This is a genomic window from Pantoea sp., from assembly GCF_028283705.1.
Taxonomy (GTDB): Bacteria; Pseudomonadota; Gammaproteobacteria; order Enterobacterales; family Enterobacteriaceae; genus Pantoea.
Genome location: NZ_JAPWKD010000025.1, coordinates 1 through 115,343 on the forward strand (window position 1 = coordinate 1; position 115,343 = coordinate 115,343).

Annotated in this window: 109 protein-coding genes and 1 other RNA gene (1 of these 110 running past the window's edge); 74 read left to right on the forward strand and 36 right to left on the reverse strand. The window is 54.9% G+C overall.

All coding sequences use genetic code 11. The features are described 5' to 3' along the window. Positions 1-86: 86 nt before the first annotated feature. Together ssrA and smpB are read right to left on the reverse strand one after the other, a co-directional pair. Positions 87-479: a transfer-messenger RNA gene (gene ssrA, locus PW844_RS20895) on the reverse strand. A 43-nt stretch (positions 480-522) separates the two neighbouring features. Beyond that, a complete protein-coding gene (gene smpB, locus PW844_RS20900) occupies positions 523-1,005 on the reverse strand; it encodes an SsrA-binding protein SmpB (RefSeq protein ID WP_299455968.1) in 483 nt (160 codons plus the stop codon). A 159-nt stretch (positions 1,006-1,164) separates the two neighbouring features. Here smpB and PW844_RS20905 point away from each other — a divergent pair, with 159 nt between their 5' ends. Continuing rightward, on the forward strand, positions 1,165-1,599 hold the full coding sequence (locus tag PW844_RS20905) for a type II toxin-antitoxin system RatA family toxin (protein WP_299455970.1): 435 nt from the start codon (positions 1,165-1,167) through the stop codon (positions 1,597-1,599). After that, positions 1,592-1,882 (forward strand): RnfH family protein, encoded by a 291-nt coding sequence (locus tag PW844_RS20910; protein WP_299455972.1) that lies wholly within the window; start codon positions 1,592-1,594, stop codon positions 1,880-1,882. Before PW844_RS20905 ends, PW844_RS20910 begins: the two co-directional genes overlap by 8 nt. Before the next feature lie 54 nt (positions 1,883-1,936). Here the strand turns inward: PW844_RS20910 and bamE are convergent, their stop codons facing one another. From bamE to nadK, 3 genes are all read right to left on the reverse strand, one after another. Next, on the reverse strand, positions 1,937-2,284 hold the full coding sequence (gene bamE / locus PW844_RS20915; RefSeq protein ID WP_299455974.1) for an outer membrane protein assembly factor BamE: 348 nt from the start codon (positions 2,282-2,284) through the stop codon (positions 1,937-1,939). A 188-nt stretch (positions 2,285-2,472) separates the two neighbouring features. Then, positions 2,473-4,134 (reverse strand): DNA repair protein RecN, encoded by a 1,662-nt coding sequence (recN, locus tag PW844_RS20920; protein WP_299455976.1) that lies wholly within the window; start codon positions 4,132-4,134, stop codon positions 2,473-2,475. A 73-nt stretch (positions 4,135-4,207) separates the two neighbouring features. Continuing rightward, complete coding sequence (gene nadK / locus PW844_RS20925) at positions 4,208-5,086, reverse strand: NAD(+) kinase (protein WP_299455978.1); 879 nt, start codon at positions 5,084-5,086, stop codon at positions 4,208-4,210. Positions 5,087-5,209: 123 nt separating this feature from the next. On the opposite strand from nadK, the gene grpE reads away from it, so the two are divergent. Further along, positions 5,210-5,788: a nucleotide exchange factor GrpE gene (gene grpE, locus PW844_RS20930; protein WP_084878548.1), complete on the forward strand. Its 579-nt coding sequence runs from the start codon at positions 5,210-5,212 to the stop codon at positions 5,786-5,788. A gap of 46 nt (positions 5,789-5,834) precedes the next feature. Here grpE and ung read toward each other — a convergent pair whose 3' ends face one another. Then, entirely contained in the window at positions 5,835-6,512 is a 678-nt protein-coding gene (gene ung / locus PW844_RS20935; RefSeq protein WP_299456191.1) for a uracil-DNA glycosylase, read from the reverse strand. A gap of 266 nt (positions 6,513-6,778) precedes the next feature. Between ung and grcA the strand changes: the two genes are divergently transcribed. Further along, positions 6,779-7,162 carry an autonomous glycyl radical cofactor GrcA gene (grcA, locus tag PW844_RS20940; protein WP_084876360.1) on the forward strand — a complete coding sequence of 128 codons (384 nt, stop codon included), beginning with the start codon at positions 6,779-6,781 and terminating at the stop codon, positions 7,160-7,162. Positions 7,163-7,360: 198 nt separating this feature from the next. Here the strand turns inward: grcA and srmB are convergent, their stop codons facing one another. Then, positions 7,361-8,689: an ATP-dependent RNA helicase SrmB gene (gene srmB / locus PW844_RS20945; RefSeq protein ID WP_208716125.1), complete on the reverse strand. Its 1,329-nt coding sequence runs from the start codon at positions 8,687-8,689 to the stop codon at positions 7,361-7,363. 157 nt (positions 8,690-8,846) lie between these two features. On the opposite strand from srmB, the gene PW844_RS20950 reads away from it, so the two are divergent. After that, a complete protein-coding gene (locus tag PW844_RS20950) occupies positions 8,847-9,596 on the forward strand; it encodes a tRNA1(Val) (adenine(37)-N6)-methyltransferase (protein WP_299455983.1) in 750 nt (249 codons plus the stop codon). On the opposite strand, the gene nadB is transcribed toward PW844_RS20950, so the two are convergent. Continuing rightward, positions 9,581-11,200 (reverse strand): L-aspartate oxidase, encoded by a 1,620-nt coding sequence (gene nadB / locus PW844_RS20955; RefSeq protein WP_299456192.1) that lies wholly within the window; start codon positions 11,198-11,200, stop codon positions 9,581-9,583. The genes PW844_RS20950 and nadB overlap by 16 nt on opposite strands. A 444-nt stretch (positions 11,201-11,644) precedes the next feature. Here nadB and rpoE point away from each other — a divergent pair, with 444 nt between their 5' ends. The 11 genes from rpoE (at position 11,645) to acpS (ending at position 20,987) form a co-directional block, all read left to right on the forward strand. Then, positions 11,645-12,223 (forward strand): RNA polymerase sigma factor RpoE, encoded by a 579-nt coding sequence (gene rpoE, locus PW844_RS20960; RefSeq protein WP_010617748.1) that lies wholly within the window; start codon positions 11,645-11,647, stop codon positions 12,221-12,223. 27 nt (positions 12,224-12,250) lie between these two features. Next, positions 12,251-12,907, forward strand: coding sequence for an anti-sigma-E factor RseA (gene rseA / locus PW844_RS20965; protein ID WP_299455996.1), 657 nt, complete (start codon positions 12,251-12,253; stop codon positions 12,905-12,907). Further along, a complete protein-coding gene (gene rseB, locus PW844_RS20970; RefSeq protein ID WP_299455998.1) occupies positions 12,907-13,863 on the forward strand; it encodes a sigma-E factor regulatory protein RseB in 957 nt (318 codons plus the stop codon). Before rseA ends, rseB begins: the two co-directional genes overlap by 1 nt. Then, a complete protein-coding gene (rseC, locus tag PW844_RS20975) occupies positions 13,860-14,324 on the forward strand; it encodes a SoxR-reducing system protein RseC (protein ID WP_299456000.1) in 465 nt (154 codons plus the stop codon). Before rseB ends, rseC begins: the two co-directional genes overlap by 4 nt. A gap of 217 nt (positions 14,325-14,541) precedes the next feature. Continuing rightward, positions 14,542-16,341 carry a translation elongation factor 4 gene (lepA, locus tag PW844_RS20980; protein ID WP_084876353.1) on the forward strand — a complete coding sequence of 600 codons (1,800 nt, stop codon included), beginning with the start codon at positions 14,542-14,544 and terminating at the stop codon, positions 16,339-16,341. A gap of 9 nt (positions 16,342-16,350) precedes the next feature. Further along, positions 16,351-17,322 (forward strand): signal peptidase I, encoded by a 972-nt coding sequence (gene lepB / locus PW844_RS20985; protein WP_299456006.1) that lies wholly within the window; start codon positions 16,351-16,353, stop codon positions 17,320-17,322. A 130-nt stretch (positions 17,323-17,452) separates the two neighbouring features. Further along, positions 17,453-18,133, forward strand: a complete 681-nt coding sequence (gene rnc, locus PW844_RS20990) for a ribonuclease III (protein ID WP_208716115.1) — start codon at positions 17,453-17,455, stop codon at positions 18,131-18,133. A 45-nt stretch (positions 18,134-18,178) separates the two neighbouring features. Beyond that, entirely contained in the window at positions 18,179-19,084 is a 906-nt protein-coding gene (era, locus tag PW844_RS20995) for a GTPase Era (protein ID WP_084876350.1), read from the forward strand. Positions 19,085-19,087: 3 nt separating this feature from the next. Further along, complete coding sequence (gene recO, locus PW844_RS21000; RefSeq protein WP_299456010.1) at positions 19,088-19,816, forward strand: DNA repair protein RecO; 729 nt, start codon at positions 19,088-19,090, stop codon at positions 19,814-19,816. 59 nt (positions 19,817-19,875) lie between these two features. Further along, positions 19,876-20,607 carry a pyridoxine 5'-phosphate synthase gene (gene pdxJ, locus PW844_RS21005; RefSeq protein ID WP_299456012.1) on the forward strand — a complete coding sequence of 244 codons (732 nt, stop codon included), beginning with the start codon at positions 19,876-19,878 and terminating at the stop codon, positions 20,605-20,607. After that, positions 20,607-20,987 (forward strand): holo-ACP synthase, encoded by a 381-nt coding sequence (gene acpS / locus PW844_RS21010; protein WP_299456014.1) that lies wholly within the window; start codon positions 20,607-20,609, stop codon positions 20,985-20,987. Before pdxJ ends, acpS begins: the two co-directional genes overlap by 1 nt. Here the strand turns inward: acpS and PW844_RS21015 are convergent. After that, the gene (locus tag PW844_RS21015; RefSeq protein ID WP_084876346.1) at positions 20,984-21,232 is read right to left on the reverse strand and encodes a YfhL family 4Fe-4S dicluster ferredoxin; all 249 of its coding nucleotides are present in this window, start codon (positions 21,230-21,232) and stop codon (positions 20,984-20,986) included. The two genes, acpS and PW844_RS21015, sit on opposite strands and share 4 nt — an antisense overlap. 261 nt (positions 21,233-21,493) lie before the next feature. Here PW844_RS21015 and PW844_RS21020 point away from each other — a divergent pair, with 261 nt between their 5' ends. After that, complete coding sequence (locus tag PW844_RS21020; protein ID WP_299456193.1) at positions 21,494-22,354, forward strand: glycosyltransferase family A protein; 861 nt, start codon at positions 21,494-21,496, stop codon at positions 22,352-22,354. Between the two features lie 90 nt (positions 22,355-22,444). On the opposite strand, the gene PW844_RS21025 is transcribed toward PW844_RS21020, so the two are convergent. Next, complete coding sequence (locus tag PW844_RS21025; RefSeq protein WP_299456018.1) at positions 22,445-23,284, reverse strand: MurR/RpiR family transcriptional regulator; 840 nt, start codon at positions 23,282-23,284, stop codon at positions 22,445-22,447. A 191-nt stretch (positions 23,285-23,475) separates the two neighbouring features. On the opposite strand from PW844_RS21025, the gene yfhb reads away from it, so the two are divergent. Next, positions 23,476-24,114 (forward strand): phosphatidylglycerophosphatase C, encoded by a 639-nt coding sequence (gene yfhb / locus PW844_RS21030; RefSeq protein WP_299456020.1) that lies wholly within the window; start codon positions 23,476-23,478, stop codon positions 24,112-24,114. Between the two features lie 52 nt (positions 24,115-24,166). After that, positions 24,167-24,664 (forward strand): tRNA adenosine(34) deaminase TadA, encoded by a 498-nt coding sequence (tadA, locus tag PW844_RS21035; protein ID WP_084876343.1) that lies wholly within the window; start codon positions 24,167-24,169, stop codon positions 24,662-24,664. Here the strand turns inward: tadA and mltF are convergent. Further along, entirely contained in the window at positions 24,661-26,121 is a 1,461-nt protein-coding gene (gene mltF, locus PW844_RS21040) for a membrane-bound lytic murein transglycosylase MltF (RefSeq protein ID WP_299456027.1), read from the reverse strand. The two genes, tadA and mltF, sit on opposite strands and share 4 nt — an antisense overlap. Before the next feature lie 269 nt (positions 26,122-26,390). Here mltF and purL point away from each other — a divergent pair, with 269 nt between their 5' ends. From purL to glnB, 5 genes are all read left to right on the forward strand, one after another. Continuing rightward, positions 26,391-30,281: a phosphoribosylformylglycinamidine synthase gene (gene purL, locus PW844_RS21045; protein WP_299456029.1), complete on the forward strand. Its 3,891-nt coding sequence runs from the start codon at positions 26,391-26,393 to the stop codon at positions 30,279-30,281. A gap of 576 nt (positions 30,282-30,857) precedes the next feature. After that, complete coding sequence (locus tag PW844_RS21050; RefSeq protein WP_299456031.1) at positions 30,858-32,285, forward strand: HAMP domain-containing sensor histidine kinase; 1,428 nt, start codon at positions 30,858-30,860, stop codon at positions 32,283-32,285. Positions 32,286-32,288: 3 nt separating this feature from the next. Next, entirely contained in the window at positions 32,289-32,963 is a 675-nt protein-coding gene (gene qseG, locus PW844_RS21055) for a two-component system QseEF-associated lipoprotein QseG (protein ID WP_299456033.1), read from the forward strand. Further along, entirely contained in the window at positions 32,963-34,294 is a 1,332-nt protein-coding gene (gene glrR / locus PW844_RS21060; RefSeq protein WP_299456035.1) for a two-component system response regulator GlrR, read from the forward strand. The genes qseG and glrR overlap by 1 nt, the downstream gene beginning before the upstream one ends. A gap of 164 nt (positions 34,295-34,458) precedes the next feature. After that, a complete protein-coding gene (gene glnB, locus PW844_RS21065) occupies positions 34,459-34,797 on the forward strand; it encodes a nitrogen regulatory protein P-II (protein WP_007886217.1) in 339 nt (112 codons plus the stop codon). Positions 34,798-34,863: 66 nt separating this feature from the next. Here glnB and hmpA read toward each other — a convergent pair whose 3' ends face one another. Then, complete coding sequence (hmpA, locus tag PW844_RS21070) at positions 34,864-36,048, reverse strand: NO-inducible flavohemoprotein (protein ID WP_299456043.1); 1,185 nt, start codon at positions 36,046-36,048, stop codon at positions 34,864-34,866. A 339-nt stretch (positions 36,049-36,387) separates the two neighbouring features. Between hmpA and glyA the strand changes: the two genes are divergently transcribed. Next, positions 36,388-37,641, forward strand: a complete 1,254-nt coding sequence (gene glyA, locus PW844_RS21075; RefSeq protein WP_084876335.1) for a serine hydroxymethyltransferase — start codon at positions 36,388-36,390, stop codon at positions 37,639-37,641. 50 nt (positions 37,642-37,691) lie between these two features. On the opposite strand, the gene PW844_RS21080 is transcribed toward glyA, so the two are convergent. From PW844_RS21080 to PW844_RS21100, 5 genes are all read right to left on the reverse strand, one after another. After that, on the reverse strand, positions 37,692-38,708 hold the full coding sequence (locus PW844_RS21080; RefSeq protein ID WP_299456046.1) for an ABC transporter ATP-binding protein: 1,017 nt from the start codon (positions 38,706-38,708) through the stop codon (positions 37,692-37,694). A 1-nt stretch (position 38,709) separates the two neighbouring features. Then, a complete protein-coding gene (locus PW844_RS21085; RefSeq protein ID WP_299456048.1) occupies positions 38,710-39,705 on the reverse strand; it encodes an ABC transporter ATP-binding protein in 996 nt (331 codons plus the stop codon). A gap of 18 nt (positions 39,706-39,723) precedes the next feature. Next, positions 39,724-40,575: an ABC transporter permease gene (locus tag PW844_RS21090; protein ID WP_299456050.1), complete on the reverse strand. Its 852-nt coding sequence runs from the start codon at positions 40,573-40,575 to the stop codon at positions 39,724-39,726. After that, positions 40,572-41,510 carry an ABC transporter permease gene (locus PW844_RS21095; RefSeq protein ID WP_299456052.1) on the reverse strand — a complete coding sequence of 313 codons (939 nt, stop codon included), beginning with the start codon at positions 41,508-41,510 and terminating at the stop codon, positions 40,572-40,574. Before PW844_RS21095 ends, PW844_RS21090 begins: the two co-directional genes overlap by 4 nt. Before the next feature lie 85 nt (positions 41,511-41,595). Further along, positions 41,596-43,179: an ABC transporter substrate-binding protein gene (locus PW844_RS21100; RefSeq protein WP_299456054.1), complete on the reverse strand. Its 1,584-nt coding sequence runs from the start codon at positions 43,177-43,179 to the stop codon at positions 41,596-41,598. Positions 43,180-43,486: 307 nt separating this feature from the next. Here PW844_RS21100 and PW844_RS21105 point away from each other — a divergent pair, with 307 nt between their 5' ends. The 5 genes from PW844_RS21105 (at position 43,487) to PW844_RS21125 (ending at position 48,241) form a co-directional block, all read left to right on the forward strand. Continuing rightward, a complete protein-coding gene (locus PW844_RS21105; RefSeq protein WP_299456056.1) occupies positions 43,487-44,482 on the forward strand; it encodes a GntR family transcriptional regulator in 996 nt (331 codons plus the stop codon). Continuing rightward, positions 44,469-45,164, forward strand: a complete 696-nt coding sequence (locus PW844_RS21110; RefSeq protein WP_299456058.1) for a creatininase family protein — start codon at positions 44,469-44,471, stop codon at positions 45,162-45,164. The genes PW844_RS21105 and PW844_RS21110 overlap by 14 nt, the downstream gene beginning before the upstream one ends. A gap of 35 nt (positions 45,165-45,199) precedes the next feature. After that, complete coding sequence (locus PW844_RS21115) at positions 45,200-46,252, forward strand: ketopantoate reductase family protein (RefSeq protein ID WP_299456060.1); 1,053 nt, start codon at positions 45,200-45,202, stop codon at positions 46,250-46,252. Beyond that, positions 46,252-47,016, forward strand: coding sequence for an SDR family NAD(P)-dependent oxidoreductase (locus tag PW844_RS21120; RefSeq protein ID WP_299456063.1), 765 nt, complete (start codon positions 46,252-46,254; stop codon positions 47,014-47,016). Before PW844_RS21115 ends, PW844_RS21120 begins: the two co-directional genes overlap by 1 nt. Before the next feature lie 88 nt (positions 47,017-47,104). Further along, positions 47,105-48,241: a 3-phenylpropionate MFS transporter gene (locus PW844_RS21125; protein WP_299456065.1), complete on the forward strand. Its 1,137-nt coding sequence runs from the start codon at positions 47,105-47,107 to the stop codon at positions 48,239-48,241. Here PW844_RS21125 and csiE read toward each other — a convergent pair. Continuing rightward, on the reverse strand, positions 48,238-49,506 hold the full coding sequence (csiE, locus tag PW844_RS21130; RefSeq protein WP_299456067.1) for a stationary phase inducible protein CsiE: 1,269 nt from the start codon (positions 49,504-49,506) through the stop codon (positions 48,238-48,240). The two genes, PW844_RS21125 and csiE, sit on opposite strands and share 4 nt — an antisense overlap. Before the next feature lie 157 nt (positions 49,507-49,663). Between csiE and PW844_RS21135 the strand changes: the two genes are divergently transcribed. Both PW844_RS21135 and PW844_RS21140 read left to right on the forward strand, forming a co-directional pair. Continuing rightward, entirely contained in the window at positions 49,664-50,290 is a 627-nt protein-coding gene (locus tag PW844_RS21135; protein WP_299456069.1) for a DUF1007 family protein, read from the forward strand. Then, the gene (locus PW844_RS21140) at positions 50,281-51,261 is read left to right on the forward strand and encodes a nickel/cobalt transporter (RefSeq protein WP_299456071.1); all 981 of its coding nucleotides are present in this window, start codon (positions 50,281-50,283) and stop codon (positions 51,259-51,261) included. The genes PW844_RS21135 and PW844_RS21140 overlap by 10 nt, the downstream gene beginning before the upstream one ends. Positions 51,262-51,296: 35 nt before the next feature. On the opposite strand, the gene suhB is transcribed toward PW844_RS21140, so the two are convergent. Further along, positions 51,297-52,100 carry an inositol-1-monophosphatase gene (gene suhB, locus PW844_RS21145; RefSeq protein WP_084876317.1) on the reverse strand — a complete coding sequence of 268 codons (804 nt, stop codon included), beginning with the start codon at positions 52,098-52,100 and terminating at the stop codon, positions 51,297-51,299. Positions 52,101-52,219: 119 nt separating this feature from the next. On the opposite strand from suhB, the gene trmJ reads away from it, so the two are divergent. From trmJ to sseB, 5 genes are all read left to right on the forward strand, one after another. Beyond that, the gene (trmJ, locus tag PW844_RS21150) at positions 52,220-52,963 is read left to right on the forward strand and encodes a tRNA (cytosine(32)/uridine(32)-2'-O)-methyltransferase TrmJ (protein WP_084876316.1); all 744 of its coding nucleotides are present in this window, start codon (positions 52,220-52,222) and stop codon (positions 52,961-52,963) included. A gap of 133 nt (positions 52,964-53,096) precedes the next feature. Next, complete coding sequence (gene iscR, locus PW844_RS21155; RefSeq protein WP_084876315.1) at positions 53,097-53,594, forward strand: Fe-S cluster assembly transcriptional regulator IscR; 498 nt, start codon at positions 53,097-53,099, stop codon at positions 53,592-53,594. Between the two features lie 89 nt (positions 53,595-53,683). After that, a complete protein-coding gene (locus tag PW844_RS21160; RefSeq protein WP_299456075.1) occupies positions 53,684-54,856 on the forward strand; it encodes an IscS subfamily cysteine desulfurase in 1,173 nt (390 codons plus the stop codon). Positions 54,857-54,925: 69 nt separating this feature from the next. After that, the gene (pepB, locus tag PW844_RS21165; protein ID WP_299456077.1) at positions 54,926-56,212 is read left to right on the forward strand and encodes an aminopeptidase PepB; all 1,287 of its coding nucleotides are present in this window, start codon (positions 54,926-54,928) and stop codon (positions 56,210-56,212) included. A 52-nt stretch (positions 56,213-56,264) separates the two neighbouring features. Next, positions 56,265-57,032 carry an enhanced serine sensitivity protein SseB gene (gene sseB / locus PW844_RS21170; RefSeq protein ID WP_084876312.1) on the forward strand — a complete coding sequence of 256 codons (768 nt, stop codon included), beginning with the start codon at positions 56,265-56,267 and terminating at the stop codon, positions 57,030-57,032. 92 nt (positions 57,033-57,124) lie between these two features. Here sseB and sseA read toward each other — a convergent pair whose 3' ends face one another. Continuing rightward, positions 57,125-57,967 (reverse strand): 3-mercaptopyruvate sulfurtransferase, encoded by an 843-nt coding sequence (gene sseA / locus PW844_RS21175; protein ID WP_299456080.1) that lies wholly within the window; start codon positions 57,965-57,967, stop codon positions 57,125-57,127. Positions 57,968-58,234: 267 nt separating this feature from the next. Here sseA and ndk point away from each other — a divergent pair, with 267 nt between their 5' ends. The 11 genes from ndk to PW844_RS21230 all read left to right on the forward strand — a co-directional run bounded on the left by ndk (position 58,235) and on the right by PW844_RS21230 (position 70,985). Beyond that, positions 58,235-58,666, forward strand: coding sequence for a nucleoside-diphosphate kinase (gene ndk / locus PW844_RS21180; protein WP_007884899.1), 432 nt, complete (start codon positions 58,235-58,237; stop codon positions 58,664-58,666). Positions 58,667-58,835: 169 nt separating this feature from the next. After that, positions 58,836-60,005 carry a bifunctional tRNA (adenosine(37)-C2)-methyltransferase TrmG/ribosomal RNA large subunit methyltransferase RlmN gene (locus tag PW844_RS21185; RefSeq protein WP_084876310.1) on the forward strand — a complete coding sequence of 390 codons (1,170 nt, stop codon included), beginning with the start codon at positions 58,836-58,838 and terminating at the stop codon, positions 60,003-60,005. A gap of 78 nt (positions 60,006-60,083) precedes the next feature. Next, positions 60,084-60,818: a type IV pilus biogenesis/stability protein PilW gene (pilW, locus tag PW844_RS21190; RefSeq protein ID WP_299456195.1), complete on the forward strand. Its 735-nt coding sequence runs from the start codon at positions 60,084-60,086 to the stop codon at positions 60,816-60,818. Further along, a complete protein-coding gene (gene rodZ, locus PW844_RS21195; RefSeq protein ID WP_299456085.1) occupies positions 60,808-61,848 on the forward strand; it encodes a cytoskeleton protein RodZ in 1,041 nt (346 codons plus the stop codon). Before pilW ends, rodZ begins: the two co-directional genes overlap by 11 nt. 38 nt (positions 61,849-61,886) lie before the next feature. Further along, positions 61,887-63,008 carry a flavodoxin-dependent (E)-4-hydroxy-3-methylbut-2-enyl-diphosphate synthase gene (gene ispG / locus PW844_RS21200; RefSeq protein WP_084876307.1) on the forward strand — a complete coding sequence of 374 codons (1,122 nt, stop codon included), beginning with the start codon at positions 61,887-61,889 and terminating at the stop codon, positions 63,006-63,008. A 106-nt stretch (positions 63,009-63,114) separates the two neighbouring features. Next, a complete protein-coding gene (hisS, locus tag PW844_RS21205; protein ID WP_299456090.1) occupies positions 63,115-64,389 on the forward strand; it encodes a histidine--tRNA ligase in 1,275 nt (424 codons plus the stop codon). 39 nt (positions 64,390-64,428) lie between these two features. Beyond that, on the forward strand, positions 64,429-65,046 hold the full coding sequence (locus PW844_RS21210) for a YfgM family protein (RefSeq protein WP_084876305.1): 618 nt from the start codon (positions 64,429-64,431) through the stop codon (positions 65,044-65,046). Between the two features lie 19 nt (positions 65,047-65,065). Next, a complete protein-coding gene (gene bamB / locus PW844_RS21215) occupies positions 65,066-66,247 on the forward strand; it encodes an outer membrane protein assembly factor BamB (RefSeq protein WP_299456093.1) in 1,182 nt (393 codons plus the stop codon). A gap of 154 nt (positions 66,248-66,401) precedes the next feature. Next, positions 66,402-67,892 carry a ribosome biogenesis GTPase Der gene (gene der, locus PW844_RS21220; protein ID WP_299456095.1) on the forward strand — a complete coding sequence of 497 codons (1,491 nt, stop codon included), beginning with the start codon at positions 66,402-66,404 and terminating at the stop codon, positions 67,890-67,892. Positions 67,893-67,943: 51 nt separating this feature from the next. Next, a complete protein-coding gene (locus PW844_RS21225; RefSeq protein WP_299456097.1) occupies positions 67,944-68,180 on the forward strand; it encodes a zinc ribbon domain-containing protein in 237 nt (78 codons plus the stop codon). A 375-nt stretch (positions 68,181-68,555) separates the two neighbouring features. After that, entirely contained in the window at positions 68,556-70,985 is a 2,430-nt protein-coding gene (locus PW844_RS21230) for a glucose/quinate/shikimate family membrane-bound PQQ-dependent dehydrogenase (RefSeq protein ID WP_299456099.1), read from the forward strand. 70 nt (positions 70,986-71,055) lie between these two features. Here the strand turns inward: PW844_RS21230 and PW844_RS21235 are convergent, their stop codons facing one another. From PW844_RS21235 to xseA, 3 genes are read right to left on the reverse strand one after another with little or no spacing between them, the layout of a single operon-like run. Further along, entirely contained in the window at positions 71,056-71,391 is a 336-nt protein-coding gene (locus PW844_RS21235) for a protealysin inhibitor emfourin (protein WP_299456101.1), read from the reverse strand. Then, a complete protein-coding gene (locus PW844_RS21240) occupies positions 71,388-72,401 on the reverse strand; it encodes a M4 family metallopeptidase (RefSeq protein WP_299456103.1) in 1,014 nt (337 codons plus the stop codon). The genes PW844_RS21235 and PW844_RS21240 overlap by 4 nt, the downstream gene beginning before the upstream one ends. A gap of 59 nt (positions 72,402-72,460) precedes the next feature. Beyond that, the gene (gene xseA / locus PW844_RS21245; protein ID WP_299456105.1) at positions 72,461-73,834 is read right to left on the reverse strand and encodes an exodeoxyribonuclease VII large subunit; all 1,374 of its coding nucleotides are present in this window, start codon (positions 73,832-73,834) and stop codon (positions 72,461-72,463) included. 170 nt (positions 73,835-74,004) lie between these two features. Between xseA and guaB the strand changes: the two genes are divergently transcribed. Together guaB and guaA are read left to right on the forward strand one after the other, a co-directional pair. After that, the gene (gene guaB, locus PW844_RS21250) at positions 74,005-75,471 is read left to right on the forward strand and encodes an IMP dehydrogenase (RefSeq protein WP_299456107.1); all 1,467 of its coding nucleotides are present in this window, start codon (positions 74,005-74,007) and stop codon (positions 75,469-75,471) included. A gap of 71 nt (positions 75,472-75,542) precedes the next feature. Then, a complete protein-coding gene (guaA, locus tag PW844_RS21255) occupies positions 75,543-77,123 on the forward strand; it encodes a glutamine-hydrolyzing GMP synthase (RefSeq protein WP_084876296.1) in 1,581 nt (526 codons plus the stop codon). A gap of 52 nt (positions 77,124-77,175) precedes the next feature. Here guaA and PW844_RS21260 read toward each other — a convergent pair whose 3' ends face one another. Next, positions 77,176-78,288 (reverse strand): NADH:flavin oxidoreductase, encoded by a 1,113-nt coding sequence (locus PW844_RS21260; RefSeq protein WP_299456110.1) that lies wholly within the window; start codon positions 78,286-78,288, stop codon positions 77,176-77,178. A gap of 114 nt (positions 78,289-78,402) precedes the next feature. On the opposite strand from PW844_RS21260, the gene PW844_RS21265 reads away from it, so the two are divergent. After that, positions 78,403-78,972, forward strand: a complete 570-nt coding sequence (locus tag PW844_RS21265; RefSeq protein WP_299456112.1) for a TetR/AcrR family transcriptional regulator — start codon at positions 78,403-78,405, stop codon at positions 78,970-78,972. Here PW844_RS21265 and PW844_RS21270 read toward each other — a convergent pair. Further along, a complete protein-coding gene (locus PW844_RS21270) occupies positions 78,929-79,867 on the reverse strand; it encodes a DMT family transporter (RefSeq protein WP_299456114.1) in 939 nt (312 codons plus the stop codon). The genes PW844_RS21265 and PW844_RS21270 overlap by 44 nt on opposite strands. Before the next feature lie 124 nt (positions 79,868-79,991). Between PW844_RS21270 and gcvA the strand changes: the two genes are divergently transcribed. The 5 genes from gcvA to PW844_RS21295 all read left to right on the forward strand — a co-directional run bounded on the left by gcvA (position 79,992) and on the right by PW844_RS21295 (position 84,414). Continuing rightward, entirely contained in the window at positions 79,992-80,891 is a 900-nt protein-coding gene (gene gcvA / locus PW844_RS21275; protein ID WP_299456116.1) for a transcriptional regulator GcvA, read from the forward strand. Positions 80,892-81,065: 174 nt separating this feature from the next. Further along, positions 81,066-81,770 (forward strand): class I SAM-dependent methyltransferase, encoded by a 705-nt coding sequence (locus tag PW844_RS21280; protein WP_299456118.1) that lies wholly within the window; start codon positions 81,066-81,068, stop codon positions 81,768-81,770. A gap of 11 nt (positions 81,771-81,781) precedes the next feature. Next, positions 81,782-82,708 carry a fatty acid desaturase gene (locus PW844_RS21285; RefSeq protein WP_299456120.1) on the forward strand — a complete coding sequence of 309 codons (927 nt, stop codon included), beginning with the start codon at positions 81,782-81,784 and terminating at the stop codon, positions 82,706-82,708. Between the two features lie 21 nt (positions 82,709-82,729). Beyond that, on the forward strand, positions 82,730-83,557 hold the full coding sequence (locus tag PW844_RS21290; protein ID WP_299456122.1) for a hypothetical protein: 828 nt from the start codon (positions 82,730-82,732) through the stop codon (positions 83,555-83,557). 74 nt (positions 83,558-83,631) lie between these two features. Next, a complete protein-coding gene (locus PW844_RS21295) occupies positions 83,632-84,414 on the forward strand; it encodes a DUF3750 domain-containing protein (RefSeq protein ID WP_299456124.1) in 783 nt (260 codons plus the stop codon). On the opposite strand, the gene mgtE is transcribed toward PW844_RS21295, so the two are convergent. From mgtE to ppk1, 5 genes are all read right to left on the reverse strand, one after another. Beyond that, positions 84,411-85,844: a magnesium transporter gene (mgtE, locus tag PW844_RS21300; RefSeq protein WP_299456126.1), complete on the reverse strand. Its 1,434-nt coding sequence runs from the start codon at positions 85,842-85,844 to the stop codon at positions 84,411-84,413. The two genes, PW844_RS21295 and mgtE, sit on opposite strands and share 4 nt — an antisense overlap. 120 nt (positions 85,845-85,964) lie before the next feature. Then, the gene (locus PW844_RS21305; protein ID WP_084876286.1) at positions 85,965-86,150 is read right to left on the reverse strand and encodes a YfgG family protein; all 186 of its coding nucleotides are present in this window, start codon (positions 86,148-86,150) and stop codon (positions 85,965-85,967) included. A gap of 131 nt (positions 86,151-86,281) precedes the next feature. Continuing rightward, the gene (gene tehB, locus PW844_RS21310) at positions 86,282-86,881 is read right to left on the reverse strand and encodes a tellurite resistance methyltransferase TehB (RefSeq protein WP_299456131.1); all 600 of its coding nucleotides are present in this window, start codon (positions 86,879-86,881) and stop codon (positions 86,282-86,284) included. Positions 86,882-86,893: 12 nt separating this feature from the next. Continuing rightward, positions 86,894-88,417: an exopolyphosphatase gene (gene ppx, locus PW844_RS21315; RefSeq protein ID WP_084876284.1), complete on the reverse strand. Its 1,524-nt coding sequence runs from the start codon at positions 88,415-88,417 to the stop codon at positions 86,894-86,896. Positions 88,418-88,422: 5 nt separating this feature from the next. After that, positions 88,423-90,483 carry a polyphosphate kinase 1 gene (ppk1, locus tag PW844_RS21320; RefSeq protein ID WP_299456136.1) on the reverse strand — a complete coding sequence of 687 codons (2,061 nt, stop codon included), beginning with the start codon at positions 90,481-90,483 and terminating at the stop codon, positions 88,423-88,425. A 173-nt stretch (positions 90,484-90,656) separates the two neighbouring features. Here ppk1 and PW844_RS21325 point away from each other — a divergent pair, with 173 nt between their 5' ends. From PW844_RS21325 to pstB, 3 genes are read left to right on the forward strand one after another with little or no spacing between them, the layout of a single operon-like run. Next, the gene (locus tag PW844_RS21325; RefSeq protein ID WP_299456138.1) at positions 90,657-92,738 is read left to right on the forward strand and encodes an ABC transporter permease subunit; all 2,082 of its coding nucleotides are present in this window, start codon (positions 90,657-90,659) and stop codon (positions 92,736-92,738) included. Next, positions 92,735-94,333: a phosphate ABC transporter permease PstA gene (pstA, locus tag PW844_RS21330; protein WP_299456140.1), complete on the forward strand. Its 1,599-nt coding sequence runs from the start codon at positions 92,735-92,737 to the stop codon at positions 94,331-94,333. Before PW844_RS21325 ends, pstA begins: the two co-directional genes overlap by 4 nt. A 12-nt stretch (positions 94,334-94,345) precedes the next feature. Next, positions 94,346-95,113, forward strand: coding sequence for a phosphate ABC transporter ATP-binding protein PstB (pstB, locus tag PW844_RS21335; RefSeq protein ID WP_299456142.1), 768 nt, complete (start codon positions 94,346-94,348; stop codon positions 95,111-95,113). A gap of 100 nt (positions 95,114-95,213) precedes the next feature. Here the strand turns inward: pstB and purN are convergent, their stop codons facing one another. After that, positions 95,214-95,852 carry a phosphoribosylglycinamide formyltransferase gene (purN, locus tag PW844_RS21340; protein WP_299456144.1) on the reverse strand — a complete coding sequence of 213 codons (639 nt, stop codon included), beginning with the start codon at positions 95,850-95,852 and terminating at the stop codon, positions 95,214-95,216. Next, entirely contained in the window at positions 95,849-96,889 is a 1,041-nt protein-coding gene (purM, locus tag PW844_RS21345) for a phosphoribosylformylglycinamidine cyclo-ligase (protein WP_299456146.1), read from the reverse strand. Before purM ends, purN begins: the two co-directional genes overlap by 4 nt. 241 nt (positions 96,890-97,130) lie before the next feature. Between purM and upp the strand changes: the two genes are divergently transcribed. From upp to hda, 3 genes are all read left to right on the forward strand, one after another. Next, on the forward strand, positions 97,131-97,757 hold the full coding sequence (upp, locus tag PW844_RS21350) for a uracil phosphoribosyltransferase (RefSeq protein WP_021184323.1): 627 nt from the start codon (positions 97,131-97,133) through the stop codon (positions 97,755-97,757). Positions 97,758-97,828: 71 nt separating this feature from the next. Further along, positions 97,829-99,112 carry a uracil permease gene (gene uraA / locus PW844_RS21355; protein WP_299456150.1) on the forward strand — a complete coding sequence of 428 codons (1,284 nt, stop codon included), beginning with the start codon at positions 97,829-97,831 and terminating at the stop codon, positions 99,110-99,112. An 87-nt stretch (positions 99,113-99,199) separates the two neighbouring features. After that, positions 99,200-99,907, forward strand: a complete 708-nt coding sequence (hda, locus tag PW844_RS21360; protein ID WP_208716049.1) for a DnaA inactivator Hda — start codon at positions 99,200-99,202, stop codon at positions 99,905-99,907. Here hda and arsC read toward each other — a convergent pair. Further along, positions 99,904-100,260 carry an arsenate reductase (glutaredoxin) gene (gene arsC, locus PW844_RS21365; RefSeq protein WP_299456197.1) on the reverse strand — a complete coding sequence of 119 codons (357 nt, stop codon included), beginning with the start codon at positions 100,258-100,260 and terminating at the stop codon, positions 99,904-99,906. The genes hda and arsC overlap by 4 nt on opposite strands. Continuing rightward, positions 100,254-101,720, reverse strand: a complete 1,467-nt coding sequence (locus PW844_RS21370; protein ID WP_299456155.1) for a M48 family metallopeptidase — start codon at positions 101,718-101,720, stop codon at positions 100,254-100,256. The genes arsC and PW844_RS21370 overlap by 7 nt, the downstream gene beginning before the upstream one ends. A gap of 617 nt (positions 101,721-102,337) precedes the next feature. On the opposite strand from PW844_RS21370, the gene PW844_RS21375 reads away from it, so the two are divergent. The 10 genes from PW844_RS21375 to PW844_RS21420 all read left to right on the forward strand — a co-directional run bounded on the left by PW844_RS21375 (position 102,338) and on the right by PW844_RS21420 (position 112,131). Then, complete coding sequence (locus PW844_RS21375) at positions 102,338-102,943, forward strand: DsrE family protein (protein WP_299456157.1); 606 nt, start codon at positions 102,338-102,340, stop codon at positions 102,941-102,943. 33 nt (positions 102,944-102,976) lie between these two features. Next, positions 102,977-103,585 (forward strand): DsrE family protein, encoded by a 609-nt coding sequence (locus PW844_RS21380; protein ID WP_299456159.1) that lies wholly within the window; start codon positions 102,977-102,979, stop codon positions 103,583-103,585. A gap of 124 nt (positions 103,586-103,709) precedes the next feature. Next, a complete protein-coding gene (locus tag PW844_RS21385; protein ID WP_299456161.1) occupies positions 103,710-104,720 on the forward strand; it encodes a LacI family DNA-binding transcriptional regulator in 1,011 nt (336 codons plus the stop codon). After that, complete coding sequence (locus PW844_RS21390; RefSeq protein WP_299456163.1) at positions 104,717-105,739, forward strand: ABC transporter substrate-binding protein; 1,023 nt, start codon at positions 104,717-104,719, stop codon at positions 105,737-105,739. Before PW844_RS21385 ends, PW844_RS21390 begins: the two co-directional genes overlap by 4 nt. Further along, the gene (locus PW844_RS21395; protein ID WP_299456164.1) at positions 105,739-106,605 is read left to right on the forward strand and encodes an ABC transporter permease; all 867 of its coding nucleotides are present in this window, start codon (positions 105,739-105,741) and stop codon (positions 106,603-106,605) included. The genes PW844_RS21390 and PW844_RS21395 overlap by 1 nt, the downstream gene beginning before the upstream one ends. Continuing rightward, positions 106,602-107,414: an ABC transporter permease gene (locus tag PW844_RS21400; protein WP_299456166.1), complete on the forward strand. Its 813-nt coding sequence runs from the start codon at positions 106,602-106,604 to the stop codon at positions 107,412-107,414. The genes PW844_RS21395 and PW844_RS21400 overlap by 4 nt, the downstream gene beginning before the upstream one ends. Then, on the forward strand, positions 107,411-108,400 hold the full coding sequence (locus tag PW844_RS21405) for an ABC transporter ATP-binding protein (protein ID WP_299456167.1): 990 nt from the start codon (positions 107,411-107,413) through the stop codon (positions 108,398-108,400). Before PW844_RS21400 ends, PW844_RS21405 begins: the two co-directional genes overlap by 4 nt. Before the next feature lie 10 nt (positions 108,401-108,410). Beyond that, a complete protein-coding gene (locus PW844_RS21410) occupies positions 108,411-109,241 on the forward strand; it encodes a phosphodiesterase (protein WP_299456168.1) in 831 nt (276 codons plus the stop codon). A 168-nt stretch (positions 109,242-109,409) separates the two neighbouring features. Beyond that, a complete protein-coding gene (locus PW844_RS21415) occupies positions 109,410-111,002 on the forward strand; it encodes a sensor domain-containing diguanylate cyclase (RefSeq protein WP_299456169.1) in 1,593 nt (530 codons plus the stop codon). 70 nt (positions 111,003-111,072) lie between these two features. Then, on the forward strand, positions 111,073-112,131 hold the full coding sequence (locus PW844_RS21420; protein ID WP_299456171.1) for an AI-2E family transporter: 1,059 nt from the start codon (positions 111,073-111,075) through the stop codon (positions 112,129-112,131). 33 nt (positions 112,132-112,164) lie between these two features. On the opposite strand, the gene bcp is transcribed toward PW844_RS21420, so the two are convergent. Next, a complete protein-coding gene (gene bcp / locus PW844_RS21425; RefSeq protein WP_299456173.1) occupies positions 112,165-112,632 on the reverse strand; it encodes a thioredoxin-dependent thiol peroxidase in 468 nt (155 codons plus the stop codon). Between the two features lie 145 nt (positions 112,633-112,777). Beyond that, positions 112,778-113,332: a glycine cleavage system transcriptional repressor gene (locus PW844_RS21430; RefSeq protein ID WP_084876264.1), complete on the reverse strand. Its 555-nt coding sequence runs from the start codon at positions 113,330-113,332 to the stop codon at positions 112,778-112,780. Positions 113,333-113,475: 143 nt separating this feature from the next. Here PW844_RS21430 and dapA point away from each other — a divergent pair, with 143 nt between their 5' ends. Continuing rightward, complete coding sequence (gene dapA / locus PW844_RS21435) at positions 113,476-114,354, forward strand: 4-hydroxy-tetrahydrodipicolinate synthase (protein ID WP_084876263.1); 879 nt, start codon at positions 113,476-113,478, stop codon at positions 114,352-114,354. Between the two features lie 14 nt (positions 114,355-114,368). After that, on the forward strand, positions 114,369-115,343 hold the 5' portion of the coding sequence (gene bamC / locus PW844_RS21440; protein WP_299456178.1) for an outer membrane protein assembly factor BamC. 57 nt of this gene lie beyond the right edge of the window; only the first 975 of its 1,032 coding nucleotides appear in the window; the start codon lies at positions 114,369-114,371; its stop codon lies off the right edge, out of view.

The window sequence follows — 115,343 nt, forward strand, 5'->3', positions numbered from 1 at the left end:
ACAGACACAAAAAAGCCCGCAAGGCTTACGCTGTGCGGGCTTTCAGGACTTCTGCGGATGGCTCTGGAACCATCTTTGAAGAATTTTGGTGGAGCTGGCGGGAGTTGAACCCGCGTCCGAAATTACTACGCCGTTGGTACTACATGCTTAGTCCAGTCTTTACATTCGCCTGCCAGCTGCGGATGGACACGCCACTAACAAACTAGCCTGATTGGATTTAACGCTTCAACCCCAGGCAAGGCATCCACGCGATCTCTTTTGGGTTTGACCTCTCTTGATCCCCGTCCTAAGAGCGGAGGCTAGGGAGAGAGGGAATCTTCAGTTTATTAAGCTGATTAAGCTGCTAACGCGTAAGCGTTGTCAGCAGATTCGTAGTTTTCGTCGTTTGCGACTATTTTTTTGCGGTTTTTTATCGAGGCCTACCGCACCTCGGCATGCACCTAAGGGTTCACAATCCCGTCGAATCCAGAATCAGCCCCAGGAACTTTTAATTATAGCAAAAAAAACTGTAGATTCCATCCCTTAGCGGTTGGAATTTTTCATGATGCGCGCTTTATCCATCTTCCACTCGCGTTCTTTGATATCCTCGCGTTTGTCGTGCTCTTTCTTACCGCGTGCCACACCAATCTTCAGTTTGGCCCAGGCATTTTTCCAGTAAATCGACAAGGCGACTACCGTGTAACCTTCGCGATTGACACGGCCATAGAGCGAATCAAGTTCACGCTGCTTCAGCAGAAGTTTACGGTTGCGGGTTGGGTCGCACACCACATGTGTAGAGGCCACCGCCAGCGGTTGAAAAGTCGAACCAAACAGATAGGCTTCGCCATCGCGCAGCAGAATATAGCTGTCGCTGATGTTGGCTTTGCCAGCGCGGAGAGATTTGACTTCCCATCCTTGCAACGACATACCCGCTTCGAACTCTTCTTCAATGAAGTATTCATGGCGAGCGCGTTTGTTGAGGGCAATAGTGGCTGAACCGGGTTTGTTAGCTTTTTTCTTTGTCATAGTGCGGCGTAGTCTACATCACTCAGTCTGTGGACGCATCCCCTGTCCTGCGGGGCGGTAAAAAACAGGCTATTTTAGCACAGCTGGCAAAGCCGTGAATTTTTGTTTAATGGCTGAAAATGGTATTATTCAACGGTTTTGTGATGAACAGGAACCATTATGGCCCAGATAAGTCGTTCAGCGCTGGTCCCCTACAGCGCTGAGCAGATGTACCAGCTCGTGAATGATGTGGATGCTTATCCTGAATTTCTTCCGGGTTGCACCGGCAGTCGGGTGCTGGAAAACAGCGGTAATCAAATGACAGCTGCTGTCGATGTCTCCAAAGCAGGCATCAGTAAGACTTTTACTACGCGTAACACATTGACCAGCAATCAAAGCATTCATATGCAGCTGGTTGACGGTCCGTTCCGCAAGCTGACCGGGGGCTGGCACTTTACTTCACTGGGTGACGATGCTTGCAAGGTCGAGTTGAGTCTGGATTTTGAGTTCACCAACATGCTGGTAGAGATGGCGTTCGGCCGGGTATTTAAAGAGCTGGCTAACAATATGGTGCTGGCCTTTACTAAACGCGCCAAAGAGGTCTATCGTGCCTGATATCACGATAGAAGTTGTTTATGCCCTGCCGGACAAACAGTACCTGCGCACCGTAACGCTGGAAGAGGGTGCGACAGTGGAGGAGGCGATTAAAGCCTCAGGACTGTTATCTCTGCGCAAAGATATCGATCTGAAAACGAATAAAGTCGGTGTGTTCAGCCGCCCGGTAAAACTGGATGATACGTTGCAGGATGGCGATCGCGTGGAAATCTATCGTCCGCTGATTGCCGACCCGAAAGAGATGAGACGCCAGCGAGCGGAACGCTCAGCTGAGAAAAAATAGCGAAATGGCAGAAACAAAAAAGGCGCTCCAGGCGCCTTTTTTATTGCATCTTACTTAGCCTTCGCTGCCAGTGAGACGCGGTTTGTTGTCGATGTTAGTCAGCACGCCATTGCTATCGAAAGTCAGCGTCAGCGTCTGTTGTTTCACGCTTTCATGACCGGGTTCCTGGCGGAAAACGTAGTACCAGACATTGCTACCGAAGGGATCGCGCATCATCGGGGTACCGAGGGTATACGCGACCTGCTGCTGCGTCATGCCAGTGTGGATTTTAGCCACATCATTGGCGACCAGGTAGTTCCCCTGATTGATATCAGGACGGTATACAACGCGCTCAAGGGTGGAACATCCGGCGGTCATCATCAACATTACCACTGCCGCGGCAGTCAGCATTTTACAGCGCATCTCTACATTCCTTTTCTGGGGCCAAACGCCTTTTCATCAGGCTGTTTTTTTGCCATCAAATTCTGAACTCTGCCTGCGGCAGGCTTTATTACTCTGGCGACATAAGTGCCGATGATAATAAACCTTTTCGCTATTGGAAACCTCTACAGAGCAAGCATATGACCATCGGGCCGGAAAAAAGTGCGGTATCAGGCTGCTAAAAGTTCTTTTGCGTTCGCCAGCGTGTTGCGTGTCACTTCACTACCGCCCAGCAGCCGTGCCAGTTCCTGCAGGCGTGCACGTTTATCAAGCGGTTGCATGTGCGTTTCTGTCATTGCACCATCCGTTTCTTTGCTGACGAAGAAATGTTGATGACCACAACCGGCAACCTGTGGCAAGTGCGTCACGCACATCACCTGGGTTGATTCACCCAACTGACGTAACATCTGGCCGACAACGGCAGCTGTCGGGCCACTGATACCAACATCCACTTCATCAAAGATCATTGCCGGAGTTTCCATTTTCTGCGCAGTAATGACCTGAATTGCCAGCGCGATACGCGACAATTCACCCCCTGATGCCACTTTCCCGAGCGGCTGCAATGGCTGGCCAGGGTTAGTCGTCACGCGAAAATCAATGCGGCTGGCTCCTTCGGCAGTCAGCTGCTCCGGGTTGAATTCCAGCACAATCGCGAATTCACCGTGCGGCATTGCCAGCATGCGCATGCTTTGGGTGATTAACCGGGTCAGTTCCTGTGCTGCAACCTCACGTTGCTGATGCAGCAGCGTGGCGCTCGCCAGTGCTTCGTGATGATGTGCAGCGACAGCAGTCTGTAATGTCTCCTGATCGCTTTCCTGCTGAGAGAGTTGTTCGGCTTCATCCAGCAGTTGCTGATACAACACGGGCAGCGCTTCGGGTGTGACATGATGCTTGCGTGCCAGTGCGATCTGGCGCGACAGGCGTTGCTCCAGTTCGTGCAGACGATTGGGATCGAGATCGAGGCGGTCGCAATAGTGGCGCAGTTCATCGCTGGCCTCACTCAACTGGATTGCTGCTTCTTCCAGCAGATTAAATACGCCACCGACTTTATCATCCAGCGTGACCAGTTCGCTCAGCATCTGACGTGCGCTATACAGCAGACTTTGCATATTGGTGTCTTCGCTGTCGGCCAGAATCTGCAAGGCCTGCTGGCTGGTCGAGAGCAACTGACCACTGTTGGCGAGACGTTTATATTCTTCGTCGATTTGCTCAAACTCACCGGGTTGCGGTGCAAACTCATTCAACTCTTTCAACTGGTACTGCAACAGCTCGCGGCGTGCTTCCCGCTCCTGGGAGAGTTGCTGATGCTGGGCCAGTGCACGGCAGCTTTGATGCCAGTGTTGATAGTGGGTACGCATCTTGACCAGCAGAGCATCGTGTGCAGCATAAGCATCGAGCAGATGCTTTTGATGTTCGGGTTTGAGCAACAGTTGGTGGGCATGCTGGCCATGAATCTGAATCAACAACTGACCCAGTTCACGTAGTTGAGAAAGTGGGACCGACGTGCCGTTGATAAAACCGCGTGACCGGCCATCGGCACTGATCACGCGGCGTAACAGGCATTCATTGCCGTCATCCAGTTGATTTTCCACCAGCCAGCGTTGGGCAGACGGTGAGGCTTTCAGCTGAAAGCGTGCACAAATATCCGCACGATTCGCTCCCTGACGCACCATATCTGCTTCGGCACGACCACCAAGGCACAAGCCAAGCGCATCAATTGCGATGGATTTTCCTGCGCCGGTTTCACCTGTGATCGCTGTCATGCCACGGTGAAAATCGATTTCCAGTTCACGAACGATAGCAAAATTACTGATGGTAAGTTGTGCCAGCATAAATTCACCTGTATAGAAAAACAGATATGGTTTTTCATACAGTATAAACTGGTTTTTTATCCAGTAAAGTGGTTCAGAACAATTTTTTTGACCAGCCAAGCTTTGAGCTTAACGTATTAAAATAATTGTAATTTTTAGGGTGAATTAGATTGAGGTGATGGGTGCTGCGGCGAATCAACACATCTTCACCCTCCTGAATCGGCAATGCAATCTGGCTATCGCAGCTGATCTCCAAATCGTTGCGGCGTGAGGAGAAACGCAGGCGAATGGTACTGTTACTGTTGATCACCAGCGGACGCGCAGATAGAGTATGCGGGAACATCGGTACCAGCACGATAGCTTCCAGCGAAGGTGTCAGAATCGGGCCACCAGCGGAGAGTGAATAAGCGGTTGACCCCGTCGGTGTGGAGATAATCAGGCCATCGGAACGTTGCGAGAAGGCAAAAACCTCATCGATATAGACTTCAAATTCAATCATATGCGCTACTTTTCCCGGATGCAGAACCACTTCATTAATGGCGCTACCAATACGCGGTGAGCAATCTTCTTTGCATACCTGCGCTTCCAGTAAAAAACGGCTTTCGACGAAATAATCGCCTTGCAGTACATCATCCAGCTGTTGCTGGGCGTTGTCTGGATCGAGATCGGTCAGAAAACCCAGATTTCCACGGTTAATACCAATCACTTTGATATCGTAACGGGCCAGCACGCGCGCGGCTCCGAGCATGTTGCCGTCGCCACCGACCACGACAGCCAGGTCGGCCTGCTGGCCAATTTCCGCCAGCGTGCCGGTTTGCACATTTTTCAGTGCCAGTTCGCGCGCAATTTGCTGCTCAACAATCACCTTATAGCCTTTTGCTGTCAGCCAGCGCCACAGCATTTCATGGGTAGTTAACGCAGTAGGATGGCGGGGATGGCCGACGATCCCAATGCAGTTAAAGTGTTTGTTCATTTGCGCTCGTATTCCTCATAAGCCAAAACGGCCAGGCAATGTGATGGGTTCCCTTGAAACCGTCAAACTGATCCCCATAATAAGCGAACCAGCGAGATGAATGTGCAAAACGCGGAGAAATTCATGAGTAGTAAAGAACAGAACACCCCAAACGAGCAAGTCTCAGACGAAATTCAACAGGATCAACAGCACTTGGACGCAGAGACGGCAGCTGAGGTGGATCCGCGTGATGAACGCATCGCGCAACTGGAAGCTGAATTAGCTCAGTCGCAGTCCGGTGTGCGTGAAGCACAACTGCGTGCGCAGGCGGAAATCGAAAACATCCGTCGCCGTACTGAAATGGATGTGGAAAAAGCGCACAAATTTGCGCTGGAAAAATTTGCCAACGAGCTGCTGCCGGTCATCGATAGCCTCGAGCGTGCGCTGGAAGTGGCGGACAAAGAGAATTCTGAACTGGCATCAATGATTGAAGGCATCGAGCTGACGCTGAAATCACTGCTGGGTGCGGTGCGTAAATTCGGCGTGGAGGTGGTAGGCGAGACCAATGTGCCTTTCAACCCGGATGTGCATCAGGCGATGTCGATGATGGAATCCGAAGAAGTGGCACCTAATCACGTGATGATGGTGATGCAGCGTGGTTATACGCTGAACGGCCGCTTGCTACGTCCGGCGATGGTTGCGGTAGCAAAAGCGAAAAGCTGATTTGCTGCTTAATCACAAACGGCCGCCTTATGCGGCCGTTTGCGTTTCAGGGCAACACCGGTGTCCAGTCAATAACGGGTTTCCCGGCCTGATTCAGCAAGGTGTTGGTCTGCGAAAAATGACGGCTGCCAAAAAAGCCCCGATGGGCGGACAGCGGTGAAGGATGCGGCGCTTTCAGAACATGATGACGCTGGCGATCAATGATGCTGCCTTTCTTTTGCGCATGCGAACCCCACAGCAGAAAAATCACCCCTTCGCGATGCTGGTTAATTGCGCTGATCACGTTGTCAGTAAAGGTTTCCCAGCCAAAGCGCGCATGTGAATGTGCCTGTCCTGCTTCCACTGTCAGCACCGTGTTGAGCAACATCACGCCTTGTTTTGCCCAGCTCTCCAGAAAGCCATGCTGAGGGCGAACAAATCCTGGTATATCCTGCTCCAGCTCTTTATACATATTTAGCAGCGAGGGGGGGATGGCTACGCCCGGTAGTACGGAAAAAGCCAGTCCGTGAGCCTGATTGGGGCCGTGATAAGGGTCCTGGCCCAATATCACTACCTTGATGTCCCCTAACTCGGTCAGGCGAAAGGCATTGAACACATCTTTTTGCGGCGGATAGACCGTTTTACCCGCAGCGCGCTCACTGGCGACCGCCTTCAGGGTCTCCACAAAGTAAAGTTTCTCTTTCTCTTCAGCCAGCACATCGTGCCAGGTCAGCTTCTCGGTCATCATGGACTCCCTGCCAAAAAATTGCGCCTAGCTTAACGCGTCCGGGCGGGGAGCAGAAGGCCAAAAATAATTTGATAATTTACAAAAAAACTTAAAACGTAAACCTGTTATAAAACAACTTTTTAGTTTTTGCTGGCGCCAGGGGGCCTGGTTGAAATTGATGCAGGTCAAAACAGCTCATTTCTGTCAATGATATACCTGAGCATCAAAGATTTTCGAAAACCGCGCTGTTCAACCGTGGCAGCGCCTGGACCTGGAGGCCATGTATGATTACCGGTATTCAAATTACTAAAACCAATAATCCGCAGCTGCTGAATTCTTTCTGGCTGCTGGACGATGAAAAATCTGAAGCACGTTGCCTGTGTGCAAAAGGTGATTTTGCTGAAGATCAGGTGGTTGCCATCAGCGATCTGGGTGAAATTGCTTACCGCGAAATTCCGGTGGAGCAGAAACCACAGGTACGTATCGAGGGCGGCCAGCATCTGAATGTTAACGTTTTGCGTCGTGAAACGCTGGAAGATGCGGTGAAACACCCGGAAAAATATCCGCAGCTGACCATTCGCGTATCAGGTTATGCAGTACGTTTTAATGCGCTGACACCGGAACAACAGCGTGATGTTATCACCCGTACTTTCACTGAAAGCCTGTAACTGCGGCTTTTTTGCATAACTGACGAAAAGACACACAGCAATCCAGGCCGTACCGGTGCTTACCGGTACGGCTTTTTTGTATTTAATTTTTTAGCTTCGTAACACCAGAGTGAAAAGGGGAGCGAAATGGGAATTTTTGGCAGTTAAACATAAAAAAATCGCCTCACAGGAGGCGATTTTTTTGGTTAGTGTGCTGATTTATTCCACACTTTGATCCGGTGTGCCGGAACCGCTTGGCTTGCGGCGTTTACCGATATTTTTAGCATCGCGGTGACGTTTTTTCACCCGCGGTTTTTCGGCTTCTTTCTCTTTCTGCTCTTTACGCTTCGCAAGCACCTTTTTCGACGGTTTTCCGGTCACTTTTGCGCTGGGCGCACGGCTCTCCGGACGTAACTCATCGATGGTACGTGGCTTCAGCGGTTCATTAATATAACGGCTGATTTTGCCCAGCAGCACATGGTCATGCGCTTCAACCAGTGACAGCGCAGTCCCTTTGCGGCCAGCACGCGCGGTGCGGCCAATGCGGTGCAGATAGGTATCCGCAGTACGTGGCATATCAAAATTGAATACGTGGCTGACATCTTCGATGTCGATACCGCGTGCAGCGACGTCGGTGGCCACCAGTACGTTGACGCGACCGTCATTCAGACGTTTCAGCGCCTCGTTGCGCTTGGCTTGCACCATCTCACCTTCTAGATAGCTGCAACGAATACCGGCTTCATGCAGCCAGGTTACCAGTTCATGCAGACGCTCGCGCTTACGCACAAACACAATCGAGCGGGTGACTTCAGGTTGCTTCAGCAGATGCACCAGCAGTTTGGTTTTGTGCTCGAGATCGTCAGCACGGTAATACCATTGCTGAATTTTCTTACGCTCGCGCTGGCTGGGATCCGAATCAACTGAAACCGGGTCATTCAGCAGGCGTTCGGCAAAGTCTTTGATGCTGTCGCCTTCCAGCGTGGCGGAGAACAGCAGCGTTTGCTTACGCCAGCGGGTTTCGCCCGCGATGGTTTCGATGTCCTGGGCAAAACCCATGTCCAGCATGCGGTCGGCTTCATCGAGAATCAGCGTTTCAACGGCGCGGCAGTCAAAGTTTTCTTCTTTGATGTATTGCAGCAAGCGGCCCGTGGTCGCCACCACGATATCCTGATTTTCGCTGAAGACTTCAGCGTGGTTCATGTAGGCGACGCCGCCAGTGATGGTGGCGATATCCAGATGTGTATGTTTTGCCAGTTCACGCGCGTGATCGGCAACCTGCATCGCCAGTTCGCGCGTGGGCGTTAAAATTAAAATGCGCGGCGGGCCTGATTTTTTACGTGGGAAATCGATCAGGTGCTGCAAAGCCGGCAGCAGATAAGCTGCGGTTTTCCCCGTTCCGGTCGGTGCTGAACCCAGTACGTCACGGCCCTCCAGTGCGGCAGGGATGGCCTCAGCCTGGATGGCTGTTGGGCGCGTGAAGCCTTTTTCCTGCAGGGCATCCAGCAGGCTTTCGTCGAGTTCGAGTTCGGAGAATGTGGTTACGGTCATGGTCTACCTCAGTTTGGGGCGCTGATTATAGACAGAACAAACATAATCTTCATCTGTTTGTGTGCCGATGTCGTTCGGCCAGGAGATGTTTTCCCTGCCGAGCCACGTTACACTGAAGCTCTGCCATTGGGCAGGATTTGTTGAGTGGTTGCAGAGAATGACAGAAACGACGCCGCATCCGCGGCCTCAGTTACAAAAGAATGGTTTTACCTTTAAGCGGTTTTTTATTGCTCACGATCGCTGTGCAATGAAAGTTGGCACCGACGGGATTTTGCTGGGCGCGTGGGCACCGGTTGCTGGTGTGCGGCGGGTGCTGGATATCGGTAGCGGCAGCGGGCTGATTGCCCTGATGATTGCCCAGCGCACGCCAGATGAGGTGCATATCGATGCCGTAGAACTGGACGCGGATGCAGCCGGGCAGGCGCAGGAGAATGTGCAGGCTTCACCCTGGCCATCAAGGGTGACGGTTCATCATGCAGATATCACCGATTGGGCAGAGGATTGCGAACAACGTTACTCCCTGATCGTCAGTAATCCCCCTTATTTCGCACCTGGCGTGGCCTGTGCGACCCCGCAACGTGCCGCCGCGCGGTCCACCGATAGTCTTGATCACCAGACTTTGCTACGTTGTGCGGCGCAGTTAATAGAAGAAGAGGGGTTCTTTTGCGTGGTGCTGCCCGAATCACTGGGGCAGGGCATGATTGAGCAGGCACAGCAGGATGGCTGGCATCTGCGTTTTCGTTATGACGTGGCAGAATACGCGCAGCGGCCGCCCCATCGCGTGCTGCTTGGGTTTTCACCCAGTGCCGGAGAACACTTGATGGAGCGGCTGGCGATACGTGATGAGAACACGCAATACTCAGAAGACTGGTGCAGCCTGACGCGCGATTTCTATCTGTTCATGTAATGGGCTGGAGCCAGTACCGTGGGCTGTGCTTCGGGTAACAGGAAAGGATAGTCCGGCGTGTAATGCAGGCCGCGGCTCTCTTTACGTTCCAGTGCACAGCGCACCATCAACTCCGCCACCTGAACCAAATTGCGCAGTTCCAGCAAATTGTTAGACAGGCGAAAATGCGCGTAATACTCATCAATTTCCTGCTGTAGCAGGTTGATACGGCGCAGCGCCCGTTCCAGCCGCTTGGTGGTGCGCACGATTCCCATGTAATCCCACATAAACAGCCGCAGTTCGTGCCAGTTATGCTGAATCACCACGCGTTCATCGGCATCATCGACGCGGCTTTCATCCCAGGCAGGAAGATGCTCGACCTGTTCGATCTCTGGCAGACGACGAATCAAATCTTCCGCCGCCGACCAGCCATACACCAGGCATTCCAGCAGGGAGTTTGACGCCATACGGTTCGCGCCATGCAGGCCGGTATAGCTGACCTCGCCAATGGCATACAGGCCATCGACATCGGTACGCCCCTGCTGATCGACTATCACACCGCCGCAGGTGTAATGGGCGGCGGGGACGATGGGTATCGGCTCTTTGGTCAGATCCAGGCCAAAGGTCAGCAGCTTTTCATAAATCATCGGGAAGTGGGCGCGAACAAAGCTGGCTGGCTGATGGCTGATGTCGAGATACATGCAATCCACACCAAGACGTTTCATCTCATGGTCAATAGCGCGTGCCACAATATCGCGCGGCGCCAGCTCGGCGCGTTGATCAAAATCAGGCATAAAGCGCGTACCATCCGGGCGCAGTAGCCATGCACCTTCACCGCGCAGCGCTTCGGTAAGCAGGAAGTTTTGCGCCTGCGGATGGAACAAACAGGTGGGGTGGAACTGATTGAATTCCAGATTTGCGACCCGGCAGCCAGCGCGCCATGCCATCGCGATCCCGTCACCGGAAGCAACGTCTGGATTGGTGGTGTATTGATAAACTTTAGCGGCACCGCCGGTAGCCAGAATCACCGCACGCGCCCGGCAGGTTTCTACCTGTTCTCGATTACGGTTCCAGATCCAGGCACCGACCACACGACGTGGACCCGGCTGGCCAATTTTATCGGATAAGATCAGATCCACCGCGTTGGTCCGTTCGAGAATACGAATGTTGGGATGACTCAGGGCCTGGCTGACCAGCGTGGTTTCCACGGCACGCCCGGTCGCATCAGCGCTGTGCAGAATGCGGCGATGGCTGTGGCCACCTTCCCGCGTCAGGTGGTAGCGCGCTTCGCCCTCTCCCTGCGGCTCTTTATCGAAGGCCACACCGTTATCAATCAACCATTGCACGCAGTTACGTGCGTTGCTGGCGATAAAACTGACCGTAGCGCGATCGCATAAGCCGGCACCCGCAATCAGGGTGTCTTCTACATGTGATTCAATGCTGTCGGTTTCATCAAACACGGCGGCGATACCGCCCTGGGCGTAGAGCGTCGAACCTTCATTTACCTGGGCTTTACTCAGCACAGTGACCTGATAATGCGGAGCCAGGCGTAGCGCCAATGACAGGCCAGCAGCGCCACTGCCGACAATAAGTACATCACACTGATAATCGGAGAATGAGGTCATGATGTTTAATTTACTAAACAAAAGGTCCCCTGAGCATAAGCCCGGATGCCCGCGCTGTGAAGTATTTTGAACAATTGTCGCGGGGAAATTAGACGTTTTTCCGCGATAACGACGCGATTTCAGTAAGTTATGTCTGAAAATAGTCTTTACGCGTTTTTTATACCAAACATACTGAAAATTCAGGTAATAAAGATGAAAATCGTAGCGTCATGGGTTACTCTGCCAGCGATTATCGGTGCCGACCTAAGGTCGCCCGCGCGGCAAGTCGCTACACTGTATGACAATCAACAACAAAGGCGTCTTGGTGCCGATACGGAAAATTATCAGGTCGTAATGAACTTCAGGCCAGAATATGACTCTAAGCGCATGCTTGCTCAGAACTAATGAGATGTGCTGGCAGTTCATTTACGCGTATTTAAAGAGTTTGGGGAGACATTACCTCGGATGAGCGAGCAGTTAACGGATCAGGTTCTTGTTGAACGGGTTCAGAAGGGAGATCAAAAGTCCTTTAATTTACTGGTGATACGATACCAGCATAAAGTGGCGAGCCTGGTTTCACGTTATGTCCCATCGGGCGATGTGCCGGATGTGGTACAGGAGTCTTTCATTAAAGCGTATCGCGCACTGGAATCGTTCCGTGGCGACAGCGCGTTTTACACATGGCTGTACCGCATTGCGGTGAACACAGCAAAAAATTATCTGGTGGCTCAGGGACGCCGCCCGCCATCCAGTGATGTTGACGCGATCGACGCGGAAAATTTCGAAAGTGCGGGTGCGTTGAAAGAAATTTCGAACCCTGAGAACTTAATGTTGTCTGACGAACTGAAACAGATTGTCTTTCGTACCATTGAGGCGCTTCCTGAGGATTTACGCATGGCCATTACCCTCAGAGAGCTGGACGGATTAAGCTACGAAGAAATTGCCGCCATCATGGATTGTCCGGTCGGTACGGTACGTTCGCGTATCTTCCGTGCACGAGAGGCTATTGATAATAAAGTTCAACCGCTTATCCAACGTCAGTGATAACGGCTACTGGAAGGGTACCAAAGCATGCAGAAAGAAAAACTTTCCGCTTTAATGGATGGTGAGACTTTAGATAACGAGCTGCTGGCGTCGTTATCCAGGGATGCAAATCTGCAAAAAAGCTGGGAAAGCTACCATCTGATCCGCGACACCCTGCGGGGCGATGTGGGTGAAGTGCTGCATTTTGATATCTCCGCGCGTGTCGCGGCAGCCATCGAAAATGAACCGGTACGCAAAGTGACGTCGCTGATTCCGGAAGCGCAGCCTGAACCGGCGAGCTGGAAGAAAATGCCGTTCTGGCGTAAGTCTGGTTCCTGGACAGCGCAACTGGCGCAGGTCGGTTTAGCCGCCTGTGTATCGCTGGCGGTGATTGTCGGTGTTCAGCACTACAATCAGCCTGCGGGTAGCAACGCGACGCCATCGTCCGATTCTCCGGTGTTCAACACTCTGCCGATGATGGGCAAGGCCTCTCCGGTCAGTTTGGGAGTTCCTTCTGACGCGTTCGATACCAACAGTTCGAATCAGCAGGTGCAGGAACAGCGTCGCCGTATCAACGCGATGCTGCAGGATTATGAGCTGCAACGTCGTCTGCATGCCGATCAGGTTCAGTTTGAAAAGAACGATCCGCAACAGGCACAGGCTAATGTTCCCGGTAATCAGTCGTTAGGAATTCAGCAGCAGTAATGAAGCAGCTTTGGTGTGCCGTTAGCCTGCTGGCAGGCAGCCTGCTTTACACATCTACCGCCCCGGCGCAGACCTCTGCGTCCGGGGCGTTGTTACAGCAGATGGAGCAGGCAAGCCAGTCCCTCAATTACGAATTCGCTTATATCAATGTCTCGCGTCTCGGCATTGAATCTCTGCGTTATCGCCACGCGATTATCAACAACCGTGTTTTTGCCCAGCTTTTGCAGATGGACGGTCCGCGACGTGAGGTGATTCAGCGCGGTAATGACATCAGCTATTTCGAGGCTGGCCTCGATCCGTTCACACTGCCCGGCAACCATATCGTCGATGCACTGCCTCCGTTAATGTTTGCCGACTTCTCTCGTCTGAGCAGCGCCTACGATTTCATTCCGGTTGGTCGTTCACGTATTGCCGACCAGCTGTGTGAAGTGATGCGCATTGTTTCCCGGGATGGCACGCGTTACAGCTATGTCGTGTGGCTGGATGTCGATACAAGGTTGCCATTACGTATCGATCTGCTGGATCGCGATGGCGAGACGCTCGAACAGTTCCGCGTCATCAGTTTTGCTGTCGATGAAGGCGTGCGTAATCTGATGCAGGGGTTGGAGAAAGCCAATCTTCCACCCACCTTATCCTTACCCGTGGGCGATAAAGTTCAGCTCAACTGGCAGCCAACATGGCTACCGGCGGGGATGACGCTGATTTCGCAGAGCCGTCGTGATATCCCGGCGCTGAACAAAACAGTGGAATCCCGTCTCTACAGCGATGGTTTGTTCAGTTTCGCCATTAACGTAACGCCAGCTGATAAAAATAGCGTTGCGCAGACATTGCGCACTGGGCGTCGTACGGTGCAGACCGAAGTGCGCAATAATAGCGAGATTACCGTGGTGGGTGAGATTCCTCCCGCCACAGCAAAACGTATTGCGGACAGCATTGATTCGGGACCAGCAAAATGATGAGAGAATGGGCCACCGTGGTGGCATGGAAAGAGGGCGTCGCGACGTTACATACCGAAGCGAAGACCTCCTGTAACAGTTGCTCGGCGCGTAAAGGCTGCGGCAGCCACATGCTGAATAAGCTGGGGCCGAAAAATGCCCACGTGATGCAAATCGCCAGCCCGGAACCGCTACAACCTGGTCAGCGTATTGAGCTGGGTATCCGTGAGAGTAGTCTGCTGGGCTCTGCGTTGCTGGTTTACATGACACCGCTGTTTGGCCTGTTTCTGGTTGCTGGTTTGTTTCAGATGCTGTTCCATAGCGATCTGGCATCCGCCTGTGGTGCGCTGCTGGGCGGCACAGGGGGCTTTATTGTGGCGAAAGGGGTCTCGACATTAGTCGGTGAACGTGAGGCTTTTCAACCGGTGATCCTGAATGTTGCTTTGCCGCCAGATGCCATGCGAGTTGAAACTGAAATCTGATTCTTGCCGGGCCGCGTCAATCGCGGCCTTTTTCTCCGCGCTTAGCCGCTGAAATCTGTTGCGATTCCCCGCTGTTCCATTCTTTAACGCAAGGCGTTAACAGTGTAATATGCGTCGTCATTAATGAGGCTGACAGGGTTCCAGGTAAAATACCGTTTCCTGAATGTGTCTGTGCTCAAGTATTCAACTGCTGTTCTACGTGAAGATATTCATATAAATGAAGCACATAAGAAATTTCTCCATCATCGCTCATATCGACCACGGTAAATCGACGCTCTCCGACCGTTTGATCCAAATTTGTGGTGGCCTGAGCGATCGTGAGATGGCAGCGCAGGTTCTGGATTCAATGGATTTGGAACGTGAGCGCGGCATTACCATTAAAGCGCAGAGCGTAACGCTCGATTACAAAGCGCTGAACGGTGAAACTTACCAGCTCAATTTTATCGATACCCCCGGACACGTTGACTTCTCCTATGAAGTATCGCGTTCTCTGGCGGCCTGTGAAGGGGCGTTGCTGGTGGTCGATGCAGGTCAGGGCGTAGAAGCACAGACGCTGGCGAACTGCTACACCGCAATGGAAATGGATCTGGAAGTGGTACCGGTACTGAACAAGATCGACCTGCCTGCGGCCGACCCGGAGCGTGTGGCGGAAGAGATTGAAGATATCGTTGGTATCGATGCGACGGATGCCGTGCGCTGTTCAGCGAAAACCGGCGTCGGTGTGCCGGAAGTGCTGGAACGTCTGGTACGTGACATTCCGCCGCCGCAGGGCGATCCGGATGCTCCGCTACAGGCGCTGATCATCGACTCATGGTTCGATAACTATCTTGGCGTGGTGTCGCTGATTCGTATCAAGAACGGCACGCTGCGTAAAGGCGACAAAGTTAAAGTGATCAGCACCGGTCAGGTGTATAACGCTGAGCGCCTGGGGATTTTCACGCCGAAACAAGTCGATCGCACCGAACTGAAATGCGGTGAGGTAGGCTGGCTGGTTTGCGCCATTAAAGATATCCTCGGTGCACCAGTGGGCGATACCCTGACGCTGCAACGTAATCCGGCAGATAAAGCGCTGCCGGGCTTCAAAAAAGTGAAGCCGCAGGTTTATGCCGGTCTGTTCCCGGTCAGCTCTGATGATTACGAAGCCTTCCGCGATGCGCTGGGCAAACTGAGCCTGAACGATGCCTCGCTGTTTTACGAGCCGGAAAGCTCCACTGCGCTGGGCTTCGGCTTCCGCTGCGGCTTCCTTGGCCTGCTGCATATGGAGATCATCCAGGAGCGTCTGGAGCGTGAATACGATCTCGATCTGATCACCACCGCACCAACCGTGGTGTATGAAGTGGAAACCACAGATGGCGAAGTGGTGTATGTCGACAGCCCGTCGAAGCTACCGCCGCTGAATAACATTGAAGAACTGCGCGAACCGATCGCCGAGTGTCATATGCTGCTGCCGCAGGAATATTTGGGCAACGTCATTACACTGTGCATCGAGAAGCGTGGTGTTCAGACAAATATGGTTTACCACGGCAACCAGGTTGCGCTGACTTACGAAATTCCGATGGCAGAAGTGGTCCTCGACTTCTTCGACCGTCTGAAATCGACGTCACGCGGCTATGCTTCACTGGATTATAACTTCAAACGTTTCCAGGCCTCTGACATGGTGCGTGTCGACGTGCTGATCAACTCAGAACGTGTCGATGCGCTGGCGCTGATTACTCACCGTGATAACTCGCAATATCGTGGCCGTGATCTGGTGGAGAAGATGAAAGAACTGATCCCACGACAGCAGTTCGATATCGCGATTCAGGCAGCAATTGGCAACCACATTATCGCTCGCTCAACAGTCAAACAGCTGCGTAAAAACGTTCTGGCGAAATGCTATGGCGGTGACGTCAGCCGTAAGAAAAAACTGTTGCAGAAGCAGAAGGACGGTAAGAAGCGAATGAAGCAGGTCGGTAACGTTGAGCTGCCGCAGGAAGCATTCCTTGCCATTCTGCATGTCGGTAAAGACAGCAAATAAGGAACCTCAATGGCTAATATGTTCGCCCTGATTCTGGCGATCGCCACCCTGGTAACGGGTGTTATCTGGTGTATTGATCGTTTTAAATGGGCACCGGCGCGTCGTGCTAAGCAGGCTGCTGTACAGGCGCAAGCCGGCAACACGCTGGATAGCAAAACGCTGGCGAAAGTCTCCGCGCAGCCAGGCTGGGTGGAAACCGCAGCATCGGTTTTCCCGGTGCTGGCGGTGGTGTTTATTGTTCGTTCTTTCGTCTATGAGCCGTTCCAGATCCCATCTGGTTCGATGATGCCCACCCTGTTGATTGGTGACTTCATCCTCGTCGAGAAGTTCGCCTATGGTCTGAAAGATCCGATCACGCAAACCACGCTGATCCCAACCGGCCATCCGCAGCGAGGTGACGTCGCGGTATTTAAATACCCGAAAGATCCGAGCATGGATTACATCAAACGCGTTATCGGCTTACCGGGTGACAAAGTGGTCTACGATCCTTATAGCAAAACGTTGACCGTTAACCCGGGCTGTGCAGGGAGTAAGTGCGATACGGCACTGCCGATTACCTACACCAATATCGAACCGAGCAGCTTTATTCAGACTTTCAGCGGCTTCGATGGCAATGAAACCGGCAACGGCTTCTTCCAGGTACCGCCGGGAGAAACCATGCGTGGCGGCCTGCGTCTCGGGACACGTAAAGAGACGCTGGGCAACGTGACACATGACATCCTGCTGGTTAACGAAGCGCAAAGTCAGGCGAGCATGTACTATCAGCAGCCAGGCGAGCCGCAATCCACGTGGATTGTGCCGCAGGGGCAATACTTCATGATGGGCGATAACCGTGATAACAGCGCCGACAGCCGCTACTGGGGCTTTGTACCCGAGCGTAATCTGGTCGGTAAAGCGGTCGCTATCTGGATGAGCTTTGAGAAACAGGAAGGACAGTGGCCAACCGGCGTGCGACTGAGTCGCATCGGCGGTATTCACTGATAACAGGCCCGCATAGCGGGCAAAACGGTTGGCTCCCTGCGGGGAGCCACTGCACACGAAACAGAACGTGTTGGAACCTCAGCCCTGTTTCGTATGCAGAGTGACAGACGCACAGAAGAACTGGAATCGCATGAACCCCATCCTCATTAACAAGCTACAGCGCAAACTGGGCTACACTTTTACTCATCCGGAACTACTGCAACAGGCGCTGACTCACCGCAGTGCCAGCAGTAAACATAACGAGCGTCTTGAATTTCTTGGCGATTCAATTCTTAGCTATGTGATTGCTAACGCACTTTATCAACGCTTTCCTCGCGTTGATGAAGGTGATATGAGCCGCATGCGCGCCACGCTGGTACGTGGTAACACGCTGGCTGAAATGGCACGGGAGTTTGATCTCGGCGAGTGTTTACGCCTCGGTCCGGGTGAATTGAAAAGCGGCGGTTTTCGTCGCGAATCGATTCTGGCTGATACCGTGGAAGCGCTGATTGGTGGCATCTTCCTCGACAGCACGATTCAGACCGTCGAAAAGCTGATTCTCGACTGGTATCAAACGCGGCTGGAACAAATCAGCCCGGGCGATAAGCAAAAAGATCCGAAAACCCGCCTGCAGGAGTATCTGCAGGGACGCCATCTGCCACTACCCTCTTATCTGGTGGTGCAGGTGCGTGGTGAAGCCCACGATCAGGAATTTACCATTCACTGTCAGGTGAGTGGCATGGCAGAACCGGTGGTGGGCGTAGGCTCCAGCCGCCGTAAAGCGGAACAGGCCGCTGCCGAACAAGCGCTGATTAAACTCGGCCTCGAATAGTCACATCGCAGCACCCTGAACGGTGCTGATTAAGTCAGGACTCGAATGAGCGAACACGAAACTTATTGCGGCTTTGTCGCGATTGTTGGCCGACCGAACGTCGGCAAATCCACCTTACTGAACCAGTTGCTGGGGCAGAAGGTGTCGATCACTTCACGCAAGCCGCAAACCACGCGTCACCGCATCATGGGTATTCATACTGAAGGGCCTTATCAGGCCATCTACGTGGACACCCCTGGGCTGCATATGGAAGAAAAGCGGGCGATCAACCGTCTGATGAACCGTGCTGCCAGCAGCTCCATTGGTGATGTTGAACTGGTCATTTTCGTGGTCGATGGCACGCGCTGGACGCCTGATGACGAAATGGTGCTGAACAAGCTGCGTGATGGCAAAGTGCCGGTAGTGCTGGCGGTTAACAAAGTTGATAACATCCAGGATAAAAGCATCCTGCTGCCACACCTGCAATTCCTCAGCCAGCAGATGAACTTCGCTGAAATCGTGCCGATTTCCGCTGAATTCGGTAAGAACGTGGATACTATTGCCGCTATCGTTCGCAAGCGTCTGCCACAGGCCGAGCATCACTTCCCGGAAGAGTACATCACTGACCGCTCACAACGCTTTATGGCATCCGAAATCATCCGTGAAAAACTGATGCGTTTCCTCGGTGCTGAGCTGCCTTATTCCGTTACCGTTGAGATTGAGAAGTTCGAAACCAACGAACGTGGCGGCTACGATATCAGCGGCCTGATTCTGGTTGAGCGCGACGGACAGAAGAAAATGGTGATTGGCAACAAAGGGGCCAAAATCAAAACCATCGGTATTGAAGCGCGTAAAGATATGGAAGAGATGTTTGAGGCCAAAGTGCACCTCGAACTGTGGGTGAAGGTCAAATCTGGCTGGGCAGACGACGAACGTGCGTTGCGCAGTCTGGGTTATGTAGACGACCTCTAACCGATGGAAGGCTGGCAACGCGCCTTTGTGCTGCATAGTCGCCCTTATAGCGAAACCAGCCTGCTGATCGATCTCTTTAGCGAAAGCGAAGGGCGCGTGCGTGTCCTCGCCAAAGGCGCGCGCTCGCGCCGTTCGCAACTCAAAGGTGCTTTGCAACCTTTCACGCCATTGCTGGTGCGCTGGGGCGGGCGCGGCGAAGTAAAAACGCTGCGCAGTGCCGAAGCGGTATCGCTGGCGCTGCCGCTCAGCGGTATCACACTCTACTGTGGCCTGTACGTGAACGAACTCTTGTCACGCGTACTGGAGCAGGAAATTCCTTTCTCTGAACTGTTCTTCGATTACCTGAATTGCATCCAGTCACTGGCAGCTGCCAGCGGCACGCCTGAACCGGCGTTGCGCCGCTTTGAACTGGCGCTGCTGGGCCACCTGGGATACGGTGTCGATTTCCTGCACTGCGCAGGCAGTGGGGAAGAGGTGGATGATGGCATGACCTACAGCTATCGCGAAGAAAAAGGGTTTATTGCCAGCCTGGTGGTGAACCAGCGCAGCTTTACCGGTCGCCAGCTGCGGGCGCTATGGGAGCGAGATTTCCCGGATGCGGATAGCCTGCGCGCAGCCAAACGTTTTACCCGTATGGCGCTAAAGCCATACCTGGGCGGTAAACCGCTCAAGAGTCAGGAACTCTTTCGTCAGTTTGTGCCGAAAAAGAAGCCGGATACGGCGAGCGAATGATGCCAGGCGGGATGTCGCGCGGTACACTCTCAACACACTAAACATATTTAAGGATTGTCATGGCTGAGTTGCTGTTAGGGGTCAACATTGACCACATCGCCACCGTACGTAACGCACGTGGCACCCATTATCCTGATCCGGTGCAGGCCGCATTTATCTCCGAACAGGCTGGGGCGGATGGCATTACCGTGCACCTGCGTGAAGACCGTCGTCATATTACCGACCGCGATGTGCGTATTCTGCGTGACACCATCCAGACACGTATGAACCTGGAAATGGCCGTCACCGATGAAATGGTCGGCATTGCCTGTGACATCAAACCGCATTTCTGCTGCCTGGTGCCGGAAAAACGCCAGGAAGTGACCACCGAGGGTGGGCTCGATGTGGCGGGACAACAGGACAAAATCAACGCTGCGGTAAGGCAACTGAGTGAGGCGGGAATTCTGGTTTCGTTGTTTATTGATGCCGATCACCGCCAGATTGAAGCGGCAGTCGCCAGCGGTGCGCCTTATATTGAAATCCACACTGGTGCCTATGCTGAAGCGCCTGAAGGGCTGGCGCGTGATGCTGAGCTGGAACGAATTCGTATCGCTGCCACCTTTGCCGCCAGCCTCGGGCTGAAAGTGAATGCAGGCCACGGACTGACCTACCACAACGTGCAGCCGATTGCGGCTTTACCGGAAATGCATGAACTGAATATCGGTCATGCGATTATTGGTCGCGCGGTGATGAGTGGTCTGGCTGACGCAGTCAAAGAGATGAAGCAGCTGATGCGGGAAGCGCGCCGTTAATGGCCATACTCGGGCTGGGCAGCGATATCGTTGAGATTGAGCGCATCGCCGGTGTCATTGAGCGATCCGGGGATCGTCTGGCGCGTCGGGTGCTGAGCGAAGCCGAGTGGCAGCAATACCAGACGCACCAGCAGCCGGTGCGTTTTCTGGCTAAGCGTTTTGCGGTGAAGGAAGCGGCGGCGAAAGCTTTTGGTACCGGCATTCGTGGCGGTCTGGCGTTTAATCAGTTTGAAGTGTACAACGATGCGCTGGGTAAACCGGGTTTACGTTTCTTCCTGCAAGCGGCGGAAATTGCACGACAGCTTGGTGTGCAGCATGTCCACGTCACCCTGGCCGATGAACGGCACTACGCCTGTGCCACGGTGATCATCGAAAGCTAGTGATGCAGCACCACAAATTTCTCCCACAGCGCTTCGCGACTTTCGGGGTGCTGTGGGTCAGGAATGATAGTGTTATCGATGGGGCATACGCTCAGGCAGGTCGGCACATCATAATGGCCGACACATTCGGTGCAGCGAGCGCTGTCGATCTGGTAGATGGCGTCACCGAGGCTGATCGCCTGGTTTGGGCATTCCGGTTCGCACATGTCGCAGTTGATACAGCGCTGGGTAATCAGTAAAGCCATGGTGAGTTACTATCTGGTGTAAAAGATTCAGTAAAGGCGCGCACCTTAGCATAATCCGGCCTTCCCCCCAATCTGGCGTGTTGATTTTTCTCCGTTTCATTTGCGCCAGCGCAAGATTGCATTCGTTATATTTTTCTGATGATGCCATCAGGGATTTATTTATTTCTATGATATCAATAATTTATCAGGGAACCTGGGTTGAAGCCATCTGGTGCTGAGTTAGCATCTGCGCTACCAGGTGAACCTCTAATAAATTATGCAATGAATATAATAAATGAACTGATTAGCAACCGACATGCTGCCGACAAATCCCATATTGATCTGAGCTATATTACGCATTTTTATTGTGACCAGGAATCTATCAACTCGGTCATCTCTTTGTTAAAGGAATATGAAACTTATCCGGCACCATTATTAGATCGTATCGAATTTATTATTGTCGATGACTGCTCACCAATTGAATATGAAATACCGGCATTGAATTTAAATTTGACCTGGTTACGCATCACGACGGATATCAAATGGAATCAGGGCGGGGCACGTAATCTGGGAGTGACCTACGCAAAATCGGATAAAATTTTGATGTCAGACCTCGATCATGGTTTCCCGGCCAGCACGCTGGCATATCTGGCTGACTCTGACAACCCTGGACGATGTTTCTATAAACTGCGGCGTAAGCGTGCTGATGGCATCTGCTATAAAGGCCATTCCAATCTGTTTTTTATGAGCCGCGCCCGTTTTCTGCGTTTTTACGGCTATGATGAAGAATATTGCGGCAATTATGGTGCAGAAGATTATCGGTTTGTGAAATATCAGAAGTATCAGGGGTCGCAGCAGCGTTATATGCCGGACAGCATTTGGTGTTATGAGCGTCAACTGGATCGCGAAAAAAGCTATCACAATTTATCACGTGATCTTTCTGCTAATACGCCGGTTGATTTGCGAAAGAAGAATGAGTGTAGCTACTTTGGCAGAGAGTATGGACATAGTCGTATTTTTCTCAATTTCGACTGGATTAAAATGAAAACCTATAATCGTTGTCCGGCAATGCCGCCAAAAATCAGGAAATATTGGCGGCCATTGTGGTGGTGGCGTTGGTTGAATCCGCGCGCAGCACGCTGAACATCATGTCTGGCGGTACTGGTTATCACGCGGGTTTTGTAACAGTGTGAAGCGCCTGAAAATAGCGCGATAGATCGCGCTGTTGAACTGTTACACCAGTTTTCTTACCAGCGCTTCACTGTGGCGGATATGGCTGGAGGCGCGTTCAGGATCATTCTGTACCAGTGCCATAAACAGCAGGTCCGTCAGGGCCAGCTGGGCGCTGGTTGAGGAGATTGCGGCACTGCGGGTGCTTTGCTCCTCGGCAACGGTGTATAGACAATGCGTGGCGCACTGCTGCAACGTATTGGGGGTGAACCCGGTAAACGCCAGCACATCGGCCCCGGTCTGCGCGGCTTCCTGGGCGGCAAGATTGATTTCGCGTCGTTCGCCGGTATAGGAAATGGCCAGCAGCACATCGCCTGTGGTCATGGCCTGTACGCTGGCGAGCAACGCATGCATATCCTGCTCGGCGACCGCGTTGATGCCGATCTTCATCAGTTTCCATGAAAAATCTTTTGCTACCAGGCCCGATGCGCCAATGCCAACCAGCAGGATACGGTTGGCATTTTTCAGCAGCCGTAACGTTTCCATCAACATCTCTTCGCTGTTGATATCCAGCGTGGCGCGAATTGCCGAGATCTTCTCGGCCAGCAGTTTTTCACCCACGACTTTCAGCGGGTCATCGCTAAGAATATGGTTATGAACGGTGATGGCATCACGGTCGGCCAGTGATTCGCTGAGTGCTAACTTCAATGCCGGGAACCCTTTATAGCCCAGTTTCTGGGCAAACTTGACCACGCTGGACTGGCTGACGCCTGATTCTTCCGCCAGTTTTTGCGAACTCAAATGCCGCGCCCGGTCCGGTTGTGACAACAAAAAATCCGCCAGACGTCGCTCGTTGAGCGCCAGACGCGGATAAAGCTGACGAATCCGCAGCAATGAACTCATCTCCGATCCTTAATTCAGAACGTAATGCTTATTTAGCCTGATAAATGTGGCGAGGAATGCCACATAGCAGCCTGCCGCCAATAAGAATAAACTATTCAGCGGGCATTGTAGTCATTGGAATTAAAAATGACCGCGTTCGCCTGGCTACACTCAAGAGCAGGCATGATAAAGCAGAATGAAAGGAGAGTGGTTTGACAAAGGGTACGCAACGACGCGTGGTGTTTTTTGATCTCGACGGCACGCTACATCAACAGGATATGTTCGGCACCTTTATGCGCTATCTGCTGAGACATCAGCCGCTGAATTTATTGCTGGTCGTGCCATTGTTACCGGTGATTGCTGCGGGGTTACTGTTTAAAGGGCGCGCCGCGCGCTGGCCGATGAGTTTGTTGCTGTGGGCCATCACCTTCGGTCACAGTGAAAAACGCCTGTTGCAGCGCGAAGCTGAATTCGCCCGCTGGTTCCGCCAGCGCGTTACCGCTTTTCCGGTGGTACAGCAGCGGCTGACGGATTACCTCAGCAGCGATGATGCCGATGTCTGGTTAATCACCGGTTCACCGCAGTCGCTGGTGGAGCAGGTCTATTTCGATTCAGCTTTTCTGCCGCGTGTACAACTCATTGCCAGCCAGATGAAGCCAGGACGGGGTGGGCGTGTACTGACGATGCGCTGTCTCGGGCATGAAAAAGTGGCGCAGCTGGAGGAGAAAATCGGCACGCCGTTGCAGCTCTACAGTGGCTATAGCGACAGCAAGCAGGACAACCCGCTGCTGTTCTTTTGCCAGCATCGCTGGCGCGTCACTCCGCGTGGAGAGTTGCAGCAGCTGGAATAACCTCGCTATTTCGCTATAATGCGCCGCCTTTGTTACCCGCAGGAGTTACCCGGTGAACCCACAGACTGATGAATACTGGATGCGTCACGCTTTACGCCTCGCACGTTTGGCGTGGGAGCAGGGGGAAGTGCCAGTCGGTGCGGTGCTGGTGCAGGGTGACAAGGTGATTGGCGAAGGCTGGAACCGTCCGATCGGTCAGCATGATCCTACTGCGCATGCGGAAATTATGGCGCTGCGCCAGGGCGGTAAAGTGCTGGAAAATTATCGTCTGCTCGACACCACGTTATACGTGACGCTCGAACCCTGTGTGATGTGTGCCGGGGCGATGGTGCATAGCCGGATTACCCGGCTGGTGTATGGCGCAAAAGATGAAAAAACCGGAGCGGTCGGTTCGCTGCTGGATGTGATTGGTCATCCCGGTATGAATCATCAAATCCAGATTGCTTCTGGTGTGCTGGCGGAAGAATGCGCCGCGATGCTGAGTGATTTTTTCCGCATGCGGCGTGAGCAGAAAAAAGCGCTGCGTCAGGCGCAGCGCGACGCGGGTTAATTCATCGCAATCTTCGGTTCGACAGCAGGATAACCGGCACCCAGTTCTGCTTCCATGGCTGACTGCTGCGCCAGCCGTTTGTCCTGTTCCTGTAAATATCCCACCAAACTAATCTGATACTTACGGATATTTTCCACGTAGTTATACGCCTCATGACCGCGAGCATAGCCGTACGTGGTCTGCGCGTAGTAACGCTTCTGGCTCAGCATCGGCAAACGCAGTTTCACATCGGCCCAGCTATCGGGGTTGCCGCCTTGTTTGGACGTCAGCTTACGGGCGTCCAGCATGTGGGCATAGCCCATGTTATAGGCTGCCAGAGCAAACCAGATACGTTCATCTTCCGGGATGGTCGTGGGGACTTTTTCCACCATACGTTGCAGGTATTCGCTGCCACCGCGGATACTTTGCTCAGGATCGAGACGATCGGCAACGTCAAGGCTGTCAGCGGTGTTGCGCGTCAGCATCATCATGCCGCGCACGCCGGTGGGTGAGGTTGCCTGTGGATTCCAGTGCGACTCCTGATAAGAAATCGCCGCCAGTAGCCGCCAGTCGAGGCCGGAGGCATATTTCTCAAATAACGGCTTGATATCCGGCAGGGTATTGTCGATGGCGCGCAGGAAGGTGCGGGTATCGACGTAATCAAAGGTGCCGACATGGCCGAGATACTTCTCCTCCAGCCGCGCGATGGTGCCTTCTTCGCTCATCTGACTATAGAAGTCGAGCATGGCCGCATTCAGGCTGTCATCTTCTTCATCATGTGGCAGATACCAGGTGACGGGCTCTTCATCGGTGATATCAAAGGCCACTGCCAGCTGCGGATGAATGCGTTGCAGCAGGCCAATGGTGACAGAGTCCCCCACGGTGTAGTCCAGTTTGCCATCCGCCACCGCTTCCAGCAGCGCTTTTTGCCCCTGGTCGGTAGCGATTGACCAGTCAAGATCGGGATAGTTTCCGGCTTTAGCGGAACGTAAAGTTGACAGGTACGCGGAACCGGACTGCACAATCAGGCGGCCTTTCAGATCACCGAGGTTTTTTGGCCGCGGCTTATCAATGCGATACACCAGCTGTTGCGATACCGAGTAATAACTCGGTCCGGTCTGATAACGGGCTATGCGATCGTTGTTGTAGATCAGGCCCGCAGCCAGCAAATCCGCCTTACCATCATCAAGATCGTCAAACAGGTCACCGAGGTTCGGACGCACCGTCACCTGGAGTTTGACGCCAAGATAATCGGCGAAGCGCTTTGCCAGCTCGTAATCCATACCGGCTGGTGCATTATTGATGGTGTAGTAAGTCAGCGGGGAGTTAACGGTACTGATGCGCAGCACTCCCCGTGATTTGATCTGCGATATCGCGTCTTTGCCGCCCCCGTACCAGGGGATCGACGGCCACAGTGCCAGCGCAAGTAGCACGGTTATCAGACCGATAAACAGATAGTTTAATTTCAGGCGTTTCAAATAGTTGTCTCTCGCTGGCTCTAAGGCCTCTGTCTTTAAAAGGCAGTATTGATCTTGTATGAACTCCCAGAGCGAAGGGCATTTTGCGCAACAAAGCGAGCCGGAGCAACTTATATAGCAGGATTTGCGCAAAATTCAGGCGAATCCGGTAGACCATAAATTCTGCGCAAACGGTTTCGTAACCGGTGCTGTTTCTCTATAATACGCCCCGTTTTCCCTGTTGCGCCCAATGAAGCGTCGCCCGGCGCTTCGAAGACGAGAGATCTTTAATGATGGAAATTCTGCGTGGTTCGCCCGCCCTGTCGGCATTTCGTGTAAACAAACTGCTGACCCGCTTTCAGGACGCTCATCTGCCGGTGAGTGATATTTACGCCGAGTACGTCCATTTTGCCGATGTCAGTGCGCCGCTGAGTGCGGACGAAAAAGCCCGCCTGCAACGCCTGCTGAAATACGGTCCGTCTCTCGCCGAACATGCGCCACAAGGGCGTCTGTTGCTGGTGACGCCGCGTCCAGGCACCATTTCACCCTGGTCCTCCAAAGCGACCGATATCGCCCACAACTGCGATCTGCCACAGGTGCGTCGTCTGGAACGCGGCATGGCGTTCTATGTTCAGGCACCGCAGCTGACAGAAGCGCAGTGGCAGACCCTTGCCAGCCTGCTGCATGACCGCATGATGGAAACGGTATACGGCGATCTCAATGATGCGCAGCAACTGTTTGCTCACCATGAGCCGCAGCCGCTGAAAAGTGTTGATGTGCTGGGTGGGGGCCGTCAGGCACTGGAACTGGCTAACACTACACTGGGTCTGGCCCTGGCCGATGACGAAATCGACTATCTGCTGAATGCCTTCACTACGCTGGGTCGCAACCCGAACGACATTGAACTCTATATGTTTGCCCAGGCGAACTCCGAGCATTGCCGCCACAAAATCTTCAACGCCGACTGGATTATCGACGGTGAAAAACAGCCGAAGTCGCTGTTTAAAATGATCAAAAACACCTTCGAACAAACGCCTGACTATGTGTTGTCTGCCTATAAAGACAACGCGGCGGTGATGGAAGGTTCCGAAGTTGGCCGTTATTACGCCGATGCCGAAAAAGGCGAATACGATTTCCATCAGGAAGCCGCGCATATCCTGATGAAAGTGGAAACGCATAACCACCCAACGGCGATTTCTCCATGGCCAGGTGCGGCGACCGGTTCCGGTGGTGAAATCCGTGACGAAGGCGCAACCGGACGTGGTGCCAAACCCAAAGCGGGTCTGGTGGGCTTCTCAGTGTCCAACCTGCGTATTCCGGGCTTTGAACAGCCGTGGGAAGAAGACTTTGGTAAGCCGGATCGTATCGTGACGGCGCTGGATATCATGACCGAAGGCCCACTGGGTGGCGCGGCGTTCAACAACGAATTTGGTCGTCCGGCGCTGAACGGTTACTTCCGTACCTATGAAGAGCGCGTTAACAGCCACAACGGTGAAGAACTGCGTGGTTACCACAAGCCAATCATGCTGGCGGGCGGCATCGGTAACATCCGTGCCGACCACGTGCAGAAAGGCGAAATAGTGGTGGGCGCGAAGCTGATTGTGCTGGGTGGCCCGGCAATGAATATCGGTCTCGGTGGCGGTGCTGCCTCATCAATGGCTTCTGGCCAGTCTGATGCCGACCTCGACTTTGCTTCCGTACAGCGTGACAACCCGGAAATGGAACGTCGTTGCCAGGAAGTGATCGACCGCTGCTGGCAGCTGGGCGAAGCTAACCCGATTCTGTTTATTCATGACGTGGGTGCAGGTGGCTTGTCTAACGCCATGCCGGAGCTGGTCAGCGACGGTGGCCGTGGTGGCCGCTTCAATCTGCGCGACGTGCTGAGCGATGAGCCAGGCATGAGCCCGTTGGAAGTGTGGTGTAACGAATCGCAGGAACGTTATGTGCTGGCGGTAGCGCCGGACAAACTGGCGCTGTTTGATGAGCTGTGCCAGCGCGAGCGTGCCCCTTACGCGGTAATTGGTGAAGCCACCGAAGAACAGCATCTGAGCCTGGCGGATACGCATTTCGACAACAAACCGATCGATATGCCGCTGGATGTGCTGCTGGGCAAAACGCCGAAGATGACGCGTGATGTGGTCAGTCAGCAGGCGAAAGGTGAAGCGTTGCAGCGCGACGGCATCACCGTTGCTGATGCGGTCAACCGTGTGCTGCATCTGCCGACCGTGGCAGAGAAAACCTTCCTTATCACCATCGGTGACCGTACCGTAACCGGTATGGTGGCACGCGATCAGATGGTGGGTCCGTGGCAGATTCCGGTTGCTAACTGCGCAGTGACCACCGCCAGCCTCGATAGCTACTACGGTGAAGCCTTCTCTCTCGGCGAACGCGCCCCGGTCGCACTGCTCGACTTCGCCGCTTCAGGCCGTCTGGCGGTGGGTGAAGCTCTGACTAACCTCGCCGCAACGGCAATTGGTTCACTGACACGCGTGAAGCTGTCAGCGAACTGGATGGCGGCAGCCGGTCACCCGGGTGAAGATGCGGGCCTGTATGAAGCCGTGAAAGCGGTCGGCGAAGAACTTTGCCCGGCGCTGGGTATCACCATCCCGGTGGGTAAAGATTCCATGTCGATGAAAACCCGCTGGCAGCAGGGGAATGAACAGCGTGAAATGACGTCACCGTTGTCGCTGGTCATCACCGCTTTTGCCCGCGTGGAAGACGTACGCCGCACCGTAACGCCGCAATTGCAGGCCGATAAAGACAACCTGCTGCTGCTGGTGGATCTGGGCAATGGCGCAAACACGCTGGGGGCGACGGCGCTGTCACAGGTCTATCGTCAACTGGGTGATAAACCGGCTGACGTGCGTGACGCCGCACAGCTGGCTGGCTTCTTTAACGCTATTCAGGCGCTAGTGGCGGAGCAGAAACTGCTGGCCTACCATGACCGTTCTGACGGCGGCCTGCTGGTAACGCTGGCTGAGATGGCGTTTACCGGTCATTGCGGTATCGAAGCGGACATCGCCGCGCTGGGTAGTGATGCGCTGGCAGCGCTGTTTACCGAAGAACTGGGTGCGGTGGTGCAAATCAACGCTGCTGACCGTGATGCGGTGCTGAAGACGTTCGCCGATCATGGCCTGATGACCAACGTCCATGTGATTGGTCAGGCGCTGCCGGGCGATCGTTTTGTGATTCGTTCTGGTGAGCATGCGGTGTATAGCGAAAGCCGTACCACGCTGCGTACCTGGTGGGCAGAAACCACCTGGCAGATGCAGCGTCTGCGTGACAACCCTGCCTGTGCCGATCAGGAACATGAAGCGAAGAAAAACGACAACGATCCTGGCCTGAATGTCCATCTGACCTTCAAACCGGAAGAAGACGTTGCCGCGCCGATGATTGCCACCGGTGCGCGTCCGCGTGTAGCGGTGCTGCGTGAGCAGGGCGTCAACTCCCACGTTGAAATGGCGGCCGCCTTCCATCGAGCAGGCTTTACCGCCGTCGATGTGCATATGAGCGATCTGCTGGCGGGCCGTCGCGGTCTGGAAGAGTTCCATGCGCTGGTGGCCTGTGGTGGCTTCTCCTACGGTGACGTACTGGGTGCGGGTGAAGGCTGGGCGAAATCCATCCTGTTCAACAGCCGCGTGCGTGATGAGTTCGAAAACTTCTTCCATCGTCCGCAGACGCTGGCGCTGGGCGTCTGTAACGGCTGCCAGATGATGTCCAACCTGCGTGAGCTGGTGCCGGGCAGCGAACTGTGGCCGCGCTTCGTGCGTAACCAGTCAGAACGCTTTGAAGCGCGTTTCAGCCTGGTGGAAGTGGCTGCCAGCCCGTCACTGCTGCTGGACGGCATGGCCGGTTCGCATATGCCGATTGCGGTGTCACACGGTGAAGGTTTTGTTGAAGTGCGTGATGGCGCGCATCTGGCGGCGCTGGAAAGCAAAGGCCTGGTGGCGCTGCGTTTCGTGGACAACTTCGGTAAGGTGACCGAGACGTATCCGGCCAACCCGAACGGTTCCCCGAACGGTATCACTGCGGTGACCAACGAAAGCGGCCGCGTGACCATTATGATGCCGCACCCGGAACGCGTGTTCCGTACTGTGAGCAATTCCTGGCACCCGGCAGAGTGGGGCGAAGACAGCCCGTGGATGCGTATTTTCCGCAACGCACGTAAGCAGTTGGGTTAAACGCAATAGCGACGCAATTTATTGCGTAATGAAGGGTGTCCGTAAGGGCACCCTTTTTTTGGGTGTCGGAAAATAGCGACACCGCTACGGTTAGCTTGTCGTCAAAAGGTGACATTTAACCTCTTGATATTATTGGGTGTAATTTTTCCTTCAGAAACGCGTTGCTAATCAGCGACAGTTTTTTTAGACCGTACGGTAAAATTTTTGCGCCGGGTCTCACTCTGAGAAAGCATTTGTCTGATAATTAACACTATTTTATTTTTGGCACGATGTTTGCTATACTCATTACGTTGCTCATTCTCCTGCTTATGATTGCCCCGCATTGCGGTTGAGCTCATAAAAACTGAATGACGCACCAAACGGTGCCTGCCGTCCACCCAACCGATAATCGCTTGCTTTGCAACGTTATCAAGCATCGGACGTAACGTTGAGTTAGGCACCACCTTATTCCCGCGTGAGGCGTTCGGCGTCACGCTCAACGGCAGGCCATAGCGCCTGCCGTTTTCTTATCTGTGCTTTCTTCCGCTTTCAGACTCCGCTAGCATTCCTGTAGTAAAAATTTAAGGAAATCCGGTTGTGAAGAGATGGCGTTTATTTCCCCGTTCGCTGCGTCAGCTGGTGTTGATGGCGTTCCTGCTGGTGCTGCTACCGCTGCTGGTACTGGCGTGGCAGGCATGGGAAAGCCTGTCGGCGCTAAGTAATCAGGCGGCAGACACCAATCGCAACACCTTTACGGACGTGCGCCGCAGTGAAGCCATGGCGCGGACTGCCATCGAGCTGGAGCGCAGCTATCGTCAATATTGTGTGTTGGGTGATGACAGTCTGGCGCGGCTCTATCAGTCACAACGTGCGCACTACAGTCAGATGCTCACCACCCACGCTGCCAGCCTGCCGGATTTGCCTTCGTTCAAACTGTTAGCCGCAACGCTGCCACAGCTGGAAACGCTGCAATGTGCCAGCGGCAATCCCTCCGCACCTGCATCGACAGCCCTTGAGCACTTTTCCGATACCAATGCGCAAATGGTGCAGGAAACACGCGAAGTGGTGTTTTCGCGGGGTTTGCAATTGCAGCGTGAAATTGCTGATCGAGGCCAGTTTTTTGGCTGGCAGGCTCTGATATTGTTCCTGATCAGCCTGGCGCTGGTGTTGTTGTTTACCGGCATGATTATCGGGCCGGTGAAGCGGGTGGAGCGAATGATCAACCGGCTGGGTGAAGGCAAGGCGCTGGGCGACAGTATCAGCTTCCGTGGTCCGCGTGAGATTCGCTCGCTCGGTAAGCGAATTGTCTGGCTGAGTGAACGTCTGAGCTGGCTGGAAGCGCAACGCCACGAGTTTTTACGCCATCTTTCCCATGAACTGAAAACGCCACTTGCCAGCCTGCGCGAAGGCACGGAATTGTTAGCCGATCAGGTGGCAGGTCCACTGAATAGCGAACAGCAGGAAGTGGTGGCGATTCTGGATACCAGCAGCCGTCATTTGCAACGTTTGATCGAGCAGTTGCTGGATTACAACCGCAAACTGGCCGATGGCCCGCTGGCGCTGGATGTCGTGGCACTGGATACCATTGTCGAGACGGTGGTGAAATCACACTCGTTACCGGCCCATGCGCGGCAAATGCGCACCCATGTGGATTTACAGGTGAACCACTGCCTGGCAGAGTCAACCCTGCTGCAACGGGTGATCGATAACCTTTATTCGAACGCCGTGAACTACGGTAGCGAATCCGGTAACATCTGGCTGCACAGCCAGCAGAAGGGCAATGAGGTGTGGATCGAGGTGGCAAACACCGGCACACCGATTCCGGCTGAAGAGCAGGCGATGATCTTTGAGCCTTTTTATCAGGGTAGCCAACAACGCAAGGGGCCGGTTAAAGGCAGTGGGCTGGGGTTAAGCATCGCCAAAGATTGCCTGCGCAGGATGCAGGGTGATTTACAGTTGGTGACACGTAAGGACGCGGATGTCTGTTTTCGTATCATTTTGACTACCACCGCCGGGAATGCCTGATCAATGAATTTATCCCTCAACAAATTATGCGCCGCCAGCCTGCTGGTGTTCAGCCTGGCGGGTTGCCATGCACCTTCTGCAGACAACGCCCTCAGGGACGACAGCATCCAGCCGGAGCCGCAGGTGCGTCTGCCGGACTATCTGGCGACTGACTGTGGCAGTGTCTGGCAAATTGAATATCCGGCTGCCATGAGCAACCCATTGTATTGGCAGCGTGCCATTGATTGTGCGGAACGTCTGTCACCGGCCGAAGCCCGGGCGGAAGCACGTCGCTGGCCGGTGCAGGGCTGGTCCCGTGCCTTTAAGCAGGGCATATTGCTGGCTAACGGCAACGTAACGCCACAGGAGCGCCGCGACTATGTTGATACGCTGGATGGCTACAGTACGGCGTTTCCGGCGGCAGTTCGTCCGCTGATTCAGCTGTGGCGCAGCAACCAGGCCGCTCAGCTTGAGCTGAGTGACGCGCGTGGCCGCTACGCACGGCTACAGCAAAGTACCGATGCCGAGCTGGATAGCCTGCGCCAGCAGCAACGCACGCTTCGTACCTCGCTGGCAGATACGCAGCATAAGCTGGAGCGTCTGACGGATATCGAGCGTCAGCTGTCCTCGCGTAAAGCGCCCGACAGCAGCGACACATCGCACAGTGCCAGCGGTACGGCGAATGAGGAGCAGCCATAATGAAACAGGCCGCACGATTATTGCTGGTGGATGATGATCCGGGGCTGCTGAAGTTGCTGGGAATGCGTCTCAGCAGCGAAGGCTATCAGGTCGCAACGGCGGCCAGCGGGCCGGAAGCCTTACGTCATCTGCAAAAAGAGAAGGTCGATTTGGTGGTCAGCGACCTGCGTATGGATGAGATGGACGGTCTGGCGTTGTTTGGCGAAATCCAGAAGCGCCACGCGGGTCTGCCGGTGATCATCCTGACTGCGCATGGATCGATCCCGGAAGCGGTTTCAGCCACCCAACAGGGCGTATTTAGCTTTCTCACCAAACCGGTGGATCGTGATGCGTTATACAAAGCGATTGATGAGGCGCTGGCCCTGCGTGCACCCGAGATCGATGATGGCTGGCGTGAGTCTATCGTCACACGTAATCCGCTGATGCTACGACTGCTGGAGCAGGCGCACATGGTGGCGCAATCCGACGTCAGTGTGTTGATCAACGGCCAGAGCGGCACCGGTAAAGAAGTGCTGGCGCAGGCAATTCATGCCGCCAGCCCGCGTGCCAGTAAACCTTTTATCGCCATCAACTGTGGCGCGTTACCGGAGCAGTTGCTGGAGTCTGAGCTGTTTGGTCACGCCAGGGGGGCGTTTACCGGCGCGGTGAGTGCCCGCGAGGGGCTGTTTCAGGCAGCGGAAGGCGGCACGCTATTCCTCGATGAGATTGGCGATATGCCGCAGGCGTTGCAGGTGAAGCTGCTACGCGTGCTGCAAGAGCGCAAGGTTCGTCCGCTCGGCAGTAATCATGATGTCAGTATCAATGTGCGCATCATTTCTGCCACCCATCGTGATTTGCCTAAAGCGATGGAAAAGAAAAGCTTTCGCGAAGATCTCTATTATCGCCTCAACGTGGTGAACCTGAAGATCCCGGCGTTGCATGAACGTGCCGAAGATATTCCCCTGCTGGCGAATCATTTGCTGCGTCAGTCTGCCGATCGTCATAAACCCTTTGTGCGCAGTTTTTCCGTGGACGCTATGAAACGATTGGTGGGAGCCAGCTGGCCGGGTAATGTGCGTCAACTGGTGAACGTCATCGAGCAGTGCGTGGCGCTGAGTACCTCACCGGTGATTGGCGATGCGCTGGTTGAACAGGCGCTGGCAGGTGAGAACACCGCATTGCCGACGTTTGTTGAAGCGCGCAATCAGTTTGAACTGAACTATCTGCGTAAGCTGCTGCAAATGACCAAAGGAAATGTGACCAATGCTGCGCGTCTGGCTGGACGTAACCGCACCGAGTTTTATAAGCTGCTGTCGCGTCATGAACTGGACGCCAGCGATTTTAAAGAGTAGCTTTCTGCCGCTGCGATTCGGCCTGTTGCCCCGACATTCGGACAGAAAGCAGGAGAAAGTCCTGTTTTGACGCCACCGACGGCTCTGAGCCAGCGGCTGCGGCAGGAACATTTATACTATCTGTTACCCGTCCGGCCACGGAGGGAGTGAAAAAAGGATCTGTGATGAAAAAGATCGATGCAATTATCAAACCATTTAAACTCGATGATGTACGCGAAGCGTTAGCGGAAGTCGGCATCACCGGGATGACGGTCAGCGAAGTGAAAGGATTTGGTCGCCAGAAAGGTCACACTGAACTGTATCGTGGTGCCGAGTATATGGTCGATTTTCTGCCGAAAGTAAAAATCGAAATGGTGGTGGGCGACGATATCGTTGATACCTGCGTTGAGACCATCATGAAAACTGCGCAAACCGGCAAAATCGGCGACGGTAAAATCTTTGTCTTTGACGTGGCTCGTGTAGTGCGTATCCGTACCGGTGAAGAAGACGAAGAGGCGATCTAATCCTAATCGCAGCTTCAGATTGCTGAAAAGCCCGCAAATGCTGCGGGCTTTTTGTTTTTTACTGAGTTATAGCACCTTATGCGGACCAAACACTTCGTAATGAATACGGTCGGCGGTGACACCCGCATCCAGCAACTGGCGTGCGACAAACTGCATAAACGCCAGCGGGCCACAGAGCCAGAACTGGCGATCGGGCTGAGTGAGTTCAGCAGAAACGCCCGCTAAATCCATCAACCCCTGCGCATCGTAATGACCGGCGTCAGCAACGGCAGGCTGGCGATACCAGACATGGCTGCTAAAGTTCGGCAGACGGCTACCCAGCGCCTGGACTTCCCCGGCGAAGGCATGTTGCAGGCCGTCTTCCGTTGCATGCAACCAGGTCACTGCGGCCGGATGTTGTTGCTCTGCCAGGCTGGCGAGCATTGCCAGCATCGGAGTCTGGCCGACACCTGCTGAGATCAGGGTAACAGGCGTCGCAGGCTCTGCCTGGAGGAAGAAATCGCCCGCTGGTGCCGCGCATTGCACCACATTCCCGACCTGCGCTTCGTCATGCAGCCAGTTGGATACCGCGCCCTGATCTTCACGTTTCACCGCAATACGATAGAACTGACCATTTGGCTGGTGGGTGAGTGAATATTGACGATGCTGTAGATTGCCCTGGTTGTCCGGGCGCAGGGTGATGGCCAGATACTGACCAGGCAGGAAATCCGCCACCGCTGCACCATCCACCGGTTCCAGTTCAAAGCTTTTAATCACGCTGCTTTGCGGCTGAATGGCACGAATACGGAACTCACGCGCACCACGCCAGCCACCGGTTTTCGCTGCGGACGCGCGGTAAATCGCTTCTTCACGCTGGATAAACACCTCAGCCAGCACGCCATACGCCTTGCCCCATGCCTGCAGCACCTCATCCCCCGGATTCAGCAGTTCCTGAATGGTCGCCAACAGATTTTCACCGACGATGGCGTACTGCTCGGGCTGAATATTCAGGCTGGTATGTTTCTGGGCGATTTTTTCCACCGCGGGCAGCAGCACTTCGAGGTTTTCCAGATTGCTGCCGTAGGCGCAGATGGCGTTGAACAGCGCTTCACGCTGGTTGCCACTGCGCTGATTGTTCATGTTGAACACATCCTTGAGTTCCGGATGCTGCGTCAGCATACGCTGATAAAAATAGCCGGTGAGCTGTGGGCCTAATTCGGCAATAGCGGGCAGGGTGGATTTGATGATCGCGATGTCTTGCGCGTTGAGCATGGGTGAATCCTCATGGCATTTTAAAAGTTGTATTTTAAATGCATCTTATAATCGCAAGCATGTGGTTGTAAATCCCCCTGAATGCTCAGGGATAAATCAGGTTTACTGGAATCTCTGCCGCAATCCTGAAATTTTTTCCGCTTCATTCTGAGGAAATATCCTGATTCTCTGGCTTGCAAAAATGCGTAAAAAACCCGTTCCAGCGCCTTGCCAATCGTTTGCGTAAAAAGAGGGGATTGCTGCTACCGTCACCTGTCAAAACGGTTTACACTGTTGGCCTTCGCCCCTTAGCGGGGCTTAAATTGCCGTTAAAAAAGTTAGCTGAGTCAGGAGATGCGGATGTTAAAGCGTGATATGAACATTGCCGATTATGATGCCGAGTTGTGGCAGGCGATGGAGCAAGAGAAAGTGCGCCAGGAAGAGCACATTGAACTGATTGCTTCTGAAAACTACACCAGCCCGCGCGTTATGCAGGCGCAAGGTTCACAGCTCACCAATAAATACGCGGAAGGGTATCCGGGCAAACGCTACTACGGCGGATGTGAATACGTTGATATCGTTGAACAGCTGGCGATTGATCGCGCGAAAGCGCTGTTCGGCGCAGACTACGCCAACGTGCAGCCGCACTCTGGTTCTCAGGCAAACTTCGCGGTTTACACTGCGCTGTTGCAGCCAGGCGACACCATTCTGGGTATGAACCTGGCACACGGTGGCCACCTGACTCACGGTTCACCGGTTAACCTGTCCGGTAAACTGTATAACGTGGTGCCTTACGGCATCGATGAAACCGGCAAAATTGACTACAACGAGCTGGCAGAACTGGCGAAAACCCATAAGCCGAAAATGATCGTCGGTGGTTTCTCTGCTTACTCTGGCGTGGTTGACTGGGCCAAAATGCGTGAAATCGCTGACAGCGTTGGCGCGTACCTGTTCGTGGACATGGCACACGTGGCGGGTTTGATCGCGGCTGACGTCTATCCGAACCCGGTTCCGCATGCACATATCGTCACTTCAACTACCCACAAAACCCTGGCGGGTCCGCGTGGCGGCCTGATCCTGGCGAAAAACGGTGATGAAGAGCTGTACAAAAAACTGAACTCTGCGGTGTTCCCTGGCGGCCAGGGCGGCCCGTTGATGCACGTGATCGCCGGTAAAGCCGTCGCGTTCAAAGAAGCGATGGAACCTGAGTTCAAAACTTACCAGCAGCAGGTTGCTAAAAACGCCAAAGCGATGGTGGAAGTGCTGATTGAGCGCGGCTACAACATCGTATCAGGTGGCACCTATAACCACCTGTTCCTGATTGATCTGGTGAGCAAAAACCTGACCGGTAAAGAAGCGGATGCCGCGCTGGGCCGTGCTAACATCACCGTCAACAAAAACAGCGTACCGAACGATCCGAAGAGCCCGTTTGTGACTTCCGGTGTGCGTATCGGTACCCCGGCAGTCACGCGTCGCGGCTTCAAAGAAGCTGAAGTGCGTGAACTGGCAGGCTGGATTGCTGATGTGCTGGACAACATCAACGACGAAGCCACCATCGAACGTACCAAGCAGAAAGTGCTGGATATCTGTGCACGTCTGCCGGTTTATGCCTGATTTCGCATAAGCGCGTGGCGATAGAAAGGATGGCGAAAGCCATCCTTTTTTTATGTCCCGGATTCAAAGGGAACCAGGTGACAGGCCACGCGCTGACCACCGGATTTCAGTGCCAGCACCGGCCGCTCAGTGCGGCAGCGATCAGTAACAAATGGGCAGCGGGTGTGAAAGCGACAGCCGGACGGGGGTGCAAGCGGGCTGGGGAGTTCGCCGGTCAGGCTAACATTTTTCCCGCGATCGTCAGGGTCCATACTCGGTGCCGCGCGTAATAAGGCCTGGGTATAGGGATGCAATGGCTTGATAAATAACGTTTCCGTATCAGCCACTTCCACCACTTCGCCAAGGTACATCACCGCCACACGATGCGAAATATGTCTGACTAGCCGCAGATCGTGGGCGACGAACAGCACCGTCAGATTGAGTTTCTGCTGCAAATCCAGCAGCAGGTTTACCACCTGTGCCTGCACTGACACATCCAGCGCCGAAACCAGTTCATCGGCGATCAACACCTGCGGCTTCACGGCCAGCGCGCGACTGATGCCAATACGCTGGCGCTGTCCACCGGAAAACTCATGCGGCAGTTTATCGATGGCGTCGACAGGCAGGCGCACCAACTCCATCAACTCACGGATACGCGCCGGAATATCTTTTTTCGCACACATGCCGTGCACCGACAGCGCTTCGGTTAGTACCTGGCCGACGGTCATGCGCGGGTTAAGTGAACTGTAGGGATCCTGGAAAATCATCTGCACCTGGCGGTTAAAGCTACGGCGTTCTTTGCCACGCAGCGTCGCGATATCTTTGCCATTGAAGTAGATTTTGCCTTCGTCAGTTTGCAGCAGACCCACCATAGTGCGCGCCAGCGTGGATTTACCGCAGCCGGACTCACCAACCACTCCCAGTGTCTCACCCTGCATCAGTTCCAGCCGGACGCCATTCAGTGCCTGTACAAACTTACGGGGTTTACCCTGTATTTTTTCGAGGATGGTCTGCGCCACTGGGAAGTGGACGATCGCCTCCTCGACGCTGACGATTGGCAGGCTGTTGTGTGACAAAGTTTCACCCATCTCAGATGCCCTCGATGACGTTAAGGTTAGCGTGATGATGACAGGCAACCTGATGTTCGCTATTTAGCGCCTCAGGGGGCGGCACCTCCCGCAGGCAGATGTCGGTTTTATAGCGACAGCGCGGGCTAAAACTGCACCCCTGCGGCAGACTGAGCAGCGATGGCGGTGTGCCCTCAATCGACTGCAGTGGTTTTCGCTCGCCGTCGTTTTGTGGCACCGAGGCGATCAACCCCTGGGTGTAGGGATGACGCGGCTGGCTGAAAATTTCCCGCACCGGTGCGCTTTCGACGATACGTCCGGCATACATCACCGCCACGCGATCGCACAGCTGAGCAACCACGCCGAGATCGTGGGTGACAAAAATAATTCCCATCGCTAACTGGTCACGCAGGTTGAATAGCAGCTTGAGGATTTGCTCCTGAATGGTGACATCCAGCGCGGTGGTGGGCTCGTCGGCAAGCAGCAGACGGGGATTGCCCGCCAGCGCAATGGCAATCATCACACGCTGGCGCATCCCGCCGGAGAACTGGTGCGGATAATCGTCGAGACGCAACTCCGGTGCGGGGATCCCCACCTGATTCAGTAACTCAATGGCGCGCTGGCGGCGTTGTTTACGCGTTAAATCGGTGTGGGCGGCCAGACTTTCCTCAATCTGCCGCCAGACGGTTAACACTGGATTGAGGGCGATCATCGGTTCCTGAAAAATCATCGCGATTTCACCGCCGCGAATGCTGCGCAGCTCCGCCGGTTTCATACTGGTAATCTCGCGCCCCTGCCATTTCACTGAACCCGAAACTTCGGCGCTGGCGGGCATCAGGCGCAGCAGAGAACGCAGGGTGACGCTTTTTCCCGAGCCGGATTCACCGACCAGCCCGAGAATTTCTCCCGGATTGAGGCTGAAACTCACGTCCTGAATCGCCCGCAGGCTACCGCGCGAGGTATGAATTTGGGTGTTGAGCTGCTGCACCTCAAGCAAAGGGGAAGTCTGGCTGGGCATAATTCGCTCTCATGTTCACTAACGGCTTCCAGGACGCAGCCAGTCTGCCAGCAGATCGCCAAACAGGCTGAATCCCAGGCCGGTTAATACGATGGCAATACCGGGGAAAATCGTTATCCACCATGCGGTATCCATGAAGTTCTTACCAGAGGCGATCAGCACCCCCCATTCGGCGGCGGGCGGTTGTGCGCCGAGGCCGAGATAACCGAGGCTGGAACCCAGCAGGATCGCCAGCGCCATATCGGTCATCCAGTACACCAGCGTGGTGGTAATAACGTTCGGCAGCACGTGACGGAAGATAATGCGCGGTGTGCTGTAGCCCATGACTTTGCCTGCGGCCACGTATTCCAGCCGTTTCTGAATGCTCACTTCACCGGCAATTAACCTGGCGTAGAACACCCAATAAATAATACCGACGGCGATATACATGCTATTCAGGCCCGGGCCGAGAATCGCGACGATAGCGATCACCAGCACCAGTAGCGGGAAGGTGACTACCGCATCGACGATCCTTTGAAACAGCATCTCGGCCACGCCGCCGAAATAGCCGACCAGCAGCCCAACCAGGGTGCCAAACACCATCGGGAACAGTGTGGTGAAGAAGGCGATTTGCAAATCAATCTGGTAGGCATACACCACGCGCGAAAAGATATCGCGCCCAAAGTTATCGGTGCCAAAAAAGTGTTGCAGGTTCGGCCCTTTGAGGATGGCGCGGTAGTCGAACTTCAGCGGGTCGGCGGTGGCAATCAGATGCGGAAAGAACGCCATCAGCAGGCTGAGTAGCAGGATGACGCAGCCCAACAGTGACGACCAGGGCAGATATTTGCGCCACTTGCGGGTGAGGGATCGCTGGATAATTAATTCACTCATCGTGCCCTCCTTGGGTCAATCATCACCTGTACGATGTCGGTGATAAGAAAAATCAGCGACACCAGCACGGAAAGCACGATTACCAGTCCCTGAATCATCGGATAGTCGCGGCTGAAAATGCTATCGACCATCAGGCGCGCGATGCCGGGCACGGCGAACACCGTTTCGGTGATTACCGCGCTGCCAATGGTGGTGCCGATATTGAGGGCAAACAGACTCAGCATCGGGATCAGCGAGTTACGCAGCACATGGCGCAGCAACACTATCCGGCTGCTCAGCCCTTTAGCGCGGGCGAAGGTAATGTATTCCGCATCGAGCACCGCGATGATCGAGTTGCGCAGGCTGCCAATCAGCACCGAGGTGATGCTTACAGCCAGCGTCATCGCCGGAAGAAACAAATGATAGATGCGCTGTCCCCAGCTATCGCCATAACCGCCGACCGGGAACCAGTGCAGCTGCGCAGCGAAAACGGTCAGCAGCACCAGGCCGATATAGAAGGAGGGCATCGACAGCGTAACCTGCGATGCGCCGCGAATGGTGATATCGGTGGCGCTGTTGCGTTTAAGCGCGGAAATAAAGGCCAACGGGATCGCCATCAGCAGCGAAAATAGCGCGGCCATGCCGGTTAACAGCAGGGTGACCGGCAAACGTTCGGCGATCACTGCCGTCACCGGGGCATGCATTGCATAGGAGTTGCCCAGATTGCCACTGGCGACCTGGCGCACAAACCCGGCAAACTGCACGGGCAGCGACTGATCCAGCCCCAGCTGTTGATTGATACGATTGACATCAGTGTCGGTGGCGCGGTCGCCGATCATTGCACTGGCGGGATCGCCAGGTAGCAGACGCACGATGGTGAAAGTCACCACCAGAATGACCAGCAGCGTCGGGATGATCAGCAGAATGCGTTTTAAAATATAACTCAGCTCAGTCAACGCGTGCTCCCAAATCCAGCGTAATGGCGCTGTAGTCGCTACAGCGCCATATGGCTGGATTTCACTCGGTGTAATGAATGGCGAATTACTTCTTCAGCCAGGTTTCGGTGAAGATGTTATTACCCAGTGGGATCTGGACGAATCCTTCGACATTTTTCTTCAGCGCGACCGGATAAGAACTTTCATATAACGGGATAGTCGGACCGGTGCTGTTGTAGATGTCCTGGATTTGTTTGTACTGCTCTGCGCGTTTCGTCGGATTGGTTTCCTGCTGTGAGGCCTCAAACAGCTTATCCAGCTCGTCACTTTTCCAGCCTGAATGCAGCGCCTGAATGTTCTTCGAATAGGCGTAGTAGGAGGTGATTTCGTTTGGATCGGCGATATCGTCGGTCCACGGCCCAATGCGGGTGCTGAAATTCCCCTTGCGGAAGTTGGCGTTCAGCGTGGCGTTATCCATCTGGTTGATGGTTAATTTAACGCCAATCTGCGCCCACATCTGTTGCAGGCCGGTGGCAATGCTCAGGCTGTCTTCATTACCCGCCAGGATATTCATGCTGGTGCTGAAGCCGTTAGGATAGCCCGCTTCTTTCATCAGTGACTGCGCTTTTTCCACATCCACCGGCCAGAGTGGTTTGGTGCCGGAGTTCAGCGGGGTAGAGGTTGACATAAACGAAGTCATCGGTTTACCCAGCCCGAATGTCACCAGCTGGATGATGCCGTCTTTATCCGTGGCATAGTTCAGCGCAGCGCGTACCTTCGGGTTCGCCAGTGGGTTCGGCTTGCCGTCGATCTCTGGCCGTGCGTTGACGCTGGCGACTTCGACACGGGTTGACGGGAACAGCGCCATATTCAGTGCCGGATTGCCCTGCAACTCCTTAACGCGTGAGTAAGGGATAAACTCGGCCCCGTCCAGCTCACCAGACTGCAACTTCAGGATGCGGGTGGCATCGTCAGGAATGATTTCAAACTTGATGCCGTCAAGGTAGGGCAGGGCTTTGCCATCCGCGCCTTTTTCCCAGTAGTACGGGTTACGCACCAGCGTCATGGTGGCGTTATGTTGCCACGATTTCAGCATAAAAGGGCCGGATCCAATCGGATGTTCAGCGAATGCCGCCGCTTTGTCGTGATCGGTGGCACCCGGTTCCGCTTCGAACTGTTTCTCCGGCATGATCGCGGTGTTGAAAACCGTCAGCGCGGTAAGGATGGCAGGATCGGTATGCGACAGGTGGATCACCACGGTATGAGGATCGCTGATGGTGACGTTATCGATTGCGCTGACCAGAAATTGCCATACGCCGTTACCTGGTTTGGCAGCACGTTCAAGTGACCATTTAACGTCTTCGGCGGTGATGGGCGAGCCGTCAGAGAATTTAGTATCAGGGCGCAGGGTAAGCGTGACGCTTTTACCGTCTGCCGCCAGTTTCCAGGCCGTTGCCAGACCTGGTCTGATGCCCTTGCCATCGTTGGTCGGCAGCAGCAGGGTGTCATACAGGTTGGAGAGGATCCAGATATCGTTATTGCTTTCATTCAGGACCGGTTCGAGGAAATTACTGTCGGCGTAGCGGCCATAAGTCAGGGTTCCGCCGCGCTGTACTACCTCTGCTGCCTGTGCGGCCAGGGTGTTGAAGGCACTTGCTGCCAGTAAGGCGATTAACGTTAATTTAGGCATAACTTTCATTACCTTGCCTCTCTGTTGAGTCAGAAAAAAATGCTTGTCAGGCACCTGTTTGTCACCCTGAAAAGAAGGGAGACGGAACCTGCAAAAAATGGCGGTGATGATTGTGTTCTAGTTAACTGGTACGATAATTGAAGGATTGCTCATAAACTGTCAATGATTAGCGCAAAAAAAATGCAAAAAAATTCAATGCTGTTATAACAAAAAGTTATTTTATGATTATTTTTTGCGTTAACGACTTGCGTTGATGTAAAAAACAGCATAATTGTATTAATAGACCAGTACACTTTCAGGGTAGGTAATGGAATTCCACCTCGACCGAGAATCTTCGATCCCGCTGGGGGCGCAGTTACGCGGCATCATTGAATACGCCATCACCTTTGGTGCGTTAAAGCCCGGCGAGCAGCTGCCTTCGGTGCGCGAAATGGCCGATTTGGTTGGTGTCGCGCCGATGACGGTGGCGCAGGTCTATCGCGAATTAAGGGCGGCGGAGCTGGTGTACAGCAAGCCAGGTGCCGGAACCTTTATCGCCGATGCATCGCTGTTGCTCGGGTCTTCAGAGCATGATGTCAATGAGTTGCATCAGCACCTGGATGCCTTTATCAATTGCGGCATGTTGATGGGGTTGAGTGCCGCCGATCTCGGTGCGCTGGTCAGCAGCCGTTATGGCGAAAAGCAGCGTCAGCTCAAGAAGAAAACCGTCTTTTTCATTGGCAATTTTATTGATGCGGCGCGTGATTACGCACAGTGCATCGCGGAAACGCTGGGTGACATCGCGGCGGTAGAAGCGACGACCCTCACCGATTTGAAACAGGATGAGGTTCTGCGCCAGCGAGTGGCCAGCGCCGATTTGCTGCTGACTTTTGCCCATCGTCGGCGTGAAGTCAGCGAACTATTTACGGGGCAGCCGTTGCTGAACATCAGCTTTATTCCGTCCGAAGCCACGCGCCGCGCGCTGGCTTCGCTCGAACCGCTGACCCGCACGCTGGTGGTATCGATTTTTCCAGAATTTACCGCGCTGATGACGCATGGCGTGGCGCGCTTTGCTCCACACGTCACTCAGGTCACGGTGGTTCACAGCGATGATCCCCGGCTTGGCGAATTATTAAAAGAGACCGATGCCCTGGTGTACGCCACCGGCGTTCAGGAACTCACCGCCCAGCTGGGAGAAAAACAATCTTCTTTTGAATACAGGCATGTACCTGATGCAGGAGAAATCCAGCGGGTTGTTGTCCCGTTGCTGCAGCAGGAAATTTTACACGCGTCCAACACCGGGGACCGTAATGAAGATCAGTGAAATGAACTGGCAGCAATTAGCACACTATCTGACCACTGACGATAGGGTGATTGTGCCGCTCGGCAGTACCGAGCAGCATGCGCTGTTAAGCCTGTCAGTGGATTCGATTCTGGCAGAAAGAGTGGCAACCGAGGCCGCAGAGCCTTATGGCATTCCTGTTTTTCCCGTGATGCCTTTTGGCATGACACCCGCGTTTAGTGATTATCCCGGCACCATCAGCCTCAGCATGCAAACCTATATCTGCCTGCTGAATGACATCCTCAATAACCTGAAGCGGCAGGGGTTTCGGCGCATTCTGTTTATCAATGGTCACGGCGGCAACTCACCGGCGCAAAACATTTTCAGCGAATGGATGGTGAACAACCCGGGGGTGACGGTGCAATTACACAACTGGTGGAATGCGCCAAAAACCTGGGCAAAAGTCATGTCCATCGACCCGATAGCTTCGCATGCATCGTGGATGGAGAATTTTCCGTGGACGCGTTTGCCTGGGGTGACACAGCCTGAGCAGCAGAAGCCGCTGGTCGATCTGGTGACGTTGCGCAAAATGGACCCGATACGCGCCAAAGCCTATCTCGGTGATGGCAACTACGGTGGCTATTATCAGCGTGCCGATGAGGAAATGCTGGCGATCTGGCAAACCGCGCTGGCAGAAATTCGCGAGATTATTGACGCGCTTTAGTGTGCTGAGGCGCAACTTTCCCGGAGGAAAAACCGATGTCAGCTGTCACTCAGCCGCAAACGCCTGCTCCGCTGGTTATTTGGGGGGCGGGAGCGATTGGCGGCGCAATAGGCGCTTCATTTATCGACGCCGGACAGCCGGTGATTTTTGTCGATAACGTCGCGGAACATGTGATGGCCATCAACCAGCGCGGCTTGCGCATCACCGGCCCCCTCGGCGACAAAGTGGTGCAGGCGCAGGCTTTTCTCCCTGAACAACTTGAAGGCAGTTTCCGCTGCGTGCTGCTGGCGGTGAAATCACATCACACTGCGGCGGCCATCCTCCAGATTGTGCCGCATTTAGCACCCGACGGCTTCGTGGTCTCGATGCAAAATGGCCTCAACGAACGGGTTATCGCCGACGAGATTGGCATCGAACGCACCGTGGGAGCTTTCCTTAACTTTGGTGCAGACTTCCTTGAACCCGGCGTGATTCATCACGGTGGACGCGGGGCGGTGGTGATAGGGGAGTTAGACGGCGTCACGCGACCGCGTACCGCAACGCTCTACTCGCTGTTGCAGCAGTTTGATGCTGCGGCGATCCTGACCCCGAATATCTGGGGATTCCTGTGGGCGAAAATGATTTACGGCGCGTTGCTGTTTGCCACTGCACTGTCCGACGACAGCATCGCCGATGTGCTGGCGATGCCGCGCTTTCGTCCGGTGCTGACGGCACTGGCGCGGGAAATTGGCAGCGTGGCGCACGCGCAGAATATCGTACTGGAAGGGTTTGATGGTTTTGACCCTTCGGCGTTTTTACCTGATGCCAGTCCTGAACACACTCGTCAATCCTTTGAGGATATGGTGGCGCACAACCGGCGCTCGGCCAAATCCCACTCCGGTATCTGGCGAGATTTGGCGGTGCGGAAACGTCAGACTGAAATTGACGCGCAGATTGCTCCGGCTATTGATATTGGCCGTGGATTTGATCTGCCGATGCCCCTCACTACGCAACTGGTCCACCTCATTCATCGGATTGAGCGCGGCGAGCTGCCGCAGAGTCTCGCGACGCTGGCGTTGCTGGAAATTAACGAAACGGGAACCGCCTGATGCAAAACCCTTTTGATTTTTCGCAACGCCAGGTATTAGTGACCGGTGCAGCGCACGGATTTGGTAGGGCCATTTGTCTGGCCTTTGCGGCGCGCGGCGCGCGGGTGATTGCCTGCGATATCCAGAAAGAGCAGGTCGAAGAGACGGCGGCGTTGTGTGGCAACAATGCGCTGGCTTTCGCGCTCGACCTGAGTTCGCCCGAGGCAATTAGCGCGCTGTTTAGCTCGCTCGCATCACAGCAGGTTGATGTTGATACACTGGTTAACAATGCCGGTGGTGTCGTCGGTCAGGTGGGGCAGCCGCTGGAAACGGTGACCTTTGCCCAGTGGCAGGCGATTGTGGCAGTCAACCTGAATGCGGCCTTTTTGATGTCGCAGGCGGCGGTCAGCGGCATGAAAGCCCGCCGTTTTGGCCGCATCATTAATATTTCCAGCCGCGCCGGGCTGGATGTCAGCCTGACCGGTATTCAGGCTTATGCCAGCGCCAAAGCCGGGCAAATTGGTCTGACGCGTCAGCTGGCCCACGAATTGGGCGCGTGGAACATCACCGTTAACAACGTGGCGCCGGGCTTCATTCGCAGTAACCCGACGACGGAAAAGCAATGGGATGCGCTGGGCAGTGAAGGTCAGCAGCAGTTGATCGACAATATCGCCCTCCGGCGGCTGGGTGCGGCAGACGATATTGCTCACGCGGTGCTTTATTTTGCCTCTGACTGGGCGAACTGGGTGACAGGTCAAATCCTCAGCGTTGATGGCGGCAGATAATCCGCCTTTCTATTCCTTTTTCTGCCTGGCTCTGACAAAGTACCGCACAAAATTATTAGATCGGTATCGATTACCCTGCGGAGCCAATATGACCCTCGGATCGGCAAAGTGGCTGGGTCTCAGCTACTTCACCTATTTTTTCTGTTACGGCATCTATCTGCCATTCTGGAGCGTGTGGCTCAAAGGCATCGGACTGGATGCTGAGAAGATCGGTCTGATGATCGGTTGCGGAATGGTGGCGCGTTTTGTCGGCAGTTTGCTCATTGCCTCGCAGGTGAAAACACCTTCCCATTTGATTCGTGCGCTGCGTCTGCTGGCGCTGATGACCTGCCTGTTTGCGCTGGGCTTCTGGCTTGGTGGCCAGTGGCTGTGGCTGCTGCTGGTGATGATCGGTTTTAACCTGTTCTTTTCTCCGCTGGTGCCGTTAAGCGATGCGCTGGCCGCCACCTGGACACAACAGATCGGCCTTGCCTATGGCCCGGTACGCTTATGGGGTTCACTGGCGTTTGTCATCAGCTCCGCGCTGACAGGGATGCTGGTCAGCGCCTTCTCATCGCAGGCGATTCTGCTGCTGTTATCTGTCGGCGTGCTGTCGATGCTGGCTGGTATGATGCTGCCGCCGCACACCCGTCCACAGGGGGATGCCCGCCACGGTGCAAGTGGTGGCTGGTCTGCCTGGCGTGATTTACTGCGGGAAAATGCCGTCTGGCGTTTTATGTTATGTGTCACCCTGATGCAGGGAGCGCACGCGGCGTATTATAGCTTCAGCGCCATCTGGTGGCAGGAGGCAGGCTATTCCGCCGCCATCGTCGGCTATCTCTGGTCACTGGGGGTGGTGGCAGAAATTGTGGTCTTCGCGCTCAGCAATCGCCTGTTCCGCCGCTGGACCGCGCGCGACCTGCTGCTGCTATCCTGCGTTTGCGCGCTGGTGCGCTGGACGCTACTCGGTTCCAGCACCGCACTGCCACTGTTGATCGTGGCGCAGATTCTGCATTGTGGCAGTTTTACTGTCTGCCATCTGGCGGCGATGCGCTTTATCGCCGCACGTAAAGGTGCCGAAGTCATCCGCCTGCAATCGCTTTACTCGGCGCTGGCTATGGGCGGCGGCATCGCGGTGATGACCATGATTTGTGGCGTGCTGTTTACTCACCTGCAGGGACATCTGTTCTGGGTGATGGCGCTGGTGGCACTGCCGGCGCTGTTTCTGCGTCCACGTGCGGCTTAAGACTCCAGCAACTGACGGATGCGGCGCTGCTGGTACTCGCTCAGCGGCAGCTCCGCATGAATTAAGGTTGGTGAAAACAGCGGCAACGAGGTTGCATACGGAGAGATCACCAGCGCGATATCACGCGGTGCGCCGTGCTGCTGAAACTGCTGCATGTCCTGATAAGTAATGTTGATTGGCAGCAGCGTCAGTTCGCGAATGTGCTGCTCCAGTAATTGTTCCAGGCTGGCATCTTCGCCAGTCAGCATCAGGACCTGCTTCTCCTGTAATGCGTTCTCCTGCATCAGCCACGCACCGAACAACACTGCCACCAGGCTCACCTCTTCGGCGCTGAAACGGGTAGCAAATTGCTGCGCAAAGTCATCCAGCGCCTGTTCAGTGGTACGCAGCAGGCGTGGATAGAGCCGTGCGACATCCAGCGCCACGCTGTTATCAATACCGATGGCAAAATGGCTGCGGTCCAGCGCCTGTGCCAGATGGGTAAAAAGCTGTTGTTTTAACTCTCCCGGATAATTGATACGTGTCTGTGCCAGCTGTTCAAAACGGCTGATCAGCGCTTCAATTGCCTGCATCAGGATTTGCGCCTGCGGGTGCTGCAACTGGTTGCCGTCCGGTGCGTGGATCAGGCTAAACAGCAGTGTCCAGAAATCGGCCTCGCTGGCATCCGGCACCAGATGGCACCGTTTTTGCCAGTGATGAATCACATCGTCCGCAGCTTCCCGCTCCGCCTTCTCCGCCAGCCAGGCGCGCTGCGCAGGGTTAAACAACGCGTTCTGGCGCTGGCACAGGGCATACTTCATAAAGATTTGCAGAAACAGCCGATCGCGCTGACTGAAGTTGCGATTAAGCCGCAGGCTGCAATGCTGAATCAGCGCCTGCAAATTGGTCTCATCCCACAACGCTTTTTCAATCTTCAGCACTTTCAGACGTTGGCGCAGCACCGGGGAAAAGTGTTCACAAACAAAATCCTGCGACAGGCGCAATGCGCGTCGCAACCAATGAAGCAGGCATAAGCGCCTGTCCAGTTCCGTTCCATGTACGCGAAAGCTGCCATCAACCATCTGGTGTAGCTCCAGTTGATGATAACGCTGTATCTCGTCACTGACATCCGCGATATCCTGTCGGGCGACAACAGGGTCCACGCCATTTAACTGGCAGAGCTTTTCAAGCGTCAGCGCGGGAGCGGGCAGAAATAGCAGCAGTAGCAGATGGCAACGACGTTGGGAACGGCTGAAGAGTGGTGCAGAAGAGGACGCAGAACTCATCAATGGTCATTCCAGCAGGTCATTTTTGAGCTAAGAATAGTCAACTCCACACGGTAACCCTGAACTTTGTCCTGACTTTTACTCAGAGCTTCAAAGCGGGTCACAGTTTTTCTGGACCACTGGAATCTGCACCTTTTAATTGTTACTTTATAACATTATGAAAATCGCGCTTTTTACCCTGATGCTGCTGTTTAGTGGCGTAGCCTGGTCACATCCACATAGCTTTATTGATATGAAAACTGAGTTGGTCACCGAAAATGATCATCTGACCGGATTAAAAATGGTCTGGACGATGGACGAAATCACCTCCGCCGATCTGCTATATGATGCTGGTAAAGCCGAGCCGGGTAGCGTGGTGTGGAAAAAACTTGCGGCGCAGGTGATGGCTAATGTGCTGGGGCAGCACTATTTCACCGAAGTGTGGCAGGGGAAAAACCGGGTGAAATTCCTCAACCTGCCGAAGGAATATCAGCTATCGCGCAACGGTAACAAAGCGGTGTTGGAATTCATTCTGCCACTGGGGGAGCCGCAATCCCTGAGCGCGAGCCAGTATCGTATCCTCACCTTTGACCCAAGCTATTTCGTTGACATGTACTACGACAATGCGCAGGCGCTGACCATGCCGGATGCGCTGAAATCGCGCTGCCAGCTGGATCTGCATACGCCAAAACCTGACGACTCGCTGAAACAGTATGCACTGTCGCTCGATAAAGCCGATGCTCCACCCGAGGATATGGATCTCGGGCAGCAGTTCGCGCAGACGGTGACGCTGACATGTCATTAATTTCACTGCCTTCCCGTTCACGTCATTTATGGCCATTGTGGCTGCTGGCGCTGGTTTTGCTGCTGGCAGGGGGATTGCTGTGGCAATTCTGGCCGCAGATTTTGCTGCAAAGTGTCATCTGGCAAAAAGTGCTGAACCGCGAAATGACGCAACTGCTACAGCAGGTGGCTGAACAGCCACATCAGGCCGGTTTTACCCTGATGTTATTCAGCCTCGCCTATGGCGTGTTGCACGCGCTGGGTCCGGGACACGGTAAAGTGGTGATCAGCACCTTTCTGGCGACTCATCCGGCACGCTTAAAAACCAGCATGAAGCTGACGTTACTGGCGGCGCTGTTGCAGGGGGGCGTGGCAATCGGGCTGGTGACGGTGATGCTGGTAGTGCTACAGACATCCTCGCGTGAACTGCATCTCGGCAGCTACTGGCTGGAGAAGGGCAGTTATCTGCTGGTGATGGCGCTGGGCGTGTGGGTTGGCTGGCGTGCGCTACGCTCGCTGTGGGCAGCGTTAAAGCCTGCGCCCCGTATGCAGATTCATGCCATCCGGCCACATCATCAGCATGATGAACATTGTGGGTGCGGCCATGCGCATCTGCCTTCTCCCGCGCAGATGGAGCAGGCGGTGAGCGGCAAAACACAGGCATTGGTGGTGTTCTCGATGGGATTACGACCCTGTTCCGGTGCCATCATGATGCTGTTATTTGCCAAAGTGATTAACGTTTATGCCTGGGGTGTGGCATCGGCTGTTGCGATGGCGATGGGCACCGCAGTCACCGTCTCGGCGATGGGCTTGCTGGTGCAGCGTTCGCGTAAACTGGCAGAAAAACTCGGCAGCGCCAGTCCGGCAGGTAGACAGGCGAAAGTCCTGATGCCGATGCTGGCATTGTTTGGCAGTGTGATTTTGCTGATGGCGGGTGCGGTGCTGTGGCAAAGCGCACAGCCAATGATGAGCAGTGGCCTGCGGCCGTTTTAATGTCGCGGCGCGATACATTGCGCCGCAACCAGAGATTAACGCTTCAGCGCTTCGCTCAGTTCTTCACGCATGTTGGAAAGCAGTGCTTTCACGACGCGCGGGTTACCGGCCACGATATTACCGGACATCAGGTAGCCATGGCCGCCAGTGAAGTCAGTCACCAGACCGCCCGCTTCACGTACCAGCAGTTCACCGGCAGCGAAATCCCATGGCTTCAGGCCAATTTCGAAGTAGCCATCAACACGGCCTGCGGCTACGTAAGCCAGGTCCAGTGCGGCAGAACCGGTACGACGGAAGTCAGCGCACTGGGTGAACAGTTTACCCACCAGATTGATGTAGGTTTGGGCATGCTGCTTCAGTTTGAACGGGAAACCCGTCGCCAGAATGGTGCCATCCAGATCGCGAGCGGTGCTACCGCGCAGGCGGTAACCGTTCAGCTGCGCGCCCTGACCACGTACGGCGGTGAACAGTTCGTTGCGCATTGGATCGTAAACCACAGCAACTTCGGTGCGGCCTTTGATGCGCACAGCGATAGAAACTGAGAAGTGGGGGAGGCGTTTGATAAAGTTAGTGGTGCCATCCAGCGGATCGATTACCCATTGAATGTCCTGATCGTCGCCCGCCAGTTCACCGCTTTCTTCGGTGATGATGGTGTGTTGCGGGTATGACTTGCGAATCACTTCGACAATCAGACGTTCTGCGTCGCGGTCAACATTGGTGACGAAATCGTTGCTGCCTTTCTGGCTGGCTTCGACAGCGTCCGGGGTTTCATAATTTTTTGCAATTAAATTTCCGGCCTTGCGCGCAGCGCGCACGGCGATGTTGAGCATCGGATGCATCGGTATCTCTCGCTGGATGTTAAAGAACAGGGAAAACGGCGCGGAGTATAGCAGCGCATTCGGTAAATGTCCTGCTTTTATGTTAGGATCGCGCCATCATTTTCTTACCTGCTCCTATTATGCTGCAAAATATCCGAATTGTACTGGTTGAAACCTCCCACACCGGCAACATGGGCTCGGTGGCCCGCGCTATGAAAACCATGGGCCTGAGTAACCTTTACCTGGTCAACCCGCTGGTGAAGCCTGATTCTCAGGCAATCTCACTGGCTGCGGGTGCCAGCGACGTGATTGGTAATGCGCAAATTGTCGATACGCTGGATGAGGCCATCGCAGGTTGTAGTCTGGTGGTTGGCACCAGCGCACGTTCACGTTCGCTGCCGTGGCCGATGCTGGATTCGCGTGAATGCGGCATCAAAAGCGTCGAAGAGGGCCAGCAGGCACCGGTTGCGCTGGTGTTTGGTCGCGAGCGCGTTGGCCTGACCAACGAAGAACTGCAAAAGTGCCATTATCATGTGGCGATTCAGGCTAACCCGGAATACAGCTCGCTGAACCTGGCGATGGCGGTGCAGATCATCGCGTATGAAGTGCGCATGGCCTGGCTGGAAGAGCAGGAGAAGGCCACACCGAAGCCGCAGTTTGAAGAATCCCCTTATCCGCTGGTGGATGATCTGGAACGCTTCTACCAGCACATGGAACAGATGATGCTGAACAGCGGCTTTATCCGTGAAGGCAATCCCGGCCAGGTGATGAGCAAGCTGCGTCGTCTTTATACCCGTGCGCGCCCGGAGCGTGATGAACTGAATATTCTGCGCGGTATGCTGGCGTCGTTCGAAAAACGTAAAGGTAGTGAGGGTAATAGTTGAGTAAATTGCTCAGTTAAATAGTTGAGCAAATTACTCGGTTAAATAGTTGACCAATTTACTCGGGAATGTCAGACTAGCGGCCATTCATCAGATACCCGCCGATAACCGACGGACGCTTACGAGGTTGTATGCTATGAGACTGACATCCAAAGGACGTTATGCCGTTACCGCTATGCTGGACGTTGCCCTGCACTCGCACGAGGGGCCGGTGCCGCTGGCTGATATTTCTGAGCGTCAGGGCATTTCGTTGTCCTATCTGGAGCAGTTATTCTCGCGTCTGCGTAAGCATGGTCTGGTTGCCAGCGTGCGTGGTCCGGGCGGCGGTTATCTGTTAGGTAAAGATGCTGGCGCGATTGCCGTTGGCGCGGTGATCACCGCGGTTGACGAATCCGTTGATGCCACCAAATGCCAGGGTAAAGAAGGTTGCCAGGGTGGTGAACGTTGCCTGACTCACGTGCTGTGGCGTGACCTGAGTGAACGCATCAGCGAATTCCTCAACAACATCACGCTGGCGGAACTGGTTAACAATCAGGAAATTCTTGATGTGGCCGATCGTCAGAATGCTATCGACAATCGTCGCTTCCAGAATCACCGCGTGCAGGAAACCATCAACGTTAATCTGCGTGCCTGATCCTGCCTCCTTCGGCCTTTCCTGCTAACGCAGGGAGGGCCGAATCATGCTATAAAGTCGTATGATTTTTTATACGGAGCTTTAGCGCAATGAAATTACCGATCTACCTGGATTACGCGGCCACCACGCCAGCGGATCCGCGTGTTGCCACCAGAATGATGCAGTTCCTCACCCTGGATGGCACCTTCGGTAACCCCGCTTCCCGTTCTCACCGTTTTGGCTGGCAGGCTGAAGAAGCTGTCGATGTCGCTCGCAACCAGGTTGCCGAGCTGGTCAATGCCGATCCGCGTGAAATCGTTTTTACCTCCGGTGCCACCGAAGCTGACAACCTTGCGATCAAAGGCGCCGCCCTGTCGCATCAGGCGCGCGGCAAACATATCATCACCAGTCAGACCGAACATAAAGCGGTGCTCGACAGCTGCCATCAGCTGGAGCGCGAAGGCTTTGAGGTCACCTATCTGCAACCCGGTCACGATGGCATCGTCACGCCAGAAATGCTGGCTGCGGCGTTACGTGCTGACACCGTTCTGGTCTCGCTGATGCACGTCAACAACGAAACCGGTGTGATTCAGGATATCGCTGCACTCGGTGCCCTGTGCCGTGAGCACGACATTCTGTTTCACGTTGATGCGACGCAAAGCGTCGGCAAACTGCCGATTGATGTCAGCACATTGCCGGTGGATTTGATGTCTTTCTCCGCGCACAAAATTTACGGTCCGAAAGGCATCGGCGCGCTCTGGGTTCGCCGTAAACCGCGTCTGCTGATTGATGCGCAGATGCATGGCGGTGGTCACGAGCGCGGCATGCGATCTGGTACCTTGCCGGTACATCAGATTGTTGGCATGGGCGAGGCCTATCGTATCGCGCGGGAAGAGATGGGCACGGAAGTTGCACGCCTTGCGGCGTTACGCCAGCGTTTGTGGCAGGGCATCAGCGCACTCAGCGATGTGACGCTGAATGGTTCCCTGGAGCAGGGCGCACCCAATATCCTCAATATCAGTTTTGCCCACGTTGAAGGTGAATCGCTGATTATGGCGCTGAAAGATCTGGCGCTGTCGTCCGGTTCTGCCTGTACCTCGGCCAGCCTCGAACCCTCTTATGTGCTGCGCGCCATGGGCGTTGAGCAGGAGCTGGCACACAGCTCGCTGCGTTTTTCGCTCGGACGCTTTACCACCGAAGAGGAAATTGATTACGCCATTGAGCTGGTCAACAAAGCGGTAACCCGTCTGCGGGCGTTAATGCCTGCGGCCAATACCCGCTAACTTTCTGTTAAACAGCATCATTCCGCTGGTCTGGCGGAAGGTGATAACTCACGCATACGGAGCCACGCGATGACAACACAACCAATGACAATTACGCTCAGCTCCCAGGCCGCCGATGCGCGCTGGGGTGACAAAGCGTTGCTGAGCAGCAATGACAGTGGCATGACCCTTCACCTCACCGGCACCGATGTGCTGCTGAGCATTCAGCGCGCGGCGCGCAAACTCGATGGCCAGGGCATTCGCCATGTCGCCTTAAGCGGCGAAGGCTGGGATCTGGAAAAATGCTGGGCATTCTGGCAGGGCTACCGTGGTCCGAAGGGCACGCGTCAGGTGGAATGGCCCGCGCTGAGCGAGCATGAGCAGAGCGAATTTGATCGCCGCCTGAAGATTGTTGACTGGGTGCGCGACATCATCAACTTACCGGCAGAAGACCTCAGCCCGGAACAGCTGGCACATGGCGCGATTGACCTGATCTCTGATGTGGGAGGCAATGCCGTAAGCTACCGCATTACCAAAGGTGAAGATCTGCGCGAGCAGGGCTACCTGGGTATCCATACCGTGGGCCGTGGTTCAACCCGCCCGCCGGTGCTGCTGGCACTGGATTACAATCCCGGTGGTGATGAAAATACCCCGGTATATGCCTGCCTGGTGGGTAAAGGCATCACCTTTGATACCGGTGGTTATAGCCTGAAGCAGAGCAGCTTTATGGACTCGATGAAGTCCGACATGGGCGGTGCTGCCACCGTCACAGGTGCACTGGCGCTGGCCATTTCCCGTGGGCTGAACAAACGCGTGAAGTTGTATCTGTGCTGTGCTGACAACATGGTCAGCGGCAATGCCTTCCGTCTGGGCGACATCATTCGTTACCGCAATGGCAAAACCGTTGAAGTGATGAACACCGATGCGGAAGGACGCCTGGTACTGGCCGATGGCCTGATCGACGCCAGCGCACAAAATCCTGAGTTGCTGATTGATGCGGCGACACTGACCGGAGCGGCGAAAACCGCGCTCGGCAATGATTACCATGCGCTGTTCACTTTTGATGACGTGCTGGCTCAGTCGCTGCTGGGCAGTGCCGCCGGTGAAAACGAAGCGTTCTGGCGTCTGCCGCTGGCGGAATTCCACCGCAGCCATCTGCCGTCAAACTTTGCCGATCTGAATAACATCGCCAGCCCGGCACACTCTGCGGGTGCCAGCAGTGCAGCGGCGTTCCTGTCGCATTTTGTCAGCAAATATCAGCAGGGCTGGCTGCATATCGACTGCTCAGCAACCTATCGCAAAAGCGCGGTGGAACAGTGGTCAGCTGGCGCAACCGGCCTCGGTGTGCGTACCATCGCGAATCTGTTGCTGAAATAATCCTGATGACGGCAGGCGTAAACCTGCCGTCTTTTTTTGGAAAAACCAAACCATGAGTAACCGTCTTGAAGAGGTGCTGAAGCTGGCGGCCACTGAGCCTGCGCACCGTCCGGAATTTTTTCAGCTGTTGCTGGAGGCTGATGTCTGGGTGCCGGGTGAAAGCAGCGCGCAGCAGTTCGATGCCACCACACCGATTGATTTGCAGCACTGGGAAAAGGAAGAGGGCGGTAGCGTCATTCCGTTTTTCACGTCTGAACAGGCGATGAGTGAAGCGATCAAGGATGAACAGGCTTACCTGCGCTTGCCCGCGCGGACGTTGTTCGAAATGACGCTGGGCGAAACTCTGTTTCTCAACCCGAAGCTGCCGGTAGGGAAAGAGTTTTCAGCCGGTGAGATTGCCCATCTGCTGGGCGAAGAGGGTAGTGCACTTAGCCAGCAAACGGTGCTGGAAGGCGGCCATGCTTTGCTGCTGTCTGAAGTCGCTGAACCACCCGCTCAGATGATCGACTCGCTGACGCAGTTGTTCGCTAAGTATAAACAGGTACGCCGCGCGTATATTGCCAGCATTCGTGAACAGGCGGGCGATGCACCGAACCTGCTGATTGGCATTGAAGCGGATAGCGATATTGAACAGATTATTCAGGCGGCAGGCAGCGTGGCGACTGATACGCTGACGGATGATGCACCGATTGATCTCTGTGAAGTGGTGAGCGGCGAGCATGGCGTGAGCCATTTCTTTACCGCCCATATCACACCTTTTTATGAACGTCGCTGGGGCAGTTTCCTGCGCGATTTCAAAGGCAGCCAGCGGATTATCTAAAACTGCACTGAATCGTAGCGGCGCGATTTATCGCGCGTTGTTATTCCGGCGCTGTTGCCAAAGGCGCATGATAAATCGCGCCGCTACGGTTATTACTTCTCGATAGGGAGGTCGTCGCGGCTGCCCCATTCGCCCCAGGAGCCGTCATACAAGGCGACATTCCGCACGCCGAGCGACATCAGCGCCAGAATCACCACCACCGCCGTCACTCCCGAACCGCAGCTGGCAATCACCGGTTGATCCAGTTTCACGCCCGCTTTATCAAACTCGCTGCGCAGTTCAGCCGCAGGCTTGAGTGCGCCGTTAACCACCAGATTATTCCACGGCACGTTGAGGCTATTGGGGATATGCCCACGAAGCAGGCCGGGGCGGGGTTCATCCACTTCAGCGTTAAAGCGATTGGCCGCACGGGCATCGACAATCTGCGCTCCCCCTTCATGGCTTACCAGCAGTACATCGGTCAGACGTTTCACCTGGCTGGCGTCGTACTTCGCGTCAAATTCCCCTTCCGCCAGCGAAACCGGACCATTGGCAATGGTAAAGCCTGCCGCTTTCCAGCCCGCCAGGCCTCCCGCCAGAATTGACACATTAAGGCAGCCAAAAGCACGCAGCATCCACCATGCCCGGGGCGCGGAGAACAGGTTACCCTCGTCGTAGACCACCAGGTGCTTATCCTGGCTGACACCCAGCTCGCGCATCGCGACGGCAAAGGCTTCGGCACGCGGCATCATATGCGGGTAGGGGCTGGTGTGATCGGAAAGGGCTTCAATATTAAAGAAGGGGGCATCAGGCAGATGGCCTGCCAGATACTCGGCCTGGATATCACGCACGGCTTCCTGACCAGGTGGCAGCATACGGGCATCCAGCACCTGCAGGGTTTCCTCGGTGTAATGTTCATTTAACCAGTCAGCGGATACAAACAGGGGAGCTGTCATAGCAACCTCTTCTCATCAATCAGGAAAGCCTTCAGTGTCCGGTAATGTGCAGGCTATCTCAAGGGCTGATAAGGCGAAAGTTGAAGATGGACATCAGGATATGGCACATTTTTAAACGGTCTGCCCCGACAGAAATCAATTATTTTCAATAATTCCTGCGATCGGCAATAGGCAACGCCCGGCGATGTCCCTATAATCGCCCCGTTTTCTTACCGGGCAGGTTCCCGGTTTCTTCAGAATGGCTATGCCGTAAAAACAGAGGTCAACATGGCAATCGAACGTACTTTCTCAATCGTTAAACCAAACGCCGTCGCTAAGAACGTGATTGGTGCTATCTACAACCGTTTTGAAAGCGCGGGCTTCAAAATCGTTGGCGCAAAAATGCTGCACCTGACCAAAGAGCAGGCTGAAGGCTTCTACGCTGAGCACAAAGGCCGTCCGTTCTTTGATGGTCTGGTTGAATTCATGACCTCTGGTCCGGTTGTGGTTTCTGTTCTGGAAGGTGAAAACGCTGTTCAGCGTCACCGTGATCTGATGGGTGCAACCAACCCAGACAACGCGCTGGCTGGTACTCTGCGTGCTGACTACGCTGATAGCTTCACCGAGAACGCGACCCACGGTTCTGATTCTGCAGAATCAGCTGCCCGTGAAATCGCTTACTTCTTCGCTGAGAACGAAGTCTGCCCGCGCACTCGCTAAGGTGACGAAAGGTTTACACCTTTTAACCTGGCGTAAACCGTTCCCCCTGGCATCATGCCGCAGATGTAGTACAATTATGCGCCCTTGTTGAGCTCACTCAGCAAGGGCGCAGTTTTTTTCCTATTCTTAACCAGAGCCATAACGTGTAACAACGAGGCCAGAGAACATTATGTCCGAACAGATTGTGACGCCGTCGTCCGCTTCCCCCGTGGTTGTTTCCCCAAAAAACGAAAAAATTAACCTGCTGGATCTTAACCGTCAGCAGATGCGCGAATTCTTTGTTTCGCTCGGTGAAAAGCCCTTCCGCGCCGATCAGGTGATGAAGTGGATGTATCATTACTGCTGCGATGATTTCGAGCAGATGACCGACATCAACAAAGTGCTGCGTGGCAAGTTGATGCAGCTCACTGAGATTCGCGCGCCGGAAGTGGCGGAAGAGAAACGTTCCAGTGATGGCACCATCAAATGGGCGATTCGCGTCGGCGACCAATTGGTCGAAACTGTGTATATCCCGGAAGATGACCGCGCCACACTGTGCGTCTCTTCGCAGGTAGGATGTGCGCTGGAATGCAAATTCTGTTCGACGGCGCAGCAGGGTTTTAACCGTAACCTGCGCGTTTCGGAAATCATCGGCCAGGTGTGGCGCGCGGCGAAAATTATCGGTGCGGCCAAAGTGACGGGTCAGCGTCCGATCACCAACGTGGTGATGATGGGCATGGGTGAGCCGTTGCTTAACCTCAACAACGTGGTTCCGGCCATGGAAATCATGCTGGATGACTTCGGTTTTGGTCTGTCTAAGCGTCGCGTCACGCTGTCGACCTCCGGCGTGGTTCCGGCACTCGATAAACTGGGCGATATGATTGACGTTGCACTGGCTATCTCGCTGCATGCCCCAAACGACACGCTGCGTGACGATATCGTACCGATTAACAAGAAATACAACATCGAAACCTTCCTCGGTGCGGTGAAACGTTACCTGGAGAAATCCAATGCCAACCAGGGACGCGTCACGATTGAGTACGTGATGCTGGATCATGTTAATGACAGCACAGATGATGCCCATCAACTGGCCGAGCTACTGAAAGATACGCCGTGCAAAATCAACCTGATTCCGTGGAACCCCTTCCCCGGTGCGCCTTATGGCCGTAGCTCCAACAGCCGTGTCGATCGCTTCTCTAAGGTATTGATGGAATACGGTTTCACCACCATCGTGCGTAAAACCCGTGGTGATGATATCGATGCCGCCTGTGGTCAGCTGGCTGGTGATGTGATCGACCGTACCAAGCGTACGATGCGTAAAAAGATGGCCGGTGAAGCCATCTCTGTGAAGGCGCTCTGAAAGTCAGCGCCTGGTGATGTTCACCGGGCGTAACTCGTGTCAGTCTCTCCCGCCTGAATGATTCAGGGAGAATGGATGATGAGTAAGGGATTACCGGCAGTATTGCTGGCAGGCTTTGTTGTAACCGGGTGTGTCAGTGAACCCACGCGTCAGGGGGCTGCAGATATTCGCCTGCAGCTGGGATTGCACTACCTGGCGGTGAAAGATTTTTCGGCAGCGCAGCGCAATTTGCTGCGAGCACAACAGGCTGCGCCGCAAGATTATCGGGTACCGCTGGCGCTTGCGCGCGTGGCTCAGGCGCAGCAGAATATCGCGCAAACACGTTGGTACTACCAGCGTGCGCAACAACTGGCCCCGGCCAATGGTTATGTGGCTAACAATTACGGTGCGTTTCTCTGCGGTTTGAGGCAGTATGACGAATCGCATCAACAGTTTAAGCTGGCAGCTGATGCGCAGGACCTCGATGCCCGTCAGGATGCATTGTTGTTTTCGGGCTATTGTTACCTGCAGGCTGGCGATTATGCCGCTGCACGGAAGCAATTAACTCACGCACTGGATGCCGCACCGCAGCTGGGCAATCAACTGCTGACGGAAGCGGAAAAGCAATCTGAACAGCAAGCGTGGGACAAGGTTTCACTGCTCTTAGAGATTTACCACCATAAGCTGCCCGCCAGTGCCGACAGCTTAGGGTTACAGATACGTTTCGCCGCGCAACAGGGAAACGCTGCTGACGTTACACGTTATGGCGACCGGTTGGCGCGAAGTTTTCCACAATCGATACAGTACCAGCGTTATTTAGCTAATGAATACTGAAGCCACTCAAGAGAAATCTGCAGTACATTCCACAGGTGAACGCCTGCGTCTGGCCCGTGAGCAGATGGGGCTGACCCAGCAAAACGTCGCTGAACGCCTGTGCCTGAAACTTTCAACCGTACGCGACATTGAAGAGGACAAATCGCCTGCTGATTTAGCTTCGACTTTCCTGCGCGGTTATATTCGCTCCTATGCCCGTCTGGTTCATGTACCGGAAGATGACCTGTTGCCGATGATGGCAAAACAGGCACCGGTTCGTGCGGCCAAAATCGAGCCTATGCAGAGCTTCTCGTTGGGTAAACGACGCAAGAAACGTGATGGCTGGCTGATGATCTTCACCTGGCTGGTGATCTTCGTGGTGATCGGTCTGACCGGTGCCTGGTGGTGGCAGAATCATAAAGCCTCACAGGAAGATTTGGTGTCGATGGCTGACCAAAACGGCAGCAACAGCGGTGACAACAGTCAGTCGATTCCGCTAGGTGATAACAGCAGCAACGACGCACCCACTGATGCCGACACCAACGCCGCAGGCACGCCGATCGATAACGGTGCCGGTGCGGTAGATACCCCGAATAACAACACCAGCGCGCCTGCCGCTAGCAGCAATGCGCCTGCTGCGGCCAGCAGTGCACCCGCTGCGCAGAGCAGCGACAATGCCGTGGTCGCGCCAAGCCAGGCACCGGTTGATAGCACGCCACCTCCGGCGACGTCTCCTGCCCCGGCGAATAGCGTTGCGGGTCAGTTGCCGACCGGTAGCGCAGGCGTCAGCCAGACGTCAGCCGATCCTAATGCGCTGGTGATGAACTTCAATGCGGATTGCTGGCTGGAAGTCACCGACGCCAGCGGTAAAAAGCTGTTCAGCGGCCTGCAACGTAGCGGCGGTAAACTGAGTCTGTCTGGTCAGGCTCCGTATCGTCTGAAAATTGGTGCGCCAGCCGCTGTCCAGGTGCAATATCAGAATCAGCCCGTTGATTTAAGCCGTTTTATCCGTAATAACCAGGTTGCCCGTCTGACAGTCGGTGCGCAATAACGCGCATCGCGCTTGCCGGGCAATTGTGGAGAGAGAATATGCATAACGAAGCACCCATTATCCGTCGCAAATCAACGCGGATTTACGTCGGCAAGGTGCCAGTTGGCGACGGTGCGCCTATTGCCGTTCAGTCGATGACCAACACCCGTACCACGGATGTTGCCGCCACGGTCAATCAGATCAAAGCGCTGGAGCGCGTCGGCGTCGATATCGTCCGCGTCTCAGTGCCGACCATGGACGCGGCTGAAGCTTTCAAACTGATTAAGCAGCAGGTTAATGTGCCGCTGGTAGCGGATATTCACTTTGACTATCGCATCGCGCTGAAAGTCGCCGAATATGGCGTAGATTGTCTGCGAATCAACCCAGGCAACATCGGCAATAACGAGCGTATCCGTCAGGTGGTGGATTGCGCGCGTCACTACAATATTCCGATCCGTATCGGTGTGAATGCCGGTTCGCTGGAAAAAGATCTGCAGGAAAAGTACGGTGAGCCAACGCCGCAGGCGCTGCTCGAATCCGCCATGCGCCATGTGGATCACCTCGATCGTCTCAACTTTGATCAGTTCAAAGTCAGTGTTAAAGCCTCCGATGTCTTCCTTGCGGTTGAATCCTATCGTCTGCTGGCGAAAGCCATTGATCAGCCTCTGCATCTCGGCATCACAGAGGCGGGTGGCGCGCGCGCGGGTGCAGTGAAATCCGCCATTGGTTTAGGCTTGCTGCTGTCAGAGGGGATTGGCGATACGCTGCGTATCTCGCTGGCCGCCGATCCGGTGGAGGAGGTCAAGGTGGGTTATGACATCCTCAAATCCCTGCGCATCCGTTCCCGTGGTATCAACTTTATTGCCTGCCCAACCTGTTCACGTCAGGAGTTTGACGTGATTGGCACGGTAAACGCACTGGAAGAACGCCTCGAAGACATCATCACGCCGATGGATGTCTCGATCATTGGCTGCGTGGTCAACGGTCCAGGCGAAGCCACGGTATCGACGCTGGGCGTCACCGGTGGTAACAAGAAAAGTGGTTTCTACGAAGATGGCGTGCGCCAGCGTGACCGTCTCGATAACCAGGACATGATCGACCAGCTGGAAGCGCGTATCCGTGCTAAGGCATCAATGCTGGACGAAAGCCGCCGCATTAACGTGCAGCAGCTGGAAAAATAAGGGAAGGTGCGCGTCAGCCGCGTGCCAGTTTGTGATTGAACCTGTGCGGTTTCATCCTCATAAGGTATGATGCCGGACAGGTTTTTTTGTCTTAAGAGATTTTAACGTGGCGAAGAATATTCAAGCGATTCGCGGGATGAACGATTACCTGCCGGCGGATACCGCGATCTGGCAACGTATCGAAGGCACGCTCAAGCAGGTGCTGGCCAGCTATGGTTACAGTGAAATCCGCCTGCCGATCGTTGAGCAGACCCCGCTGTTCAGCCGCGCGATTGGTGAAGTCACCGACGTGGTTGAAAAAGAGATGTATACCTTTGAGGATCGCAATGGTGAAAGCCTGACGCTGCGTCCGGAAGGGACTGCAGGCTGCGTGCGCGCCGGTATCGAACACGGTTTGCTCTACAACCAGGAGCAGCGCCTGTGGTACATGGGGCCAATGTTCCGCTACGAACGTCCGCAGAAAGGCCGTTATCGCCAGTTCCATCAGATGGGTGCGGAAGTCTTCGGCCTGCAGGGACCGGATGTTGACGCTGAACTGATCATGATGACCGCGCGCTGGTGGAAAGCACTGGGTATTGCCGAGCACGTCCAGCTGGAACTGAACTCGATTGGTTCACTCGATGCGCGTGCTAACTACCGTGACGCCCTGGTGGCTTTCCTCGAACAGCATAAAGAGGTGCTGGACGAAGACTGCAAACGCCGTATGTACACCAACCCGCTACGCGTACTCGATAGCAAAAACCCGGATATTCAAAAGCTGCTGAATGATGCGCCGACGCTGGGTGACTTCCTTGATGAAGATTCCCGCGCGCACTTCAGCGGCTTGTGTGCTCTGCTGGACGATGCCGGTATCAGCTACACCATTAACCAACGTCTGGTGCGTGGTCTCGACTATTACAACCGTACCGTGTTTGAGTGGGTGACCAGTGCGCTCGGCTCTCAGGGCACCGTGTGCGGTGGTGGCCGTTATGATGGTCTGGTTGAACAACTGGGTGGACGTCCGACGCCAGCTGTCGGTTTTGCCATGGGTATGGAACGTCTGGTGCTGCTGGTGCAGGCAGTTAACCCGGAATTTGAACCGACGCGCATTGTTGATGTCTATGTTATCGCTTCGGGGCAGGGCGTGCAGTCCGCTGCGATGCAACTGGCGGAAAAACTGCGTGATGCTGACCCACAGCTGAAGCTGATGACTAACTTCGGTGGTGGTAACTTCAAGAAGCAGTTTGCCCGTGCAGACAAGTGGGGCGCGTGCATTGCGCTGGTGCTGGGCGAAGATGAAGTGAAAACCGGCCAGGTGGTGATTAAAGACCTGCGTACCGGCGATCAGCAGACGCTGGCCCAGAGTGAAGCCAGTGCTACGTTGCGCACGTTGTTGCCGTAAGCGTAGCATCGCAACAGCCATTTTTAAGAGAGGGATTGCGTGGAAGTTTACAGCAACGAAAACGAACAGGTTGATGTGCTGCGTCGCTTTTTTGCCAACAATGGCAAAGCACTGGCGGTAGGCGTTGTCATCGGTATCGCAGCATTGGGCGGCTGGCGTTTTTGGGCCAGCCATCAGGCCGGTGCCGACAAAGCCGCCTCAGCGCAGTATCAGCAGCTGACCAGCGCCATGCAGGCTGATAAGCCGCAAACGCTGGAAGCTGTTGCCAGCTTTGCCAGTGAAAACAATAACACCTATGGTGCGCTGGCGTCGCTGGATCTGGCTAAACAGTATGTTGAAACCAATCAGCTGGACAAAGCTATCGCTCTGCTACAGAGCGGGCTGAAAGACACCAAAGATGCCAATCTGCAGGCGGTGATTAACCTGCGTCTGGCACGCATTCAACTGCAACAAAATCAGGCCGATGCCGCACTTTCTACCCTCAACAATGTTAAGGGTGATGGCTGGACAGCTATCGTAGCGGACATTCGTGGCGAAGCACTGCTGAGCAAAGGCGACAAGCAGGGCGCGCGTGATGCCTGGAGCAAAGGTGCGGAGTCACAAGCTTCTCCGGCCCTGAAGCAAATGCTGCAGATGAAGATGAATAACTTAAGTTAAGCCAGTCAAGAGAGCGCACATGGAATTACGTAAATACCTGCTGCCAGGGCTGATTTCAGTCACTCTGCTCAGCGGTTGCTCGCTGTTCAGCGGCGAAGAAGATGTAGTGAAAATGGCCCCGCTGCCGAAAGTAGAAAATCAGTTTACGCCGCAAACCGCGTGGAGCACCTCCGTGGGTGATGGTGTCGGCGACTTCTACTCCAACCTGCATCCGGCCTGGCAGGATGGTACTGTCTACGCTGCTGACCGCTTTGGCGTGGTGAAAGCCCTCGATGCCAGCAACGGCAAAGAAAAATGGAAAGTGGACCTCTCTGAGAAGACCGGCTTCTTCTCGAAAAATATTTCAGCACTGCTGTCGGGTGGCGTTACCGTAAACGGTGACCGTCTCTACATCGGCAGTGAGCGCGGTCAGGTGTTTGCACTGAACACCAGCGATGGCAGCATTGCCTGGCAGACCAAAGTGGCGGGTGAGGCGTTATCACGTCCGGTCGTCAGCGATGGTCTGGTACTGATTCACACCAGCAACGGTCAGTTGCAGGGGCTGGATCAGGCGAGCGGTGCGATCAAGTGGAGCGTCAACCTCGATATGCCAGCGTTGTCACTGCGCGGTGAATCAGCTCCGGCGGTTGCCTTTGGTGGTGCCATTGTTGGCGGCGACAACGGTCGCGTCAGCGCGGTGATCATGAACCAGGGCCAGCTGATTTGGCAGCAGCGTATTTCGCAGCCGAGTGGTGCCACTGAGATCGACCGTCTGAACGACGTCGATACCACGCCGGTTATCGTCAATGGTGTGGTTTATGCGCTGGCCTACAACGGTAACCTGACGGCGCTGGATCTGCGTTCTGGTCAGATCCTGTGGAAGCGCGAAATTGGCGGCGTGAAAGATCTGATCGTTGATGCGGGTCGTATCTACCTGGTAGATCAGAATGACCGTGTCGATGCGCTGAATGCCGACGGTGGCGTAGCCATCTGGCGTCAGAGCGAGCTGTTGCACCGTAATCTGACTTCACCGGTGCTGTTCAATGGCTACCTGGTGGTGGGCGACAGTGAAGGTTATGTACACTGGATTAATACGCTGGACGGCCGCTTTGTGGCACAGCAGAAACTCGACAGCTCTGGCTTCCAGACCGAACCGGTGGTGGCGGGTGACAAGCTGCTGATTCAGTCGAAAGACGGTGAGGTTTACGCCATTACCCGTTAAGGGCTAAGCCTGGCTGTAGGTTGCGACGGCTCCTGATTGTTCAGGGGCCGTTTCGTTTTTATGGTATTCTTAGCGCCTTCAGCCTGAACCTTACGGTAAATGTCGTTATACTCACGCCATTCGGGCGATTCATTTTTAAACTGAGGCAAGTGTTATGGTACCTGTGGTCGCGCTGGTTGGGCGTCCCAATGTGGGGAAATCCACGCTGTTTAACCGCTTAACGCGCACCCGTGATGCGCTGGTGGCGGATTTTCCTGGACTGACTCGCGATCGCAAATATGGTCGCGCCGAAGTGGAAGGGCGCGAATTTATTGTTATCGATACCGGTGGTATTGATGGCACTGAAGAAGGTGTAGAAAATCGCATGGCAGAGCAGTCACTGCTGGCGATTGAAGAGGCCGATGTTGTGCTGTTTCTGGTGGATGCCCGTGCGGGTGTGATGCCAGCTGACCAGCAGATAGCCAATCACCTGCGTTCACGTCAAAAAGCGACCTTCCTGGTGGCGAACAAAACCGACGGTCTCGATCCGGAAGCAGCTGTGCTGGATTTCTACGCCCTGGGACTGGGTGAGATCCACGCTATCGCCGCTTCGCATGGTCGTGGCGTGACCTCGCTGCTGGAAACTGCGTTGCTGCCGTGGATGGATGTCGTTGCGCCGCTGGAAGTCAGCGAAGAAGACGAAAACGAAGCCTACTGGGCAGCGTTAGCGGCAGAAGAGAACGGCGAGGAGCTGATCGATGAGGAAGAGGACGATTTCGATCCGACCACTTTACCGATCAAACTGGCGATTGTCGGACGTCCTAACGTCGGTAAGTCAACGCTTACTAACCGTATTCTCGGTGAAGACCGTGTTGTGGTTTACGACATGCCGGGCACCACACGTGACAGCATTTACATCCCGATGGAGCGTGACGATCGTGAGTATATTCTGATCGACACCGCCGGTGTGCGTAAGCGTGGCAAGATCACTGATACCGTTGAGAAGTTCTCGGTGATCAAAACTCTGCAGGCGATTGAAGACGCCAACGTCGTGATGCTGGTGATCGATGCGCGTGAAGGTATTTCCGATCAGGACCTGTCGCTGCTTGGCTTTATCCTGAATAGTGGGCGCTCACTGGTGATTGTGGTTAACAAGTGGGATGGCCTGTCGCAGGAAGTGAAAGATGAAGTGAAAGAGACGCTGGATTTCCGTCTCGGCTTTATCGATTTTGCTCGCGTTCACTTTATTTCGGCACTGCACGGTAGCGGCGTAGGTAACCTGTTTGAATCGGTCACCGAAGCTTACGATTGTTCCACCAAACGTGTGAACACCTCGATGCTGACGCGCATCATGAACATGGCAGCCGAAGACCATCAGCCACCGCTGGTGCGTGGTCGTCGCGTGAAGCTGAAGTATGCGCATGCTGGTGGTTACAACCCACCGATTGTGGTGATTCACGGTAATCAGGTGAAAGACCTGCCGGATTCCTACAAACGTTATCTGATGAACTACTTCCGTCGTTCGCTGAACGTGATGGGTACGCCGATTCGTATTCAGTTCAAAGAGGGTGATAACCCGTACGCAGGTAAACGTAACCTGCTGACGCCAACTCAGCAGCGTAAGCGTAAGCGTCTGCTTGCGCACCTGAAAAAGAACAAGAAATAAGATGATGGGGGCCAGAGTGGCCCTCATTTTTTTGTGTGTCTGGAGAAGAAGATGAACGCACATTGTCCAAACTGCCAGCAAGCGCTGACTCACGTAGCAGAAGGTTTCGATTGCCCACATTGTGGCAGCCATTTCGATCAAATAGCTATCTGCCCGGATTGCCATCAGCCTTTGCAGGTGCTGAAAGCCTGTGGTGCGGTGGATTATTTTTGCCAGCACGGCGATGGGCTGATTTCGAAAAAGCGCGTGGAATTTATTCCGGATATTACCAGCGCTTCTGAATCGTAGCGGCGCGATGCCGTCTCAACCCCACGCGATAAATCGCGCCACTACAAAAATCTCGCCCTCCCTGCGTCATAAATTTTAATAAGTTACGACTGGATTTGTAGCAAAAATGCTATTGCGCAGTAACTCCTGCGTTATGGATATTCACTTCTTAATGTACCAGGTGGTACAATCTTGCCGCCTTGTGGTAAGTCTCAATAGCGTTTCGCTGTGTCCTTCCTCACAAGCACTGCATCACGGGCATCGCACCCGTACCAATAGTTCTAAAATAAAGACGTTAACGGAACGATTCCTGCAACAGGCACGGCAGGGTATCTGTGACCGGGCAATATGCTATGTCCGGCGCCAGCGCTTTATTTTTTCAGGAGAGTTTGTGTTATGGCAGAAAATTCCGCTCGCCCCTGTAAAGGGTTGAGCATCTGGTCTGTGTTATTAGGGCTGGTCCTGTTGGCCGTCGGGCTGTTCTTCGCCATCGGCGGTGGCAAGCTGGTCTCCCTCGGCGGTAGCTGGTACTTCCTGATCGCCGGTATCGTAATGTTACTGTCGGCGATTCAGTTCTTCCGTCGTAAATCTTCAGCTGTCACGCTGTTCATTCTGGTCTTCGCCGGTACGCTGATTTGGGCGCTGGTGGATGCGGGCTGGGTGTTCTGGCCGCTGGTTTCACGTCTGATGGTACCTGCGGGTCTGATGCTGCTGGCGTTCCTGACCTGGCCTGCACTGCGTAAGGCTGAGGGCAAAAGCTCACTGGCAAAAGTCTCGTACACGCTGTCTGCGGTGATTGTCGTTGGTATGGTGGCAACCTTTGTTCAGATGTTCCAGCCGCACCCGACTGTCGCTTTTGAAGGCACACAGCTGCCGCTGATTCCGGTAGATAAAGCGAAACAGCAGAAGAACTGGGAAAACTACGGCAACACCCCGGGCGGTGACCGCTTCGTGGCGCTGGACCAGATCACCCGTGACAACGTGAAAGACCTGCAAGTGGCCTGGACGTTCCACACCGGTGATACCCCAATCAGCCCTGGCGGAAACGGTGCTGAAGATCAGGAAACGCCGTTGCAGGTTGGCAACACCCTGTTCCTGTGTACTCCGCACAACAACGTGATCGCGGTTGCGGCTGACACCGGTAAGCAGATCTGGAAACGTGAAGTTAACGCCCAGTCTCAGGTGTGGAACCGCTGCCGTGGCCTGGCGTACTTTGATGCGACCAAGCCGCTGACTCAGCCGACTCAACCTGGATCAACGCCGGTCACGCCGGTGACTCTGGCTGCCGGTGATACCTGTCAGCGTCGTATTCTGATGAACACCATCGATGCACGCCTGATCGCTATCAACGCCGACAACGGTGAATACTGTGAAGACTTCGGTGACCACGGTTCGGTTGACCTGAAAAAAGGCCTGGGCGATGCACCAGACCCGCTTTATCAGCTGACTTCTGCTCCTGCACTGGCGGGGACCACGGTAGTGGTAGGTGGTCGTGTTGCCGATAACGTGAAAACCGACATGCCTGGCGGCGTGCTGCGTGGCTTCGACGTGATCACGGGCCAGATGCGCTGGGCGTTTGACCCAGGCAACGTGGACCCGAATGCGGTTCTGATGCCGGGCAAAGACTACACCCGTAGTACCCCGAACTCCTGGGCACCGATGTCCTACGATCCGGCGATGAACACCGTGTTCCTGCCGATGGGTAGCCCGTCTGTTGACCTGTGGGGTGCAAATCGTACCCGACTGGATCATAAATACGGTGCCTCGGTTCTGGCGCTGGATGCGACAACCGGTAAAGAGAAATGGGTTTACCAGACCGTGCATAACGATCTGTGGGACTTCGACCTGCCGATGCAGCCGAGCCTGGTTGACTTCCCGATGAAGGATGGCACCACCAAGCCTGCTGTGGTTATCGGTGCGAAAACTGGCATGATTTGGGTGCTGGATCGTCTGACCGGTAAGCCTTTGACTAAGGTTGAAGAATTGCCGATGCCGCAGGGTCACATCCCGAACGAGCAGTACACCAAAACCCAGCCGCATTCGGTGGAAATGCCGAGCATTGGTAATCAGACCCTGAAAGAGTCTGATATGTGGGGTGCAACACCGTTCGACCAACTGATCTGTCGTATCAGCTTCAAATCCATGCGTTACAACGGCTTGTTCACTGTGCCGGATACCGATGTCTCGCTCAGCTTCCCGGGTTCACTGGGTGGTATGAACTGGGGCAGCATCTCGTTTGACCCGAACAACCAGTACATGTTCGTCAACGATATGCGTCTGGGCCTGTGGGTGCAGATGGTTCCGCAGGACACCAGCAAAGCGTCAGCCAGCAATGGTGGTGAGTCTGTCAACGCCGGTATGGGTGCAGTTCCGCTGAAAGGCACGCCGTACGCTGTTAACAAAAACCGCTTTATGTCTCCGCTGGGTATCCCGTGCCAGGCTCCGCCGTTCGGTACCATGTCCGCGATTGATATGAAGACCCGTAAGATTGTCTGGCAGGTGCCGGTAGGTACGGTGCAGGATACCGGTCCGTTCGGAATTAAAATGCACGCGCAGATGCCAATCGGTATGCCGACTCTGGGCGGCTCTCTGGCAACGCAGGGTGGCCTGGTATTCTTCGCCGGTACTCAGGATTACTACCTGCGTGCGTTCGACAGCTCAACCGGTAAAGAAGTATGGAAAGCCCGTCTGCCAGTGGGTAGCCAGGGTGGCCCGATCAGCTACGTGTCGCCGAAAACTGGCAAACAGTACATCCTGATCTCCGCAGGTGGTGCTCGTCAGTCTCCGGACCGTGGTGATTACGTTATCGCCTACGCCTTGCCGTAACGATGATGCTCCCGGCCAGTCTCTGCTGGCCGGATGCTAAGAAACAGGACCGACATCGTCGGTCCTTTTTTTATGTCTGCTCACCATCACGCCACAGCGCTTCCAGCTCGGGTGGCGCGACCTGTTCCGGAATCAAAATCACCACTGTCCCGCTTTGCTGATGGGTGGCGTAGCTGATCTGGATGCGAAAATAGCGTTGATCACCACGCCCGATGTTGGCAGCCTGATCTTCCGGCTCGCCCAGTGGCATTGCCTGTTCCAGCACCGCACATATCCGTTGTTTTTGCGGCGTGGGCAATTGCGCCAGCGCAAAACGTCGTTCGGTGCGCAGACGCGGGATAAAGGCCAGTCCGCCTTCACGAGCCAGCTCGATAATCGCATCATCGGTGAGTTCAGGGATATTCACGTCACACCTACCTGCTGCCACGCGCTCTGAATCGCATCAGCGATCGAACGGTTAAAACGTTTGGCGGCGTGCTGTACGGTAAAGCGGGCAAAGGTACTGAAATCCGCATTCTGAGGCAGGCTTTTATCACATAAGGTGTCATACCATGCCTGACCTGCCAGCTCCCAGGCGAAGCCACCCAGCGAAGTTGACGCGAGATAAAATGCGCGGTTAGGAATGCCGGAATTCAGGTGCACGCCACCGTTGTCGTCACGGGTGTCGATGTAATGCGCCATATCGGCAGGTTGCGGATCTTTACCCAGCATCGGATCGTCATAAGCGGTGCCTGGCGCTGACATAGAACGCAAGCCGCGCCCATTGATCCCTTTAGCCAGTAACCCTTCACCAATGATCCAGTCAGCCTGATCGGCGGTTTGCTGCTGATGAAATTGTTTCACCAGCGAACCAAATACATCCGACATCGACTCATTGAGTGCGCCAGACTGGGCGAAGTAAACCAGCCCGGCTTCGCTTTCTGTCACCCCGTGGGTCAGTTCGTGCGCGACTACGTCAATGGCGATGGTGAAACGATTGAAAATCTCACCGTCACCGTCGCCAAACACCATCTGCTGACCGTTCCAGAAGGCGTTCTGGTATTCCTTGCCGTAATGAACGGTGCCATCCAGCTTCAACCCATTGTTATCCAATGAGTTACGCTTATAGATGCGCCAGTAGAAATCGTAAGTGACGCCAAGATATTCCCAGGCTTCCTCGGCGGCGACATCGCCATTGCCGGGCTGACCTTCCTGACGAATCAGCGTACCGGGCAGGGTCTGAGTCTGTTCGGCGTCATAAATGGCGCGTACCACCTGGCCGGGTATCGCACTGCTGGAGGGGGTTGTACTGTGCGGGTGCGCAGCCATCAGATGCTGAACATGGGTGAGGGTGCGACGCGCGTAATCCTGCTGTGGGCCAGAGCCGTGAGCAATAATATTGCGCAGAATATAGGGTGGAATCACACTGTAGGGCATACCAGGCTCCCTGGCAGATGAATGTGCCAGAAAGTATAGATCGAATGTTGCGGGGCGATTCAGGTACGGGATTTACGCCTGGTGGATTTTTGCGGGGTCAATGCGGTGACTTCGCTTTCCACCCAGCCATCATCCAGCCGGGTACGCAGCAAGTCGCCTTTGCTCAGCTGCTGCATTTTTTTCACCACATGACCCTGGGTATCGGTGGTCACGCTAAAACCGCGTGCCAGCGTTGCCAGGGGGCTTACCGCCTCCAGCTGCGCCGCCAGGGTGCCAAAGCGCTGACGATTATGGTTGAGCTGCCGCTCCATCCCTTGCTGCAAACGGTAATGCCACTGCTGAAGTTGTTGCTGGGCACGCAGGATGCGGGGTTGTGGCTGCTGGGTGTTCAGACGCTGCACCAGGCGATCCTGCTGGCGGCTGGCGCTGCGCAGGCGCAGGTCCATCGCCTCAGTCAAACGCTGTTTCAGTTGCAGCAGGGTGGTGCTCTGGCGCGCCAGGCGCAGCTGGGGATGCTGTTGCTGCAACCGATGCTGCATACGGGTAAAGCGACGTTGCTGCTGCGCCAGGTAGTAATCCATCGCCATTTCCAGCCGCTGCTGCTGTGATTGCAGACGACGAACTAACTCCAGCTGATTACGGCTGACCAGTTCGGCGGCCGCGGACGGCGTGGGTGCGCGCAGGTCGGCAACAAAGTCGGCAATCGTGACATCGGTTTCATGCCCGACTGCGCTGACAATCGGCAGGCGACTGGCGAAAATCGCCCGTGCTACGCGTTCGTCGTTAAAACTCCACAAATCTTCCAGTGAACCGCCACCACGGCCGACGATCAGCACATCACACTCATCACGCAGGTTCGCCAGCTCGATAGCACGTACAATCGCCGCCGGGGCATCCACTCCCTGTACCGCCGTGGGATAAATCACCACCGGCAGGGAGGGATCGCGACGATGCAACACGCGCAGCACATCATGTAGCGCGGCACCAGTGGCAGAGGTGATCACCCCGACCTGACGCGCCGGATCCGGCAGCGGTTGCTTGAATTGCTGATCAAATAAACCCTCCGCCGCCAGCCGGGTTTTAAGCTGCTCAAACTGCTGTTGCAGCAAGCCTTCACCTGCCGGGTGCATGCTTTCAATAATCAGCTGATAATCGCCACGCGGTTCATACAACGTGATGCTGGCACGTACCAGCACCTGCTGACCATGCTGCGGACGAAATGCTACCCGGCGATTGCTGTTACGGAACATGGCGCAACGCACCTGGGCACCATCATCCTTCAGAGTGAAGTACCAGTGGCCGGAAGCGGGTTGGGTAAAATTGGAGATCTCTGCACTGAGCCACACCAGCCCCATTTCATTTTCCAGCAGTTGACGCACCGTGGTATTCAGGCGGCTAACGGTAAAAATATTGGCGGTTGGCGGTAGCGACATGTGATGGAGATCAAATAGTAAATCAGAGGGTTAATTAACCGATACTACATGGCTGGTACAGAGGATCAAGAGTTTTTCTGAAAAAACACTGGAGGCAACCGATTTCGGCCTGTATAATGCCGCGGCAATATTTTATCTGTTCTCATTCACCCCCAGGTTGAGATATTGCCATGCTACGAATCGCTAAAGAAGCACTCACATTTGACGACGTTCTGCTCGTTCCTGCTCATTCTACCGTTCTGCCTAACACGGCCGATCTCAGCACCCAACTGACGAAAAACATTCGTCTGAACATCCCTATGCTCTCCGCTGCAATGGATACCGTGACCGAAGCGGGTCTGGCTATCGCGCTGGCACAGGAAGGTGGTCTGGGCTTTATCCACAAAAACATGTCAATTGAGCGCCAGGCGGATGAAGTTCGCAAGGTGAAAAAACATGAAAGCGGCGTGGTGACTGAACCACAAACCGTGCTGCCAACTACCGCCCTGGCGGACGTGAAAGCGCTGACCGAGCGTAACGGCTTTGCCGGTTACCCGGTCGTGAATGCCGACAACGAGCTGGTGGGTATCATTACCGGCCGTGACGTGCGTTTCGTTACCGATCTGAGCCTGCCGGTTTCAGCGGTGATGACGCCGAAAGAGCGCCTGGTCACGGTGAAAGAGGGCGAAGCCCGTGACATCGTGCTGCAGAAAATGCACGAAAAACGTGTTGAGAAAGCGCTAGTGGTGGACGATAGCTTCCATCTGCTGGGCATGATCACCGTAAAAGATTTCCAGAAAGCCGAACGTAAACCGAATGCCTGTAAAGATGCGCAGGGTCGTCTGCGTGTGGGTGCTGCGGTGGGGGCAGGTGCGGGCAACGAAGAGCGCGTCGATGCGCTGGTCGCGGCAGGTGTTGACGTTCTGCTGATTGACTCCTCACACGGTCACTCTGAAGGGGTGTTGCAGCGTATTCGTGAAACCCGTGCGAAATACCCGGACCTCGAAATCATCGGTGGCAACGTAGCGACCGGTGCAGGCGCACTGGCGCTGGCGCATGCCGGTGTGAGCGCAGTGAAAGTGGGTATCGGCCCTGGCTCCATCTGTACTACCCGTATCGTGACTGGCGTGGGTGTTCCGCAGATCACTGCCGTTTCTGACGCAGTAGAAGCGTTGGAAGGCACGGGCATTCCGGTTATCGCCGATGGCGGTATCCGCTTCTCTGGTGACATCGCCAAAGCCATCGCTGCTGGTGCGGCAGCGGTGATGGTCGGCTCTATGCTGGCCGGTACCGAAGAATCTCCGGGTGAAATCGAGCTGTATCAGGGCCGTTCATTCAAATCTTACCGTGGTATGGGTTCACTGGGCGCGATGTCCAAAGGTTCTTCAGACCGCTACTTCCAGAGCGATAACGCTGCTGACAAACTGGTGCCGGAAGGTATCGAAGGTCGCGTTGCTTACAAAGGCCGCCTGAAAGAGATCGTGCACCAGCAGATGGGTGGCCTGCGCTCCTGTATGGGGCTGACCGGTTGTCCGACCATTGACGATCTGCGCACCAAAGCAGAGTTTGTTCGCATCAGCGGCGCGGGCATCTCGGAAAGCCACGTGCACGACGTGACCATCACCAAAGAGTCGCCGAACTACCGCATGGGTTCATAATCCCGTAAGATTTACCGCCCGGCTCCAGCCGGGCGAATTTATTATTAAGTCCATCCCATGGAAACGCCGCAATGACGACTGAAAATATTCATAAACATCGCATTTTGATCCTCGATTTTGGTTCTCAGTATACGCAACTGGTCGCGCGCCGCGTGCGTGAGCTGGGCGTCTACTGCGAACTCTGGGCGTGGGATGTCACCGAAGAGCAAATTCGTCAGTTCAACCCGAACGGCATCATTCTTTCTGGTGGCCCGGAAAGCACCACTGAGCTGAACAGCCCGCGTGCGCCGGAATATGTCTTTAACGCTGGCGTGCCGGTACTGGGCGTGTGCTATGGCATGCAGACCATGGCAATGCAGCTGGGTGGCAAGGTTGAAGGCTCCACTGAGCGTGAATTTGGTTACGCGCAGGTTGAAGTGACCACCTCAAGCGCGCTGGTTCGTGATATCGAAGATGCCATCAGCGATGCAGGTAAACCGCTGCTGGATGTCTGGATGAGCCACGGTGATAAAGTGACGGCGATCCCGGCGGATTTCGTTACCGTAGCCAGCACCGAAACCTGTCCGTTTGCCATCATGGCGAACGAAGAGAAGCGTTTCTACGGCGTGCAGTTCCACCCGGAAGTGACCCATACCCGTCAGGGCCTGCGCATGCTGGAGCGTTTTGTGCGCGATATCTGCGGCTGTGAAGCGTTGTGGACTGCGGCCAAAATCATCGAAGACGCGGTTGAGCGTATTCGTGAGCAGGTAGGTCAAGACAAAGTAATCCTTGGTCTGTCTGGTGGTGTCGATTCTTCCGTCACCGCGATGCTGCTGCACCGCGCGATTGGTGACCGTCTGACCTGCGTATTCGTCGATAACGGCCTGCTGCGTCTGAACGAAGCGGACCAGGTGCTGGAGATGTTTGGTGACCACTTCGGTCTGAACATTGTCCACGTTGCAGCTGAGGCTCGTTTCCTTGACGCGCTGGCGGGTGAGAACGATCCGGAAGCCAAACGTAAGATCATCGGTCGCGTGTTTGTGGAAGTCTTCGACGAAGAAGCCAGCAAACTGACCGACGTGAAATGGCTGGCACAGGGCACCATCTACCCGGACGTGATCGAATCTGCGGCTTCTGCCACTGGCAAAGCGCACGTGATCAAATCGCACCACAACGTGGGCGGTCTGCCGAAAGAGATGAAGCTGGGTCTGGTTGAGCCGCTGAAAGAGTTGTTCAAAGACGAAGTGCGCAAAATCGGTCTGGAACTCGGCCTGCCGTACGCCATGCTGTACCGTCACCCGTTCCCGGGTCCGGGCCTCGGCGTGCGTGTGCTGGGCGAAGTGAAGAAAGAGTATTGCGACCTGCTGCGTCGTGCTGATGCCATCTTTATCGAAGAACTGCACAAAGCTGACCTCTACAACAAAGTCAGCCAGGCATTCACCGTGTTTCTGCCGGTGCGTTCTGTCGGTGTGATGGGTGATGGTCGTAAATATGATTGGGTGGTGTCACTGCGCGCAGTGGAAACCATCGACTTTATGACCGCTCACTGGGCGCACCTGCCGTATGACTTCCTTGGCCGCGTCTCCAACCGCATCATCAATGAAGTGAACGGTATCTCCCGCGTGGTTTACGATATTTCTGGTAAGCCGCCAGCGACGATCGAGTGGGAATAATTCCCATCCCTGTTGCCGAAAAAGTGAAGCCCGCGTCATTGCGGGCTTTTTTTTAATACAAGGTCTTCAACGCCCTGGTATTAAACCCCGCCAGCTGATCCAACCGCCCCAGACGAATCTTTTCCAGCCATTGTGGATCCTGCAGCAACGGGCGGCCCACCATCATCAAATCGAACTCGCCATTTTCCAGCCTTTCCAGCAGCGGGTCGAGCGGTGCCGTGGCAAAGCATTTGCCCGCCAGCGAGGAAAAGACATCACCACTCAGCCCGACTGCGCCCACGGCGATGCTGGTGACACCGGTGAGTTTTTTCACCCACCCGGCCATATTCAGCGTCTTATCAACCTCAGGGAATGCGGCATCCCAGTAGTGGCGCTGAGAACAGTCAAAGGCATCCACACCGGCACTGACCAGCGCATTCAGCCAGTCAGCCAAAATATCGGGTGTTTCGGCGATGCGGGAATCAAACGCCTGGGCTTTCCACTGCGAAAAGCGAAACAGGACGGGAAAATCCGCGCTGACCCGCTGGCGAATCGCTTGCAGGACTTCAATCGCGAAGCGTGATCGCGCCAGCAGCGACTCTCCGCCCCAGCGATCCTGACGCTGGTTGAGGTGGCCGAAGAAAAACTGGTTGATGAGATAACTATGGCCGCCATGCAGTTCTATGCCGTCAAAGCCTAACCGCTCTGCGTTCACAGCGGCGTCAGCAAAGGCATCAATCGTGTCGGCAATATCCGCATCACTCATTGGGTTGCCGACGGATTCTCCCGCGATCGATAAACCCGAAGGGCCTTCAAAGCTGGCTGCTGCTTGCCAGTCTGCATGGAAAATGGAACGCTTAGTTCCGACATGCCACAGTTGCGGCATGATTTTTCCGCCTGCCGCATGTACCTCATCGACCACTCTTTTCCAGCCTGCCAAAGCGGTTTCGCCGTGGAAAACCGGCACATCGGGTTCATTAACGGACGCCGGGCGGTTAATACCCGTTGCTTCAGTGATGATTAACCCGACACCAGCAGCGGCACGGCGTCGATAATAAGCCGCCATCTCCGGTGTGGGGATGCCACCTGGAGAAAAGGAACGGGTCATGGGGGCCATCACCACCCGGTTGGGCAGAAGCAGATTTTTCAGCTGATAAGGGGAAAACAAAAGGCTGGTGGAATGCATGATCTTCTCCGTGAGATGATAAAAGCAATTTTGTTGCTTTTATAGATCTCCTCTCGCATAAAAGCAACTTTTTTGCTTTTATAGTGACCAGCAACAGCGATGACAGGAAGCAAGATGAGTGAGAATGAAGTTAATACACGCTCGGCATCGCGCCCGGGTGGGCGTGCGGCGCGTATTCAGGCGGCAGTTTATGCTGCGGTAGCACGCCTGCGGGCAGAGAAGGGGGATGAGGGGTTGAGCGTGCATGCCATCGCGCAGGAGGCTGCCGTCAATCCCACCACCATTTATCGGCGCTGGGGTTCGCTGAGCCAGCTACTCTCGGATATTGCGCTGCAAAAGCTTTTACCGGATTCAGAACCGGAAGATACCGGCAACATGCACGAAGATTTCAGTCGCTGGCTGGAGGAGTATGTTGATGAGCTGGCGACAGAAACCGGGCGTAAATTACTCAGCGAAATTGCGGCGGCGGAGAGCGATGAATATCGTGTGCGCTGCCAGCGTCGGCACGTCGAACAAATCGAGGCTATCCGCCAGCGCGCCATACAACGTGGCGAGATCCCCCCTGGAACGGAACGGGTGATGGATGAGCTGATTGCACCCATCATTTACCGTATTCTTTTTTCGCACACGTTACCTGACTTCACCTGGGCTTCCGTGTTACTGGCAAAGTTGCTGAGAGTTTAGCGGCGTCCGTGGTCACTTTCCCTGGCGTCACAATCATCCACACCGCCAGACACACAATCACCGCGCCGATAACAAACCCACCAGAAAGGGTTTCGCCCAGCACCAGGTAGCCCCATAGCACGCCAAAGGGCGGGATCAGGAAGGTCACGGTGAGGGAGCGTAGCGGACCAATATCAGTGATTAACCTGAAATAGAGGATATAAGCAAACGCGGTACAGATCAGCCCGACAGCGATCACGCTGGCCCAGACGGTGGGCTGATGCCAGTTTACCTGCGGCCCGCTGGCCACAGAGAAAGCAAAAAACGGCAGCAGAAACAGGCTGGCACCAATCTGGCTGCCAAATGCCACGATTTTCGGATCAAGGCCGCCGCGATCGGAGATCCAGCGACGCGTCAGGAATCCGGCGACCCCGTAACAACCGGTAGCCACCAGGCAGGCAATAACACCGGCCAGCGTACTGCTGGCGGAATGGGTTTCCCCCATCGCGGTGATGACCACAATGCCTGCCAGTCCCAGCACTACACCGCCCCATTTGCGCGGTGTTAGTTTTTCACTGAAGAAGGCAAAGCCGATGATGGCCCCCATCAGTGGCGTGGTGGCATTAAGGATGGCGGAATAGCCAGCCGGTAACCATTTTGCTGCCAGGCAGTACATAAAAAATGGCAGGCCAGAGTTAATGATGCCGAGAATCAGCGATGCGCGAAATTTGCCCGCAAATTGCCACGATGAACCTGTCACGAAAAGTATCGCCGCCAGCCCGACAAAACCGAAAAAGACACGCAAAAACGCGGTGTTAATGGCACCGAACTGCGGGGCAGCGATGCGTATAAACAGGAAGCTGGCTCCCCAAATCGCCGCGAGAACGATCAGCCTGATATAATCTGCGAGGCGCATATCAAAATTTCCTGTGGTTAGCTAAACTTAATCGTTCAAATGACTTTGAGCCTGATCGACGTATTATTCAAACCATAATTTCTTCCTGGATTAAGTTTTTCTAACTTATGGTTATGAGGCATCGATGAAACTTCCGCCGCTACATGCGCTGATGTGTTTTGAGTCTGCCGCCAGGCATCTCAGCATGAAACAAGCTGCCGCAGAGTTATGTGTTACACCCAGTGCCGTTAGCCAGCAGATTACCAAACTTGAAGAGACGGTTAACATCCGGCTTTTTATCCGCAGTCCACGTCAGCTCGAATTAACTACCGAGGGGCGTATCTATCTACGCGCTATACGGCCTGCCTTCAGCCAGATTGCGGAAGCGACTCAGCGGCTAATGGATGAAGGCAAACCCAATAAAATTACCGTCAGCTGCACCAGTGGCTTTGCTATCCAGTGGCTGCTGCCGCGATTAGCGGCGTTTGAAAAGGATAATCCAGGGGTTGAGGTTCAGATCAGCACCACCAACCGTAAGGTCGATTTACTTGCGGAAGGGATCGATTTTGCGGTGCGGCATGGTCCGGGTGTCTATCCGGGGCTGGAGTCGCAATGTTTGCTCAATGACCGGTTGCGTCCGGTATGCAGTCCGCGCCTGCTTGCTGCGGGAGAAAACCTGCTGACTCCGCTGGATATCACCCGTTATACGTTGTTGCATGATGAGCACCGTATGGACTGGGGACTCTGGTTCCGTGCCGTGGGTATCAACGATGCCGAAACCCATAAAGGGCCAGTATTTGTCGATTCCAATGGCGTGATCGAAGCGGCACTGGCAGGGAAAGGGATGGCGTTGGTCCGGCGGTCGCTGGTCAGGGAGGAGCTTGAGCAGGGCACGCTGGTTAATCCACTCCAGGTCGAGGTGGCATCTCCTATCGCTTACTACCTTGTGTACGACGAGTCTGCCGTGCTGCAACGGATGAGCCGACGCTTCCGTGACTGGTTGATCGCCGCGGCAGCGGCAGACAAAAACGAATATCCAGCCTGAACCCTTTCATCCCAATCCGTAGAATTATCCGCAAAACAGCTTGTTATTTCCCCCACGGCGCATCAGAGCGAAACGTTAAGATAGCGAAAATGTGTTTCTGTTCCGTGGCCCTGACAACGGTGGTTCAGAACAAAACGATGGCAAAGCGCGGCAGCAAGGTTTGAGGAGAAGGGTGTGAACAGTTCAGTTATTGATTTTTTGTCCGGCTATGGTAATGGAATCAATGAAATAAAGTTAAAAGACCTTCTCACCCTGAAAAATATCTGCTCAGCTGATGAGCAAATTTCCACCCTGTTCCCGCCAGTGGAAATTGGCAGCATTACGCTGGTTGATCAGATTGTCCTGCTTAGCCTGCTGAAAATCACCCAGCCTAAAAGCGTGCTCGAAGTCGGCACTTATCTTGGCTATTCCACCACGCTACTGGCACTGAATAGCGATGCCAAAATATTCTCTCTCGATTTGCCCACTGACGCCTGCCTGGAAACGCAGTTTGATAGCGATAAAATCCTCACCGATGGTGATGTGAATGATGATTTCCTGCGCCACACCCAATCCATTGAAGGGGCGGTGTATCTGAAAAACTTAACCACAAAACAACGGGAACGAGTTAATCTGATTAAAAAGGATTCGACCCAGGTTAATTTTCAGCAGGCATTTGGTGAGCTGGATTATGTATTTGTTGATGGCGGACATGCCTGGGACATTATTAAAAGCGATACCGAAAACGCTTTGCAGGCGGTACGCAAAGGCGTGGTGATTTGGCATGATTATGCTTCAGGTATTCACAGCGACGTGACGCAATATCTGAATTCCCGTGATGACCTGAAAATATTTCACGTGAAAAATTCGTTGTGTGCCTTTGCCTTTACTGGCTTTTGACCGGGGGCAAAATGCGCATTACTGAGGTAATCGACAAAAGTGTTTTAAGAAAATTATCAGCAACCAACAATCGGGTCGCCTCGTTGCATCTTGCCCTGCGTCTGGGGATTGAGTTATTGCTGATTTATATGTTGTACAAAACTCAGCATCATATTTTTCTGCTGGTTTTAACCATTTTTTTGCTCGGTTTTGTGCACAGCTTCTGGGGCTATGCGGGTTATGCCCATGAGCTTTTTCACAAGCGAGTATTTTCAGCAAAGTGGGCGAATCAACTGCTGTTTCGCTTTTCGGCTGCTGTAACATTTAATAATCGGGCATTTTTTGAAGCGAGTCATATGCGTCATCACAGCAAAACCTTCAGTGATGATGACGATGAAGGGCACAGTTTCCAGAACTGGAGTATCGCGAACATTATTCGTTACGCCCTGTTCGATTATACCTTTATGTGGCGGAAGGTGACTTACACTATTAAAAACGCCTGCGGTATTATTCCCGCCTCATTTTCGGCCATTAAAGTCAATATCCAGCGAGCAGCTGCTGAAGTTTTGATTATTAATGGGGTGACCTATCTGGCTGTGTATCTTGCCACCCATAGTGGGTGGGTGGTACTGGCCTATTTTGTTGCTCAGTTCTCCTGTCAGTTACCCAATCGCATGTTGGCCCAGGCACAACATTTGGGGCTGGAGGAGCAGAAAGATAATGGGCCATTAGGTCATTCCCGTACCATCACGTTGCCGGTGTGGCTGGCATTTCTCTATGCCAATATGAATTACCATTGTGAACATCATATTATGCCGTCCATTCCTTATTATCATTTGCCTGAGCTGAACCAGCGCTTAAAAGCAGCCGGTGTGACGTTTGAAGAGGTTGGCGCAGGTTATCTCTTTACCACCTTCTGGCAGGAAGTGAGGCATAAACAGCAGGCGATCGCGCTGTAGACAGCTTATATGGAGAGTGAAATGAATATTGAAGAACTCATTGCTGCGGAAGAAGACTATTTCGCGCCAATGATTGCCAGAGCAGAAAAAGCCACTGCCGAACAACGTGCGTCATGGCAAAAAGAGACGGTGCGCGAAAGGCAGGAAAGGATTTCGCTGGAGGTTTTTGATTCTGTTGAGGGTAGGGTTAAATACGGACCATTTAAAGGTCTGCAATTAAACCGTGAGACCTGGTGGGGCAAACTCGATTTAGGTTCTCAGTGCCTTGGTTTATATGAAAAAGAGCTACTCAATTTTATTGAGGCACTGCCAGATAATCGGTTCTCTCATTTTATTGATATTGGTGCTGCGGATGGTTATTACGCCATTGGCATGCTGGTTTCGCAAAAAATCCGCAATTGCATCTGTTTTGAACAGTCGGAAAAAGGCCAGCAAACGATTCTGGCGAACTGGCAACGTAATCACTCACCGGGAAAGCTAAAGATCTTCGGCGAAGCCAATGAGCAGAGTCTGGCCTCGTTGTTACCAGAAGAATTGCAACGGGCGCTGGTATTAATTGATATCGAAGGTTTTGAGTTCGAACTGTTGAATCCGGCCTTTTTAGCGAAACTCCAATCCTGCACCATCATCATCGAAGTGCATAACTGGGTAGAGGATTTCCTCGCCAAATATACGCAGCTGTTGCGTAATGCCCATCTCTTCTTTGACATTGAAATGGTTGAGCGTATTGATCGCACCACCAGTCATCTGCCTGAATTAAGAGATATGACGGATGACAATCGTCTGCTGTTTACCTCTGAACGTCGGCCCTGCATGATGCGCTTTTTACAGCTGACGCCGAAAAAGTGATCTGACACGCCTCGTTAAGCGGGTAAATCTCAGACAGGCTATGCTGCCTTGCCGATTTCCCGCTGGACGCCACTATGCTGACCCTTAAAGCGTTTTCACTCTGCGTTGTTATGATCATCCTGTTGTCGCTTTGTGCCAGCCTGGCGCGTGCCACGCATAGCGTTGGAGCCACCAGCGAGCGTGATGGCTGGTGGTCAGCGCGGCGTGATTCAGCCGGTATCGCCCCCGACCCGCGCAGCCATGCGTCGGAAGCGATTGTGCAGGTTTATGCGGCCCCGACCTATGGCTGGAAGGGGGCGGTGGCGGTCCATCCGTGGATCATCTTTAAGCGCGCCGGTGAAACGCAATACAACCGTTATGAGGTGATTAGCTGGGGCAGCGATGACAAAGTGCGCCACAACGCCAATGTCCCGGATGGTTACTGGTATGGCGCACGGCCAAGGCTATTGGTGGAGCATCGCGGGGCGGCGGCGCAGGCGATGATTCCGCAGATTGAAGCTGCCATCAAATCCTATCCGTGGCCCCAGACTTATCACGCCTGGCCGGGTCCGAACAGCAATACGTTTCTTGCCCATATTGGCCGTGAAGTTCCGGCACTGGAACTGGATTTACCCGCCAACGCGGTAGGGAAGGATTACCGGCCGCTGTGGAATCCGGTGGGGCTACCGCCATCGGGACGAGGCATTCAGGTATCCGTGCTGGGGCTGGCTGGGGTGACAGTCGGCGCTGAAGAAGGGTTTGAACTGAATGTGCTGGGCCTGAATATGGGGCTGGATTTCAGCCCGTTCCGTCTGCGCTTACCCTTTATTGGTGGCATCGGTAGCGACAATGTTCAGCAGGATAACCCGCCGGGTTAATGGTGCAGTAAAAACAGCGTAGCCAGCCCGAGGAAAATAAAAAAGCCCCCGGTATCGGTGATGGCGGTGATCAGCACGCTGGATCCGACTGCCGGGTCGCGTTTCAGTTTGGTCATGATCAGTGGGATCAGCACCCCCATCAACGCAGCCAGCAGCAGGTTGAGCACCATCGCCAGCATCATCACCCCTCCCAGCGCCAGATTGTCGTACATCATCCAGGTGACTCCGCCCATAATGCCGCCCCAGAACACGCCGTTTAGCAACGCGACGCCAAGCTCGCGCAGGATCAGAAACGAAAAGTTGCCCGGTTCCACCTGATGCAATGCCAGCGCGCGCACAATCATGGTGATGGTTTGATTGCCGGTATTACCGCCAATCCCGGCCACGATCGGCATCAGGGTTGCCAGCGCCACCAGTTGCGAGATAGTGGCTTCAAACAGGCCGATCACGCGCGAGGCAACAAACGCGGTGCAAAGGTTAATCGCCAGCCACGCCCAGCGTTTGCTTACCGCTTTACGTACCGGCGCGAACACATCCTCTTCCTGGCTGATACCGCCCATTTTACGGATATTGCTTTCGTTCTCTTCGTTGACGAGGTCAATCACGTCCTCGACGATAACGCGGCCAATCAGCTTGCCTTTTGCATCGGTGACCGCGGCAGAAATCAGGTTATAACGTTCAAATGCGCCCGCCGCGTCTTCCGCTTTATCGTTAAGCTGGAAGGTGGTGGGTTTGGCGTTCATAACGCTTTCAACCCGCGTGCTGGGCGGATTAAGCAGGATGGTGGTGAGCGGCAGCTCGCCCAGCAATTGGTTGCTTTTATCGGTGATAAATAGCTTATCAGTGCCATCCGGCATGGTTTTATGGCGGCGCAAAAAACGCTGCACGGTGGCCAGTGTGACATCCGCGCGCACCGTCAGGATGTTGAAATCCATGATACGCGCCACCTGGTCACGGTCGAACTCTTCCACGCTGAGCACATGCGCACGCTGGCTGGGATCCAGCGTGGTCAGCAGGCGTCCGGTCAGATCGCGCGGCAGATAGCGTGCCAGATAAGCCTGGTCGTCAAGATCCAGCGGCTCGATGGCGCGCAGGATCTCGCGATCGGTCATGTTTTCGGTCAGGCTGGCCCAGACAGTATCGGAGGCTTCAACCAATACCCGACCACGTTGTTCACAGGGAACTAAGCGCCACAGTGCCTGACGCTCGACATGCGGCAGCGCTTCGAGAATGTCGGCCAAATCCGCGGCGTGCATCATCTGCAAATCACTTTCCAGCTGCTGACGCCAGCCGTTGATCTCTTTCAGCTCACTGGCAGACAAATCCACCGATTTATCCAGCAGAACATCCACTAAATCGTGTTGAGTAAGCAGCAGGTTGAGAATGCGATGGCGGGTTTCAGTCAGTTGTTGCGCGGGCGAAGCAGACATAACGCGTCCTTTGTGTCTGTAATTGTCAGGTCGAAGTGTAGTGCGTTACGGGTAAACAGGGCAAAACAGGTTGCATTGTCGCACAGGGCAATGTGAAGGTGCAGTGACTCGCAAATTCCTTTAACGCGTGTCGGTACTGCTTTGCGTCACCGGATCGGGCGTGGCTTTCTTCTGCTGATGATGCTCAATGGCACCTGGAATAGTGAAAATCAGACGGCCAACCAAAATGAAAAAACTGATCAGCAAAACAATGCGCGTCATCGAACCGGTTTTGGGACGTCTTCGTGCGGGGAAAGCGTTATTCACGCGGGGTGATTCCTGTCGATACCCATTTGGGCGATAGCAACATTTAGTCATACTTAGATCGGTAAAGCAATCGCTGTGTGAAAAATGAGCAGAAAAGGTTAAAAGTGGCGGCGCATCTGCGCCGCGACCAATCAGTAACTGGCTTTTTGCGCCAGCAGCGTAGCGAAGCGGCAGCGGATTCGCTGGCCGTTTTCATCACGCCGATGCAGCTCACCAACATGCTCGTTATATTTCACGATATGCCAGTTGCGATAGTAGTTACTGAGTTCACCGGATTTAAAGGTGAACGGGAAGTTGAGCGGATTGGGATAATCGTCAGTGTCCATGGCGGCGACAATCAGGTTGTAGCCATATTTCACCGTGCTGGCCTGCATATCGGCAATCAGCTGCGGAATGGTTTCCGGTTGCAGAAACATCATCACCACGGTGGAGAGCACCAGCTGGTAATCGCCGTTGAAGCGGACCTGGTTCAGGTCACAGGCTTCCGCCCGGATATGTTGCAGCTGCTCATCGTGGATAATCTGCTGCAACCGGGCCAGGCTTTGCGGATTGCTATCCCAGCCAGTGACATCAAACCCCTGTTGATTGAGATACAGGCTGTTGCGGCCCTGGCCGCAGCCCAAATCCAGCACCTTACCGGGTGTTAATTTGGGCAGTGCTTCCAGCACTTCCGAGTGCGGTGGCGTCAGGCCATACTTTTCCGCGAAATAGTTGTCAGGACGAATGGTCATAATAACCCGCGTTTACTCCTCTTGCAGAATCAGGTTCCAGCCGGTCACTTCATTCCAGTAGCTTTGCTCGCGCTCCAGATCCAGCTGCACCAGCGTGTTCTGGCTGAAGTAGCCTGCCGGGAAAGTGAGCGTCCAGTGTCCGTCATCGGTATTCAGCTTCAGCGTATCCGGGCGCGTGGTGGCCTGGCGCTGATTATTCAACAGGGTGCCGAGACGTAGCAGGAAAACCAGCGGCAGAAACTGCTTCTTCTTAAACAAGGTGAAACGTGGCATTTCATCCACCTTCACCGCTTTACGGTGGAAGCGTACCAGCATCGCCAGCAGCATCTGTTGATCCTGATTAAAACCTGGCATGTTGGTGTATTGCAGGATGTAGGCCGAGTGACGCTGCATGCCGCTGTGGTTGATGGTCAGTCCGACTTCATGCAAGGTTGCCGCCCATTTCAGCAGGGCCGCCAGTTGCGGATTCGCCAGCTTTGGGTTTTGGTCGAGCCATTGCAGATACAGTTGCTCGGTGGTTTCCAGCACACGACGCGCCTGCTCGTTATCGATGGCGTAATGATTTGCCAGACTTTGAGCGGTACGGCTGCGGATATCCTGGTGGCGGAAGCGGCCTTCCATTTCATACAGCACGCCTTCGCGCAGGGCACCATCGGACAGACGCAGCTCGCGAATCGCCAACGCATCAAAGACGCCACACAGAATTGCCAGTCCAGGCACAAACACCGCTTTACGTTCTTCAGACAGGCCCGGCAGGCTAAGTGCTGCAAAAGATTTGTGCTTGATCACCTCGTTATACAGCTGGTCCAGCCGCTCCGGGGTAATCAGCTTCTCTTTCTCGCCCATGGCCAGCAGCACTTCACAGGCGGCTTTGATGGTGCCAGACGCGCCCAGCGCGTACTGCCAGCCATGCAGACGATATTGCCAGGCCAGGGTTTCCAGCTTTTGCGCCGCCGCCAGACGGGCGCGACGGAAGTTTTCCGGCGAGATTTCCCCTTTGGGGAAATACAGCTGGGCAAAGCTGACGCAACCCATACGGCGGCTTTCCACCAGCTGCGGTTCGAAATCTTCGCCAATCACCAGCTCGGTCGAGCCGCCGCCGATATCGATCACCAGCTTACGGCCTTTCTCCGGCTGCGTATGTTCCACGCCCATAAAGATCAGACGTGCTTCTTCATTGCCGGAAATCACTTCAATCGGGTAGGGGATGACGTCGGCCGCCCGTTGCAGAAACTCTTCAGCGTTAATCGCCTGACGCAGCGTATGCGTCCCCACGATGGTGACGTTAGCCGGGCTGAACCCTTGCAGGCGCTCGGCAAACAGCGCCAGGCAGCTCAGCCCGCGCTGGATCGCCTCTTCGCTCAGGCGATTCTGTGCATCCAGCCCATCGGCCAGATGCACACGTTGCTTGAGTCGTCCCAGCACCTGCATGGCACCATCCACCACACGGGCAATCACCATATGAAAACTGTTGGAGCCGAGGTCAATGGCCGCAAACTCCTGTGGCTTCGGCGTACTCTTATGGGAAATTGGCATAGGAATTATTCAGGTTGTTCCAGTTTCTTGATGTAATCGTAAATCGCCAGCTGCGAGCGCACCTTCCGGCGGTTGCCGCGCGGCACATAACGGTTACTCAGTTCTTTGTCGACGATACGGGCTTTTACTGTATCGCTAAACAGGATGGCAATGATATCCAGGACGCGCTCTTTCAGACGAGGGTCCAGGATCGACACCGCCACTTCAATACGATAATCGATATTGCGTGTCATCCAGTCCGCAGAGGAGAGATACACTTTTTTATCGCCACCGTTTTCGAAAATATAGACGCGGTCGTGCTCCAGGTAGCGGTCAACGATACTAATCACGCGAATATTTTCGCTAATGCCGGGTAAATCCGGGATCAGCGAGCACATACCGCGTACCAGCAGGTTCACTTTTACTCCGGCAGATGACGCCGCATACAGCCGATCCACCAGACCGTTATCCACCAGGTTATTAATTTTCAACGTAATACCCGCTGGAATACCCTGCTGCACGTTGGCAATTTCGTTATCAATCAATTGATAAAGCATATTGCGCGAATTTTGCGGCGACACCATCAGATGGTCGAAACTCACCGGACGATACGGATTTTCAATAAAGTTAAACACCCGACGGACTTCATTGGTGATACGCGCATCCGCAGTTAACAAAGAATAGTCAGTATAAATGCGTGCGGTTTTTTCGTTGAAGTTACCGGTGCCGATATGTGCGTAGCGCACAATCTCGTCCCCTTCGCGACGCGAGATCAGGAACAGTTTGGCGTGAATTTTCAGACCCGGCGCAGAGAAAATCACATGGACGCCTGCTTCGGTCAGACGCTTCGCCCAGCGGATGTTGGCTTCCTCATCAAAGCGCGCCTGCAATTCCACCACCACCGTCACTTTTTTGCCATTGTAGGCCGCGTGGATCATCGCATCCATGATGCGCGAGTTTTTCGCCACACGGTAGATGTTGATTTTGATCGCCAGCACGCTGGGGTCGAAGGAAGCCTGGCGCAGCAGTTCCAGCACATGCTCGAAAGTATGGTACGGATAGTAGAGCAGCACATCGCGGTTGCGAATGGCGTCAAAGCCGTTGCGGAAGCCATCAAAGCCAATATGACGAATCTGCGGTAACGGGCGATTCTCCAGATTGCTTTTACCTTCATTCGGGAAACTGATGAAATCTTTGAAGTTATGGTAACGGCCGCCCGGCACCACCGAGTCATAGTTGGAGATAGAGAGCTTATGACGCAGCATCTCCACCATTTCATCCGGCATATCACGCTGATATACGAAGCGTACCGGCTCGGCGTTGAGGCGCTGTTTCAGGCTGGAGGACATCAGTTCCAGCAGGCTGGATTCCATCTCAGTGACCAGATCGTACTCGGCATCGCGCGTCATCTTCATGGAATAGGCATTCAGCGAATCATAATCGAAAAAGCCTTTGAAAATTTCATCAAGGCAATAGCGCAGAATGTTGTCCAGCAGGATCATCGGTTTACGACGGCGGGGTGACTCGGCCGGCAGGTTAACGAAACGCGGCACTTTATCGGACGGAATCTCCAGCAGGGCATAGCGTTTGTCTTCACCACGAATGATTTCCACCGCCAGATAGGTGTAATCGTCCTTAAGGAATTCGATTAAATCGGTGTCGTGGTTGAGCAGAATCGGCGTGATATGCTGACGCAGCTGGTGCTTGAAGTAATACCGCAGCCAGACCTGCTGATTGGGCGACAGCTGACGTTCATTAATCAGGAAGATCTGATTACGCGCCATCTCCAGCAGCAATTCGTTATACAACGCGTCAAATTCCTGGTCGGATTTCAGCACCCGTAGTTGAATTTTCTTCAGCAGATGACGTGGGGTGCTGGGCGATCCTTGTTCCTCACCGATCAGAATGCGACGTTTCAAATCCGCGAAGCGGACTTTATAAAACTCATCAAGGTTGTTCGAATAGATCCCGAGGAAACGCATACGTTCAATCAGCGGGTTACTTTTATCCGCTGCTTCCTGTAACACGCGTTCATTAAATGATAACCAGCTTAATTCTTTTTCTATATACAGCTTTTCCTGACCCATTCTGACTCCGTGATGCTGTTGCTGGACGGGGTGTCCGGCGAAAAGGGGCTTTCCGCTCAGTGTCCGTCACCATTATGGCGAGAGTATGGCAGGCTTGTCCAACGCCAACAGTTGTCTTATCAATCAGCTACGGGCAACATAGCGGCTTGTCTACGAGCGTAACCCTGGTCTGCATGAGCATAACAAGAATTCCCGTCCACTTTAGTGATAGCCGCCGTCGAGCCATCGACCGGTGGGTAAAGCGTGTTGTCACCGCCTGCGGCGTGGGGATTCTGGCTTTGATGTTACTGCTATTTTTCTGGTTGATCTGGGTAGTAATGCCACTTTTTAATCCGCCAGGGATGCAGATCGTCGCCAGTCAGCAGCTGTGGGATAAGGCCCCGGTGCTGGCATTAGGCAACGATGGGCAACTGGGATGGCGCATCAGCCGCGATGAAGCACGTTTTATTCCGCTTGATGGTCAACCTGCCGGGCCTGCGCTGGCACTGAATGGTAAACCGGATGCGGTGGTGCAAAGCGCCGACCACAACAGCCTGCTGTTGAATATGCAGGGTGACCTGATGTTGATGCAACCGGTTAATGGTGAATGGCGTTTTCCGCTGGGCGATCGTCCGATGCATCTGCCGCAGGGAGCCGTAGCGCAGATGGCACTGGCTACCCTCGGGGTTGATCAATGGCGCATCGCTGCGCAAACCGCCAGCGGCATTATCGTGCTGACGCTGGATAAATCAGCCCACGTCAACCAGATTGTCCTGTCTCAACAGCAGGCTGATCATCTGCTGTTCTCCCCGGATGGCAACCTGCTGTATACCAGCGAGGGCCGTCTGCTGCGTGTCTGGCAAATCAGCGATGACGGTGCGCAACTGCGTGAAACACAAACGCTGGTGCAGCGTCCGCGTAGCCTGCATCTGCTGGCTGGTGGCCGCACCCTGCTGATTCAGGATCAACGCGGCATCAGCCAATGGTTCGCGATTACCGGTCCACAGGGGCCACGTTTACAGGAAATCCATACTTTTGACGGCAGTTCGGATACGGCTTTGATTGTGACCGAACCACAGCGTCGCGTCTTCGCCACCCTGACACCTGAGGGCGATGTCAGCCTGTTCGCCAGTAAGCAGCAGGGGGCGACAGTCACCCGCAAGCTGGAACCGGGCATCGTGGCTGCCGCTTTTTCACCGCGCGGCGAAACGCTGGTGGTGGAACGGGCAGGGCAATGGCAGCGTCTGCGCCTTGACGATCCCTGGCCTGACTTTAGCTGGCGCAATCTGTGGCAGAAAATCTGGTATGAAAACTATCCACAGCCAGATTGGGTGTGGCAATCCACGGCGGCGGGGGACAGCTATCAGGCCAAATTCAGCCTGATACCGATGATTATTGGCACCCTGAAGGCCGCCAGCCTGGCGCTGTTGTTTGCCACTCCACTGGCGCTGGCTGCGGCGATGTACACCGCGTGGTTTATGACACCGGGCCTGCGCCGCTGGGTGAAACCGGGCATTGAGATGATGGGTGCGCTGCCGAGCGTGGTCATCGGCCTGATTGCCGGGGTGTGGCTGGCACCGCATATCAGCAATGCGTTGATTGGCGTGTTACTGTTGCCGCTGATACTGGCGGCCACGTTGTTGTTATGCGGAGTGCTCAGCCCGCGGCTGCCCGCGCGCTGGCGTCAGCCTGGCTATGAAGTGCTGCTGTTGCTGCCGATTCTGCTGGTGGTGACGTTGCTGACGCTCTGGCTGCCAACCCATTTCTGGCCCGCGATGGGGGAACGGCTGGCTCATTATGAACAGCGCAACCTGCTGGTGGCTGCGCTGGCGATGGCATTTGCGCTGGTACCCCTGATTTTTACCTTATCGGAAGATGCGTTATTCAGCGTGCCGGTCTCACTGGGGCAAGGCTCGCTGGCGCTGGGGGCTACGCCGTGGCAGACCCTGACGCGTGTGATCTTGCCCGGTGCTTCGGCCGGGATTTTTGCCGCACTGATGATTGGTTTTGGTCGGGCTCTGGGGGAAACCATGATCGTGCTGATGGCAACCGGTAACACCCCGGTGAGTGAAGGCGGGTTATTTGCCGGATTACGTGCGCTTTCCGCCAATATCGCTATTGAAATGCCGGAAGCGGCAGCGGGCAGCGCCCATTATCGCATTCTGTTTCTCAGTGCGCTGATTCTGCTGATATTTACCTTAATCATTAACACGGTGGCGGAAGTGATCCGTCAGCGCCTGCGACAGCGCTACAGCCAGCATGAGGGACAGGGATGAAGGCAATGCGCCAAAATGATCGCTGGCGTTGGCTGACTGCCGGTGCTGTGGCCGTATGTTTACTGGCTTTTACCCTGCTGATTGGCTTACTGGCGTGGCAGGGGATGCGTGCCTTCTGGCCGCAGCTGGTCGATCAATATCTGTTCCAGCCACCTGAGGGCGATCCGGTGATGGTGCTGGGGGAAACCCTGCAACGACAGCGGCATGACAGCGGCTGGCGTTATTGGGTGAAAACCGGTAATCGTGATTTTTCCCCTCCTGATTTTCGCGTGATTGATAGCCAGAGCCGGGCGAAAACCCGTAGGCCTGCGGATGTGATAGTGCTGCAACGTCGCAGCGGCGGGAATGCCTATGGCTGGTTTATTGAGCTGCGTGAAGATAATGAAGTGCTGACGGCGCGCGACCGTGATGCGTTGCTGCACCAGCGTTTGCAACAGGTCCACGGGCAGCTGCGGCAGGCCAGCCATATTCGCCGTATCGAAATGGCGCGCCTCAATGCCCAACTGGAAAATCTGCAACGACAGGCTGAGAGGCAACAGCTGAAAGGGGAGTTTAGCGCGCAGCGTCAGTCTGAATACGACGCCAATAGCGCCGCTTTGCAACGGAACTTCGCTGCGCTGGGCAGCCAGCTGGCGCAGTTGCAAAGCGCCAGTCATCGGGATGTGCTGGTGTTGCGCGACGTGCAGGGACAGGACCATCTGATCCCGCTGGCGCAAATTGTCGCGACCTGGTATCCGAATAACATGAGCCTCGGCCAGAAAATGCAGCATTTTCTCAGCCAGCTATGGCAATTTGTCAGCGATAACCCGGCGGCAGGCGAGAGCGAAAGCGGCGCCTTTCCGGCGATTTTTGGTACGGTACTGATGGTGTTGCTGATGTCGGTTATCGTCATGCCACTCGGTGTGGTGGCGGCGGTCTGGCTGCATGAATACGCCGGTCGCAACGCGCTGACCCGGCTGGTGCGGATTGCAGTGGTGAATCTGGCGGGGGTTCCCTCGATTGTTTATGGCGTGTTTGGTCTGGGCTTTTTTGTCTGGCTGATTGGCGGCACCATTGACCAGATATTTTACGCGCGCGCCTTGCCCAATCCGACATTTGGTACCCCCGGTCTGCTGTGGGCGGCGTTGACGCTGGCGCTGCTGACGCTGCCGGTGGTAATCGTCGCCACGGAAGAAGGTCTGTCCCGTATCCCGGATAGCCTGCGACAAGGTTCGCTGGCGTTGGGGGCGACGCAGGCCGAAACCCTGTGGCGCGTGGTACTGCCGATGGCGGTTCCGGCGATGCTGACGGGGTTGATTCTGGCGGTGGCGCGTGCTGCCGGGGAAACTGCCCCGCTGATGCTGGTCGGGGTGGTGAAGATGGTACCGGAACTGCCAGTAGACGCAGTGTTTCCTTATCTGCACCTTGACCGCAAATTTATGCACCTCGGTTTTCAGATTTACGATCTGGCCTTCCAGAGCCCGAATATCGACGCTGATCGTCCCCTGGTTTACGCCACCGCCCTGTTGCTGGTGGTGATCATCCTGTCGCTCAATTTGCTGGCGATGGCGTTGCGCCACCGTCTGCGTGAGCGTTACCGGCTTATGACGCATTAAAAGGTTTTACACATGACGCCCGATTACGACATCGCTCTTGAGGTTAATCAGCTTTCGCTATGGTATGGCGAACGCCAGGCGCTGAATAACATTGCCCTGCAACTGCCGAAGAATCGCATCACGGCGCTGATTGGCCCCTCCGGCTGCGGCAAATCGACGCTGTTGCGCTGCTTTAATCGCATGAATGATGTGATCGATCGCTGCCGGGTGGAAGGTGAGATCCTGTTGGGGCAGCATGCCATTATGCAACCGGAACAGGATCTGGCTGCGCTGCGGCGGCGTGTTGGCATGGTGTTTCAGCGCCCGAATCCGTTCCCTAAATCAATTTATGAAAACGTGGTTTATGGTCTGCGCTTGCAGGGCGTGCGCGATCGTCGGGTGCTGAATGAAGCCTGCGAAAATGCGCTGCGTGCGGCGGCGCTGTGGGGGGAGGTGAAGGATCAATTGGGGCAAAGTGCCTTAACCCTCTCCACCGGACAGCAGCAGCGGCTGGTGATTGCGCGCGCCATTGCCATTGAACCGGAAGTCCTGTTGCTGGACGAGCCGACCTCGGCGCTGGACCCGATCTCTACACTGGTGATTGAAGAGTTGATGAGCACGCTGAAGCAGCATTTCACGCTGGTGCTGGTGACGCACAATATGCAGCAGGCAGCGCGCGTGTCGGATTACACCGCGTTTATGCACCATGGCCAGCTGGTGGAGTTTGATGAAACTGACCGCATCTTCACCACGCCGAAAACACGGCGCACCGAAGATTACATTACGGGACGGTTTGGGTAAGGCAAAACCTAAAATATTGCGCGATAAATCGCGCCGCTACAAAAGGTTGCGAATACTGTAACGGCACGATTTATCGCGCGAAGTCGTATTGGGTACGGGATCAATCGTGGGCATAACCCTGTGGCGGCAACGGTTGGCCATCCAGCCAGGCGGCACCCTCGCGCATCTGCAAGCGTCCATCGACAAACCAGCTGATCACCAGCGGATAAATCGCATGCTCCTGATGCTGCACGCGGGCAGTGACTTCATCTTCCGTATCATCCGCAAACACCGGTACGCGCGCCTGCAAAATAATCGGCCCGCCATCCAGCTCATCCGTGACGAAATGCACTGAGGTGCCGTGTTCCTCGTCGCCATTCTCCAGCGCCTGACGATGAGTGTGCAGGCCGGGATACTTCGGCAGCAGGGAGGGATGGATGTTGACCAGACGATCGTGGTAATGCGCAACAAACGCCTGGCTGAGAATACGCATGTAACCCGCCAGCACCACCAGATCCGGGGCGTAAGCATCAATGTCCTGCATCAGCTGGCGATCGAAGGCGTTACGGTCGGCAAATTCACTGGCGGCCAGCGTATGGGTCGCGACACCCGCTTCCTGCGCGCGCGTTAAACCCATGGCCGAGGCTTTATTACTGAAAACGGCAGCCACGCTGCCGTTAATCCGCCCGCTTGCGCAGGCGTCGAGGATGGACTGAAGATTGCTCCCGTTACCGGAAATCAGTACAACCAATTTCTTCATGGGTTGATGACCACACGCTCTTTGGAATCAGAAGCTTTGATCACACCGATTTTCCATGCCTGCTCGCCTGCGTCGGTCATCAGCTGAATTGCTTTGTCGGCTTCTGCCGCGCTCAGCGCAATCACCATACCCACGCCGCAGTTAAAGGTGCGGTACATTTCATGACGGCTAACGTTACCTGCCTGCTGCAGCCAGCCGAACACCGCTGGCCACTGCCAACTGCTCTCTTCCAGCACCGCCTGGGTGTTGTCCGGCAGTACGCGCGGAATGTTTTCCCAGAAGCCGCCACCGGTGAGGTGTGCAATCGCGTGCACATCAACCTGTTCGATCAGGCTGAGGATGTTTTTCACGTAGATGCGGGTCGGGGCCAGCAGATGATCGGCCAGCGATTTACCTTCCAGCTGTTTGCTTTCCGGATCGGTCTGGCTCACCTGGAGGATTTTACGCACCAGCGAATAGCCGTTGGAGTGCGGACCGCTGGAACCCAGCGCAATCAGTACATCGCCATCCTGCACTTTCGAGCCGTCGATGATTTCTGATTTTTCCACTACGCCAACGCAAAAACCGGCCACGTCGTAATCTTCGCCATGGTACATGCCTGGCATTTCAGCGGTTTCACCGCCAACCAGCGCACAACCCGATTGCAGACAACCTTCTGCGATACCGGTGATGACCGATGAAGCGGTATCTACATCCAGCTTGCCGGTTGCATAGTAGTCGAGGAAGAACAGCGGCTCAGCGCCTTGTACCACCAGGTCATTCACGCACATCGCCACCAGATCGATACCGATGCTGTCATGGCGCTTCAGATCCATAGCCAGACGCAGCTTGGTGCCGACGCCGTCGGTGCCGGAAACCAGCACTGGCTCGCGGTATTTCTGCGGCAGCGCACAAAGCGCGCCAAAGCCACCCAGTCCACCCATCACTTCCGGGCGGCGGGTCTTTTTCACTACGCCTTTGATACGGTCAACCAGAGCGTTACCAGCGTCAATATCTACACCGGCGTCTTTGTAGCTGAGAGAGGTCTTGTCGGTCACTGCGGAATCCCCACGCGAGTTGCGGTTGGTGGTTAAAATAAAGCGGCGTAATTCTACCAGCGCAGGCAAACGTTTGCGAGTCCCATCTCACGCCGCCTTTGCACAGTACCGCTTTTTCGCTAATCCTTAATCCCGGAGGGAGCAGGGCGTTGTATTGACCAATGACATATGGCGTCGCGGAAAAAAGGCGGTATAATCCGGCGATTTTTTTTTCGCTCAACACAATTCCGGGAGAACACTCATGAAGATCGTGGAAGTCAAACACCCGCTGGTCAAACATAAACTGGGCCTGATGCGTGAGCATGATGTCAGCACCAAGCGATTCCGCGAACTGGCCTCGGAAGTGGGTAGCCTGTTGACCTATGAAGCCACTGCCGACCTGGCAACCGAACGCGTTACCATCGAAGGCTGGAATGGCCCGGTAGAAATCGAACAAATCAAAGGCAAAAAAATTACCGTGGTGCCGATTCTGCGCGCCGGTCTGGGCATGATGGAAGGGGTGCTGGAGCACGTACCAAGCGCGCGTATCAGCGTGGTGGGTGTCTATCGTGATGAAGAAACCCTCGAGCCGGTGCCGTACTTCCAGAAACTGGTTTCCAACATTGAAGAACGCATGGCGCTGGTGGTTGACCCGATGCTGGCGACCGGTGGGTCAATGATCGCCACCATCGACCTGCTGAAAAAAGCCGGTTGTAACAGCATCAAGGTGCTGGTGCTGGTAGCGGCACCGGAAGGGATTGCCGCGCTGGAAAAAGCGCACCCGGATGTGGAACTGTACACCGCGTCTATCGATAAAGGCCTGAACGAGAAGGGCTACATTATTCCTGGTCTCGGCGATGCCGGTGACAAGATTTTCGGAACCAAATAAATAAAGCAGCCGGCCAGAGAGTCGGCTTTTTTTTGGCAAAAAAGCACCACACAACTCAAGGGGATAACTGAATGACTCGTCGCGCCATCGGCGTTAACGAACGACCGCCGCTACTCAAAACCATTCCACTCAGCCTGCAACATCTGTTTGCTATGTTTGGTGCAACGGTGCTGGTGCCGATTTTGTTCCACATCAACCCGGCCACGGTGTTGCTGTTTAACGGTGTCGGTACGCTGCTGTACCTGTTTATCTGTAAAGGCAAAATTCCGGCCTATCTCGGCTCCAGCTTTGCTTTTATTTCACCGGTATTGCTGCTGCTGCCGCTGGGCTATGAAGTGGCGCTGGGGGGCTTTATCCTCTGCGGCTTCCTGTTCTGTGTGGTGGCGCTGATAGTGAAAAAAGCCGGTACCGGCTGGCTGGACGTGATGTTCCCGCCAGCAGCGATGGGCGCAATTGTTGCGGTTATCGGCCTGGAACTGGCAGGCGTGGCGGCCAATATGGCCGGACTGCTGCCCGCTGAGGGTACCTCACCGGATGGCACCACCGTGTTTATCTCGATGGTCACGCTCGGCGTTACCGTTTTCGGTTCGGTACTGTTCCGGGGTTTCTTCGCCATCATCCCGATTCTGATTGGCGTGCTGGTGGGCTACGCGCTCTCTTCATTTATGGGGATCGTCAACTGGTCTTCGGTGGTGAATGCGCCCTGGTTCGCGTTGCCAACCTTCTACACGCCGCGCTTCGAGTGGGCAGCGATGCTGACCATTCTGCCTGCGGCGCTGGTGGTGATTGCCGAGCACGTTGGTCACCTGGTGGTGACGGCAAATATCGTCAAAAAAGATCTGATCCGCGATCCGGGCCTGCATCGCTCGATGTTTGCTAATGGTCTCTCTACCATGATCTCCGGTTTCTTCGGTTCGACGCCTAACACGACCTACGGTGAAAACATTGGCGTGATGGCGATTACCCGTGTCTACAGTACCTGGGTGATCGGCGGCGCGGCGATCCTGGCGATTCTGCTGTCCTGCGTCGGTAAACTGGCGGCGGCGATTCAGGCGATCCCGGTGCCGGTGATGGGCGGTGTCTCTTTGCTGCTGTACGGGGTGATCGGTGCCTCCGGTATCCGTGTGTTGATTGAATCCAAAGTGGATTACAACAAAGCACAGAACCTGATCCTTACCTCGGTGATCCTGATCATCGGTGTCAGTGGCGCGAAAGTCCATATCGGTGCTGCCGAGCTGAAAGGTATGGCGCTGGCGACCATCGTCGGTGTGGCCCTCAGCCTGATCTTCCGCGTAATCAGCCTGTTACGCCCGGAAGAAGTGGTGCTGGACGCTGAAGAACAACGCGAATCCTAAGCGTCTTTGCCGGGCAGGGAAGCCCGGTTCATCTCTGGCAAGGATCATGATAAACTTGCCCGGTTTTCTGCCCGTTCATACCCTGAGGTGCTTCTGAACACGCCGGCACAGCTTTCACTGCCACTTTACTTACCTGATGACGAAACCTTTGCCAGCTTCTGGCCAGGGGAAAATCCGTCCCTCCTCGCTGCGCTTCAAGGCGCGCTGGTGCAGCAACACGGCAGCTATCTCTATTTCTGGTCACGCGAAGGCGGTGGGCGCAGTCATCTGCTGCATGCGGCCTGCGCGGAAATGTCGGCGCGTGGTGAGGCGGTGGGTTACGTCCCGCTGGATAAACGCACCTGGTTTGTTCCCGATGTGCTGGAAGGCATGGAGCATCTGGCGTTGGTATGCATCGACAATATTGAATGTATCGCCGGGGATGCTGAATGGGAAATGGCGATCTTTGATCTCTACAACCGCATTCTGGAAATCGGTAAAACCCGTCTGTTGATCACCGGCGATCGTCCGCCGCGTCAGCTTAACCTCGGGTTGCCGGACCTGGCGTCCCGTCTCGACTGGGGCCAAATCTACCGCTTACAGCCGCTGTCGGATGACGACAAATTGCAGGCGATGCAGTTGCGTGCCGGGATCCGCGGATTTGAATTGCCGGAGGACGTCGGGCGCTTCCTGCTGAAACGCCTCGACCGTGAAATGCGTACCCTGTTTGACACACTCGACAGACTGGATCGTGCCTCGATCAGCGCACAACGCAAACTCACCATTCCCTTTGTTAAAGAAGCGCTGGGGCTTTAAACAATCTCCAGCACCGCTTCAGGCGGGCGACCGAGACGCGCCTGCTCACCGTTAATCACAATCGGCCTTTCAATCAGTTTCGGGTTTGCTGCCAGCGCCTGTAGCAGCTGATCTTCTGTCAGTTCCGGGTTGGCTAATTCCAGCGATTTATACAAATCTTCTTTGCGGCGCATCAGTTCACGCGCGCTGCTCATTCCAAGTTGTTTCAGCAAGGTTTTCAGCGTGGCTACGTCGGGTGGGGTCTCCAGATACAGCACCACTTCCGGCTGCACGCCCTGCTGTTGCAGCAGCGCGAGGGTTTCGCGGCTCTTGCTGCAACGCGGATTATGATAAATGGTCACCATGATTAAGATCCTTTTTGATACTGACGGAAGCGTTTTTGCAGCTCACGGAATTGGTCGATGCGCGCATCATAACGCGCCTGTTTCAGGCTGCCGATCGGCACCTGGGCGCTGGCGCTACTGAGTGCCCGGATGGCCTGATCCATCTGACCATTCAACGCCAGGCCTTCTGCGCGTGCCGAGAGTTCCTCATCCTGCAAACCCTGGGCGGCGGAAGCCTGCGCCAGCAGATCCCAGCCATTAGGATCGTCCGGGTGCGACCAGGTGTAGCGATTGAGGATGCGGCTGGCATTGGCGGGTTGTTTGGCTTCAACGTAGGCGTTCGCCAGGTTGAGCTGAATCACCGCATTGCTGTTGCTGCCTTTGGCGCTGCTGAGCATGTTGATAGCCTGCTGAGGTTGATTCAGACCGATATCAATGTCGGACATGATATCGAGAAACCAGACGTTATCCGGTTGTTTAGCCAGCATCGGCGCAATGATTTTCTTTGCGTTTTCAAAGCTTTTGGCCTGCAAAAACTGCACCGCTTTGCCGTACTGCGATGCCTGTTGTTCACGGCTGTTGCCTTTGGCGTATTGATTCAGCAGCTCATCGGTCAGCTGATTCTGGCCGGTGGAATACATGCCGAGAGAACGGACTTTCGCCATATAGAAATCCTGTGAGGACTGCACCACTACCGGACGCATCTGGTTCGCGCGGTTGCGCGCATCCGCCAGACGGCTGTCAGGCAGGGGGTGAGTCAGCAGGATTTCCGGGGGCTTAGACGAGAAGCGGCTTTGATCCGCCAGCTTTTGCAGGAAAGCAGGCATCGCCTGGGGATCAAACCCGGCGCGTTGCAACACCTGAATACCAATGCGGTCCGCTTCCTGTTCATTGCTTTGGGTAAAGCTGATCATCCCCTGCTGCGTCCCGGCGAGGGTGCCCATCAGCCCGGCCATCCCCGCCTGCGGGTTAGCAATCGCCAGCAAAATCGAACCGAGCGCACCGACCCAGGTCAGCGGCGCATTCTTCTTCTGTTCTTCCATAGCGCGTGCCAGATGGCGCTGGGTGACGTGGGAGATTTCGTGCGCCATCACCGATGCCAGCTGGCTTTCGTTATCGGTGAAGCGGAAAAGCGCCGAGTGCAGCACCACGTTGCCACCAAAGAAGGCGAAGGCGTTCAGCTCATCATTCTGGATCAGATAAAAATGAAACGGTGTGCGCACTGAGTCGGCATGCGCGACCAGGCGCTGTCCGAGTTGGTTGATATATTGATTCAGCAAGGGATCGTTGATCAGCGGGGCGCTGGCACGTAGCTGCCGCACATAGAAATCACCGATCTGCAATTCCTGATTAATCGACAGCGTTGCGCCCGCCGTGGTGCCCATATCGGGCAGAGAATCGCTCACGTCGGCGCGGGCACTCAGCGCGGGTGTGAGCAGCAGCGCAGGAATAAGGGCCGCCAGCACTGATTTCTTCAACCGGTTAAACATGCCTTGATCCTGTAACGAGTGACCTGAAATTGGACAGGTAAGTGGTGCAAATGTTCTGCGGACAGGGTTTTTATCTTAACCAGACTTATCGTACAAGCAAGCGCAGGCACGAAATGAGATAAATGCAAAATGTTGCTGACGCATGGCGAAAAAAGTAGCAAAAATTTGAATAAGACAAATGCGCCATTTACAGCAGTGTTGCGCCTGGCTAAGCGTAAATTCAGGTAAAATTACTCAAAATTATTGAATCTGGCATGAATCTTTCCAGGTTTACTCTGAAAAGTAGGGCAAAGAATGTGCGGATGGCCTGATTTATCCATCGACATTATTAATCATGACGCAAAAGGTTAAGCAGGGAACTGCATAAAAGGATGGTCATATTTCCCATCATTGATAGTCATGACAATCGGTTTCCCCGGCAAAACTTCCGTCCAGCCATTTTTCAACCCGCCGTCTTTCCTTCATCAGCGTTGCTATTCAATGAGTCGCGCTAATTATTTTTCCTGCAATGAAACCGCGCACAGCCGTGAAAACCGGCGGCTTTAGGCGTTGTCCTGGTGTGGTATAGATAAAGCACATTGTTCAAACGGACTGCGACTACCTGCCGGAGAGTGCCTATGCGTTCTGTTGTCTCCTATGCCCTGATTGCGATCGTCGGTGGTTTTGTTGGTGCCGTTGCCAGTAAAAGTGATGACCTCTATCAGCGTGTCGTTAACCACTTTTCATCGCCACCGAGCGACCCGGAAGGGTTCTGGAGCACGCCGGGCATTAATGGCTACGGCAAAATCCATTACGAACCCGATGCGGCCTTTAAGCCGGTGGCCGGTCTAAGCAACAAGATTGTGTTTCAGCTCACCAAAAACGAAGGTGATATCGCCCGGCCAAACCTTGGGCTGGAACGTGTGGCCAGGGTGGTGAATCTGTATATCGCCTCGGGTGTCCCGGCGGAGCAACTGCACTTTGTGGTGTCAGTCACCGGTGATGCGACCCCGGCGATGCTGGATAACGCGCATTTCAAACAAGTTTATGGCACCGATAACCCCAATCTGCCGTTGATTGCAGAGCTGAATAAGCGAGGGGTGAAGGTGTCGGTATGCGATCAGTCGGTGGCGTTTCATCACTACCCAAATGACTGGATCGACAAATCGGTGATCCATGCGCTCTCCAGCCCGACCACGGTGTCGACGCTGCAAAATCAGGGCTATGCATGGCTACAAATGTAACGGGCTTTTTGATGATGGTTGAGGAGAAGTGAAATGCGTCCAGCAACATACATTGTAGTGGCAGCACTGGCCGGTTTTATCGGCGGAAATGTGCTTCAGCTTCCCGACCTTGTTGGTAAAGTCAGCGACAAGTTTGCGGATAAAAAAACCGAACCGGCTGATTTCTGGAGCACACCTGCCATCGACGGTTATGGCAAGATTCATTTTGTGAACACACCGGCGTTTAACCCTGGCAGCACGCCAGGCCTGAGCAACAAAATCGTCTTCCAGATTAACCGTAGCGAAGGGGATATTCGCCAGCCGAACCTCGGGCTGGAACGTGTGGCGCGCGTCACCAACCTTTATTACGCTGCCGGGGTGCCGCTTAACCAGCTGAACTTCGTGGTATCAATTAACAGCGATGCGGTGCCTGCTGCGCTGAACAACGAACAATTCCGCAAAGCTTATGGCGTCGATAATCCCAACCTGAAGTTGATCAGCGAGCTGGAAAAAGCCGGGGTGAAGGTGTCGATTTGCGATCAATCGGTGGCTTTCCATCAGCTGGAACGCGAATGGATTGATCCGATGGTCACGCACACGCTGTCCAGTGGCACCACCGTCGCCACGCTGCAAAACGAAGGTTATGCTTTCCTGATGTTGTAATTCCTCTGACAGCAGTCTTCGCTGCTGTCATCTTGTTGTCATCTCCGCGCGATGTGGCTGTCACAGTTCGCCATTAAGTTAAGCGCCAATGAGATCGATCTCATTGGTGACTAACGAGGCGAATATGTCCGATTTACTGAGTGTGGCAAAGCTGGCTGGCGTCTCGCGCGCGACAGCAGCGCGTGCCTTCTCTGATCCCCATCTGCTGCGGCCGGACACCTTGAATAAGGTGCTGGCGGCATCGGAACAACTGGGTTTTCGCCCCAACCACATTGCCCGCCAGTTACGCACGCAAAGCTCAACCACCCTCGGTGTGCTGCTGCCTTCGCTGCTCAACCCGATTTTCTCGCAACAGTTGCAGGCGATGGAGCGCGAAGCGCGTCAGGCCGGATTTGGCTTGCTGGTGGCGACCAGTGATTATCAACCGGATCGCGAAGCGGCGATTGTTGAACATATGCTACGCCAGCGGGTGGCGGGACTGGTGCTAACCGTGGCCGATGCAGACAACAGCGCGGTGCTGCATACCCTGCATGAGGCACAGATGCCGTTTGTGCTGGCGCATAACGTGCCGCAGCACAGCGACTGGCCTGCGGTTTGCGTCGATAACCGCCAGGCGATGCGTGAAGCCACCGACCATCTGCTGCAACTCGGGCACCGGCATATCGGCATGATTGCCGGTCCGATGCTGCAATCCGATCGCGCCCGTCTGCGTTATCGGGGCTACTGCGATGCCATGCAGCAGGCAGCCCTGCCGGTGATTGAAATGCCCAGCCACACCCATTCAGATTTCACGCTGCTGCAACCCTGGTTGCAGGGCGAGTCGGCGCTGACGGCGGTAATTTGCACCAATGATCTGCTGGCGATCAGCCTGATTGGTGACGCCCAGCGCGCCGGAGTACGCATTCCACAACAACTTTCAGTGATGGGATTTGATGGCATCGATATCGGTGAACAGATTGCCCCCTCACTGGCAAGCGTGGCGCAGCCTGGCGATCGGCTGGGTTCCTGCGCCATTGAGATGCTTTTACAACAAGCCAGCCGCGGCACACGCGTACTGGCACATCGACTGCGGCCAGGTGAAAGCGTGGCGGCACCGGTTTTTTCCTTTATTGCCAACACCAGGGAACCATCATGAAATTGCGTAAAAAAGTCAAAATCATTGCCGGGGCGCTGGCCCTGACGCTCGGTTCGCTACTCAGCGCACAGACGCAGGCGGCAGAAACCGCCATTTGCTACAACTGCCCACCGGAATGGGCTGACTGGGGCACGCAGCTCAAAGCTATCGCCAAAGACACCGGCATTCAGGTGCCGCAGGACAACAAAAACTCCGGCCAGGCGCTGGCGCAGATGGTGGCTGAACAGGCTAATCCGGTGGCGGATGTGGTGTATTACGGCGTCAGCTTTGGCATCCAGGCAGACAGCGCCGGAGTGATCGCCAGCTATAAACCCAAACACTGGGATGAAATCCCGGCAGGTATGAAAGATCCCAACGGTAAATGGGTCGCGCTGCATTCGGGCACCATGGGCTTTATGGTCAACGTGGATGCGCTCGGTGGAGCACCAATCCCGCAATCCTGGCATGACCTGCTGAAGCCGGAATACAAAGGCATGATTGGTTACCTCGATCCGGCCAGCGCCTTTGTTGGCTATGTGGCGGCAGTGGCGGTGAACCAGGCGCTGGGCGGCAACATGCACGACTTTACGCCGGGTCTGGACTGGTTCAAAAAATTGCAGGCGAATCAGCCGATTGTGCCGAAACAAACCGCCTATGCGCGTCTGCTCTCTGGCGAGATCCCGATTCTGCTTGATTACGACTTCAACGCTTATCGCGCCAAATATAAAGACCATGCCAACGTGGCCTTTGTTATCCCGAAAGAGGGCACAGTCACGGTGCCGTATGTCATCAGCCTGGTGAAGAACGCGCCGCATGAAGCTAACGGCAAGAAAGTGATCGATTACGTGCTGTCGGACAAAGGGCAGGCCATCTGGGCCAATGCTTTCCTGCGCCCGGTACGCACTTCCGCCATGTCGCCTGAAGCGAAGAAATACTTCCTGCCGGACAGCGATTACGCGCGCGCCAAAACTGTTGATTACCAGCAGATGGCCGATGCGCAGAAAGCCTTCTCTGCCCGTTATCTGAGTGAGATCCATTAATGTCGCAGTCCGACATCCTGGCGGCCTCGTGCCGCCAGACGCGTAAATGGTCGGGCAGCCGCTGGCTGTGGCTGACGCTGCCCGCGCTGTTGTTCTTCTGTGCATTCTGGTTGTTGCCGTTTGCCCGCTTGCTGCAAATTGGCATGCAGGCAGACCGCACCACCCAGCACAGCGGATACTGGACGGTGGTAAGCCAGCCGCAATATTTAGTCAGCCTGCTGAATACCGTGCTGTTGTCGCTGGCGGTGACGCTGGTGACGCTGTTAGTCGCCGCCAGTGTCGGCTGTTTTCTGGCGCGTCAGCGCTTTGCCGGTCGCGGCATTTTGCTGGCGTTGCTGACCTTCCCGCTGGCATTTCCCGGTGTAGTAGTGGGTTTTCTGGTGGTGATGCTGGCGGGCCGCCAGGGTTTGCTGGCACAGATCAGTATGAGTCTGGTGCATGAACGCTGGACGCTGGCCTATTCGCTGGTCGGATTGTTTATCGGTTATCTCTACTTTTCACTGCCACGTGCCATCGTCACGCTGGTGGCGGCCAGTGAAAAACTCGATCGTTCGCTGGAAGAAGCAGCGCGTTCGCTCGGTGCCAGTCAATGGCGCATTACCTGGGATGTGATCGTCCCCGGACTGCAACCGGCGCTACTCTCCACGGGTGCATTGTGCTTTGCCACCAGTATGGGGGCATTTGGCACCGCCTTTACGCTCGGCACTGATTTAGCGGTGTTGCCGCTGACCATTTATGGCGAGTTCACTAACTACGCCAACTTTGCCACCGCCGCAGCGTTGTCCGTGGTGATGGGGGGCGTCGCCTGGCTGGCGCTGATGCTGGCGCGCCGTCTGGCACATCGTTCAACGAAGGAGGCCGAATGACCCGTCGTGGACTCTTCACCCTGCAACTGCTGATCACCACGCTCACCGCGCTGTTTATGCTGGTGCCGGTGGTGCTGTCGATGCTGGCCGGGGTGACCAACAACTATTTTATTGGCCTGCGCAGCGGCCTGACGCTGAAGTGGGTGGAGCAGGTGTGGCAGATGTACGCCGACACCTTCTGGCTGTCGTTACTGATTGCGCTTTGCTGCCTGCTGGTCACGCTGGTGATTGGTGTGCCTGCCGCCTGGGGATTACTGAAAGCACCTCGCGGCTTTGCGGCACGCATTGAAGAATGCCTGATGCTGCCGGTGGCGCTGCCGGGTTTAGCCACCGCGCTCGGTATCATCCTGTTATATGGTCAGTTTTCCAGCCTGCGCGACAGCTGGCTGTTTATCCTAATCGGTCACGTACTCTTTACCCTGCCATTTATGATGCGCCCGGTGCTGGCGGTGATGCAGGCGGTGGATATGCCGCGTCTGGAAGAAGCCTCCGCCAGCCTCGGTGCCGGGTTCTGGCAGCGTTTCTTCACCGTGGTGGTGCCCAACTGCCGCAACGGCATTCTCGCCGGGGCGTTTATGGTCATCACTTTATCGGTGGGGGAGTTCAACATCACCTGGATGCTGCACACGCCGCTGACCAAAACCCTGCCAGTGGGCCTGGCCGATAGCTATGCCTCAATGCGGCTGGAAGTGGGCTCGGCCTATACCCTGATTTTTATCCTGATGATTCTGCCGTTGTTGCTGCTGCTGAATGCGCTCAATCAATGGCTTAACCGCGCAGTTGCGCGCCAACACAAGGAGCCGGCATGAACAACGCTGCCGTAACCGTGACGCTGCGTAACTGTTCGCGTCGCTTTCATCATCACCTGGCGCTGCATCCGCTGGATCTGACAGTCAATGCGGGTGAAACCCTGGTGCTGCTTGGTCCTTCGGGCTGCGGTAAAACCACCACGCTGCGCATTATCAGCGGGCTGGAAAGCTGCGATGTTGGTGGTGAAGTGTGGTTTGACGGGCGCAACGTCACCGATTTGCCGATTGAAAAACGCAATGTCGGCATGGTGTTCCAGAACTACGCGCTGTTTCCCAATCTGAACGTGGCCGACAACGTGGCTTACGGCCTGAAAGTGCAGGGCGTGCCGCGTGCGGAGCGTGAGGCGCGGGTTAAAGAGATGTTGGCGCTGGTGGACCTTAGCGCGCTGGCGCAACGCAGTATTGACAAACTTTCCGGCGGTCAGAAGCAACGCGTGGCGCTGGCCCGTGCGCTGGCGGCTCGCCCGAAAGTGCTGCTGTTTGACGAGCCGCTGGCGGCGCTGGATGCACGCCTGCGTGACCGTCTGCGTCTGGAGATCGGGACGCTGCTGAAGCAGCTGGCGATCACCGCGGTGTACGTCACTCACGATCAGCAGGAAGCGATGGCGCTGGGCGATCGGATTGCGGTGATGGAACACGGACGGCTGGTACAAATCGATACGCCGCAGCGCATTTATCAGCATCCGGCTTCGAAGTTTGTGGCCGATTTTGTCGGGGCGATTAACTGCGTTGATGTGGATACGCGTGGTAATCCCCAGCGTTTTTGCCGCCCGGAAGATGTGCTACTGGCCAGTGATAACCGTTATACGCGCCAGGGTTTTGTCGTCGCCAGTACCTTCCTTGGCGCGTCACAGCGGCTGATGATCGATATTGGTCTGGCCGCACCGATTCAGGTTGATCGTCATGCACGCGAAGCCTGGCATGCCGGGCAACCGGTAAGCTGGTCACTGGCGCAGGACGCCGCCCTCCAATTTTCTGCTTCCTGAGGAATAAAGATTGTCTGAAGTCATGACGCTGATTGCGCAAATCAGCGATTTACATATCAAGGCGCAGGGTCGCCTGTCGTATAAAAAAGTGGATACCCAGGCGGCATTGTTACGGGTGATTGATACGCTGAATCAGCTGCGCCCACGCCCGGATGTGGTGGTGATTACCGGTGATTTGGTCGATTTTGGCTTGCCGGAAGAGTATCAAACCCTGCGGCAGGCACTGAAGCAGCTGCAACTGCCTTATTTGCTGATGCCGGGTAACCATGACGACCGCCAGGCGCTACGCGCGGCCTTCCCGGAGCACACTTATCTGCAACGCGGGGAAACCCTCAACTGGCAAACCCGCGTTAACGGTGTGCAACTGCTGGCGCTGGATTCCAGCGTGCCGCAGCAGCCGTGGGGGTATGTTGATGAAGCGCAGCTACAGTGGCTGGATGCGCAACTGCAAAGCACACCCGACACGCCAACCCTGGTGATGCTGCATCATCCACCTTTTATCACCGGCATCGGCCATATGGATAAACAACCGCTGCGCAACCCGGACGCGCTGGCGGCGGTGATTCGCCAGCATTCCCAGGTGGAGCGGGTGCTCAGTGGTCATCTGCATCGTTCGATTCAGGCGCGTTTTGCTGGCACCCTGGCCTGTACGGCTCCGGGTGTATCGCATCAGGTGGCGTTTGATTTGTCCGCAAATGGCCCGGCCAACTTTGTGCTGGAACCGCCGGGTTTTCTGTTACATCGCTGGCATCCGCAGCAGGGAATGACGACGCATCTGTGTGCCATTGGTGATTATCCCGGACCGTTTCCATTCTACGATGCTAACGGCTTAATCGACTAATCAGCACCAGATATAAGTAAAAGAATTCGTGTGCCGACAGGATGCTTCGTGCTCAAATTGAGTTGCGGGTGTACAATCCTCTGTTACCTCACCAGGGTATGTACCACCAACAATAACAATACTGTCAGGCATTCGAATTATGAACAGACTCATCATGGTGGAACCACCATGTTAATGCGCATCCGGCCAAAAACCGATCTGCGCACGCTGATCACGCTGCTGGCCATCACCAGTATTGTTATCACGCTTGCTAACGCCCTGTATGCGACATGGCGCGTGCAACGTATGGTCCTGATTGAGAGCACCCTCGAAGCCAACCGCGCTTATGCCACCAAACTGGCCGCCACCACCGAAGTTTTCTTTCAGCTGGCACAATCCCAGCTGCACTACAGCGCGACCCAACTGGGCAAAGATTTCGACAATACCGAACTGGCGCAGCAGGAAGTGAATCGTCTGCGCGAGCAGACCAGCAGCTTCAACTCGGTGGCGGTGGTGAACACCGATGGCGTGGTGAAAGCCATTTCGCCGGAATCGCTGATGCTGAAAGGCATGAAACTCACCAGCCAGGCATCACGCGAAGCGCTGGCAAAACGTCAGCCAATGGTCAGCAAACCGACCCTTTCCGCCGCCAATAACCTGCTGGTGTTTGTCTCCTGGCCGATCTGGAGCAAAGAAGGTCGCTACCTGGGTTATGTCGGCGGCACTATTTATCTGAAGAAGAAAAGCATTCTGAACGAGCTACTGGGCGAGCAGTATTATCGTGATGGCACCCGAGTATACGTGCTGGATCGTAATAACCAGGTGCTGTATCACCAGAACAGCCAGCTGATTGGTAAAAGTGTGCCGGGCATCATCAGCGAGAGCCAGCGTCAGGAGCAAACCAATGGTTCGCTGCAATTGACGGAGGAAGGAACGGCGAAACTTGCCGGTTACGCCATTGTGCCGACCACCGGCTGGATGGTGGTGGCGCTGAAGCCTACCGATGTCACCCTGGCTCCGCTCTCCGGATTGCTGTTAAAAGTATTGAAAAACTCGGTGCCCTTTGCCTTGTTAACGCTGCTGGTGGCGGTGATTCTGGCGCGTTTGATCGCGCTGCCATTGTGGCAGCTGGCGCGTAAGGCCAGCCAGATGGATACGCAAAGTGTGTCAGGTGAGATTGGCGGCATTCGTGCCTGGTACTTTGAAGCCGCGCAGGTCAAACGCGCGATGCTGACCGGTATCAGCCTGGTACAGGACAAAATTGGCCGGTTGAAGTCCGAAGTTCAGACCGATCCACTGACCAGTCTGCTTAACCGGCGCGGCCTGAGCGCGGTGCTGGATTATTTCAATGCCATGCGCCAGCCGTTTGCCGTGCTGGCGCTGGATATCGACCACTTTAAACGCGTGAATGATAACTTCGGTCACGATGTGGGTGACGAAGTGATCAAAAAAATCGCCCAGGCCCTGAGCCACAGCGCGCGCGCAACAGACGTGGTGTGCCGCAACGGCGGCGAAGAGTTTCTGATGCTGCTGCCAGGCACCACTGCCGAAGAAGCGCGAATTATTGCCGAGCGGTTACGCAACAATATTGCTGACAGCAGGATCGAAACGGTCGGTAACATCACCATTTCTGTCGGCATAGCCCTGTGGCAGCCGGAAAATGGCACCCAGGAGCAGAGCCTGAAACAGGCCGATGCAGCCTTGTATCAGGCGAAGAATGCCGGACGTAACTGCGTGATGATTGTCGGGCAGGATGCGCTGGTCAGCAGTATCACCCGTTAAACAGCAGTCTGTTCATCAGCCGGAATTTCAGTACAATCGTCATCCCGTTTGACCTCAGGCAACGAAAGTTATGCTGGCTCTGCTTATTCAATGGTACAGACGTCGTTTCAGTGATCCCGAGGCGATTGGCCTGGTGGTGATTCTGCTGGCGGCGTTCTGCATCCTGTTCTTCTTCAGTGGCCTGCTGGCCCCGCTGCTGGTGGCCGTGGTACTGGCTTACCTGCTGGAGTGGCCCACTGTGCGCCTGCAACGGGTCGGCTGTAGCCGCACCTGGGCTACCAGCATTGTGCTGGTGCTGTTCGGTAGCATCGTGCTGGTGATGGGATTGATTGTCGTGCCAGTGGCGTGGCAGCAAAGTATCAACCTGACCCACGACCTCCCCAACATGCTGAACAAACTCTACCAGTTTGCCGCTGGGCTGCCGAAACGTTACCCGGCGCTGGTGGATGCTGGCATCATCGATATCGTCGTCGAGAACCTGCGTAGCCGTCTTACCGGGCTGGGTGATTCGCTGGTGAAATATTCGCTGGCGTCGCTGGTCGGGTTGATGACACTGATGATTTATCTGGTGCTGGTGCCGCTGATGGTGTTTTTCCTGCTGAAAGACAAAGAGCAGATGCTCAATGCGGTACGTCGCGTATTACCACGTAATCGTGGTCTGGCGGGCGTCGTGTGGCAGGAGATGAATCAGCAAATCACCAACTACATTCGCGGCAAAGTACTGGAAATGCTGGCGGTGGGCGTGGTGAGTTGGCTGGCATTTTTGTTGCTCGGCCTTAATTACGCGTTGCTGCTGGCCGTGCTGGTGGGGATTTCCGTGTTGATCCCCTATATCGGGGCGATGCTGGTGACCATTCCGGTGATTGGCGTCGGCCTGTTCCAGTGGGGACTGGGCAGCGATTTCTGGACCATGTTTGTGGTGTATCTGGTGGTTCAGGGTCTGGATGGCAACATACTGGTCCCGATTCTGTTCTCCGAGGCGGTCAACCTGCATCCGCTGGTAATCATTTTATCGGTGGTGATTTTCGGTGGGTTGTGGGGCTTCTGGGGAGTGTTCTTTGCCATCCCACTGGCGACATTAATCAAAGCCGTGGTTCGCGCCTGGCCGGAAGAGACGATCGTAAGCTAAATAAAACGGGTGCGCATGGCGCACCCGTGAGTATCAGGCTGATTGCAGGTAATCCAGCACAACGTCGTGGTGGTTCGACGTTTTGAAGTCGTCAAACACCTTCTCCACCGTGCCTTCACCATCAATCAGGAAGCTGATGCGGTGGATGCCGTCATAGGTTTTCCCCATAAAGGATTTCTCCCCCCAGACGCCAAACTGCTCGCACACCTGATGATCTTCATCAGACAGCAGCGTGAAGTTCAGCATCTCTTTTTCGGCAAAACGTGACAGCTTTTCTGGTTTGTCAGTGCTGATGCCCAGCACTTCTACGCCGACTTTTTTCAGATCATCCATGTTGTCGCGCAGACCACAGGCCTGAACGGTGCAACCTGGGGTCATGGCTTTCGGATAGAAATAGACCAGAACGCGCTGTCCCTGGAAGTCGGCCAAATTTACTTGTTCGCCATCCTGATCGGGCAAGCTAAATTTCGGTGCGGTATCACCGGCTTTCAGTGGATTCATCACAACTCTCCATTTTTTTCTTTCATGCTGTGGGTAATACACCATCAGGACCAAAAGTGCCAGGTGGAGTTTACCGTCAGGGTTATTTCCGCACACTGTTTACCCGTTTGGGCAGAGTGTGTGACGAAATAACCCGGAGGCCTGATCAGTGCCCGGCAGGGGTGCTGGCAGCGCTGTACAGACGAATCGTACCCTGGGCGTGCAGTTCCTGACAGAGTTGATTAAACGCCGGTTCGATGCTGGCACCTTCAACGCTGTGCGCGGTCATCTGAATATACAGCGTGGGTGGCACGCCATCCTGCGCGGGTTGAATACGCGAAACCAGCTCGGCGATATTCATCTGATGCTTATCAAACAAATCGGTGAAGCGCTCAATGATATGCGGTGAATCCGGTACTTCCACCTGCACCCAGACGGTGGCGGGCATCGGCGGGGTGATGCGCGCATTGGTGCGCTTCATCACAATCAGCAATTCCAGCTCCGCGCCTTTCATCGGCAGAGTGGATTCAATCAGGGTGATGGCATTCCAGCTTCCGGAGAGCAGCATAATAAAGGTGAATTCATCACCGAGCATCGCCAGACGGCTGTCTTCGATATTGCAGCCGCAGCTGCTGACATGGCGGGTGATGGTATTCACGATACCGGGACGATCAACGCCCAACGCGGTGATCACCAGGTGGTGAGGCTGTGGCTGCGACAAAATGACATTTCCTGTGTGTTCGCTAATAACCATAAGGTAAACATAAAAAAAACTGCTGACAAGCGCTTGAATGGCGTGGCTCGCTTGCTTTTCCCTTGGCGTAAAACGTACCATGAGGCACTTGTATGTCGAGGGGATCGCCCATGTTCACCGGAAGTATTGTTGCGCTCGTTACGCCAATGAATGACAAAGGTAATGTCTGCCGCGCGAGTTTGAAAAAACTGATTGATTATCATGTCGCCAGCGGCACCGCGGCGATTGTTTCTGTTGGCACCACCGGCGAATCTGCCACCCTCAGCCATGAAGAACATGGCGAAGTGGTGATGATGACCCTCGAACTGGCCGATGGCCGCATCCCGGTGATTGCCGGAACCGGCGCGAATGCGACCGCCGAAGGGATTTCCCTCACTAAACGCTTCACCGGCACCGGTGTGGTAGGCTGCTTGACGGTGACGCCTTACTATAACCGTCCGACCCAGGAAGGCCTGTTCCAGCATTTCAAAGCGATTGCGGAAAGTACCGATCTGCCGCAGATGCTGTACAACGTCCCTTCCCGTACCGGTTGCGACATGCTGCCGGAGACAGTTGCTCGTCTGGCCGAAATCAAAAATATTATCGGAATCAAAGAGGCAACCGGGAACTTATCGCGGGTTAGTCAGATCCAAGAGCTGGTTGATGATGAATTCATTCTGGTGAGTGGCGATGACGGCACTGCACTGGACTTCATGCAACTGGGCGGCAAAGGCGTTATTTCGGTCACGGCCAACATTGCGGCACGTGAAATGGTTGAACTGTGCGCGCTGGCGCAGCAGGGCAACTTTGCCGAAGCGCGTCGCCTGAATCAGCGTCTGATGCACCTGCACCAGACGCTTTTCTGTGAACCCAATCCTATCCCGGTGAAATGGGCCGCGAAACAACTAGGATTAATCGCGGATGACACGCTGCGTTTGCCAATGACGCCGCTGACCGAAGCCGGTCAGGCCAAAACGGCGCAGGCATTGATCAAAGCGGGTCTGCGATAATTTAGGGAGAATCAATGAGTTATTCAGTTAAGCGCTCGACGCTGGCAACGGTGGTGGGCCTTTCCACCCTGATGCTGCTGTCAGCTTGTTCCAGCGATCAGCGTTATAAGCGCCAGGTCAGCGGTGATGAATCTTACCTGCAGGCGCCTGAACTGCATGATTTAAAAGCCCCGGCGGGGATGATTCTGCCTCTGCAGAATGGTGATTACGACGTGCCGCACGCGGTTGCCAAAGGCGCAGTGGGTAAAGAGCTGGATATTCGTCCGCCTGCCCAGCCGCTGGCACTGATGAACGGTACACGTGCCCAGTTCACCGGCAATACCGGCGTGCTGGCCGTGGAAAGCAGCCGTGGTTCCATCTGGCCGCAGGTGGTCAACGTGGTGCAATCGTACAAATTCCCGATTGCCCAGCGTGATGATGCCGGACAACAGCTGACCACCGATTGGGTGCAGTGGAACCGTGCGGATGAAGACAATCAGTATCGTGGTCGTTACCAGGTCAGCGTTCAGAACCAGAGCTATCAGCAAGTGCTGACGGTGCGTTTGCTGGAACTGCAACAGTCAGGCAAGACCGTGACTGCACCGGTACAAATCCAGCGCTACACCGCACAGATGCTGAACGACATCAGCACCGGTATGGATAAGATCGATACTGCCAGCCAGGATGCCGCAGCCGGTCGTGGTGTTGGACAGATTGCTGTCCAGAGCGGTGCCGATGACACTGGTCTGCCGCTGTTGATTCTGCGTTCACCGTTCAACCTCACCTGGCAGCGTCTGCCAGCTGCACTGAAACGCGCAGGTATGGAAGTGACCGACAGCAACCGCTCGCAGGGTAGCCTGAACGTCACCTACAAACAGCCGGGTAGCGGCGCGTGGGATGATATCGGTGCCAAAGATCCGGGCTTACCGAACGGCGATTACAAATTGCAGGTCGGCGATCTCGATAACCGCAGCAGTCTGCAGTTCATCGATCCTAAAGGTCACGTGCTG

Excerpts from the sequence above, each read along its gene's own strand:
- smpB (WP_299455968.1), bottom strand. The coding sequence starts at position 1,005 with ATGACAAAGAAAAAAGCTAACAAACCCGGTTCAGCCACTATTGCCCTC.
- PW844_RS20905 (WP_299455970.1), top strand. The coding sequence starts at position 1,165 with ATGGCCCAGATAAGTCGTTCAGCGCTGGTCCCCTACAGCGCTGAGCAG.
- bamE (WP_299455974.1), bottom strand. The coding sequence starts at position 2,284 with ATGCGCTGTAAAATGCTGACTGCCGCGGCAGTGGTAATGTTGATGATG.
- recN (WP_299455976.1), bottom strand. The coding sequence starts at position 4,134 with ATGCTGGCACAACTTACCATCAGTAATTTTGCTATCGTTCGTGAACTG.
- nadK (WP_299455978.1), bottom strand. The coding sequence starts at position 5,086 with ATGAACAAACACTTTAACTGCATTGGGATCGTCGGCCATCCCCGCCAT.
- grpE (WP_084878548.1), top strand. The coding sequence starts at position 5,210 with ATGAGTAGTAAAGAACAGAACACCCCAAACGAGCAAGTCTCAGACGAA.
- ung (WP_299456191.1), bottom strand. The coding sequence starts at position 6,512 with ATGACCGAGAAGCTGACCTGGCACGATGTGCTGGCTGAAGAGAAAGAG.
- grcA (WP_084876360.1), top strand. The coding sequence starts at position 6,779 with ATGATTACCGGTATTCAAATTACTAAAACCAATAATCCGCAGCTGCTG.
- srmB (WP_208716125.1), bottom strand. The coding sequence starts at position 8,689 with ATGACCGTAACCACATTCTCCGAACTCGAACTCGACGAAAGCCTGCTG.
- PW844_RS20950 (WP_299455983.1), top strand. The coding sequence starts at position 8,847 with ATGACAGAAACGACGCCGCATCCGCGGCCTCAGTTACAAAAGAATGGT.
- nadB (WP_299456192.1), bottom strand. The coding sequence starts at position 11,200 with ATGACCTCATTCTCCGATTATCAGTGTGATGTACTTATTGTCGGCAGT.
- rpoE (WP_010617748.1), top strand. The coding sequence starts at position 11,645 with ATGAGCGAGCAGTTAACGGATCAGGTTCTTGTTGAACGGGTTCAGAAG.
- rseA (WP_299455996.1), top strand. The coding sequence starts at position 12,251 with ATGCAGAAAGAAAAACTTTCCGCTTTAATGGATGGTGAGACTTTAGAT.
- rseB (WP_299455998.1), top strand. The coding sequence starts at position 12,907 with ATGAAGCAGCTTTGGTGTGCCGTTAGCCTGCTGGCAGGCAGCCTGCTT.
- rseC (WP_299456000.1), top strand. The coding sequence starts at position 13,860 with ATGATGAGAGAATGGGCCACCGTGGTGGCATGGAAAGAGGGCGTCGCG.
- lepA (WP_084876353.1), top strand. The coding sequence starts at position 14,542 with ATGAAGCACATAAGAAATTTCTCCATCATCGCTCATATCGACCACGGT.
- lepB (WP_299456006.1), top strand. The coding sequence starts at position 16,351 with ATGGCTAATATGTTCGCCCTGATTCTGGCGATCGCCACCCTGGTAACG.
- rnc (WP_208716115.1), top strand. The coding sequence starts at position 17,453 with ATGAACCCCATCCTCATTAACAAGCTACAGCGCAAACTGGGCTACACT.
- era (WP_084876350.1), top strand. The coding sequence starts at position 18,179 with ATGAGCGAACACGAAACTTATTGCGGCTTTGTCGCGATTGTTGGCCGA.
- recO (WP_299456010.1), top strand. The coding sequence starts at position 19,088 with ATGGAAGGCTGGCAACGCGCCTTTGTGCTGCATAGTCGCCCTTATAGC.
- pdxJ (WP_299456012.1), top strand. The coding sequence starts at position 19,876 with ATGGCTGAGTTGCTGTTAGGGGTCAACATTGACCACATCGCCACCGTA.
- acpS (WP_299456014.1), top strand. The coding sequence starts at position 20,607 with ATGGCCATACTCGGGCTGGGCAGCGATATCGTTGAGATTGAGCGCATC.
- PW844_RS21015 (WP_084876346.1), bottom strand. The coding sequence starts at position 21,232 with ATGGCTTTACTGATTACCCAGCGCTGTATCAACTGCGACATGTGCGAA.
- PW844_RS21020 (WP_299456193.1), top strand. The coding sequence starts at position 21,494 with ATGAATATAATAAATGAACTGATTAGCAACCGACATGCTGCCGACAAA.
- PW844_RS21025 (WP_299456018.1), bottom strand. The coding sequence starts at position 23,284 with ATGAGTTCATTGCTGCGGATTCGTCAGCTTTATCCGCGTCTGGCGCTC.
- purL (WP_299456029.1), top strand. The coding sequence starts at position 26,391 with ATGATGGAAATTCTGCGTGGTTCGCCCGCCCTGTCGGCATTTCGTGTA.
- qseG (WP_299456033.1), top strand. The coding sequence starts at position 32,289 with ATGAATTTATCCCTCAACAAATTATGCGCCGCCAGCCTGCTGGTGTTC.
- glrR (WP_299456035.1), top strand. The coding sequence starts at position 32,963 with ATGAAACAGGCCGCACGATTATTGCTGGTGGATGATGATCCGGGGCTG.
- glnB (WP_007886217.1), top strand. The coding sequence starts at position 34,459 with ATGAAAAAGATCGATGCAATTATCAAACCATTTAAACTCGATGATGTA.
- hmpA (WP_299456043.1), bottom strand. The coding sequence starts at position 36,048 with ATGCTCAACGCGCAAGACATCGCGATCATCAAATCCACCCTGCCCGCT.
- glyA (WP_084876335.1), top strand. The coding sequence starts at position 36,388 with ATGTTAAAGCGTGATATGAACATTGCCGATTATGATGCCGAGTTGTGG.
- PW844_RS21080 (WP_299456046.1), bottom strand. The coding sequence starts at position 38,708 with ATGGGTGAAACTTTGTCACACAACAGCCTGCCAATCGTCAGCGTCGAG.
- PW844_RS21085 (WP_299456048.1), bottom strand. The coding sequence starts at position 39,705 with ATGCCCAGCCAGACTTCCCCTTTGCTTGAGGTGCAGCAGCTCAACACC.
- PW844_RS21090 (WP_299456050.1), bottom strand. The coding sequence starts at position 40,575 with ATGAGTGAATTAATTATCCAGCGATCCCTCACCCGCAAGTGGCGCAAA.
- PW844_RS21100 (WP_299456054.1), bottom strand. The coding sequence starts at position 43,179 with ATGCCTAAATTAACGTTAATCGCCTTACTGGCAGCAAGTGCCTTCAAC.
- PW844_RS21105 (WP_299456056.1), top strand. The coding sequence starts at position 43,487 with ATGGAATTCCACCTCGACCGAGAATCTTCGATCCCGCTGGGGGCGCAG.
- PW844_RS21110 (WP_299456058.1), top strand. The coding sequence starts at position 44,469 with ATGAAGATCAGTGAAATGAACTGGCAGCAATTAGCACACTATCTGACC.
- PW844_RS21115 (WP_299456060.1), top strand. The coding sequence starts at position 45,200 with ATGTCAGCTGTCACTCAGCCGCAAACGCCTGCTCCGCTGGTTATTTGG.
- PW844_RS21120 (WP_299456063.1), top strand. The coding sequence starts at position 46,252 with ATGCAAAACCCTTTTGATTTTTCGCAACGCCAGGTATTAGTGACCGGT.
- PW844_RS21125 (WP_299456065.1), top strand. The coding sequence starts at position 47,105 with ATGACCCTCGGATCGGCAAAGTGGCTGGGTCTCAGCTACTTCACCTAT.
- csiE (WP_299456067.1), bottom strand. The coding sequence starts at position 49,506 with ATGAGTTCTGCGTCCTCTTCTGCACCACTCTTCAGCCGTTCCCAACGT.
- PW844_RS21135 (WP_299456069.1), top strand. The coding sequence starts at position 49,664 with ATGAAAATCGCGCTTTTTACCCTGATGCTGCTGTTTAGTGGCGTAGCC.
- PW844_RS21140 (WP_299456071.1), top strand. The coding sequence starts at position 50,281 with ATGTCATTAATTTCACTGCCTTCCCGTTCACGTCATTTATGGCCATTG.
- suhB (WP_084876317.1), bottom strand. The coding sequence starts at position 52,100 with ATGCATCCGATGCTCAACATCGCCGTGCGCGCTGCGCGCAAGGCCGGA.
- trmJ (WP_084876316.1), top strand. The coding sequence starts at position 52,220 with ATGCTGCAAAATATCCGAATTGTACTGGTTGAAACCTCCCACACCGGC.
- iscR (WP_084876315.1), top strand. The coding sequence starts at position 53,097 with ATGAGACTGACATCCAAAGGACGTTATGCCGTTACCGCTATGCTGGAC.
- PW844_RS21160 (WP_299456075.1), top strand. The coding sequence starts at position 53,684 with ATGAAATTACCGATCTACCTGGATTACGCGGCCACCACGCCAGCGGAT.
- pepB (WP_299456077.1), top strand. The coding sequence starts at position 54,926 with ATGACAACACAACCAATGACAATTACGCTCAGCTCCCAGGCCGCCGAT.
- sseB (WP_084876312.1), top strand. The coding sequence starts at position 56,265 with ATGAGTAACCGTCTTGAAGAGGTGCTGAAGCTGGCGGCCACTGAGCCT.
- sseA (WP_299456080.1), bottom strand. The coding sequence starts at position 57,967 with ATGACAGCTCCCCTGTTTGTATCCGCTGACTGGTTAAATGAACATTAC.
- ndk (WP_007884899.1), top strand. The coding sequence starts at position 58,235 with ATGGCAATCGAACGTACTTTCTCAATCGTTAAACCAAACGCCGTCGCT.
- PW844_RS21185 (WP_084876310.1), top strand. The coding sequence starts at position 58,836 with ATGTCCGAACAGATTGTGACGCCGTCGTCCGCTTCCCCCGTGGTTGTT.
- pilW (WP_299456195.1), top strand. The coding sequence starts at position 60,084 with ATGAGTAAGGGATTACCGGCAGTATTGCTGGCAGGCTTTGTTGTAACC.
- rodZ (WP_299456085.1), top strand. The coding sequence starts at position 60,808 with ATGAATACTGAAGCCACTCAAGAGAAATCTGCAGTACATTCCACAGGT.
- ispG (WP_084876307.1), top strand. The coding sequence starts at position 61,887 with ATGCATAACGAAGCACCCATTATCCGTCGCAAATCAACGCGGATTTAC.
- bamB (WP_299456093.1), top strand. The coding sequence starts at position 65,066 with ATGGAATTACGTAAATACCTGCTGCCAGGGCTGATTTCAGTCACTCTG.
- der (WP_299456095.1), top strand. The coding sequence starts at position 66,402 with ATGGTACCTGTGGTCGCGCTGGTTGGGCGTCCCAATGTGGGGAAATCC.
- PW844_RS21225 (WP_299456097.1), top strand. The coding sequence starts at position 67,944 with ATGAACGCACATTGTCCAAACTGCCAGCAAGCGCTGACTCACGTAGCA.
- PW844_RS21230 (WP_299456099.1), top strand. The coding sequence starts at position 68,556 with ATGGCAGAAAATTCCGCTCGCCCCTGTAAAGGGTTGAGCATCTGGTCT.
- PW844_RS21240 (WP_299456103.1), bottom strand. The coding sequence starts at position 72,401 with ATGCCCTACAGTGTGATTCCACCCTATATTCTGCGCAATATTATTGCT.
- xseA (WP_299456105.1), bottom strand. The coding sequence starts at position 73,834 with ATGTCGCTACCGCCAACCGCCAATATTTTTACCGTTAGCCGCCTGAAT.
- guaB (WP_299456107.1), top strand. The coding sequence starts at position 74,005 with ATGCTACGAATCGCTAAAGAAGCACTCACATTTGACGACGTTCTGCTC.
- guaA (WP_084876296.1), top strand. The coding sequence starts at position 75,543 with ATGACGACTGAAAATATTCATAAACATCGCATTTTGATCCTCGATTTT.
- PW844_RS21260 (WP_299456110.1), bottom strand. The coding sequence starts at position 78,288 with ATGCATTCCACCAGCCTTTTGTTTTCCCCTTATCAGCTGAAAAATCTG.
- PW844_RS21265 (WP_299456112.1), top strand. The coding sequence starts at position 78,403 with ATGAGTGAGAATGAAGTTAATACACGCTCGGCATCGCGCCCGGGTGGG.
- PW844_RS21270 (WP_299456114.1), bottom strand. The coding sequence starts at position 79,867 with ATGCGCCTCGCAGATTATATCAGGCTGATCGTTCTCGCGGCGATTTGG.
- gcvA (WP_299456116.1), top strand. The coding sequence starts at position 79,992 with ATGAAACTTCCGCCGCTACATGCGCTGATGTGTTTTGAGTCTGCCGCC.
- PW844_RS21285 (WP_299456120.1), top strand. The coding sequence starts at position 81,782 with ATGCGCATTACTGAGGTAATCGACAAAAGTGTTTTAAGAAAATTATCA.
- PW844_RS21290 (WP_299456122.1), top strand. The coding sequence starts at position 82,730 with ATGAATATTGAAGAACTCATTGCTGCGGAAGAAGACTATTTCGCGCCA.
- PW844_RS21295 (WP_299456124.1), top strand. The coding sequence starts at position 83,632 with ATGCTGACCCTTAAAGCGTTTTCACTCTGCGTTGTTATGATCATCCTG.
- mgtE (WP_299456126.1), bottom strand. The coding sequence starts at position 85,844 with ATGTCTGCTTCGCCCGCGCAACAACTGACTGAAACCCGCCATCGCATT.
- tehB (WP_299456131.1), bottom strand. The coding sequence starts at position 86,881 with ATGACCATTCGTCCTGACAACTATTTCGCGGAAAAGTATGGCCTGACG.
- ppx (WP_084876284.1), bottom strand. The coding sequence starts at position 88,417 with ATGCCAATTTCCCATAAGAGTACGCCGAAGCCACAGGAGTTTGCGGCC.
- ppk1 (WP_299456136.1), bottom strand. The coding sequence starts at position 90,483 with ATGGGTCAGGAAAAGCTGTATATAGAAAAAGAATTAAGCTGGTTATCA.
- PW844_RS21325 (WP_299456138.1), top strand. The coding sequence starts at position 90,657 with ATGAGCATAACAAGAATTCCCGTCCACTTTAGTGATAGCCGCCGTCGA.
- pstA (WP_299456140.1), top strand. The coding sequence starts at position 92,735 with ATGAAGGCAATGCGCCAAAATGATCGCTGGCGTTGGCTGACTGCCGGT.
- pstB (WP_299456142.1), top strand. The coding sequence starts at position 94,346 with ATGACGCCCGATTACGACATCGCTCTTGAGGTTAATCAGCTTTCGCTA.
- purN (WP_299456144.1), bottom strand. The coding sequence starts at position 95,852 with ATGAAGAAATTGGTTGTACTGATTTCCGGTAACGGGAGCAATCTTCAG.
- upp (WP_021184323.1), top strand. The coding sequence starts at position 97,131 with ATGAAGATCGTGGAAGTCAAACACCCGCTGGTCAAACATAAACTGGGC.
- uraA (WP_299456150.1), top strand. The coding sequence starts at position 97,829 with ATGACTCGTCGCGCCATCGGCGTTAACGAACGACCGCCGCTACTCAAA.
- PW844_RS21370 (WP_299456155.1), bottom strand. The coding sequence starts at position 101,720 with ATGTTTAACCGGTTGAAGAAATCAGTGCTGGCGGCCCTTATTCCTGCG.
- PW844_RS21375 (WP_299456157.1), top strand. The coding sequence starts at position 102,338 with ATGCGTTCTGTTGTCTCCTATGCCCTGATTGCGATCGTCGGTGGTTTT.
- PW844_RS21380 (WP_299456159.1), top strand. The coding sequence starts at position 102,977 with ATGCGTCCAGCAACATACATTGTAGTGGCAGCACTGGCCGGTTTTATC.
- PW844_RS21385 (WP_299456161.1), top strand. The coding sequence starts at position 103,710 with ATGTCCGATTTACTGAGTGTGGCAAAGCTGGCTGGCGTCTCGCGCGCG.
- PW844_RS21390 (WP_299456163.1), top strand. The coding sequence starts at position 104,717 with ATGAAATTGCGTAAAAAAGTCAAAATCATTGCCGGGGCGCTGGCCCTG.
- PW844_RS21395 (WP_299456164.1), top strand. The coding sequence starts at position 105,739 with ATGTCGCAGTCCGACATCCTGGCGGCCTCGTGCCGCCAGACGCGTAAA.
- PW844_RS21400 (WP_299456166.1), top strand. The coding sequence starts at position 106,602 with ATGACCCGTCGTGGACTCTTCACCCTGCAACTGCTGATCACCACGCTC.
- PW844_RS21405 (WP_299456167.1), top strand. The coding sequence starts at position 107,411 with ATGAACAACGCTGCCGTAACCGTGACGCTGCGTAACTGTTCGCGTCGC.
- PW844_RS21415 (WP_299456169.1), top strand. The coding sequence starts at position 109,410 with ATGTTAATGCGCATCCGGCCAAAAACCGATCTGCGCACGCTGATCACG.
- PW844_RS21420 (WP_299456171.1), top strand. The coding sequence starts at position 111,073 with ATGCTGGCTCTGCTTATTCAATGGTACAGACGTCGTTTCAGTGATCCC.
- bcp (WP_299456173.1), bottom strand. The coding sequence starts at position 112,632 with ATGAATCCACTGAAAGCCGGTGATACCGCACCGAAATTTAGCTTGCCC.
- dapA (WP_084876263.1), top strand. The coding sequence starts at position 113,476 with ATGTTCACCGGAAGTATTGTTGCGCTCGTTACGCCAATGAATGACAAA.